General features: G+C 52.5%; 122 protein-coding genes (2 of these 122 only partly in view). 118 read left to right on the forward strand and 4 right to left on the reverse strand.

Going from position 1 to position 115,343, the window contains the following annotated elements; genetic code table 11:
• A protein-coding gene (rnc, locus tag EVJ33_RS01725; RefSeq protein ID WP_131433880.1) for a ribonuclease III crosses the window boundary here: on the forward strand, positions 1 to 463 show its 3' portion. 317 nt of this gene lie to the left of the window's left edge; the window shows 463 of its 780 coding nt (coding positions 318-780); its start codon lies beyond the left edge, outside the window; the stop codon is at positions 461 to 463.
• 46 nt (positions 464 to 509) lie between these two features.
• Here the strand turns inward: rnc and EVJ33_RS01730 are convergent, their stop codons facing one another.
• Positions 510 to 704, reverse strand: a complete 195-nt coding sequence (locus tag EVJ33_RS01730) for a DUF1128 family protein (RefSeq protein WP_021067093.1) — start codon at positions 702 to 704, stop codon at positions 510 to 512.
• A 115-nt stretch (positions 705 to 819) separates the two neighbouring features.
• On the opposite strand from EVJ33_RS01730, the gene smc reads away from it, so the two are divergent.
• The 85 genes from smc to EVJ33_RS02155 all read left to right on the forward strand — a co-directional run bounded on the left by smc (position 820) and on the right by EVJ33_RS02155 (position 85,887).
• On the forward strand, positions 820 to 4,377 hold the full coding sequence (smc, locus tag EVJ33_RS01735; RefSeq protein WP_201739651.1) for a chromosome segregation protein SMC: 3,558 nt from the start codon (positions 820 to 822) through the stop codon (positions 4,375 to 4,377).
• The gene (ftsY, locus tag EVJ33_RS01740; RefSeq protein WP_131433884.1) at positions 4,374 to 5,375 is read left to right on the forward strand and encodes a signal recognition particle-docking protein FtsY; all 1,002 of its coding nucleotides are present in this window, start codon (positions 4,374 to 4,376) and stop codon (positions 5,373 to 5,375) included. Before smc ends, ftsY begins: the two co-directional genes overlap by 4 nt.
• A gap of 96 nt (positions 5,376 to 5,471) precedes the next feature.
• Complete coding sequence (locus tag EVJ33_RS01745) at positions 5,472 to 5,795, forward strand: putative DNA-binding protein (RefSeq protein WP_131433886.1); 324 nt, start codon at positions 5,472 to 5,474, stop codon at positions 5,793 to 5,795.
• Positions 5,796 to 5,806: 11 nt separating this feature from the next.
• A complete protein-coding gene (ffh, locus tag EVJ33_RS01750) occupies positions 5,807 to 7,147 on the forward strand; it encodes a signal recognition particle protein (RefSeq protein WP_021067097.1) in 1,341 nt (446 codons plus the stop codon).
• 81 nt (positions 7,148 to 7,228) lie between these two features.
• On the forward strand, positions 7,229 to 7,504 hold the full coding sequence (gene rpsP, locus EVJ33_RS01755) for a 30S ribosomal protein S16 (RefSeq protein WP_021067098.1): 276 nt from the start codon (positions 7,229 to 7,231) through the stop codon (positions 7,502 to 7,504).
• A 53-nt stretch (positions 7,505 to 7,557) separates the two neighbouring features.
• A complete protein-coding gene (gene rimM / locus EVJ33_RS01760) occupies positions 7,558 to 8,073 on the forward strand; it encodes a ribosome maturation factor RimM (RefSeq protein WP_131433888.1) in 516 nt (171 codons plus the stop codon).
• A complete protein-coding gene (gene trmD, locus EVJ33_RS01765) occupies positions 8,063 to 8,779 on the forward strand; it encodes a tRNA (guanosine(37)-N1)-methyltransferase TrmD (RefSeq protein WP_131433890.1) in 717 nt (238 codons plus the stop codon). The genes rimM and trmD overlap by 11 nt, the downstream gene beginning before the upstream one ends.
• A gap of 113 nt (positions 8,780 to 8,892) precedes the next feature.
• Complete coding sequence (gene rplS, locus EVJ33_RS01770; protein ID WP_015881369.1) at positions 8,893 to 9,246, forward strand: 50S ribosomal protein L19; 354 nt, start codon at positions 8,893 to 8,895, stop codon at positions 9,244 to 9,246.
• 82 nt (positions 9,247 to 9,328) lie between these two features.
• A complete protein-coding gene (gene lepB, locus EVJ33_RS01775; protein ID WP_131433892.1) occupies positions 9,329 to 9,871 on the forward strand; it encodes a signal peptidase I in 543 nt (180 codons plus the stop codon).
• A gap of 12 nt (positions 9,872 to 9,883) precedes the next feature.
• Positions 9,884 to 10,744, forward strand: coding sequence for a ribosome biogenesis GTPase YlqF (gene ylqF / locus EVJ33_RS01780; protein WP_131433895.1), 861 nt, complete (start codon positions 9,884 to 9,886; stop codon positions 10,742 to 10,744).
• A 41-nt stretch (positions 10,745 to 10,785) separates the two neighbouring features.
• Positions 10,786 to 11,538 (forward strand): ribonuclease HII, encoded by a 753-nt coding sequence (locus tag EVJ33_RS01785; protein ID WP_131433897.1) that lies wholly within the window; start codon positions 10,786 to 10,788, stop codon positions 11,536 to 11,538.
• Between the two features lie 11 nt (positions 11,539 to 11,549).
• Positions 11,550 to 12,401 (forward strand): hypothetical protein, encoded by an 852-nt coding sequence (locus EVJ33_RS01790; protein WP_131433899.1) that lies wholly within the window; start codon positions 11,550 to 11,552, stop codon positions 12,399 to 12,401.
• Positions 12,398 to 12,667: an EscU/YscU/HrcU family type III secretion system export apparatus switch protein gene (locus EVJ33_RS01795; protein ID WP_131433901.1), complete on the forward strand. Its 270-nt coding sequence runs from the start codon at positions 12,398 to 12,400 to the stop codon at positions 12,665 to 12,667. The genes EVJ33_RS01790 and EVJ33_RS01795 overlap by 4 nt, the downstream gene beginning before the upstream one ends.
• Before the next feature lie 111 nt (positions 12,668 to 12,778).
• Positions 12,779 to 13,939: an ADP-forming succinate--CoA ligase subunit beta gene (gene sucC, locus EVJ33_RS01800; RefSeq protein WP_114165532.1), complete on the forward strand. Its 1,161-nt coding sequence runs from the start codon at positions 12,779 to 12,781 to the stop codon at positions 13,937 to 13,939.
• 12 nt (positions 13,940 to 13,951) lie between these two features.
• The gene (gene sucD, locus EVJ33_RS01805; RefSeq protein ID WP_131433903.1) at positions 13,952 to 14,869 is read left to right on the forward strand and encodes a succinate--CoA ligase subunit alpha; all 918 of its coding nucleotides are present in this window, start codon (positions 13,952 to 13,954) and stop codon (positions 14,867 to 14,869) included.
• Positions 14,870 to 14,923: 54 nt separating this feature from the next.
• Entirely contained in the window at positions 14,924 to 15,715 is a 792-nt protein-coding gene (gene dprA / locus EVJ33_RS01810; RefSeq protein WP_131433905.1) for a DNA-processing protein DprA, read from the forward strand.
• Positions 15,716 to 15,780: 65 nt separating this feature from the next.
• On the forward strand, positions 15,781 to 17,877 hold the full coding sequence (gene topA / locus EVJ33_RS01815; RefSeq protein ID WP_131433907.1) for a type I DNA topoisomerase: 2,097 nt from the start codon (positions 15,781 to 15,783) through the stop codon (positions 17,875 to 17,877).
• Entirely contained in the window at positions 17,829 to 19,187 is a 1,359-nt protein-coding gene (gene trmFO, locus EVJ33_RS01820; protein ID WP_131433909.1) for an FADH(2)-oxidizing methylenetetrahydrofolate--tRNA-(uracil(54)-C(5))-methyltransferase TrmFO, read from the forward strand. The genes topA and trmFO overlap by 49 nt, the downstream gene beginning before the upstream one ends.
• A gap of 187 nt (positions 19,188 to 19,374) precedes the next feature.
• Complete coding sequence (locus EVJ33_RS01825; RefSeq protein WP_131433911.1) at positions 19,375 to 20,256, forward strand: tyrosine-type recombinase/integrase; 882 nt, start codon at positions 19,375 to 19,377, stop codon at positions 20,254 to 20,256.
• 11 nt (positions 20,257 to 20,267) lie between these two features.
• Entirely contained in the window at positions 20,268 to 20,816 is a 549-nt protein-coding gene (gene hslV / locus EVJ33_RS01830; protein ID WP_131433913.1) for an ATP-dependent protease subunit HslV, read from the forward strand.
• Complete coding sequence (hslU, locus tag EVJ33_RS01835; RefSeq protein WP_131433915.1) at positions 20,813 to 22,183, forward strand: ATP-dependent protease ATPase subunit HslU; 1,371 nt, start codon at positions 20,813 to 20,815, stop codon at positions 22,181 to 22,183. Before hslV ends, hslU begins: the two co-directional genes overlap by 4 nt.
• A gap of 37 nt (positions 22,184 to 22,220) precedes the next feature.
• Positions 22,221 to 23,000, forward strand: coding sequence for a GTP-sensing pleiotropic transcriptional regulator CodY (gene codY, locus EVJ33_RS01840; RefSeq protein WP_016508279.1), 780 nt, complete (start codon positions 22,221 to 22,223; stop codon positions 22,998 to 23,000).
• Between the two features lie 274 nt (positions 23,001 to 23,274).
• The gene (gene flgB, locus EVJ33_RS01845) at positions 23,275 to 23,643 is read left to right on the forward strand and encodes a flagellar basal body rod protein FlgB (protein WP_131433917.1); all 369 of its coding nucleotides are present in this window, start codon (positions 23,275 to 23,277) and stop codon (positions 23,641 to 23,643) included.
• Between the two features lie 2 nt (positions 23,644 to 23,645).
• Positions 23,646 to 24,074: a flagellar basal body rod protein FlgC gene (gene flgC / locus EVJ33_RS01850; protein ID WP_034777187.1), complete on the forward strand. Its 429-nt coding sequence runs from the start codon at positions 23,646 to 23,648 to the stop codon at positions 24,072 to 24,074.
• A 13-nt stretch (positions 24,075 to 24,087) separates the two neighbouring features.
• Positions 24,088 to 24,372, forward strand: a complete 285-nt coding sequence (gene fliE / locus EVJ33_RS01855) for a flagellar hook-basal body complex protein FliE (RefSeq protein WP_131433919.1) — start codon at positions 24,088 to 24,090, stop codon at positions 24,370 to 24,372.
• 21 nt (positions 24,373 to 24,393) lie between these two features.
• Positions 24,394 to 25,962 (forward strand): flagellar basal-body MS-ring/collar protein FliF, encoded by a 1,569-nt coding sequence (gene fliF, locus EVJ33_RS01860; RefSeq protein ID WP_131433922.1) that lies wholly within the window; start codon positions 24,394 to 24,396, stop codon positions 25,960 to 25,962.
• Positions 25,963 to 25,967: 5 nt separating this feature from the next.
• Positions 25,968 to 26,975, forward strand: coding sequence for a flagellar motor switch protein FliG (fliG, locus tag EVJ33_RS01865; RefSeq protein WP_034777193.1), 1,008 nt, complete (start codon positions 25,968 to 25,970; stop codon positions 26,973 to 26,975).
• Positions 26,959 to 27,681: a FliH/SctL family protein gene (locus EVJ33_RS01870; RefSeq protein WP_131433924.1), complete on the forward strand. Its 723-nt coding sequence runs from the start codon at positions 26,959 to 26,961 to the stop codon at positions 27,679 to 27,681. Before fliG ends, EVJ33_RS01870 begins: the two co-directional genes overlap by 17 nt.
• The gene (gene fliI, locus EVJ33_RS01875) at positions 27,668 to 28,987 is read left to right on the forward strand and encodes a flagellar protein export ATPase FliI (protein WP_131433926.1); all 1,320 of its coding nucleotides are present in this window, start codon (positions 27,668 to 27,670) and stop codon (positions 28,985 to 28,987) included. The genes EVJ33_RS01870 and fliI overlap by 14 nt, the downstream gene beginning before the upstream one ends.
• Positions 28,984 to 29,418, forward strand: a complete 435-nt coding sequence (locus EVJ33_RS01880) for a flagellar FliJ family protein (RefSeq protein ID WP_131433928.1) — start codon at positions 28,984 to 28,986, stop codon at positions 29,416 to 29,418. The genes fliI and EVJ33_RS01880 overlap by 4 nt, the downstream gene beginning before the upstream one ends.
• Positions 29,419 to 29,422: 4 nt before the next feature.
• A complete protein-coding gene (locus EVJ33_RS01885) occupies positions 29,423 to 29,983 on the forward strand; it encodes a MotE family protein (protein ID WP_131433930.1) in 561 nt (186 codons plus the stop codon).
• Between the two features lie 20 nt (positions 29,984 to 30,003).
• Positions 30,004 to 31,056, forward strand: a complete 1,053-nt coding sequence (locus EVJ33_RS01890; protein WP_236634503.1) for a flagellar hook-length control protein FliK — start codon at positions 30,004 to 30,006, stop codon at positions 31,054 to 31,056.
• Entirely contained in the window at positions 31,028 to 31,459 is a 432-nt protein-coding gene (locus EVJ33_RS01895; RefSeq protein WP_131433934.1) for a flagellar hook capping FlgD N-terminal domain-containing protein, read from the forward strand. The genes EVJ33_RS01890 and EVJ33_RS01895 overlap by 29 nt, the downstream gene beginning before the upstream one ends.
• Positions 31,460 to 31,470: 11 nt before the next feature.
• Positions 31,471 to 32,262, forward strand: a complete 792-nt coding sequence (flgG, locus tag EVJ33_RS01900) for a flagellar basal body rod protein FlgG (protein WP_131433936.1) — start codon at positions 31,471 to 31,473, stop codon at positions 32,260 to 32,262.
• Positions 32,262 to 32,480: a flagellar FlbD family protein gene (locus tag EVJ33_RS01905; protein ID WP_131433938.1), complete on the forward strand. Its 219-nt coding sequence runs from the start codon at positions 32,262 to 32,264 to the stop codon at positions 32,478 to 32,480. The genes flgG and EVJ33_RS01905 overlap by 1 nt, the downstream gene beginning before the upstream one ends.
• A complete protein-coding gene (locus EVJ33_RS01910; RefSeq protein WP_131433940.1) occupies positions 32,473 to 32,928 on the forward strand; it encodes a flagellar basal body-associated FliL family protein in 456 nt (151 codons plus the stop codon). The genes EVJ33_RS01905 and EVJ33_RS01910 overlap by 8 nt, the downstream gene beginning before the upstream one ends.
• Positions 32,929 to 32,937: 9 nt before the next feature.
• Positions 32,938 to 33,927: a flagellar motor switch protein FliM gene (gene fliM / locus EVJ33_RS01915; RefSeq protein ID WP_131433942.1), complete on the forward strand. Its 990-nt coding sequence runs from the start codon at positions 32,938 to 32,940 to the stop codon at positions 33,925 to 33,927.
• Positions 33,924 to 35,033, forward strand: a complete 1,110-nt coding sequence (gene fliY / locus EVJ33_RS01920) for a flagellar motor switch phosphatase FliY (RefSeq protein ID WP_131433944.1) — start codon at positions 33,924 to 33,926, stop codon at positions 35,031 to 35,033. Before fliM ends, fliY begins: the two co-directional genes overlap by 4 nt.
• Before the next feature lie 13 nt (positions 35,034 to 35,046).
• Positions 35,047 to 35,412, forward strand: a complete 366-nt coding sequence (locus EVJ33_RS01925) for a response regulator (protein ID WP_021067131.1) — start codon at positions 35,047 to 35,049, stop codon at positions 35,410 to 35,412.
• On the forward strand, positions 35,409 to 35,903 hold the full coding sequence (locus EVJ33_RS01930) for a flagellar biosynthetic protein FliO (RefSeq protein ID WP_131433946.1): 495 nt from the start codon (positions 35,409 to 35,411) through the stop codon (positions 35,901 to 35,903). The genes EVJ33_RS01925 and EVJ33_RS01930 overlap by 4 nt, the downstream gene beginning before the upstream one ends.
• The gene (gene fliP, locus EVJ33_RS01935; RefSeq protein WP_114165557.1) at positions 35,900 to 36,565 is read left to right on the forward strand and encodes a flagellar type III secretion system pore protein FliP; all 666 of its coding nucleotides are present in this window, start codon (positions 35,900 to 35,902) and stop codon (positions 36,563 to 36,565) included. Before EVJ33_RS01930 ends, fliP begins: the two co-directional genes overlap by 4 nt.
• A gap of 11 nt (positions 36,566 to 36,576) precedes the next feature.
• A complete protein-coding gene (gene fliQ, locus EVJ33_RS01940; RefSeq protein ID WP_034777219.1) occupies positions 36,577 to 36,849 on the forward strand; it encodes a flagellar biosynthesis protein FliQ in 273 nt (90 codons plus the stop codon).
• On the forward strand, positions 36,846 to 37,616 hold the full coding sequence (fliR, locus tag EVJ33_RS01945) for a flagellar biosynthetic protein FliR (RefSeq protein WP_131433948.1): 771 nt from the start codon (positions 36,846 to 36,848) through the stop codon (positions 37,614 to 37,616). Before fliQ ends, fliR begins: the two co-directional genes overlap by 4 nt.
• A complete protein-coding gene (gene flhB / locus EVJ33_RS01950) occupies positions 37,613 to 38,704 on the forward strand; it encodes a flagellar biosynthesis protein FlhB (RefSeq protein ID WP_131433950.1) in 1,092 nt (363 codons plus the stop codon). Before fliR ends, flhB begins: the two co-directional genes overlap by 4 nt.
• 13 nt (positions 38,705 to 38,717) lie before the next feature.
• Positions 38,718 to 40,736 carry a flagellar biosynthesis protein FlhA gene (gene flhA, locus EVJ33_RS01955; RefSeq protein ID WP_131433952.1) on the forward strand — a complete coding sequence of 673 codons (2,019 nt, stop codon included), beginning with the start codon at positions 38,718 to 38,720 and terminating at the stop codon, positions 40,734 to 40,736.
• Complete coding sequence (locus EVJ33_RS01960; protein ID WP_131433954.1) at positions 40,737 to 41,816, forward strand: flagellar biosynthesis protein FlhF; 1,080 nt, start codon at positions 40,737 to 40,739, stop codon at positions 41,814 to 41,816.
• Complete coding sequence (locus tag EVJ33_RS01965; protein WP_131433956.1) at positions 41,795 to 42,634, forward strand: MinD/ParA family protein; 840 nt, start codon at positions 41,795 to 41,797, stop codon at positions 42,632 to 42,634. The genes EVJ33_RS01960 and EVJ33_RS01965 overlap by 22 nt, the downstream gene beginning before the upstream one ends.
• Before the next feature lie 19 nt (positions 42,635 to 42,653).
• Complete coding sequence (locus tag EVJ33_RS01970) at positions 42,654 to 44,627, forward strand: chemotaxis protein CheA (protein ID WP_131433958.1); 1,974 nt, start codon at positions 42,654 to 42,656, stop codon at positions 44,625 to 44,627.
• A gap of 12 nt (positions 44,628 to 44,639) precedes the next feature.
• Complete coding sequence (locus tag EVJ33_RS01975; RefSeq protein WP_034777232.1) at positions 44,640 to 45,071, forward strand: chemotaxis protein CheW; 432 nt, start codon at positions 44,640 to 44,642, stop codon at positions 45,069 to 45,071.
• Positions 45,061 to 45,660, forward strand: a complete 600-nt coding sequence (locus tag EVJ33_RS01980; RefSeq protein ID WP_131433960.1) for a chemotaxis protein CheC — start codon at positions 45,061 to 45,063, stop codon at positions 45,658 to 45,660. Before EVJ33_RS01975 ends, EVJ33_RS01980 begins: the two co-directional genes overlap by 11 nt.
• Positions 45,653 to 46,138, forward strand: a complete 486-nt coding sequence (locus EVJ33_RS01985) for a chemotaxis protein CheD (protein WP_131433962.1) — start codon at positions 45,653 to 45,655, stop codon at positions 46,136 to 46,138. Before EVJ33_RS01980 ends, EVJ33_RS01985 begins: the two co-directional genes overlap by 8 nt.
• Positions 46,139 to 46,149: 11 nt before the next feature.
• Complete coding sequence (locus EVJ33_RS01990) at positions 46,150 to 46,920, forward strand: FliA/WhiG family RNA polymerase sigma factor (protein WP_131433964.1); 771 nt, start codon at positions 46,150 to 46,152, stop codon at positions 46,918 to 46,920.
• A 13-nt stretch (positions 46,921 to 46,933) separates the two neighbouring features.
• Positions 46,934 to 47,302, forward strand: a complete 369-nt coding sequence (locus EVJ33_RS01995) for a hypothetical protein (RefSeq protein ID WP_131433966.1) — start codon at positions 46,934 to 46,936, stop codon at positions 47,300 to 47,302.
• Positions 47,303 to 47,454: 152 nt separating this feature from the next.
• The gene (gene rpsB / locus EVJ33_RS02000; RefSeq protein ID WP_021067146.1) at positions 47,455 to 48,195 is read left to right on the forward strand and encodes a 30S ribosomal protein S2; all 741 of its coding nucleotides are present in this window, start codon (positions 47,455 to 47,457) and stop codon (positions 48,193 to 48,195) included.
• A 119-nt stretch (positions 48,196 to 48,314) separates the two neighbouring features.
• Positions 48,315 to 49,196 (forward strand): translation elongation factor Ts, encoded by an 882-nt coding sequence (gene tsf, locus EVJ33_RS02005; RefSeq protein ID WP_131433968.1) that lies wholly within the window; start codon positions 48,315 to 48,317, stop codon positions 49,194 to 49,196.
• A 108-nt stretch (positions 49,197 to 49,304) separates the two neighbouring features.
• The gene (gene pyrH, locus EVJ33_RS02010) at positions 49,305 to 50,030 is read left to right on the forward strand and encodes a UMP kinase (RefSeq protein WP_034777246.1); all 726 of its coding nucleotides are present in this window, start codon (positions 49,305 to 49,307) and stop codon (positions 50,028 to 50,030) included.
• Entirely contained in the window at positions 50,027 to 50,587 is a 561-nt protein-coding gene (frr, locus tag EVJ33_RS02015) for a ribosome recycling factor (RefSeq protein WP_131433970.1), read from the forward strand. The genes pyrH and frr overlap by 4 nt, the downstream gene beginning before the upstream one ends.
• Before the next feature lie 83 nt (positions 50,588 to 50,670).
• A complete protein-coding gene (locus tag EVJ33_RS02020) occupies positions 50,671 to 51,408 on the forward strand; it encodes an undecaprenyl pyrophosphate synthase (RefSeq protein WP_131433972.1) in 738 nt (245 codons plus the stop codon).
• A 1-nt stretch (position 51,409) separates the two neighbouring features.
• Positions 51,410 to 52,207 (forward strand): phosphatidate cytidylyltransferase, encoded by a 798-nt coding sequence (locus tag EVJ33_RS02025; RefSeq protein WP_131433974.1) that lies wholly within the window; start codon positions 51,410 to 51,412, stop codon positions 52,205 to 52,207.
• A 12-nt stretch (positions 52,208 to 52,219) separates the two neighbouring features.
• Positions 52,220 to 53,365, forward strand: coding sequence for a 1-deoxy-D-xylulose-5-phosphate reductoisomerase (gene dxr, locus EVJ33_RS02030; RefSeq protein ID WP_131433976.1), 1,146 nt, complete (start codon positions 52,220 to 52,222; stop codon positions 53,363 to 53,365).
• 16 nt (positions 53,366 to 53,381) lie between these two features.
• Positions 53,382 to 54,632 (forward strand): RIP metalloprotease RseP, encoded by a 1,251-nt coding sequence (rseP, locus tag EVJ33_RS02035; protein ID WP_131433978.1) that lies wholly within the window; start codon positions 53,382 to 53,384, stop codon positions 54,630 to 54,632.
• A gap of 40 nt (positions 54,633 to 54,672) precedes the next feature.
• Positions 54,673 to 56,373, forward strand: a complete 1,701-nt coding sequence (locus tag EVJ33_RS02040; RefSeq protein ID WP_131433980.1) for a proline--tRNA ligase — start codon at positions 54,673 to 54,675, stop codon at positions 56,371 to 56,373.
• Between the two features lie 75 nt (positions 56,374 to 56,448).
• On the forward strand, positions 56,449 to 60,741 hold the full coding sequence (locus EVJ33_RS02045; RefSeq protein WP_131433982.1) for a PolC-type DNA polymerase III: 4,293 nt from the start codon (positions 56,449 to 56,451) through the stop codon (positions 60,739 to 60,741).
• Between the two features lie 119 nt (positions 60,742 to 60,860).
• Positions 60,861 to 61,331 carry a ribosome maturation factor RimP gene (gene rimP / locus EVJ33_RS02050; protein ID WP_034777274.1) on the forward strand — a complete coding sequence of 157 codons (471 nt, stop codon included), beginning with the start codon at positions 60,861 to 60,863 and terminating at the stop codon, positions 61,329 to 61,331.
• Between the two features lie 12 nt (positions 61,332 to 61,343).
• Positions 61,344 to 62,510, forward strand: a complete 1,167-nt coding sequence (gene nusA, locus EVJ33_RS02055) for a transcription termination factor NusA (RefSeq protein ID WP_034777276.1) — start codon at positions 61,344 to 61,346, stop codon at positions 62,508 to 62,510.
• The gene (gene rnpM / locus EVJ33_RS02060) at positions 62,507 to 62,785 is read left to right on the forward strand and encodes an RNase P modulator RnpM (protein ID WP_165569410.1); all 279 of its coding nucleotides are present in this window, start codon (positions 62,507 to 62,509) and stop codon (positions 62,783 to 62,785) included. Before nusA ends, rnpM begins: the two co-directional genes overlap by 4 nt.
• Complete coding sequence (locus tag EVJ33_RS02065) at positions 62,782 to 63,078, forward strand: YlxQ family RNA-binding protein (RefSeq protein WP_021067159.1); 297 nt, start codon at positions 62,782 to 62,784, stop codon at positions 63,076 to 63,078. Before rnpM ends, EVJ33_RS02065 begins: the two co-directional genes overlap by 4 nt.
• A 21-nt stretch (positions 63,079 to 63,099) precedes the next feature.
• Positions 63,100 to 65,319, forward strand: coding sequence for a translation initiation factor IF-2 (infB, locus tag EVJ33_RS02070; RefSeq protein ID WP_131433984.1), 2,220 nt, complete (start codon positions 63,100 to 63,102; stop codon positions 65,317 to 65,319).
• 18 nt (positions 65,320 to 65,337) lie between these two features.
• Complete coding sequence (gene rbfA, locus EVJ33_RS02075; protein WP_021067161.1) at positions 65,338 to 65,688, forward strand: 30S ribosome-binding factor RbfA; 351 nt, start codon at positions 65,338 to 65,340, stop codon at positions 65,686 to 65,688.
• Between the two features lie 48 nt (positions 65,689 to 65,736).
• Positions 65,737 to 66,645, forward strand: a complete 909-nt coding sequence (gene truB, locus EVJ33_RS02080; protein ID WP_131433986.1) for a tRNA pseudouridine(55) synthase TruB — start codon at positions 65,737 to 65,739, stop codon at positions 66,643 to 66,645.
• A 14-nt stretch (positions 66,646 to 66,659) separates the two neighbouring features.
• A complete protein-coding gene (locus EVJ33_RS02085; RefSeq protein ID WP_131433988.1) occupies positions 66,660 to 67,586 on the forward strand; it encodes a bifunctional riboflavin kinase/FAD synthetase in 927 nt (308 codons plus the stop codon).
• A gap of 124 nt (positions 67,587 to 67,710) precedes the next feature.
• Entirely contained in the window at positions 67,711 to 67,980 is a 270-nt protein-coding gene (rpsO, locus tag EVJ33_RS02090) for a 30S ribosomal protein S15 (protein ID WP_015881433.1), read from the forward strand.
• 132 nt (positions 67,981 to 68,112) lie between these two features.
• Positions 68,113 to 70,329: a polyribonucleotide nucleotidyltransferase gene (pnp, locus tag EVJ33_RS02095; protein WP_131433990.1), complete on the forward strand. Its 2,217-nt coding sequence runs from the start codon at positions 68,113 to 68,115 to the stop codon at positions 70,327 to 70,329.
• A 50-nt stretch (positions 70,330 to 70,379) separates the two neighbouring features.
• Positions 70,380 to 71,597 (forward strand): M16 family metallopeptidase, encoded by a 1,218-nt coding sequence (locus EVJ33_RS02100; protein ID WP_131433992.1) that lies wholly within the window; start codon positions 70,380 to 70,382, stop codon positions 71,595 to 71,597.
• Between the two features lie 83 nt (positions 71,598 to 71,680).
• Positions 71,681 to 73,141, forward strand: a complete 1,461-nt coding sequence (locus EVJ33_RS02105; RefSeq protein WP_236634504.1) for a UDP-N-acetylmuramoyl-L-alanyl-D-glutamate--2,6-diaminopimelate ligase — start codon at positions 71,681 to 71,683, stop codon at positions 73,139 to 73,141.
• 3 nt (positions 73,142 to 73,144) lie between these two features.
• Entirely contained in the window at positions 73,145 to 74,398 is a 1,254-nt protein-coding gene (locus EVJ33_RS02110) for a lipid II:glycine glycyltransferase FemX (protein ID WP_131433996.1), read from the forward strand.
• Entirely contained in the window at positions 74,395 to 75,048 is a 654-nt protein-coding gene (locus tag EVJ33_RS02115; RefSeq protein WP_131433998.1) for a M15 family metallopeptidase, read from the forward strand. The genes EVJ33_RS02110 and EVJ33_RS02115 overlap by 4 nt, the downstream gene beginning before the upstream one ends.
• Before the next feature lie 95 nt (positions 75,049 to 75,143).
• On the forward strand, positions 75,144 to 76,811 hold the full coding sequence (locus EVJ33_RS02120; RefSeq protein WP_131434000.1) for a ribonuclease J: 1,668 nt from the start codon (positions 75,144 to 75,146) through the stop codon (positions 76,809 to 76,811).
• A 62-nt stretch (positions 76,812 to 76,873) separates the two neighbouring features.
• Positions 76,874 to 79,057 (forward strand): DNA translocase FtsK, encoded by a 2,184-nt coding sequence (locus EVJ33_RS02125; RefSeq protein WP_131434002.1) that lies wholly within the window; start codon positions 76,874 to 76,876, stop codon positions 79,055 to 79,057.
• A gap of 402 nt (positions 79,058 to 79,459) precedes the next feature.
• Positions 79,460 to 80,179, forward strand: coding sequence for a GntR family transcriptional regulator (locus tag EVJ33_RS02130; protein WP_131434004.1), 720 nt, complete (start codon positions 79,460 to 79,462; stop codon positions 80,177 to 80,179).
• A gap of 128 nt (positions 80,180 to 80,307) precedes the next feature.
• Positions 80,308 to 81,393 carry a BMP family lipoprotein gene (locus EVJ33_RS02135; protein ID WP_131434006.1) on the forward strand — a complete coding sequence of 362 codons (1,086 nt, stop codon included), beginning with the start codon at positions 80,308 to 80,310 and terminating at the stop codon, positions 81,391 to 81,393.
• A 61-nt stretch (positions 81,394 to 81,454) separates the two neighbouring features.
• Positions 81,455 to 82,981, forward strand: coding sequence for an ABC transporter ATP-binding protein (locus tag EVJ33_RS02140; RefSeq protein WP_131434008.1), 1,527 nt, complete (start codon positions 81,455 to 81,457; stop codon positions 82,979 to 82,981).
• Entirely contained in the window at positions 82,978 to 84,042 is a 1,065-nt protein-coding gene (locus EVJ33_RS02145; RefSeq protein ID WP_131434010.1) for an ABC transporter permease, read from the forward strand. Before EVJ33_RS02140 ends, EVJ33_RS02145 begins: the two co-directional genes overlap by 4 nt.
• Complete coding sequence (locus EVJ33_RS02150) at positions 84,039 to 84,998, forward strand: ABC transporter permease (protein ID WP_131434013.1); 960 nt, start codon at positions 84,039 to 84,041, stop codon at positions 84,996 to 84,998. The genes EVJ33_RS02145 and EVJ33_RS02150 overlap by 4 nt, the downstream gene beginning before the upstream one ends.
• A gap of 82 nt (positions 84,999 to 85,080) precedes the next feature.
• Positions 85,081 to 85,887 carry a thermonuclease family protein gene (locus tag EVJ33_RS02155; RefSeq protein WP_131434015.1) on the forward strand — a complete coding sequence of 269 codons (807 nt, stop codon included), beginning with the start codon at positions 85,081 to 85,083 and terminating at the stop codon, positions 85,885 to 85,887.
• Between the two features lie 38 nt (positions 85,888 to 85,925).
• Here EVJ33_RS02155 and EVJ33_RS02160 read toward each other — a convergent pair whose 3' ends face one another.
• Positions 85,926 to 86,174: a ferredoxin gene (locus EVJ33_RS02160; protein WP_131434017.1), complete on the reverse strand. Its 249-nt coding sequence runs from the start codon at positions 86,172 to 86,174 to the stop codon at positions 85,926 to 85,928.
• Between the two features lie 143 nt (positions 86,175 to 86,317).
• Here EVJ33_RS02160 and EVJ33_RS02165 point away from each other — a divergent pair, with 143 nt between their 5' ends.
• The 7 genes from EVJ33_RS02165 (at position 86,318) to EVJ33_RS02195 (ending at position 93,092) form a co-directional block, all read left to right on the forward strand.
• On the forward strand, positions 86,318 to 87,340 hold the full coding sequence (locus tag EVJ33_RS02165) for a YpbB family protein (protein ID WP_236634505.1): 1,023 nt from the start codon (positions 86,318 to 86,320) through the stop codon (positions 87,338 to 87,340).
• Entirely contained in the window at positions 87,324 to 88,751 is a 1,428-nt protein-coding gene (locus EVJ33_RS02170) for a RecQ family ATP-dependent DNA helicase (RefSeq protein ID WP_131434019.1), read from the forward strand. The genes EVJ33_RS02165 and EVJ33_RS02170 overlap by 17 nt, the downstream gene beginning before the upstream one ends.
• A gap of 41 nt (positions 88,752 to 88,792) precedes the next feature.
• Positions 88,793 to 88,996 (forward strand): hypothetical protein, encoded by a 204-nt coding sequence (locus EVJ33_RS02175; protein ID WP_131434021.1) that lies wholly within the window; start codon positions 88,793 to 88,795, stop codon positions 88,994 to 88,996.
• Between the two features lie 163 nt (positions 88,997 to 89,159).
• Complete coding sequence (locus EVJ33_RS02180) at positions 89,160 to 90,017, forward strand: MerR family transcriptional regulator (protein WP_131434023.1); 858 nt, start codon at positions 89,160 to 89,162, stop codon at positions 90,015 to 90,017.
• 61 nt (positions 90,018 to 90,078) lie between these two features.
• Positions 90,079 to 90,660, forward strand: coding sequence for an adaptor protein MecA (locus EVJ33_RS02185; RefSeq protein WP_131434025.1), 582 nt, complete (start codon positions 90,079 to 90,081; stop codon positions 90,658 to 90,660).
• 96 nt (positions 90,661 to 90,756) lie between these two features.
• Positions 90,757 to 91,674, forward strand: coding sequence for a D-alanine--D-alanine ligase (locus EVJ33_RS02190; protein ID WP_131434027.1), 918 nt, complete (start codon positions 90,757 to 90,759; stop codon positions 91,672 to 91,674).
• A 149-nt stretch (positions 91,675 to 91,823) separates the two neighbouring features.
• Complete coding sequence (locus EVJ33_RS02195) at positions 91,824 to 93,092, forward strand: Glu/Leu/Phe/Val family dehydrogenase (protein ID WP_131434029.1); 1,269 nt, start codon at positions 91,824 to 91,826, stop codon at positions 93,090 to 93,092.
• A 55-nt stretch (positions 93,093 to 93,147) separates the two neighbouring features.
• Here EVJ33_RS02195 and EVJ33_RS02200 read toward each other — a convergent pair whose 3' ends face one another.
• Positions 93,148 to 94,155, reverse strand: coding sequence for a YpdA family putative bacillithiol disulfide reductase (locus tag EVJ33_RS02200; protein ID WP_131434306.1), 1,008 nt, complete (start codon positions 94,153 to 94,155; stop codon positions 93,148 to 93,150).
• 36 nt (positions 94,156 to 94,191) lie between these two features.
• Positions 94,192 to 95,163 carry an asparaginase gene (locus EVJ33_RS02205; protein ID WP_131434031.1) on the reverse strand — a complete coding sequence of 324 codons (972 nt, stop codon included), beginning with the start codon at positions 95,161 to 95,163 and terminating at the stop codon, positions 94,192 to 94,194.
• A gap of 107 nt (positions 95,164 to 95,270) precedes the next feature.
• On the opposite strand from EVJ33_RS02205, the gene prsW reads away from it, so the two are divergent.
• From prsW to EVJ33_RS02330, 25 genes are all read left to right on the forward strand, one after another.
• Complete coding sequence (gene prsW, locus EVJ33_RS02210) at positions 95,271 to 95,927, forward strand: glutamic-type intramembrane protease PrsW (RefSeq protein ID WP_131434033.1); 657 nt, start codon at positions 95,271 to 95,273, stop codon at positions 95,925 to 95,927.
• A 20-nt stretch (positions 95,928 to 95,947) separates the two neighbouring features.
• Positions 95,948 to 96,613, forward strand: a complete 666-nt coding sequence (locus EVJ33_RS02215) for a flagellar brake protein (protein WP_131434035.1) — start codon at positions 95,948 to 95,950, stop codon at positions 96,611 to 96,613.
• Positions 96,614 to 96,687: 74 nt separating this feature from the next.
• Positions 96,688 to 97,365, forward strand: coding sequence for a (d)CMP kinase (gene cmk / locus EVJ33_RS02220; protein ID WP_131434308.1), 678 nt, complete (start codon positions 96,688 to 96,690; stop codon positions 97,363 to 97,365).
• Complete coding sequence (locus EVJ33_RS02225; RefSeq protein ID WP_131434037.1) at positions 97,362 to 97,985, forward strand: lysophospholipid acyltransferase family protein; 624 nt, start codon at positions 97,362 to 97,364, stop codon at positions 97,983 to 97,985. The genes cmk and EVJ33_RS02225 overlap by 4 nt, the downstream gene beginning before the upstream one ends.
• Before the next feature lie 140 nt (positions 97,986 to 98,125).
• Positions 98,126 to 99,274 carry a 30S ribosomal protein S1 gene (rpsA, locus tag EVJ33_RS02230; protein WP_034777315.1) on the forward strand — a complete coding sequence of 383 codons (1,149 nt, stop codon included), beginning with the start codon at positions 98,126 to 98,128 and terminating at the stop codon, positions 99,272 to 99,274.
• Positions 99,275 to 99,403: 129 nt separating this feature from the next.
• Positions 99,404 to 100,714: a ribosome biogenesis GTPase Der gene (der, locus tag EVJ33_RS02235; protein WP_131434039.1), complete on the forward strand. Its 1,311-nt coding sequence runs from the start codon at positions 99,404 to 99,406 to the stop codon at positions 100,712 to 100,714.
• A gap of 17 nt (positions 100,715 to 100,731) precedes the next feature.
• Entirely contained in the window at positions 100,732 to 101,775 is a 1,044-nt protein-coding gene (locus tag EVJ33_RS02240; protein ID WP_131434041.1) for an NAD(P)H-dependent glycerol-3-phosphate dehydrogenase, read from the forward strand.
• A gap of 80 nt (positions 101,776 to 101,855) precedes the next feature.
• Positions 101,856 to 102,056 (forward strand): DUF2768 family protein, encoded by a 201-nt coding sequence (locus EVJ33_RS02245; protein ID WP_114165607.1) that lies wholly within the window; start codon positions 101,856 to 101,858, stop codon positions 102,054 to 102,056.
• Positions 102,057 to 102,059: 3 nt separating this feature from the next.
• A complete protein-coding gene (locus EVJ33_RS02250) occupies positions 102,060 to 102,770 on the forward strand; it encodes a hypothetical protein (RefSeq protein WP_131434043.1) in 711 nt (236 codons plus the stop codon).
• Between the two features lie 109 nt (positions 102,771 to 102,879).
• Entirely contained in the window at positions 102,880 to 103,152 is a 273-nt protein-coding gene (locus EVJ33_RS02255) for an HU family DNA-binding protein (RefSeq protein ID WP_021067196.1), read from the forward strand.
• 126 nt (positions 103,153 to 103,278) lie between these two features.
• On the forward strand, positions 103,279 to 103,851 hold the full coding sequence (locus EVJ33_RS02260; RefSeq protein ID WP_131434045.1) for a heptaprenyl diphosphate synthase component 1: 573 nt from the start codon (positions 103,279 to 103,281) through the stop codon (positions 103,849 to 103,851).
• Between the two features lie 20 nt (positions 103,852 to 103,871).
• A complete protein-coding gene (locus tag EVJ33_RS02265; protein WP_131434047.1) occupies positions 103,872 to 104,573 on the forward strand; it encodes a demethylmenaquinone methyltransferase in 702 nt (233 codons plus the stop codon).
• Positions 104,574 to 104,576: 3 nt separating this feature from the next.
• Positions 104,577 to 105,539 (forward strand): polyprenyl synthetase family protein, encoded by a 963-nt coding sequence (locus tag EVJ33_RS02270; protein WP_131434049.1) that lies wholly within the window; start codon positions 104,577 to 104,579, stop codon positions 105,537 to 105,539.
• A gap of 91 nt (positions 105,540 to 105,630) precedes the next feature.
• Positions 105,631 to 106,047, forward strand: coding sequence for a nucleoside-diphosphate kinase (gene ndk, locus EVJ33_RS02275; protein WP_114165613.1), 417 nt, complete (start codon positions 105,631 to 105,633; stop codon positions 106,045 to 106,047).
• A 117-nt stretch (positions 106,048 to 106,164) separates the two neighbouring features.
• Entirely contained in the window at positions 106,165 to 106,944 is a 780-nt protein-coding gene (locus EVJ33_RS02280) for a CheR family methyltransferase (protein ID WP_034779832.1), read from the forward strand.
• A gap of 10 nt (positions 106,945 to 106,954) precedes the next feature.
• A complete protein-coding gene (gene aroC, locus EVJ33_RS02285) occupies positions 106,955 to 108,115 on the forward strand; it encodes a chorismate synthase (protein ID WP_131434051.1) in 1,161 nt (386 codons plus the stop codon).
• Complete coding sequence (locus EVJ33_RS02290) at positions 108,109 to 109,155, forward strand: 3-dehydroquinate synthase (protein ID WP_131434053.1); 1,047 nt, start codon at positions 108,109 to 108,111, stop codon at positions 109,153 to 109,155. The genes aroC and EVJ33_RS02290 overlap by 7 nt, the downstream gene beginning before the upstream one ends.
• A 1-nt stretch (position 109,156) precedes the next feature.
• The gene (gene aroA / locus EVJ33_RS02295) at positions 109,157 to 110,407 is read left to right on the forward strand and encodes a 3-phosphoshikimate 1-carboxyvinyltransferase (RefSeq protein WP_131434055.1); all 1,251 of its coding nucleotides are present in this window, start codon (positions 109,157 to 109,159) and stop codon (positions 110,405 to 110,407) included.
• 36 nt (positions 110,408 to 110,443) lie between these two features.
• The gene (locus EVJ33_RS02300) at positions 110,444 to 111,715 is read left to right on the forward strand and encodes a tetratricopeptide repeat protein (RefSeq protein ID WP_131434057.1); all 1,272 of its coding nucleotides are present in this window, start codon (positions 110,444 to 110,446) and stop codon (positions 111,713 to 111,715) included.
• 24 nt (positions 111,716 to 111,739) lie between these two features.
• On the forward strand, positions 111,740 to 112,273 hold the full coding sequence (locus tag EVJ33_RS02305; RefSeq protein WP_034777333.1) for a ReoY family proteolytic degradation factor: 534 nt from the start codon (positions 111,740 to 111,742) through the stop codon (positions 112,271 to 112,273).
• A gap of 165 nt (positions 112,274 to 112,438) precedes the next feature.
• The gene (locus EVJ33_RS02310; RefSeq protein ID WP_201739653.1) at positions 112,439 to 112,879 is read left to right on the forward strand and encodes a DUF2487 family protein; all 441 of its coding nucleotides are present in this window, start codon (positions 112,439 to 112,441) and stop codon (positions 112,877 to 112,879) included.
• Positions 112,880 to 112,989: 110 nt separating this feature from the next.
• Positions 112,990 to 113,493 (forward strand): QcrA and Rieske domain-containing protein, encoded by a 504-nt coding sequence (locus tag EVJ33_RS02315; RefSeq protein ID WP_131434059.1) that lies wholly within the window; start codon positions 112,990 to 112,992, stop codon positions 113,491 to 113,493.
• 15 nt (positions 113,494 to 113,508) lie between these two features.
• The gene (qcrB, locus tag EVJ33_RS02320) at positions 113,509 to 114,180 is read left to right on the forward strand and encodes a menaquinol-cytochrome c reductase cytochrome b subunit (protein ID WP_021067209.1); all 672 of its coding nucleotides are present in this window, start codon (positions 113,509 to 113,511) and stop codon (positions 114,178 to 114,180) included.
• A 33-nt stretch (positions 114,181 to 114,213) separates the two neighbouring features.
• Entirely contained in the window at positions 114,214 to 115,008 is a 795-nt protein-coding gene (locus EVJ33_RS02325) for a menaquinol-cytochrome c reductase cytochrome b/c subunit (protein WP_131434061.1), read from the forward strand.
• A gap of 99 nt (positions 115,009 to 115,107) precedes the next feature.
• On the forward strand, positions 115,108 to 115,343 hold the 5' end (the start) of the coding sequence (locus EVJ33_RS02330; protein ID WP_131434063.1) for a DUF1405 domain-containing protein. Its footprint extends 379 nt past the window's final position; the window shows 236 of its 615 coding nt (coding positions 1-236); it begins with the start codon at positions 115,108 to 115,110; the stop codon falls past the right edge of the window.

Consider the following 115,343-nt stretch of genomic DNA (forward strand, 5'->3'; position numbering starts at 1 on the left):
CGTCTGTGAGCCATCACTCGTCAACTTTGCGGAAGCCTATGCTTTCTCTGATTTTATCTTGCTTGGGAAAGGTGAAGAGTTGACCGGCGGGCGGAAGCGTCCGGCGCTACTCGCGGATGTGTTCGAATCGTACATCGGCGCGCTCTATCTGGACCAAGGGATTGAACCAGTTGAACAGTTCCTCGCCGAAGCGGTTTTTCCGAAAGTCTTAGCCGGTGTGTTTGAAGAACAGACCGATTATAAGAGCCAGCTCCAGGAGAGTGTGCAACGGGAAGGACTAGGTCCTGTCTCGTACACGATCATCGAAGAGCGTGGTCCGGCGCATAGCCGGGAATTTGTCGCCCATGCCCGTCTATCAGACGATATCGTCGGCGAAGGCATCGGCCGATCGAAGAAAGAAGCCGAGCAACTCGCGGCGAAAGAAGCGTTAATCGAATTCAACCGCCAGTACGCCGGCCTATAAGAAAAGGAGTGGACCGATTGTGGTCCACTCCTTTTCTGTCATCTCGTTACGTCAATTGTCCAAGTTCTTCGACGATCCCATCCACTTCAGAGATCGACAGCGACGAGCGGTTCATCACGTAGTCGTAAATCTCTTTGACGGCCGAGGCGTCTGCACGGTTATATTCTTCCGCTTTAATGGCGCCGCGGTTGATGATATTCATTTTGTCGAGAATTTCCTCAATCATTTGTTCGTTCGTCATCGGTCGTACCCCTTTCTACAGTTCTTTTTAGAATAGCATGATTCTAGCATTTTGACGAACTGGCAACTGTGGTAAAATAAACAAATGAATGCTTACTGAGGATAGGATGGTCACGATGCACTTAAAACGAATCGAACTCGCTGGCTTTAAATCGTTTGCCAAGCGGATTGAACTGGATTTTCGTCCCGGCGTCACAGCCGTGGTTGGACCGAACGGGAGCGGAAAATCAAATATATCGGACGCTGTTCGCTGGGTACTCGGTGAGCAGTCGGCCAAATCGCTCCGCGGAGCGAAAATGGAAGACGTCATCTTTGCCGGCAGTGAAGGCGAGAACCATCGCAACGTCGCCGAAGTGACGCTCGTCCTAGACAACACGGACGCCCATTTACGATTGCCGTACGAGGAAGTGAGTGTGACGCGCCGCGTGACACGGAGTGGCGATAGCGACTACTTCATGAACAAGAAACCGTGCCGTCTCAAAGATGTGATCGATCTGTTCATGGACACGGGTCTGTCGCGTGATGCGTTCGCCATCATCGGTCAAGGCCGGGTCGAGCAGGTCATCTCGGGGAAACCTGAAGACCGTCGGGCCGTCATCGAAGAAGCGGCCGGAGTCTTGAAGTACCGGCAGCGTAAAAAACAAGCCGAACGGAAGCTCCAGGACACCGAGCTGAACTTGTCACGAGTCGACGACATCTTGTATGAACTCGCCGACCGGGTCGAGCCGCTCCGGGAACAGGCCGCGCTCGCACGCGAATATCAAGTCGCCAAAGCGCGTCACGATGAGCTCGAGACGGGTATTCTTGGCGCTGAGATTACAGAGCTTGCTACAGGCATCACTCGTACGTCTGAGCACATGCGAACGGCCGAGACCAATCTCGCCGAGCAAGACGCCACATTGACCGCGATTTCTGAAGAGCGGACGACGCTTGAGGCGACACTCGCCGCTGATCGAGAAACGCTAGACACGCTCCACCAAGAAGAACGGACCCAAGCGACTGAGCTTGAACGGTTGACAGGTGAAATCAAGCTCGCGAAAGCCCGGGAAGAGCACGGGGCGGAGACGAAGGAACGTCTCGAACGTCAACGGGTCGAATTGGCTGAAGAGACCGAGCAATTGACGCAAACATTGGACGTGGCGAAAGCGGACATGGCGTCCAAAGCCGAGGCGTTACATACCGTGGAAGCGGCACGCGCCAAGCTCGACGCGCAATTGACGGCGGCGACGCGTGATTTTAATGCGGAAATCGAACAACTTCAAAGCGAGGCGTTCGAACTGGCGACGACGCGCGCCACGCTCAGCAACCAACAAAAGCGGGAACAGCGCGATATCGAACAGGCAGAAGAAGCGAAAGCCCGCCTGCTTCGTGAGAACAAGGACCGCCTCGACGTGCGGACCGAGCAGACGGAATCACTCGAGGCTGAACAAGCTCGTCTCGATCAAGCGCGGGCGACATGGGAGACACTGCTCGCGGAAGAAGCCGACCTGACCGAACAAGAAACGACGCTTCGGGACAAGTTGTCGCGGGCTGAGCAGTCGTATCACGACCTCGACCGCCGGCGTCATAAGACCGAGGATCGGATCGAGTTGCTCGAACGGATGAAACAGTCGTATGAAGGCTATTTCCATGCGGTCAAATTCGTATTGAAAGATCGGGGGCCGGGCGTGCTCGGTGCGGTAGCGGAATTGATTCGTGTCCTCCCGACCTATGAGGCCGCCATCGAGACGGCCCTCGGTCAGACACAACAACATATCGTCGTCGAGACGGAAGTGGTCGGGCGTCGCGAGATTGAACGATTACGGAAAGCAAACGCCGGACGGGCCACGTTCGTTCCGATGACGAACGTGAAGGAACGTTACGTTCCGAGTGAAGTCGCGCATCGTCTCGAATCAGTCGACGGCTTCGTCGGCATCGCCGCCGACCTCGTCGAGACGGAGCCGGCCTATGATCGACTCAAACGGTCGCTTCTCGGCGCCGTGATCGTCGCCAGCTCACTCGAGGTCGCCAACCGGATCGCCCAAACGACCGGCTATCGCTATCGCATCGTCACGCTCGACGGGGATATCGTCAACGTTGGTGGCTCGATGACCGGGGGAAGCCGGAAGCAAGGCGTCGCCTTGTTCACCCAGTCCCGGGAGCTTGATGACTTGAAGCAAGGGTTGACACAAGGATTGGCCATGTTGCATGAGCAACAGTTGCGTGTGACGACGTACACCGATGAGATGTCCCGAGTGCGTGAGTCGCTCCAGTCGCTCAGGCTCAAGAAGCGTGAGGCGGAAGAGACGCTCCGTTCGACGGAACAAACGTTTAGAAACCTTGAGCGAATGTCGCAAGACGCCAAGGCGCAACTCGAGCTGTTCGATCACGAGATGGCGCGTTACGCCCATACGATCGCATCCGCCACGAACGAGTTGACGCGTCTCGCCGAAGAGCTCACAGCAACCGATGCGTTGCAGGCTTCGATTCGGACCGAGCTTGAGCAGTTACGTGGCGAGCAAGCGAAAGGTGCTGAGACGACAGGTCAACTGCAAGAAGCGATTCGTCAAAACGATCTCGATCGTCAACGGCATACGCTCGACCTCGACCGCGTCCGTGCGGAAGTCGAGCGACTTGAAGCCGAGGTCACCAAACAGACGGCGCGTCTCGGGCAGATCGAGCGCGAACTCGAACATGTGGTGAGCGGCCGGGTCGTCTCGTCTGCCGAACTCGAGCTCGAGCACGTCGAGGCGGTCAAACGGATGGATGGATGGAAAGAGCGGATGGCGTTGCATACGAAACAGCTGCACGCCGAAGAAGAGTCGTACCGCATTCTCAGACAGCGAGAACAACAGGCGTCGGACGTACGTCGCCGGCTCGAGGCGGATGTCCGTAAGCTCGAGACCGAAGTGAACGAGCTCGAGTTGAAACGGAAGTGGAAACTCGACGCGCTCGAGGACCGAGGACTCGTCCTCGAGCTGCTCCCGACGCTCACGATCCCGCTCGATGAGGCGAAAGAAGAGTTCAAGCTACTCGTCCGCCAAATCGAAGAGATCGGACCGGTCAACTTGAACGCGATCGAGGAGTTCGATCTCGTCAATGAGCGATTCACGTTCTTATCCGAGCAACGAGACGACCTCGTCAGCGCCAAAGAAGACTTGTATGACATTATCAACGAGATGGACCGCGAAGTGACGCGTTTGTTCAACGAGACGTATTCACTCGTCCGCGGTCATTTCAAACAGACGTTCAACGAGTTGTTCGGTGGCGGCGAAGCCGATTTGAAACTTGTCGACGAGTCCGACCTGCTCAATACGGGCATCGAAATCGTCGCCAAACCGCCTGGGAAGAAGTTACAGACGCTCAGTCTGTTATCGGGCGGAGAACGGGCGTTGACAGCAATCGCGCTCCTATTCGCCATCCTGAAAACGAGACCCGTCCCGTTCTGCGTCCTCGATGAAGTGGAGGCGGCGCTTGACGAGGCGAACGTCCATCGGTTCGGGGAATATATCCGCACGCTCTCAATCGATACACAATTCGTCATCATCACCCACCGCAAAGGGACGATGGAGGCGGCGGACACGCTCTATGGCGTGACGATGCAACAAAACGGTGTCTCCGAGGTGCTTTCGGTCGAACTATCTGAAGCGAAGCGCGTCGTCGAGACGGAAGAAGAGATGGAGGAATTAAGTTGAGTTTTTTTAAGAAGCTAAAAGAGAAATTGACGACCTCGACGCAAGAAGCGTCACAAAAGTTTACCGATGGATTGACGAAGACGCGGGACGGGTTCGCGAATGCCGTCAACGACCTCGTCTATCGGTTCCGCGAAGTCGATGAGGATTTCTTCGATGAACTCGAGGATCTGCTCATCCAGGCGGACGTCGGGGTGACGACGACGATGGACCTCGTCGAAGATTTGAAAGAAGAAGTGAAGCGCCGCAACTTGAAAGATCCGGTCGCCGTCCGCGACGCACTCGTCGAAGTCGTGGCGAAGCGACTCCAAGAGGACGAGTCGGACCGTGAGTTGAACATGCAGGACGGATTGACGGTCATCTTGTTCGTCGGCGTCAATGGCGTCGGAAAGACGACGACAATCGGCAAGCTCGCTCATCAATTGAAGTCGGAAAATCGATCGGTCATGCTCGCGGCGGGTGACACGTTCCGGGCCGGTGCCATCGACCAGCTCCAAGTATGGGGCGAACGCGTCGGCGTCCCGGTCATCCGTCAAGCTGAAGGTTCGGACCCGGCCGCGGTCGTGTTCGACGCCGTCCAGGCAGCGAAATCACGAGGTGTCGACGTCTTGATTTGTGACACGGCCGGACGTTTGCAAAACAAGGTCAACTTGATGAACGAGCTTGAAAAAGTGAAGCGGGTCATCGAGCGCGAAGTGCCGAACGGACCGCATGAAGTGTTGCTCGCCCTTGACGCGACGACAGGGCAGAATGCGATGGTCCAGGCGAAAGCGTTCAAACAAGCGACGAACGTGAGCGGCATCGTCTTGACGAAGCTCGACGGCACGGCCAAAGGCGGCATCGTGCTCGCGATTCGAAACGAGCTTGATATCCCTGTCAAATATGTCGGGCTCGGCGAGAAAATCGATGATTTACAAGCGTTTGACCCGGAACAGTTCGTATACGGATTATTCGGGGACATCTTCGAAGAAAAACAACAGACAAACGATGACCTCGCCTAAGTTTCTCTGTTAAGAAAAAAACTTGACAAGAGCTAGGGACGGCTGTACTATTGGTAGTTGTAAAGGGATTTCACTTAACATGTGGAGGTGTAGGTCATGTCGCTCGAAAAGACGAATCGAATGAACTACTTGTTCGATTTTTATCAAGCACTACTTACACCGAAACAGCGCAACTATATGTCTCTTTATTACCTAGATGACTACTCGCTCGGAGAGATTGCGGAAGAGTTTGAAGTCAGCCGTCAAGCGGTCTACGATAACATAAAGCGTACCGAAGCGATGCTTGAGCAGTATGAGGAGAAGTTGGCCTTGTTCGAGAAATTCGAACAGCGGCAACAACTGCTTCAGACGCTCAAACGTCAAGTCGAGCATTCGCCCGACGCGACGGGAACGATTTCGGCGCTTGAGAATTTAGAGTAGGGGGCTGAAGCATGGCATTTGAAGGATTATCCGAACGGTTGCAATCGACACTGGCGAAAATGCGGGGGAAAGGTAAAATTTCCGAAGCAGATGTCAAAGAGATGATGAGAGAAGTTCGTCTCGCTCTCCTTGAAGCCGATGTCAACTTCAAAGTGGTCAAACAGTTCGTCAACGACGTGAAAGAACGGGCCATTGGCCAAGACGTCATGAAATCGTTGACACCGGGCCAACAAGTTGTCAAAATCGTTCATGAAGAGCTAACGACTTTGATGGGAAGCGACGTCGTCCCAATCACATTTAACCCAAAACCACCGACAGTCGTCATGATGGTCGGGTTACAAGGTGCGGGGAAAACGACGACGACCGGGAAGCTCGCGAACTTGATTCGCAAAAAGCATAACCGGAGTCCACTTCTTGTCGCGGCGGATATTTATCGGCCCGCGGCCATCAAACAGCTCGAGACACTCGGCAAGCAACTCGATTTACCGGTGTTCTCACTTGGCGACCAAGTGAAGCCGGAAGAAATCGTTACAAAAGCGCTCGAGTACGCCAAAACCAATCATCACGATTTCGTGTTGATCGATACGGCCGGTCGACTTCACATCGACGAGACGCTCATGGGCGAACTCGAAAACGTGAAGACGATCGCCAAACCAAATGAAATCTTCCTCGTCGTCGATGCGATGACGGGTCAAGATGCGGTCAATGTGGCCGACAGCTTCAATGAGAAACTCGGAATCACTGGCGTCGTGCTCACAAAGCTCGACGGTGATACACGTGGTGGGGCAGCCCTTTCAATCAAGGCAGTCACGGGAGCGCCGATTAAGTTCGTCGGTCTCGGTGAAAAGTTGGATGCCCTCGAACCATTCCACCCGGAACGCATGGCGTCACGGATTCTTGGGATGGGGGACGTACTCACACTCATTGAAAAAGCCGAGTCACAGATGGACCAAGATGCTGCGAAGGAGCTTGAAAGCAAAATTCGCGATGCATCGTTCACGTTCGATGATTTTATCGAGCAGTTGGGTCAAGTGAAAAACATGGGCCCAATTGATGAATTGCTCTCGATGTTACCTGGTGCAGGTAAGATGAAAGGGTTGAAGAACGTCCAAATCGACGAGAAGCAACTCGATCATGTCGAGGCGATCATTCGCTCGATGACAAAGCATGAGCGCTCCAATCCTGAAGTGCTCAACGCGAGTCGTCGCAAGCGGATCGCAAAAGGGAGCGGTCGTTCCATCCAGGAAGTGAACCGTCTCATCAAACAGTTCGATGACATGAAGAAGCTCATGAAGCAGATGTCAGGACAAATGAAAGGGAAGAAAAAAGGTCTTGGCCTTCCGTTCTTCTAAGAAAACTTTTGTCAGTCGGGCAAAAAAACAGTATACTATTAAAGTTGTCAATTCTTAAACACATGATGGAGGTATATTACCATGGCAGTTAAAATTCGTCTCAAGCGCATGGGCGCAAACAAATCACCTTTCTACCGGATCGTTGTAGCTGATTCACGTTCACCACGTGATGGCCGTTTCATCGAGCAACTCGGTCACTACAACCCGGTTGCAAAACCAGAAGCAGAAGTTCGCATCAACGAAGAACTCGCTCTCAAATGGTTGGCAGACGGCGCGAAGCCATCTGACACAGTACGTAACTTGTTCTCTAAAGCAGGGATCATGGAGAAATTCCACAACGCGAAAAACGCGAAGTAAGGATGTGGCCGACCTTTTATGAGGTCGGCCCATTTTTTTGAGGAGGCATAACAATGGAATGGTTATACGTAGGTAAGATCGCCAATACCCATGGCTTGAAAGGGGAACTGAAGTTGCTCGCCGCGACCGATTTCCCGGCCGAACGCTTCAAGAAAGGCGAGACGCTCTATTTGGACGTCGATGGCAAGAAGCTCCCGTTCGAGGTGACGACGTATCGTCCGCATAAGCAGTTCCATCTCGTCACGTTCAAAGGACTTGAGCATATCAATCTCGTCGAGAAGTATAAAGGGATGAAACTATACGTTCACGTCGAGCACGTCCACGAGTTACCGGAGCATGAGTTTTACTATCATGAGATCATCGGTTGCGAGGCCGTCGTCGACGGTGAGGTCATCGGTGTCGTCGACGATATCTTCGAGACTGGTGCGAACGACGTCTGGGTCATCAAACGCCCTGGCAAGTCGGACGCCCTCATCCCGTACATCGAATCGGTCGTGAGCGACATCGATGTCGAGGCGAAACGTGTCGTCATCACCCCGATTCCGGGAATGATCGACGATGAAGATTGATGTTTTAACGTTATTCCCCGAGATGTTCGCCCCGCTCGATCATTCAATCGTCGGACGGGCCCGCACGCTCGGACAAGTCGAGATGGCGTTCACGAACTTCCGTGATTTCTCGACGAACAAACACCACAAAGTAGACGATTACCCGTATGGGGGAGGGGCGGGCATGTTGCTCACTCCGCAGCCGATCTTTGATGCGATGGCGTCACTTGATGCGATGAAACCTCGTGTCATTTTGACGACACCGACCGGAAAACCGTTTACGCAGAAAATGGCAGAGGAGTGGGCAAAGGAAGACCACCTCATCTTTTTATGCGGCCATTACGAAGGATTCGACCAACGGATCCATGACGAGCTTGCGACGGACGAAGTGTCAATCGGTGATTTCGTCATGACCGGTGGTGAGCTCGCGGCGATGGTCATGATCGATGCGACGGTGCGGCTCATCCCGGAAGTGCTCGGCGATCAGGCGAGCCATGAGGATGACTCGTTTTCGACGGGGCTCCTTGAATACCCGCACTACACGCGGCCGGCGGACTTCCGTGGCCTTAAGGTACCTGACGTCCTCTTGTCGGGCAATCACGCCAACATCGAGACGTGGCGTCGTGAACGGTCGCTCGAACGCACGTATCGCCGGCGGCCGGAACTGCTCGAGCGGATCGACCTGTCGAAGGCGGATAAAAAATTCATTGAATCATTGCGCGATTGACCAAATTATGCTATGTTTGAGCATGTGGGTTAACCCCACCGATTACCGATGTTCCGCTATTGGATGCTTGGGCAGATGAAGATATGAACATTGAAGAAAAAGGAGAACAATTCATGAACACACAAAAACTGTTCCGTGAAATCACAGAAGAACAATTCAAATCGGACGTACCTGCTTTCCGTCCTGGTGACACTGTACGTGTCCACGTTAAAGTCGTAGAGGGAACGCGCGAGCGTATCCAGATCTTCGAAGGCGTAGTCATCAAGCGTAAAGGTGGCGGCATCAGCGAAACATTCACAGTCCGTAAGATCTCTTACGGCGTAGGTGTTGAGCGTGCATTCCCGCTTCACTCACCGCGTGTCGCGCAAATCGAAGTCGTTCGTTACGGTAAAGTCCGTCGTGCGAAACTCTACTACCTCCGCAACCTTCGCGGTAAAGCAGCACGTATTAAAGAAATCCGTCGTTAAGATGGGGATTAAGCTTGTCGCTTGCGACAAGCTTCTTTTTTTCTAGTACAATAAGTTCAAACGGACAGAGGAGTGAGGCAAGTTGAAAGAAGTGTTCAGTTGGCTTAAGGCGATCGTCGTGGCGCTCGTCATCGCGTTCGTGATCCGGACGTTCATCTTTGTACCTGTCATCGTCGAGGGAGAGTCAATGATGCCGACGCTCCAAAATGCCGATCGCATGATCGTTAGCAAAATCTCGAATTACGTCGGTGAGCTCGACCGGGGCGATATCATCGTCTTCCACGCGACGGAATCGAAAGACTATATTAAACGCGTCATCGCCATTCCTGGCGACACGCTCGAATATCGGGACGATACGCTTTATTTGAATGGTGAGGCGGTCGAAGAACCGTATTTAGAAGATTTTCAGGCGCAGATGAACGGCTTTCCTCTTACCGAAAACTTTACGCTCGAACAAGTGACGGGCGAAACGGTCGTCCCTGAAGGTTCATTCTTCGTGATGGGTGACAACCGACAAAACTCGAAAGATAGCCGAGAAATCGGTTTTGTCCCGAAAGAGGACGTCGTCGGCAAAACGAACTTCGTATTCTGGCCGCTCGGCGATTTCGGGACCGTACAAGAATAAGGTGGTGTTTTTTTGGCAATTCAATGGTTCCCTGGCCACATGGCCAAGGCACGAAGACAAGTAACAGAAAAGTTAAAGCTCATCGACGTCGTCATCGAACTCGTCGACGCACGCGTCCCACAATCGAGCCGTAACCCGATGGTCGATGAGATCACGGAAGGCAAACCGCGTCTCATCGTCTTGAATAAAGCCGATATGGCCGACCCGGTCGTCACTGACGCCTGGCTACGCGCCTTGAAGCGCGATGACATCGAGGTCGTCGCCGTCGACGCAAAACATAGCAAAGGCTTGAAACAGCTCATGTCGGGCGCCGAGAAGCTCATGCAAGAGAAGCACGACCGTATGCGTGAGAAGGGCCGGAACCCCGGTCCGATCCGCGCTCTCATCATCGGCATCCCGAACGTCGGCAAGTCGACGCTGATCAACCGTCTCGCCGGACGCAATATCGCTGTCACAGGCGACCGTCCGGGTGTCACGAAGCGCCAGCAATGGATCAAGATGAAGGGCGGCGAAATGGAATTGCTCGATACGCCTGGGATTCTATGGCCGAAGTTCGAGGACCAGATGGTCGGCTATCGCTTGGCGGCGACCGGTGCCATCAAGGATGATATCTTGAACCTGGATGATATCGCGCTCTATACGGCCCGTGAGCTGTCGGCTCGCTATCCGGAACAGTTGAAAGAGCGATTCAAAATCGATCAACTGCCGGAAGATGCCGTCGAACTGCTCGAATTGATTGGAAAAAAACGTGGACTCGTCAGCGGCGGCTACGTCGATTTCGAGAAAGCGAGCGAGTTACTATTGAACGAACTGCGTCATGAGAAAATCGGACGAGTCTCCCTCGAGACGCCGGCCGACCATGACATGGCGTGAAGTCCTGTGCAAACAGGGCTTTTTTGAATAGGAGGAACGGAATGACGATTCAAGCGATTAAACAACGGCTACAGACGGTCCGATATGAAGAGTGGGAACAAGTCCGAGACGAGTTGAAAGACGACCCACGTGCGGGCGTGCGGACGCTCATCCAACAACGAGAGCGGCAGTTCGAACAAGAACGTGCCTTACGTGCCGATTATATGGCCCGTCACGCGTTTGAGAACGATTGGAAGGCCCAAGGGTTCCATCTCATCGGTGGCGCCGATGAGGTCGGCCGAGGGCCGCTCGCGGGTCCGGTCGTCGCGGCGGCCGTCATCTTGCCGGAAGGATTTTATCACCCGGGCCTGAACGATTCGAAAAAAATGTCGAAAAGGGCGCGGGAAGTCGCGTATCGCGCCCTCATGGACGAGGCAGTAGTCGGTGTCGGCATCGTCGACGCTGACGTGATCGACGAGGTCAATATTTATGAGGCGACGAAATTGGCAATGGTAGAAGCGGTCCGGCAACTCGGAGCGGTCGATGCGCTGTTGATCGACGCGATGCGGCTCGACCTCGATGTTCCGCAACAGTCGCTCATCAAAGGGGACGCGCGGAGCGTCTCGATCGCGGCGGCGAGCGTCGTCGCCAAAGTCATTCGCGACAATATGATGGAAGATTATGCCGTCCTCTATCCCGGTTACGGGTTCGAGAGGAACGCGGGATATGGTACGAAAGACCATTTGGCCGGGCTCGCGGAACACGGGATCACACCGATTCATCGGAAATCATTCGCGCCGATTAAACATATGTAGGAGGGGAAACGATGCGTATTGATCACCAAGGCGTTCTGCCGTTCAAAGTCACCGAACAGAATTCACGGCAACTGCTCGTCGGCAATACGGTCGTCGGTCGGGTGCTTCAGCTGTTACCGGGCGGGGAGGCGGTCATGCAACTGCCGCAAGGCATGTTTCGGGTTGGGGTGAACGCGGACGTCAAAGAGAACGTGACGTACAAAATGGTCGTCACCGAGCTCGAACCGAAGCTCGTCTTGAGAGTCGTGCCGCCACAAGCGGAGTCGCTCGCGCAGGCAGCACGGTCACCGCTCGTCCTTTTAGGCACAGAACTCGGGCGGCTCGCCCGTCAGCCGTTCGACACGCCCGAATCGCTGCAAGCGCAAGGCCGTCAACTGCTCGAGAGCGGAGCCGGGTCGGATGTGAAACAACTCATCGGCGAGTTGTTCAAAGCGAAAGGAGACCCGAAATTCGAGCAGTTCGTTCGGGCCCAGGAGACGTTCAACGCCCTCCAGACCTCGCCATATGTCGCTCAAGCATTTCACATACCGCATTTAGGACCGTTTGAACAAGTACGGTTCCGTCTCGAGGCACCGAAAGGCGAAATGATCGACGCCGACCACGCACGCATCGTCTTATTTCTAGAGACTCCAAAGTACGGAGAGACAGGCATCGACCTGCTCGTCCAAAAGCGGCACGTATCAATCAAAGTGTTCAACGAGCGGCATGACCTGAGCCCGTTCGTCAACGCCTACGAACCACTGCTCGGCAAGGCGCTTGCAACGAGTGGTTATGAACTGTCGCGCTTCTCGTTCGAACCAAAACAGGAAGCAGCGGTACCGGACACGTTCGCCCCGCTCGGAAAGGTGGACCAACGCGTATGACTGATCGTAAACAAGCCATCGCCTTGTCCTATGAGCAATCGATGGAGGCCCCGCGTGTCGTCGCCAAAGGAGGGGGCCTTGTCGCCGAGCGCATGCTTGCACTCGCCCAGGCGAACGGGATACCGATCCATGAGGATCCCGCACTGTTATCGCTATTGTCTGCTTTACAGATCGAAGAGCACATCCCGGACGACCTGTATCAGGTCATCGCCGAACTTTTCGTGTTTCTTTATCAGATGGAACAAGGAAAAATCGAGGATGTCTAGGGGTAGATGTGAAAAAAAGATGAAAACTTAAAGCAAGAACGATAGACAGCGCTTTCAGTTTTTCGTTACAATAGACATGCCGATATTAAAGGGGACTAAGGGGGAAACGAAATGAATATCCATGAGTATCAGGCGAAAGAATTGCTTCGGGCGTTCGGAGTGGCCGTACCTACGGGCTATCCGGCGTTCACGGTTGAAGAAGCAGTCTCAGCCGCCGCCAAGCTAGACGGTGAACTAAAAGTTGTCAAAGCCCAGATCCACGCAGGGGGCCGCGGGAAAGCCGGCGGTGTCAAACTTGCGAAGACGGATGAAGAAGTCAAACAGTACGCGTCAGAGATTCTCGGCAAGACGCTCGTCACGCATCAGACTGGACCTGAAGGGAAAGTCGTGCAACGCCTATACATCGAAGAAGGTTCTGCGATTGACCAAGAATTTTACTTAGGACTTGTGCTTGACCGTTCGATCGGCCGAATTGTCATCATGGGTTCATCAGAGGGCGGTATGGACATCGAAGAAGTCGCTGAACATACACCTGAAAAGATTCATAAAGAAGTCGTCGACCCGGTCGTCGGACTCCGTCCGTTCCAAGCACGCCGTCTTGCCTTCAAGATGGAAGTGCCGACTAAGCTCGTCAATAAATTTAGTGACATGGTCATGAAGCTATACAAAGTATACGTCGAGACGGACTGCACAATCGCGGAGATCAATCCGCTCGTCACGACGAAAGACGGAAACGTCATCGCGCTCGATGCGAAACTCAACTTCGACAGCAACGCGCTCTATCGTCATACAGACATCGTCGATCTTCGCGATACGACGGAAGAAGACCCGCGTGAAGTCGAGGCGTCGAAACACGATCTCAGCTACATCGCACTCGACGGCAATATCGGTTGCCTCGTCAACGGAGCCGGCCTTGCCATGGCGACGATGGATATCATCAAGCATTACGGCGCCGAACCCGCTAACTTCCTCGATGTAGGCGGCGGTGCGACGAAAGAAAAAGTGACGGAAGCGTTCAAATTGATTTTGTCAGATGACCAAGTCAAAGGCATCTTCGTCAACATCTTCGGTGGTATTATGAAGTGTGATATCATCGCTGAAGGAATTGTCGCGGCGACGAAAGAAATCGGTCTCGATTTACCGCTCGTCGTCCGTTTAGAAGGCACGAACGTGGATGCGGGACGACGCATTCTCGATGAATCTGGACTTGCGATCACTTCGGCGAGCTCGATGGCTGACGGTGCAGAAAAAATCGCGGCACTCGTTCGATAAGGGGGAAACGACATGAGTATTTGGGCGAATCAAGATACAAAAGTGATCATTCAAGGGATCACGGGGAAACAAGGTCTGTTCCACGGCGAACAGATGCTGGCGTATAAAACGAAGTTGGTCGGAGGCGTGACACCTGGGAAAGGTGGCACGACCGTACTTGACGGCGTACCGGTCTTCAACACGGTGTCTGAAGCCGTTGAAGTGACTGGTGCGAACGCATCGATTATTTACGTACCACCGGCCTTCGCGGCTGATTCGATCATGGAGGCGGCCGATAGCGGGATCGAACTCATCATCTGTATCACAGAAGGCATCCCGGTTATCGACATGATTCAAGTGAAACGGTACCTCGAGGACAAGCCGGCCCGTCTCATCGGACCGAACTGCCCGGGGATCATCACACCAGGGGAAGCGAAACTTGGGATCATGCCAGGCTATATCCACACGAAAGGCCACGTCGGGATCGTCTCGCGTTCAGGGACGCTCACGTATGAGGCGGTTCATCAGTTGACGACGGCCGGAATCGGTCAATCGACAGCGGTTGGAATCGGTGGCGACCCGGTCAACGGGACGAACTTCATCGATACGCTCCAAGCGTTCAACGAAGATGAGGACACGAAAGCGGTCATCATGATCGGGGAAATCGGCGGAACGGCTGAAGAGGAAGCCGCTGAATGGGTGAAAGCGAATATGACAAAACCGGTCATCGGGTTCATCGGTGGACAAACGGCTCCTGAAGGGAAACGGATGGGCCATGCCGGTGCCATCATCTCTGGCGGAAAAGGAACGGCTGCCGAGAAAATCAAGACATTGAACGCCAACGGGATTGAAGTCGCCGAGACGCCAGCCGTCATCGGGGAGACGCTCATCCGGGTGTTGAAGGAAGAAGGTTTGTATGAAGCTTGCGTGACGGGTCAACCGACCACGTAAACCATTCGGAATGAGGGATGCATGCCATCCCTCATTTTTTTAGAGGTGATTGTGATGAATCAAACAATCGCTCGATTTGCGGCTGAACGCTTGCCAGTCGAGTTCGTCCATCATTACTTGTCTCAACCTGGTTTAAGCTCTCGTCAGTTTTCTCCGTACGTCTGGAACAAGGCGAAACGGGCGCTTCGTTCAACGGTCACGTATGACCGTTTTTTGACGTGGGAAGACGAGGCGTTCCCGCGCGCATTGCTCGACATTCCGAATCCGCCATATTGTTTGTTTTACCGAGGTGATTTAGAGGTACTACAACAACAAACGACCGCTTTGGTCGGAAGCCGCGAATTGAACCGGATCAGCCATCGGCTCGTCGAGCATTTCTACCCTTTAATAGAAGAAACTGTATCGGTGTCGGGCGGGGCACTCGGCATCGATGGGCTCGTCCATGAGTTGTCACTGCGACACAACCGTCCGACGATCGCCGTCCTCGGGGCGGGTTTTTCGCACATGTATCCTCGAGCACATCATCCGTTGTTCGAACAGATTTCGAGACACGGGTTACTCCTCAGTGAATATCCGCCGGAAACACCTGTCAAAAAAATTCAATTTTTAGAACGGAATCGTCTCGTTAGCGGACTCGGCGATCAGCTCGTCGTCATCCAGGCTCGTCAGAAAAGTGGGACGATGAACACGGTCGGACATGCGCTCGAGCAAGGAAAGACGGTGTTTGCGGTGCCCGGAAGCCCGCTTGATCCACTCGCGGCAGGTCCGAATCAATTGATTGAGGACGGGGCGATTCCTTTGACGACTTCCGATCAAATTCTAATACGCTCAAGGATTGGACGTTGACAAACGAGCGACAACATGAATATTATGGTAGGGATTTAAATGACCTCTAAAAGGGGAGCAGATGTATGGCAAAATATTTGGTGATCGTCGAATCACCGGCGAAAGCAAAAACAATTAAACGTTATTTAGGATCAAATTACACGGTCAAAGCGTCAATGGGTCACGTCATCGATTTACCGAAGAGTCAACTCGGTGTCGACGTAGACCATGACTTCGAACCGAAGTACATTACGATTCGTGGAAAAGGTCCCGTTTTGAAAGAATTGAAGACGGCAGCTAAAAAAGCGACGAAAATCTTTCTCGCGGCTGACCCGGATCGCGAAGGGGAAGCGATCGCCTGGCATCTAGCACGTGCGCTCGGTGTCGACGAAACGACCGAATGTCGGGTCGTCTTTAACGAGATCACGAAAGATGCGATCAAGGAGTCATTCAAACACCCACGTAAAATCAATCACGATCTCGTCGATGCCCAACAGGCACGACGAATTTTGGACCGTCTCGTCGGATACGGGATGAGCCCATTATTATGGAAGAAAGTCAAAAAAGGATTATCGGCCGGACGCGTTCAATCCGTGGCCGTTAAAATGATTATCGACCGGGAGCGAGAAATCAACGCCTTCGACCCAGAAGAATATTGGACGATCAAACTCATGCTTAACCATGAAGGCGAATTGTTCGAGACATCGTTTTATGGGAAAGACGGGAAGAAACTGGAGCTCAAGAGCGAGGCAGACGCCGACGCGGTACTCAAAGCGATCGACGACTCGTTCAAAGTCATCGATGTCACGAAGAAAGAGCGGAAGCGGAACGCCTCGCTCCCGTTTACGACAAGTTCGCTCCAACAGGATGCGGCGCGTAAGCTCAATTTCCGTGCCAAGAAGACGATGATGCTCGCGCAACAACTTTATGAAGGGATCGACCTCGGGAAGAAAGAAGGTACCGTCGGTTTGATCACGTATATGCGTACTGACTCGACGCGGATCTCAGATTTGGCGAAAGAAGAAGCGAAATCATACATCGAGTCCACGTTCGGAGAAGAGTATGTCGCCTTGCAGAAACAAAAAGAGAAGAAGGCGGCGAACGCACAGGACGCCCACGAAGCGATTCGTCCGACGTCGGCGTTACGTGACCCGGCCTCGGTCAAAGCGTACTTGTCACGCGACCAACTTCGACTGTACAAGTTGATTTGGGAGCGTCTTGTTGCGAGCCAAATGGCGCCGGCCATTCTCGATACGGTAAAAATCGACGTCGAGTCGAACGGCATGATTTTCCGTGCCAACGGATCGACCGTCAAATTCCCAGGTTTCATGAAAGTGTATATCGAATCGAAAGATGAAGATATCGAAGATACGAATCCAGAGAAAGAAGGATTACTGCCACCACTTGAAGTCGACGACCTCGTCAAGTTCGACACGATCGAGCCGAAACAGCATTTCACCCAACCGCCGCCGCGTTACAGCGAGGCACGGCTCGTTCGGGCGATGGAAGAACTCGGAATCGGTCGTCCGTCGACATATGCGCCGACACTCGATACGATTCAAAAGCGTGGATACGTCGTCCTCGAAGAGAAGAAGTTTGTACCGACGGAGCTCGGTGAACTCGTCATCGAGATGATCGATGAGTACTTCAACGATTTCATCACTGTGCAATTCACGGCCGACATGGAGACGCTCCTCGACTCGATTGAGAATGAGGAAGTCGCTTGGACCGATGTCGTTGCCCCGATTTATCGCAGTTTCGAGAAACGATTGAAACGGGCCGAGTCCGAAATCGAGAAAATCGAAGTGAAAGACGAACCGGCCGGCATCGATTGTGAAGTATGCGGCGCACCGATGGTCATCAAGATGGGCCGCTACGGGAAATTCATGGCGTGTTCGAACTTCCCGAACTGTACGAACACGAAACCGGTTCAAGTCGAGATTGGCGTCCCATGTCCGAACTGTAAAGACGGACAAGTTGTCGAGCGACGCAGTAAAAAAGGTCGTCTGTTCTATGGTTGCTCGAACTATCCAGATTGTGAGTTCGTCTCTTGGGACAAGCCGGTCGCGAAACCATGTCCGGAATGTGATAAGATGATGGTCGAGAAAAAAATCAAAGACGGCGTGAAATATCAATGTACGAACTGTACCCATGCCGAGGTACATCAGTTAGAGGAGGATTAACTTTGCAGCAACGTGTAACTGTGATCGGAGCGGGCCTCGCCGGCTCCGAGGCGGCTTGGCAACTCGCAAAACGCGGGATTCAAGTCGATTTGTATGAAATGAGACCGGTTCGAAAAACACCAGCACACCATACGGACCAATTTGCGGAATTGGTCTGCTCGAACTCGCTCCGGGCGAACGGGCTTCAAAACGCGGTCGGTGTCTTGAAAGAAGAAATGCGCACGCTCGACTCGCTCATCTTGAAAGCGGCGGATACGGCAAGTGTACCGGCTGGCGGCGCTCTCGCCGTCGACCGTCACGATTTTGCTGGATTCGTAACAGACACGTTGAAGAACCATCCGAACGTGACTGTGCACAACGAAGAGATTACGGCGATTCCGGACGGGATTGTCATCATGGCGACCGGGCCGCTCACATCACCGGACCTCTCGGCTTCGCTCAAAGCGTTCACAGGTGAAGATTACCTGTACTTCTACGACGCGGCCGCTCCAATTTTGGACGGCGAGACGATCGACCGGGACAAGGTGTACTTGAAATCACGTTACGACAAAGGTGAGGCGGCGTACCTCAACTGTCCGATGACAGAAGAAGAGTTCGACGTGTTCTACGACGAACTCGTCAAAGCCGAAGTCGTTCCGCTCAAAGAGTTCGAAAAAGAGATTTACTTCGAAGGCTGCATGCCGTTTGAAGTCCTCGCCCAACGCGGGAAGAAGACACTCTTGTTCGGACCGATGAAGCCGGTCGGCCTCGAAGATCCGAAGACGGGCAAACGTCCGCATGCGGTCGTACAGTTGCGGCAAGATAATTCGGCCGGGACGCTCTTCAACTTAGTCGGTTTCCAGACGCACCTCAAATGGGGCGAACAGAAACGAATCATTCAGTTGATTCCAGGTCTTGAGAACGCCGAGATCGTGCGTTACGGTGTCATGCACCGGAACACGTTCATCAACTCACCGAGTTTGTTGAAACCAACTTACCAGGCCCGTACACGCGACACGTTGTTCTTCGCCGGTCAGATGACCGGAGTCGAGGGCTACGTCGAGTCGGCGGCGTCAGGACTTCTCGCCGGGATTAATGCAGCGAAGCTGATTGCAGGTGAAGAGCTCGTCGTTCTTCCCCGAGAGACGATGCTCGGTTCAATGGCACACTACATCACGACGACGGACGGCAAGCACTTCCAGCCGATGAATGCGAACTTCGGTCTCGTGCCGTCGCTTGAAGATGCCCCGAAGAAGATGAAGAAACAAGAACGGTACGAGCGCTATGCGAACCGTGCCCTCGAAACGATTCAACAGTATAAAGAGATTTAAAGGGAAAAGAGCCATTTTTTGGCTCTTTTTTTATGAATCTAAATTTCAATTGTGTGATTTGTACAACACTTTGAAAATTTTCAGATTATTGAAGAGGTATCTATTGTCACCTCTGACTGTGTATGCTATGCTAATTTCGATTTGACGGGAACATGCGTTTTTAAGCTGAAAACGGGGAGGCGAGAGGATGGGATTCGTTGTCGATCAACAATCATTTTTACGCTATTGCCAAGTCGAACGCCGACTGTCTCCTCATACGAAACGCTCTTACGAGCAGACGCTCGACCAGTACGCCGCTTATTGCCAGACGACACATCAAGATCCATATGATGTGCAGTCGGCGCGGCGTTATTTATATGCCCTTTATGAGGCAGACACCGCCACGACGACGGTCGCCCAAAAAGTATCATGCCTCAAACAATTCGGGAAATTTGTGGCACGTGAAACGGGCGGTGAACCGTTGTTTCATGGGCTGACGTCACCGAAACGGCGCAAGACGCTACCAACGTTCGCCGTGCCGAGCGAGGTCGAACAGCTCCTAAAGGCAGCAGAGGGACAAGACGACCCATTCTTGCGGGCCCGCGATGTCGCCATCGTCGAGATGTTATACGGGACAGGCATGCGTGTCGCCGAGTTGTGCGGCATGGACGTGTCGTCTTATGATGCGGGTCTTGCGTTCGTCCATGTCGTCGGGAAAGGGAAGAAAGAACGTTACATCCCAATCGGACAGTTCGCCATCGAAGCGCTCGACCGTTACTTCAACGTGCGGCAAACGTGCGCAACGCCTCAGGAAACGGCATTATTTCTCAGTCAAAAAGGGAATCGGGTGACAACGGACCAAATTCGCTACGTCATGAAGCGTCTCCGGAAGCTCGGGGGCCTTCACAAGCCGTTGACGCCTCACTCGCTGCGTCACAGCTTCGCGACCGACATGCTCGAACGCGGGGCGGACCTGCGCGCCGTGCAGGAACTGCTCGGGCACGAGTCGCTCTCGACGACGGGGCGTTATACCCACGTCTCGACCGAGCGTCTGCGAGCGGTCTATCGAGCTACACATCCGAGAAAGTAGGAGGTCATCAGATGTTTCATGCAACCACGATTTTCGCGGTCCGTCATAACGGACACGGCGCGATGAGCGGAGATGGACAAGTCACGTTCGGGAACGCCGTCATCATGAAAAATAAGGCCAAAAAAGTAAGGCGTCTTTATGGTGGTAAAGTCGTCGCCGGATTCGCCGGCAGTGTCGCCGACGCATTCACGTTATTCGAAAAGTTTGAATCGAAACTTGAGATGTACAACGGTAACTTGCCACGTGCGGCCGTCGAACTGGCCAAGGAATGGCGCGGAGATAAGATGCTCCGCCAACTCGAGGCGTTGTTGATTGTCATGGACAGTGACCACTTATTGCTCGTCTCTGGGAACGGAGAAGTGATTGAACCGGACGACGGCATCTTGGCCATCGGTTCGGGCGGGAATTACGCGCTCGCCGCCGGCCGTGCGCTCGTGCGCCATTCACCTGAGAAATCAGCTGAGGACATAGCCCGTGCCGCACTCGAGATTGCCGGGGAGTTATGCGTCTATACGAACGACCAAGTTATCGTAGAAACGATCGGAGGCGATTCTGAATGAAACGTGAACTGACACCACGCCAAATCGTAGCAGAGTTAGACCGCTTCGTCATCGGACAAAAAGATGCGAAGCGCGCGGTCGCGATCGCACTCCGCAATCGTTATCGTCGGCAAAAACTGAGCGCCGATTTACGCGATGAAGTGACACCGAAGAATATCTTGATGATCGGACCGACCGGTGTCGGGAAGACGGAAATCGCACGACGGTTGGCCAAACTTGTCGGCGCGCCGTTCGTCAAAGTCGAAGCGACGAAGTTCACGGAAGTCGGTTATGTCGGCCGTGACGTGGAGTCGATGGTCCGAGACCTTGTCGAAGACTCGGTCCGTCTCGTGAAGGAAGAGAAGAAAGAAGGCGTGAAAGAACAAGCCGAGGTCGCAGCGACCGAACGCATTCTAGACGCGCTTCAAGGGAAAGCCAAAGTCGAGCCGACTGCATCGAACCCGTTCGAGGCGCTGTTCGGGGGACAAGGTCAAAAGACGGAGGAACCAACGAATACGCAAACTTCTGATCGCGCGCAACTGCGGCGCTTACTTGATCTCGGTGAACTCGAGGAGCGGTTGATCGAGGTCAACCTCGAAGAAAAACAGACCGTCGACTTGTTCCAAGGGCAAGGTATGGAAGGGTTATCGAATCTTCAAGACATGCTCGGGCAAATCGTTCCGAAGAAGCGGAAAAAGCGGAAGCTCCCAGTTCGAGAAGCTCGACCGCTTATCGTAGCGGAAGAAGCGGAAAGTTTGCTCGACATGAATGAAGTGCATGATGAGGCGGTACGACGTAGCGAACAGATGGGTATCATCTTCGTCGATGAAATCGACAAGATTGCGACGAAATCGCAAGACCATGCCGGCGTCTCGCGGGAAGGGGTGCAACGTGACATCCTCCCAATCGTCGAAGGGTCGACCGTCGTCACGAAGTATGGACCAGTCAAGACGGACCACGTACTCTTTATCGCCGCCGGTGCGTTCCACATGGCGAAACCGTCCGATTTGATTCCTGAACTGCAAGGTCGTTTCCCGATTCGCGTCGAATTGAGCAGCTTGACCGAAGAGGACTTCGTCAAGATTTTGACCGAGCCGTCACAGGCGCTCATCAAGCAGTACACGGCTCTTCTCGAGTCTGAAGAGATCAGTGTCGAGTTCACGCACCCAGCCATCGAAGAGATCGCGCGTATCGCCACGCACGTCAACCGAGAGACGGACGACATAGGGGCCCGCCGCCTGTATACGATTATGGAACGCGTGCTCGAGGACTTGTCGTTCGAGGCGGCCGATATGCCGCAGACACACGTGCAAATCACACCGGCTTACGTCAAAGAAAAAGTCGGATCGATCGCGGAAGATCGAGATTTGAGCCAATTTATACTATAAGATTCTGTATGCACATACAGGGAGGAAAATAAGAATTATGAACTTACTAGACAAAACACGCCAATTGAACACGATGCTTCAACAAGAGGCAAGCGCACACGTTGATTTTAAAGAAATGGCGGACAAAATGCGCGAAGTACTCGAAGCGAATACGTTCATCGTGAGCCGTCGCGGCCGCTTGCTCGGTTTCGCGATCAAACAACAGATCGAGAACGAACGGATGAAGGCGTTTTTAGTTGATCGCCAATTTCCAGAGCCGTATGCCTCAAACTTGTTCAACGTGAAGGAGACGACAGAAAATATCGGGATTGACAGTGAATATACAGCTTTCCCGGTCGAAAACCGTGAATTGTTCCTCGACTCGATGACGACGATCGTTCCAATCATCGGGGGCGGTGAACGCCTCGGCACACTTGTCCTCGGCCGTCTCAACAACGAGTTCACAGAAGATGACCTCGTCTTGGCAGAATATAGTGCGACGGTCGTAGGGATGGAGATCCTTCGTGAGAAAGCGGCGGAAGCCGAAGCGTCAGCGCGGAAGAAAGCGGTCGTCCAAATGGCAATCAATTCGCTCTCTTATTCGGAACTCGAAGCGATTGAACACATCTTCGAAGAGCTCGGTGGAAATGAAGGGTTGTTAGTGGCTTCCAAAATTGCCGATAGAGTGGGAATCACTCGTTCGGTCATCGTCAATGCTCTCCGCAAGCTCGAGAGTGCAGGCGTCATCGAATCACGGTCGCTTGGTATGAAAGGAACATATATTAAGATACTGAATGATAACTTCTTGTTTGAACTTCAAAAGTTGAAATCGAATTGAAATATAGACAATTCAGTATATGAATCATAAGAAAGTCTATTAAGTTAGGACTTTCGACTTACAAAGTCGCTTCCGTTATGTCGGAGGCGACTTTTTTTAGTACAAAAGTAATTATTTTCAGAATTCGCCGTAAATTCGACAAAAAGAGAAGATAGCATTTACCTGTTTTAACAAAAATATCTTTCAACACTGTTACAGATTTGTTTCAATGTAATAGTAGATTTTCCAAATAAGGTATATACATGCATTCTTTTGGTGAAAGTGAGTGAAACGCATGAATTGGATTGGCAGCGACTATCAATTAATGAAACAAGCGATCAATCATTCGGTCGTAAATCAAAAAGTCATCAGTCATAACTTGTCAAATATCGATACCCCGAACTTTCGAGCGAAACAGGCGGTGTTCGAGCAGACGTTGAACAACGAGATGCGTCTGAAGCTGGCGGGTGGCCGTCCGAGTGAGCGCGCGGCGACGACGATCACGGACCGGGCCGGGGGGGCGATGCGAAGTGACGGGAACAACGTCGACCTCGACTATGAAATGAGCGAGTTGGCCCGGAACCAACTTCAATACGAAGCGATGATGGAACAATTGAACCGCCGGCTCGGCGGACTCAAGACCGTCATTAGAGGAGGACGTTAACGATGGGGATGTTTGATAGTTTTCATATCTCGGCGACGGCATTGACGTCACAGCGGCTTCGGATGGACACGGTATCCGCAAACATCGCGAACGCCCAGACGACACGAGGCAAACTCGTCGACGGAGAGTGGCAACCGTATACGCGGAAAATGACCGTCTTGCAGGAAGCACCGTTTCGACAACAGTTGTCCGCCGTCAGCGGCGGCGTCGAAGTATCACAAATCGTGGAAGACGAGAGCCCGTATAAGCTCGTCTATGACCCGAGCCATCCAGATTCGGATGACCGCGGCTACGTTCAAATGCCGAACGTCGACTTGTTGAAAGAAATGGTCGACTTGATGGGGGCGACTCGGTCGTACGAGGCCAACATCGCAGCAATGAACGCCACGAAGGCGATGCTCGTCAAAGCGATGGAAATCGGTAAAGGATAAGGAGTGACACACGATGCAGATTAACCCGATACAGTTGATGGGTACACAACCGACGGTCACGCCGACGGTGAAAGAGACACCGTCCCAGTTCGGCACGTATTTGAACGAGGCGATGCGATCGTTGAACGATGTCCAACAAGCGACGAGCACAGCACGCGCTGACCTTGCTGTCGGTAAAGCGGATTTACATCAAGTCATGATTCAAAGCGAAGAGTCGTCGATTGCGATGCAACTCGCCATTGAGGTGAGGAACAAAGCGGTCGAGGCCTATCAAGAAATGATGCGAATGCAAGTTTAAAGTAGAGGATGACGAGTTGCGATGAATGAAAAGTTAAAAGAACGATTCGGTTCACTGACCGGTTCCCTTCAGACGATGAAGACAAACCGTAAAATCTTTTGGGGCCTCATCATCGCCGGCGTACTTCTCGTCGCGGTGGTCTTGACCGTCTGGCTGTCGCGCCCGAACATGGCTCCGCTTTATACGAACCTGTCCGCCCAAGAAGCGGGCGAGGTGACGGAAAAGCTGACAGCTGACGGTGTGAAAGCTGAAATTAAAGCGACATCGAACGGCGTGAGTGTATACGTACCGAGCGAACAAGTCGATCAATTGAAAGTCAGCCTCGCAGCAGCGGGCATCCCGAAATCAGGAGCGATCGATTATAGCTTCTTCAGTGAGAACGCCGGCTTCGGGACGACCGATCGCGAGATGGCCGTCATCGAACGGAGTGCGATGCAGACCGAGCTCGAGCGGTTGATCACACAAATCGAAGGAATCAATCAGGCGAAAGTCATCATCTCGATTCCTGAGAAATCGGTCTTCTTGGCAGAAGACCAAGGGGAGCCGACGGCTTCGATTGTCTTAAATTTAGGAGCAGGTACGAATCTAGAACCGGCGACGGTAAAAGGGCTCTACCATTTGATTAGTAAGAGTGTACCGAACTTGAAACCAGAAAACATCTCGGTCATGGACCAATATTTCACATATTACGATTTAGACCAAACGACGACGGCAGGAGGATCATCCACCGACCCACTCGTCTTGAAGCGCCAAGTCGAAAAAGATGTCCGTCAACAAATTCAACAGATGCTTTCAGTCCTCTTAGGTGAACGGAGCGTCCTCGTCTCGGTCACGGCCGACATCGACACGACGCAATCGGCGGAAGAGCAAAACCTAGTGACACCCGTCAACGAGGAGAGCATGGAAGGGATCGTCACATCGGCAGAACGAATCGCTGAAGCGTACACCGGTGGTACCGGCGCGGCGACCGCGGCGGGCACGGCCGAGAACGACACGGTCAATTTCCCGGCCGCCACTGGCACCGGGGAAGAAGAGAGCGAAAAGAATCATGAAATCATCAATTATGAAGTCAACCGAATCACGAAACAAATTCAAAACGCACCGTACTCGATTCGCGACCTCGGTGTTCAATTGATCGTCGAACCACCGAACGGGGCAACGACAATCGACCCGCAACTCGAGGGTGACCTTGAGACGATGATGTATTCGATCATCCGGACGTCGCTCGCCAAAACCGGTGAGGCGCTCACCGAGGCGGAACTTGAACAGAAAGTGGTCGTCGTATCGCGTCCGTTCGCGGAGACGGAAGAAGCGGCTGCGGTTGAACAACCGACCCAGTGGTGGATGTATGCGGCAGCAGCAGGTGCCGTCGTCTTGCTCGCGCTATTGTTCTTCGCCATGCGTAAACGCAAACGGGAACCAATCGCCGAGTCGAATGAATGGGAAGTCCCATATGAGGACGAAGTACCCGACCTCGACCTTGAAGAACGAGGCGAAGGGGCCGTCAAGAAGAAACAGTTGGAGAAATTGGCAGAGAGCAACCCTGAAGAGTTCGCCAAACTTCTCCGTACATGGATGTCTGAGGAGTGAGTACTGTGAATTACGCAAAACAAGCGAACCGGGAAAAAGCGGCCATGCTCATGATCTCGCTTGGACCTGAGGTGGCTGCGAACGTCTACAAACATCTGTCGGAAGAAGAGATGGAACAGTTGACGTTACAAATCTCGGCCTTGAAGAAAGTATCATCCGAACAAAAAGAAGCAATCATGGGCGAGTTCCACGAACTCGCCATGGCACAGAGCTATATCACGCAAGGCGGAATTGGGTTTGCAAAAACGGTGCTCGAGAAAGCGGTCGGGGAAGAGAAGGCGATGGCCCTCATTCACCGGCTCACATCGACGCTCCAAGTCCGACCGTTCGAGTTTGCCCGCAAGGCCGATCCAAAACAGTTGCTCAACTTCATCCAGAACGAGCATCCTCAGACGATTGCCTTGATTTTGGCGCATCTTGAACCAGTCAAATCAGGACAAATTTTATCGGAATTACCGCCGGAGATTCAATCGGAAGTCGCCAAGCGGATCGCGACGATGGACCGGCTCAACCCTGACGTCATTCATGAAATCGAACAGATCCTTGAGAAAAACTTGTCCCAGACCGATATGCAAGACTACGCCCAGTCCGGCGGGATCGAAGCGGTCGTCGAAGTGCTCAACGGCGTTGACCGTACGACTGAACGCACAATCCTTGATGCTCTTGAAATCGAAGATCCGGAACTGGCCGAGGAAATCAAAAAGCGGATGTTCGTCTTCGAAGATATCGTTACACTCGACTCGCGGGCCATTCAACGCATCATCCGCGAAGTGGCAAACGACGACCTACTGCTTGCCCTCAAAGTATCGTCCGAAGAAGTCAAACAGATCATCTTCAAAAACATGTCACAGCGAATGGTCGAAACGTTCAAAGAAGACATGGAATTCATGGGGCCTGTCCGGTTGCGTGATGTCGAAGAAGCGCAAAGCCGTATCGTCGGCATCATCCGTCGCCTAGAAGACGTCGGAGAGATCGTGATCAGCCGCGGCGGAGGAGATGACATCGTTGTCTAACGTAATCAAACGCCACTATGCGACACCGCTCGAGCCGCAACGGATCGACTCGAAACCGTTCCTTGAGCCAGTATCGTTGGAACACTACGACCAAGAAAGTGACCAGTTGGAACAAAAGCGTGAACAACTCCGTTTAGACGAAGAAGCGCTTCGTGACCGCCGTGCCGCGATGGAACAACAACTCGCGGTGCTGCGGGAGGAAGTGCTGACGTCAGCCAAGCAAGAAGGGTTCGACGCTGGATTTGACCACGGTAGACGGGAAGGCAAGGCAGAGTATGACGAGTTAACGACGCGGCTGAACACCGTCGCAGTTGAACTTGAACAGTTGTTCGATGCGAAGTGGCGGGACGCGGAGCGGCAACTCGTCGCCCTCGCCCTCGAGGTCAGCGCCCATGTCACGACCGAGCTTGTCCGAAAAGATGAGGCGCTATTCGCCGATCGGATTCGAGAACAGTTGCTCCGTCAGCTCGATGCCGAATCATTGACGGTGTATGTCCATCCGACCCGCCTCGCTTCGATTCAACGTTTCGAAGCGGAGTGGGTGACACCGGACGGCCCACCGTTGAAGTACCGGGCAGATGCCGGTTTAAGCGAGACGAGCGTACGCATCGAGACGCCGTACCACGGTGATGAACTTGATTTGAATTACAGCTTTGAACGCATCCAGTCCAAAATCGAGGAGGTTTTGGCCGATGGCGCTTATTGACCACGTCCTTGAGACGATCACAGCGTCCGCCGAGGACGAATATGTTCGGAAAGTCGGACGGGTGTGTCGTGTCGTCGGGCTGATGATTGAATCGACGGGACCGAGTGCCTTCATCGGAGAGAGGTGTTTAATCGCACTTCCCTCGGGCCAACACGTCGAGGCGGAAGTCGTCGGATTCAACGAGGCGCGTGTACTCCTCATGCCCTACGGGGAGACGACGCAAATCGCGCCGGGATGTATGGTCAAAGGCACGGGACGGATGCTCCAAGTACCGGTCGGTGACGAGCTGATCGGACAAGTACTCGACGGTCTCGGCCGTCCTTTGTCCGGCGAAACAGCCTCTCCGGGAAAACGTTACGATGTTCTTCGGAAGCCACCCAATCCGCTCGAGCGACCGCGGATTTTAGATGTCTTGTCGACGGGTGTCCGCGTGATTGACGGCCTGTTGACGGTCGGTAAAGGACAGCGGGTCGGATTGTTCGCCGGTTCCGGTGTCGGAAAATCGACACTGCTCGGGATGATCGCCAAACGCTCGTCGGCCGATATTAACGTCATCGCCTTGATTGGCGAGCGTGGTCGCGAAGTGAAAGAGTTTATTGAGAAAGAACTCGGACCGGAAGGAATGGCCCGCTCGGTCGTCATCGTGGCGACGAGCGACCAACCACCGCTCGTCCGATTGAAAGGAGCCTATACGGCAACCGCCATCGCCGAGTACTTCCGGGACCAAGGCAAGGAAGTCGTTCTCATGATGGACTCGGTGACCCGCTTTGCTATGGCGCAACGGGAAATCGGACTCGCCACCGGTGAACCTCCGACATCAAAGGGTTATACCCCATCCGTGTTCGCGATGTTGCCACAACTGCTAGAACGAAGCGGAACAGCCGTGACAGGCTCGATTACTGCTTTTTATACCGTCCTCGTCGACGGTGACGATATGAATGAACCGATTGCGGACGCGGTGCGAGGTATATTGGATGGTCACTTCGTCATGGACCGTTCGCTCGCGAACCGAGGTCAATTTCCAGCCATCCACGTCTTAAAGTCGATCAGCCGCGTCATGAACCAAATTGCTGCGCCGATGCACCGTGAGGCCGCTCAAACGTTCCGCGGCTGGTTGGCGACGTATTTGGACGCCGAGGACTTGATTAATATCGGGGCCTATAAAAAAGGGACGAACCCGGCAATCGATACCGCCATCGAACAGTATCCGGACTTATTAACATTTTTAAAGCAATCCATCGAAGAAGAGGCCCCGCTTGAGCAATCGCTTGAACGCTTGGCCAAGATCGTGCGAGGTGAACCATGAACAGACTATTGTTAGAACGCATCATGCCAATCGCGGAACATGAGAAAGAAGAGTCCGCGACGGAGATGAGACAACAGAAAGCAAGGTTCGAGACGGAGATGGAGGCGCTCTACCGGCTCGTGCTGACGTACGAGTCGCTTATGAAGAGTCAAGATGAACAAGACGGTGTCATCGACCTGCTCATGTCGCAATATCGTGAGCAGACGCGCGAACGGTTGAAACGTCAAATCGAGACGCAACAGCTCGTCGTCCAGCAGGCACGAAATCGATATCATTTGTCGCAGGAGCGCCTGCTTGGAAAAGTCGTCGAGGAAAAGAAATATGTAACGTTGCATGAAAAAGTAAGTCAACATGAAGTGGCTGCGACAAAGCTCAGCGAGCAACATTTCATCGATGAGCTAGCAGTGATTCATCACGGGAAAGGGAAGTAAACCGATGGAAAAAGACAACTCGAAGCGGGGAAGACAGCTACTGGTCGCGCTCGTTCTCGTCCCGGCCATCTTTCTGCTTGTTGGAGGGATTGTCGTCATGAACTACGCGATGGACCGTCCGTTGTTATCGGTCCCGTTTCTAGAGATCGGTGCGAAACAAGAACCGGAAGAAAAAGTGAAAACGAATGTGAACGTGACCGGAATCGATACCGATGCTGCGAATCGTTTGAAAGTGGCGAACGCCGAGATTGAGAAGCTTCGGGCGGACAACGTCGAGTTGACGAATGAAGTGAAGGCGCGCCAAGAAGAAGTATCAAAGTTGATCAAAGAGCGAGACCGGCTCGTTGCGGAATTGTCGTCGGCAAGTGCGGTGGAAGAAGAAACATCGGACGTCTCTCGCGTCTACGAAGAGATGTCGGCCAAACAAGCCGCTGCAATTATGAACGAGCTCGAAAGCCCACAAGTGGCCAACTTGTTGAAAGAATTGTCGCCGAAGCAACAAGCTGACATTTTAGGACGGATGGATGCCCAACAGGCCGCTGTCGTGACCCAGTTGCTCCAGTGACAAGAAAGGAGGACATGATGATGAATATCGCCTTACTCGCCCAATCGGTACAAGGGACGACTCAGAAAAGCGGGGAAGCGAGTGCGACCCCGACTGGACAGTTTTTGGAGTTACTCTCGACGATGCTCGGGACATCGACGCCATCCCCTGAGATGACAGTCGCTGCGGAAAATGAGGAAGCCCTCCCGCTCGAGAATGTATCGAACCGATTGGAACAATGGCTCCAACAGCCCGACAGCCTGCAGTGGTTGAAGTCGTTGCCTGCAGATGCGTATCGGAAGTTTATGGATGCATATATCGCCATCTTGAATCAAGTCGCCCCAGAACAGTCGGCAGGAACAACCGATGCCGCATCGGCCGTGACGCCTGCGCTCCTTAACGGTCAAGTGGCAGCGCCGTCGATTTCGTTCACGCTGACGAAGAAGGAGACGGAAGCACTCATTAAACCAGTGCCGACCGACCAAGTTGAAGAGAACGTGCGCATCATCCAGCAAGTCGTTGCGCAGTTTAAAGGAACGCTCGGACAGACCCCAAAATCTATACCCGGTCTTACTCAAACCGAAACAACGGTTGCACAATTGCAACCGACGGTGAAAGAGAGCGACTGGATGCCAAAAGGAATGACCTGGTCGAAACCGCAAATCGATTCGGAAATGGTGATGTATGCTTCGAAAGGTTCATTACCGGAAAATTTGCAAGCCCGAATCGAAGCCGCTTTGCAACGTGCGCCGTTCAAGAGCGGGGCCGATGGGTCGAAAGTGTTCACGGTCCGGCTCTATCCTGAACAGTTAGGCGAACTCGTCGTTAAACTCGAACGTCAAAATGGGGAACTCGTCGTCAAACTGTTCGCGAGCAACCAAGAAGCGAAGCAGTTGCTTCAGTCACAAGTCCAACAGTTGCAACAGACGTTACAACCGCTCACACAAAACGTCCGTGTCGAGATCAACTTGACACAACAGGCGCTCGAGGCGAAAGGATCTGGCTTCAACGAGTTTGACCAACCGGAACCAGAGCAACAGGAACAACCGAAAGGAGAACAAGAAGATGACGACCATCCAGCCGAAGACGAGTGACTATACGTTGCCGGATCAATCGATGCCGAAAGCCACGAACCAATATGATCAAAGCATGTTCTTGAAACTGTTGCTCGCGCAACTCGCCAACCAAGACCCGATGTCACCGATGGAAGATCGTGAGTTCATCTCTCAGATGGCCCAGTTCTCTTCTCTCGAACAGATGCAGACGATCTCGAAACAACTTGATTCCGCGCTCGTCGATCGGCAAATGGCTTCGATTTCGGAATTCAGCAATATGATTGGTCAAACGGTCGATTATACGACGGAGACGGAAACCGAGACAATCAAAGGCTCGGGTCGTGTCCTCTCGATCTCGAAGACCGAAGCCGGCTATGTTGCCGATCTTGAAGACGGGACGTCCGTCAACGTGTATAACATCACTTCCATCAAACAAGCATAGGAGGATTCATCATGTTAAGAGCAATGTACTCAGGAATCAGTGGTTTAAAGAACTTCCAATCCAAGCTTGACGTCGTCGGGAACAACATCGCCAACGTTAACACGTTCGGCTATAAAAAAGGGCGCGTCACGTTCAAAGACCTCGTCAGTCAGCAAGTCGGTAGTGCGACAGCGGCCAACGGAGTCAGCGGCGGGGTCAACCCGAAAGAAGTCGGTCTCGGGGGCACGATGGCGACCGTCGACAACGTATATAACCAAGGAGCCATGCAAAACTCAGGGCGAGCCCTTGACGTCGGGATCTCAGGAGAAGGGTTCTTCGCGTTAGACGTGAACGGTCAGACACAATACACACGGGCCGGTAACTTCTATACGGATAACACGGGCGATCTCGTCAACGGAGACGGTGCCTACGTCCTTAGTACGACGGGTGCACGGATCAACATCCCGGCCGGTGCGAAGTCACTCTCAATCGGGAAAGACGGACAAGTCAGCTATGTCGATAATGCCGGAGCCTCGACGGTCGTCGGTCAAATCCAAGTCGTGACGTTCGCCAACAACGCCGGTTTATCGAAAGTCGGCGCGAACAACTTCATTCAATCGCAAAACTCAGGTGCGCCGAACGTTGGTATTCCTGGACAAGATGGACGCGGAGAACTCGTCTCGGGCGCACTCGAGATGTCAAACGTCGACTTGTCGGAAGAGTTCACAGAAATGATTGTCGCCCAGCGTGGGTTCCAAGCGAACACCCGCATCATCACAACATCGGACGAGATTCTCCAAGAACTCGTTAACTTGAAACGCTGATGATTCGCGTCACGACACTCCGGGGTGAAGAACTCGTGCTGAACGCCTTATTCATCGAGACGATCAAGGCCGAGCCTGATACAATCATTCACTTGTATAACGGAAAAACGTATATCGTCAGTGAGACGAAACAACAAATCATCGATCGCACGACGGCATTTTATGCCTCGATCGGTCTGATTGGAACGACAGGCATACGAGGTGAAGAAGATGAGTGAAGAAAAACAAAAACAAAAAGGCGGCGCCATGAAGATGGTGCTCATCTTGCTAGTCGTCCTGCTCGTCATGGGCGGGGCCGGGTTCATGACTTATAAATATTTATTCGGTGACAACGTGACGGCGAAGACAAAGCCGGTCACCGCCGAAGAATTGGCTGAACGAAGCTTCACGACGGACGACATGACGACGAACATTCAAGATGAACGTTTCATCAACGTCCAGTTCACGATCGTGACCGATGCCGCCGAAACGAAAGAAGACCTCGAACTTCGGAAGTTCCAAGTGCATAACGTCATCCTCGGTGATTTGGCCGGTATGACGAAAGCCCAGCTCACGACAAAAGAGGACATGCAGAAGTTTGAGCAGTCGCTCCGAAAACAACTAAACGGACTGTTGGAGTCAGGTGAGGTCCAACGAGTCTATATGACGAAGAAAATCATACAGTGAGGTGGCATCATGGGAGAAGTCTTATCTCAACAAGAAATTGATGCCTTGCTATCAGCGTTAAGCAGCGGCGATGTCGAAGCCGACTCGTTTTTAAATCAAGAAGAAGAGCGCAAGGTTCGGCAATATGACTTTAAACGGGCGGTCCGCTTCTCGAAAGACCAAATCCGCAGTCTGACCCGAATCCATGAACACTTCACACGCATGTTGACGACGTTCTTTTCGGCCCAGCTCCGGACGTACGTGCAATTCACAGTCAATTCCGTCGAACAGCTTCCGTACGATGAATTCATTCATTCCATCCCGAGTATGACGATGATCAACTTGATCGAGGCTCCGCCACTCAACGGCCGTTTCATCATCGAGGTCAATCCGAACATCTCATACGCGATGCTCGATCGCCTGCTCGGTGGTCCCGGGGTCGAAATTGAAAAAGTCGAGAGTTTCACAGAAATCGAGATGCGTATCTTGACCCAGTTGTATAAACGAGCGTTTGCCGGATACGGGGAGGCATGGGAATCGATTGCCGAGATTAAGTCAGAGATGACCGCGGTCGAAGTCAATCCACAGTTTCTTCAACTCGTCTCGCCAAACGAGACGGTCGTCCTCATCTCAATCGGGGTCACCATCGGCGAAGTGAGCGGTACCATCAACGTCTGCTTGCCGTTCGTGACGATTGAGCCGGTTTTATCCAAACTGTCAAGTCATTACTGGATGCAAGAGGCCAACCGCCGCAATGCGAGCGGCAACAGTAAGGAACCGCTCAAAGCCCAATTGATGAACTCGACGGTTGAAGTCGTGTCCCTGCTCGGAGAGACGACGATCACGTTCGGTGACTTGTTGCATTTAGAGGTCGGCGATTGTTTGACGCTCGATCAATTAGTGAAAGACCCGTTATCCGTCATGGTAGGGGAAAATAAAGTGTTCAAAGGGCAAGTCGGTGTGAGCGGGAAACGAATGGCGGTTCAAGTGCTCCACCGGCTGAAGGAGGAAGAGCAATGAGTGAGATGTTGTCACAAGATGAGATAGACGCGTTATTGCGAGGGACGAGCGAGTCGTCGAAACCAGAGGCGAAGCCCGAAGAGCATCTTGACTCGATGGAGAGCGACGCTTTAGGAGAGATCGGGAATATCTCGTTCGGAAACTCGGCGACGGCGTTATCGACGTTACTGCAACAAAAAGTTGAAATCACGACCCCGATCGTCAGCGAAGTCACGATCGATGCGCTCCGTGAGCGTTATCCGACACCGCACGTGGCGCTTCGCGTCGGTTACACCGAAGGCTTGAAAGGCGAAAACGTCCTCGTGTTGACACGTGAGGATGCCGCCATCATCTCGGACTTGATGCTCGGCGGAAACGGGATCGATGTCGATCCAGAAGGGTTGGATGAAATTCGACTCTCGGCCGTACAAGAAGCGATGAACCAAATGATGGGGGCAGCAGCGACGTCATTGTCGACTGTGTTCTCAAAAAAAATCGATATCTCACCGCCGCTCGTCGAAGTGTTCGATGCGACGAAGACCCAGACGATTATCGATCGTCTTGAACTTTGGGAAACGATGGTGTTGATTGAGTTCAACTTGAAGGTCGGCACGTTAATCGACTCGAAAATTGTTCAAATTGCACCGATTCAATTTGGCAAGCAGCTCGTCAATGAATTGATGACGGCCACCTCCCCTCAACCGGTCGCACCGGCTGCGGCCGCACCGAAGCCAGAGGCACCAAAAACACCGGCCGCTGCGGCTCCACAGCAACAACCTGTACGTCAGGAAGTGAAGTCGGCTCCTGAAGTCGCTGTCAGTCAAGCCGAATTTATGCCTCTGCACGCACCGTCGACGAACGACTCGATTCCGGCGAACCTCGGTCTGTTATACGACGTTCCGCTGAGCGTGACGGTCGAACTCGGACGGACAAAACGTTCGGTCCGTGAAGTGCTTGAATTGTCGCAAGGCTCGATTATCGAACTCGACAAGCTGGCCGGTGAGCCGGTCGATATTTATGTGAACCAACAGCGGATCGCCCGCGGCGAAGTCGTCGTCATCGAAGAGAACTTCGGGGTCCGTGTAACAGAAATTATCCAACCGCACGAGCGGATTGGCATCGTTTAAGGAGGAAGAACAAATGAGTGCAAAAATTTTAGTGGTAGATGATGCGGCGTTCATGCGCATGATGATTAAGGATATCTTGACAAAGAATGGATTTGAGGTTGTCGGCGAAGCAGAGAACGGCGTCGATGCGGTCGCAAAATATCGCGAACTTATGCCAGACCTCGTCACGCTCGACATCACGATGCCGGAGATGGACGGGTTGGCCGCGTTGAAAGAAATTCGTGGCTTCGATTCGAACGCGAAAGTGATCATGTGTTCTGCGATGGGACAACAAGCGATGGTCATCGATGCGATTCAAGCAGGCGCAAAAGACTTTATCGTCAAGCCGTTCAATGCGGAACGGGTCGTCGAAGCAGTTTCGAAAACGGTCGCACAATGAACAAGTGGTGGTTGATTATCCTTCTCGTGGTCGGGCTAAGCGTCCCGACCACGGTCGAGGCCGCCACCGTCGATCAACAGTTCGAGCAACAACAGCCAGACACGAAAGAGGAACCCGTCAAATCGGCCGTCTCAACGGTCGGGACAGCGATCAAGCTCATCTTGAGTCTGGTCGTTGTCATCGGCGGTTTTCTCGTTCTCGTTCGTTGGTTGAACGCACGCACGCAAGGCGTCAAAACAGCTCAGCATTTGACACATCTTGGCGGGGTCCCGCTCGGCAAAGACCGATCGGTTCAACTCGTCAAACTCGGTGAACAAGTTTACGTGCTCGGTGTTGGCGACTCGATTCAACTGCTAGACCGGCTCGATGCCGAAGCGATGGATGAGGCGACACACGATGCGCCTGCCTTAAACAACTCGAACACGTCGGCTTTTCTCGACACGTTCAAACAGCAATTGGCCCAGATTGAAGAAGTGAGGAAGAAACGATGACGACGATTGAACAACTGATCAACCTAGAGACGCCAGACAGTACATCGACCTCGATTAAACTATTGGTCGTGTTGACACTGCTTACGCTCGCGCCATCTTTCCTTATCTTGATGACTTGTTTTACACGCGTCGTCGTCGTACTTTCCTTTATCCGTCCGGCGCTCGGTACGCAGCAAACGCCACCGAACCAACTGATTATCGGTCTTGCCCTGTTTATCACGTTGTTCGTCATGTCGCCGGTGCTAACGGAGTTAAACGATAAGGCACTCTCGCCATACATGGACGATCGAATCAGTCAAGACGAGGCGTTCGAAGAGGCGGGGAATACGATGAAACGGTTCATGGCCCAATATACACGCCAAGAGGATTTGCAATTATTCATTAAATATGGGAACTATGAGCAACCAGAGTCGGTCGAAGACGTCCCGCTCCTCGCGATGGTCCCGGCCTATGCGATCAGTGAGCTGAAGACGGCGTTTCAAATCGGATTCATGATCTTCTTGCCGTTTTTGATCATTGATATGGTCGTGGCGAGTGTCCTCATGTCGATGGGGATGATGATGCTTCCTCCGGTCATGATCGCTTTGCCGTTCAAACTGTTATTGTTTGTGTTGGTGGATGGATGGCACTTGATTGTGGAGTCCTTGCTTAGAAGTATGTAGGAGGAACGAATATGACGCAGGAAATGGTCATCTATTTGGCGACGGAGAGTGTGTGGACGTTATTGAAAATCTCGATGCCGCTCTTATTGATTTCACTCGTCGTCGGTCTCGTCATTTCGATTTTACAGGCGACGACACAAATTCAAGAGCAGACGCTATCGTTCGTCCCGAAGATCGTCTCGGTCTTTATCGGGCTTGTCATCTTTGGGCCTTGGATGTTGCAACAGATCGAAGGGTTCACCCGGTTGATTTTTGAACTGATGGTCGAGGTCGCCTCGAAATGAATGCGGTCGATTTTATTAGTCTATACGGTTTGACGTTCGCACGTCTGTCCGGTTTCTTCGTGAGCGTCCCGTTGTTTTCATCTAGACAGCTGCCGGTCATGCATCGCGTCGCCTTCAGCGCCTTTTTAGCGTATTACGCGATGTTCACGGTGACGGAACCGCTCGAACTCGGTCAAGCGTACATCTTGCAAGTATTGTACGAAGTCTTGATCGGCTTGGTACTCGGTATTTTAATCAATATCTTATTCTTTGCTCCCCAAATCGCGGGAGGGGTCATCGATTTGCAGCTTGGACTCGCGATGGCATCGGCTTACGACCCGATGTTCGGAGGACAGTCGCCCTTGATCGGACGATTTTATTACATCTTTACATTGTTTATCATGTTGTCGAGCAACTTGCATTTATTGCTGATCGATGGCATCTATTACAGCTTTCAAATTTATCCGCCAGGCCAGCCGATCATCGACTTCAGTGAAGCATCGCTCATGATGGCCGTGAAAGTCGTCACGATGACGATGATGGTCGCCTTGCAGCTCGCCTTTCCGCTCATGGCGTCGCTCTTACTCGTCGACATGGCGCTTGGGTTCTTGGCAAAATCGGCCCCGCAGTTCAATATTTTTGCAATCGGGTTCTCTTTCAAGCTGATTGCGGGATTCTCGGTCATGGTCGTCATGATGGGGCTGACATTGAACGGAATCAGCCAGTTCATCCCGGTGTTACAAGAAGTGTTACGTGATTTTATGACTTTGCTAGGAGACGCCTCATGAAGCCTCTATACACCTTATCGGTCGATCTTCAATTTTTTGCAGGAGAAAAAACCGAAAAAGCGACCCCGCGTAAGCGGGAGGACTCGCGCAAGAAAGGACAAGTCGCCAAGTCAGCCGATTTGACCGGCGCCTTCGCCTTGTTCGCGATGTTTCTCATGTTATCGTTTTTGGGACCATATCTTGGCAAGCAACTATTCGGCTTGACGAAAGATTTGCTCGGTACGAGTTACTTGTTATTCGATCTATCAAACGGATTGTCTGGAATGCTTACCGACTTGTTGCTTCGAGTCGGCCTGATTGTAGGTCCATTCTTCGTCGTCGCGGTCGTGTTCGGGGTTTTGATCAACTATCTTCAAATCGGGACGTTGTTCTCGGCAGAGGCGATTCAACCGAAACTCGAACGCATCGATCCCATCAAAGGGGTCAAACGGATTATCAGTATGAAAGCGGTCGTCGAATTTTTAAAGTCCTTATTCAAATTATTGATTATCCTGACGACTGCTGTTGCCGTGCTCTGGCAAAACCAAAAAGAGCTGTCCCGGATGGCGGTCGAACATGTTCGTGAATCGGTCATCGCGCTCGCGAGCATCACGATTGAACTCGGACTATGGGTGAGCGTCGCCTTGCTCGCACTCGCTCTGCTCGATTTCTTCTATCAACGATTCGATTTTGAAAAATCGATTCGCATGTCGAAACAAGACGTAAAAGACGAGTATAAAAATAGTGAAGGTGACCCGCTCATCAAGTCGAAAATCAAACAACAACAACGGGAGATGGCGATGCGCCGCATGATGCAAGAGATTCCAAACGCGGACGTCGTCATCACAAACCCGACCCATTATGCCGTCGTCATTCGCTATGACGATACGAAAGACTTTGCGCCGCTCGTCGTCGCGAAAGGTGTCGACCAAGTCGCCTTCAACATCCGCGATGTGGCCAAAGAACATGACATCCCGATTGTGGAAAATAAACCGTTGGCCCGTGCGTTGTACGCCCAAATGGAAATCGGAGAAGTCGTTGACGAGTCGTTTTATCAGGCGATCGCCGAAGTGCTCGCGTTCGTCTATCAATTGAAACAACCGTCTTGAGGAGGAGTATGTGTTGGCTGTAAAAGCGAAAGATTTCGCGGTATTGATCGGCGTTCTCATGATCGTCGTCATGCTCGTCATCCCGTTACCGGGGTTCATATTAGATTTTTTAATCATTGTTAATATACTGATCGCCTTGATGATTCTACTCGTCGCGATGAACGCCCGCGAGGCGCTCGACTTCTCGGTCTTTCCTTCTCTTTTACTGATTGTGACGCTGTTCCGGCTCGGATTGAACGTGTCGACGACACGTTCGATTTTATCGACCGGATACGGCGGGGAAGTCATCGAGACGTTCGGGAACTTCGTCGTTGGCGGGAACGTGCTCGTCGGGTTCGTCGTCTTCCTCATCCTCGTCATCATCCAATTCGTCGTCATCACGAAAGGGGCGGAACGTGTATCGGAAGTCTCGGCCCGCTTCACGCTTGACGCGATGCCTGGTAAACAGATGGCGATCGATGCCGACTTGAACTCAGGATTGATTGACGACAAGGATGCTCAAATCCGCCGAAAAAAAATTCAAAGTGAAGCGGATTTCTACGGATCGATGGACGGGGCCTCGAAGTTCGTCAAAGGGGACGCCATCGCCGGAATCATTATTGTCGTCATCAACTTGATTTTCGGAATCATCATCGGAACCGTCCAAATGGGCCTTCCGGTCGGACAGGCGTTCCAGACGTTCTCGCTCATGACGATCGGGGACGGACTCGTCGGTCAAATCCCGGCGCTCCTCATCTCGACAGCAACCGGGATTATCGTCACGCGTGCCGTGTCAGATGGAAACTTAGGGGAAGACGTCGTCGACCAACTCGGTCAAAATCCAACGCTTCTCTACATCGCTGGCTCGATTGTCATCATGCTCGGGTTTATCTCACCGAGCCTGCTCCCGGTGACGCTCATCATCGCCGGTGTCGCTTTCTACGGGGCGTACACGATGCGTCGCAACATGAAACGGGTAATCGATACACCGTTGCCGGAAGAAGAACCATCGGCACCGACAGAGACCGTCGTGTCGCTCTTACAAATCGATGCCATCGAGTTCGAATTCGGTTACGGGCTCATCCCGCTCGCCGATGAATCGCAAGGCGGTGATTTGCTTGACCGGGTCGTCATGATTCGTCGTCAACTCGCACTTGAACTTGGCTTCATCTTGCCAACGGTTCGAATTCGAGATCATTTACAGCTGTCGCCGAACGCATACCGGATCAAAGTGAAAGGGAACGTCGTCGCCGATGGGGAGCTCTTGCTCGATCATTACTTGGCGATGAGCCCTGGCATCGAGGATCCGGAAGTATACGGGATCGAAACGACGGAACCCGCGTTCGGTCTCCCGGCCCTTTGGATTGATGAAGAGACGCGGACGCGTGCTGAGATGAGCGGATACACCGTTGTCGATCCGCCTTCGGTCGTTGCGACGCATTTGACCGAGACGCTCAAAAAGCACGCGGCCGATCTTCTCGGCCGCGAAGAGACGAAGCAGCTGGTCGAACACTTGAAAGAGACGCATCCGGTGCTCGTCGAAGACGTGACGCCGTCGGTCCTCTCGATCGGGGACATTCAAAAAGTACTTCGTCATTTATTGAAAGAGCACGTCTCGATTCGCAATTTGCCGCTCTTGTTCGAGACGATGGCCGACTATGGCAAAGTGACAAAAGATGCCGACATCCTCGGCGAGTATTGCCGCCAAGGCTTGTCTCGTCAATTGACAGACCAAGTCAGCCCGCCGGACGGACCGCTCTACGTCGTGACGCTCGGTGGCCAGACCGAACAGCTCATTCAAGACGCCGTTCAAAAAACCGAGTTCGGCAACTATTTGGCGCTCGACCCGGAACAGGCACGTGAAATCATCGAACGCTCCGGTGAGCAGCTGTCGATGTTCGAACGCTACGGGGCCTCGGCCGTCATTCTCTGCTCGCCGACGATTCGCCTGTTCGTGAGACAACTGCTCGAACGGTATTATCCGGACGTACCGGTTCTCGCCTACAACGAACTGCTCAGCTCGATTGAAGTGAAAAGTATTGGGGTGATTTAAATGCAAATCAAAAAATATACCGGCAAGACGATGACGGAAGCGATGGCGAAAGTCAAACAAGAATTTGGCGATGAAGCGGTCATTTTGAACTCCCGTCAAGTGAAAAAAGGATGGTTCGGTCTGTTCGCCTCACAACACGTCGAAGTCATCGCCGCGCTTGAAAAAGCACCGCTCGCCGTCAAACCGCGGGCCGCGACGAAGCCCGTCGAACCATCGAAGCCGGTGAAGGCTCCAACGCGTCCACCGCAGCAAACGAACGAGTCTAGTCAAGCGGCGGGCGTGTCGACGTCGAGACGGTTACCAGCTCCACTAGCGCATGTCGAATCACTGCTCGCCTCCGAATCATTCCTCGGTGAGACGTGGGACGAAGCGATTAACGAGCTGTATTACACGACAAAATCGGTCGAAGTCGTCGAACGCTTCGTGCGTGACCAAATCCGGACTTCCTTCTTGCCTGTACCTCAACCGAAACGGTATATGATGCTCGTTGGTCCGACCGGGGTCGGTAAGACGACGACGCTCGCGAAACTTGCCGCTCATTACAAGCTCGAGCATGGGCTCTCGGTCGGTCTCATCACGACGGACACGTACCGGATCGCGGCAATCGAACAATTGAAAACGTACGCCGAGATTTTAGACATCCCGGTCGAGGTCGCCTACGACTTCAATGACTTCAAACGAGCGAAACAACTGTTCGCACGGAAAGACATCATCTTGATTGATACGGCCGGTCGCAACTTCCGCGACGAGGCGTACGTCGAGCAGTTCGAGCGGCATCACGATTTCTCCGAGACGAGCCTCTCGCTCGTCCTCAGCTTGACGTCGAAGATGCGAGATATGGAGATGATTTATCGTCAATTCGAGCCGTTACCGCTCGGGTCGCTCATTTTCACGAAAGCCGATGAGACGAGTGACATTCACGCGATGTATCGGATGGTCCGCGCGAGTGGGCTGCCCGTCGCTTGGCTGACGGACGGACAAGAAGTACCGGATGATCTCGTCGTCGGCGAGCCAGACCGGTTGACGGATCGTTTGCTTGAGAAAGAAGGGTGGACCCAATGGACCAAGCAAGACGTCTAAGGGCGAAAACGGAGACCGCACCGACGACGATCGCTTTTGCGAGCGGAAAAGGTGGGGTCGGCAAAACGAACGTCTGCGTCAATACGGCCATCGGTCTCGTCGAGCTCGGGAAACGCGTCTTGATCGTCGACCTCGACATCGGGATGGCGAATGTGCACATCTTGTTGAACGCGTCGCGGTCACGGACGATGATGGATTCAGTGAAAGCGCGAATTCCGCTCGCTGCCTCTGTTCAGAAAGACGTGTTTGGTGTCGATATATTACATGGGGGAAGTGGGCTCGACGAACTAGTCCAATTCTCACATGCAGATATGCAATTTTTTATGCGTGAACTCGAAGTGCTAACCGAATACGATTATGTCTTATTCGACATGGGTGCCGGGGCGACAGACACATCGCTCCAGTTCATCGAGGGCTGCGATGAGATGTTTCTCATCTTGACGCCCGAACCGACCTCGCTCATGGACGGATACGCCTATACGAAGCTCGTCCATCGTCAAAGTCCGGACTTGCCGCTCGGTGTCATCGTCAATCGGGCCCAATCGGGTGAAGAAGCGCTGCAATGTTTTGAACGAATGGAAGTTGCATGTGAGCAGTTTTTAAAGAAATCGATTCGATTCCTCGGGTATTTACCAGATGACGCCACGGTCAGACGAGCGGTCATCGCCCAAGTCCCGTTTTACCATTTGGACCGGAAGAGTGACATCAGTTGGCGGCTTGAACGGATTTTAACGACATTGACCGGGACGCCACCGAAACCACGTCATTTCATGGACCGTTTGATGGGGAACTTGAAACGTCAGTGGAACCGAGTTTAACGACAGGGAGGCATTATAGATGGACGTGAACGAATACTTAGGGTTGTTTTTAGACGAATCTCAAGAGCATATTCAATCGGTTAACACCCAGCTGTTGAAACTAGAACAGACGGGCAGTCAGGAAGCGATTCAAGAGATTTTCCGCTCGGCACACACGCTCAAAGGGATGTCGGCGACGATGGGATACGAGAGTGTTGCCAACTTGACGCATGAGATGGAGAGCGCGCTCGATTTGGTGCGGGCTGGAAAGAAAGAGAGCAACCAATTGTTGCTCGACACGATGTTCTCGGCGATGGAGCAAATCGAAGAGATGATCGCGGATATCGAGACGGGGGGGAGAGGTGCAAACGTTGATGTAGCGGCGACGGTGTCCGCGTTCCAGTCGTTCATCGGTAGCACGCCGAAAGCCGTCGAGACGGTCGAAGAAACGGTCTTCACAGCCGACCTTTATACCGATTCGGTCATCACGCAAGCAAAAGAGACAGGCTTCGAAGCATTTCAACTTCATGTGAAGCTATCGGATGCCGTCGTCTTGAAAGCGGCTCGCGCCTATATGGTGTTCGATCGTCTCCAAGAACTCGGAGAAGTCGTCCGAACCGTTCCGGAGACCGAGGCAATCGAGCAAGAACAGTTCGATCTCTCGTTTGACGTCTTATTCGTGACTCAAGAGTCGGCAGACGTGATCGAGCATGCCGTGTCCCAAGTGTCTGAAGTCGAGCACGTCCACGTGACGCCTTACACGAGTGCGGAAGCCGGTGCGCCGGAAGTCGCTGTCAGTGCCGAGAGCGTCGCCGTGGCCGAAGTGAAACCGAAAGCGGCAGAGACGGACGAACCGAAAGAGCAGGCCGTCGCGCAAGCGAAGACGATTCGCGTCAACTTAGAACGGATCGATCGTCTGATGAACTTGTTCGAAGAATTTATTATCGATCGTGGTCGTCTCGAGCGGCTCGCTGATGAAGTCGGCCAGCCTGAACTGAATGAGACGGTCGAGAAAATCAAACGCGGCACGAACGAACTCCAATCGCTCGTCCTGACACTTCGGATGATGCCGATCGAGCAAGTGTTCAACCGCTTCCCGCGCATGGTGCGTTCGGTCGCGAAAGATATCCATAAAAAAGTCCAACTCGATATCACCGGTGCTGAGACCGAACTCGATCGTACGGTCATCGATGAAATTGGGGATCCACTCGTCCATTTGATTCGTAACGCCATTGATCACGGGATCGAATTGCCGGAAGTCCGCCTCCAAGCTGGAAAACCGGAACAAGGACGACTCGCGCTTCGCGCTTACCATGGCGGAAACCGTGTCTTCATCGAAATCGAGGATGACGGGGCAGGGATCAACGTCGATAAAGTCCGCTCGAAAGCACTTGAGCGTGGCGTCATCACGACTGAAGAAGCGACGACGATGACGGACAACGAAGTGGCCATGCTCATCTTCGCACCTGGATTCTCGACAGCAGACGTCGTCACCGACCTTTCGGGTCGCGGCGTCGGACTAGACGTCGTCAAAAACAAGATTGAATCGCTCGGTGGGGTCGTCACGCTCGAGACGGTCGTTGGACAAGGGACGAAATTCCAAGTCAGCTTACCGCTCACACTCTCGATTATCTCAGCGATGCTCGTTCAAGTCGGCGATGAGACGTACGCCGTCCCGTTGTCATCGATTCTCGAAACGACGCTCCTTGACGAGGCCGACATTTTAACGGCTCATCGTGAACGCGTCTTCGACTTCCGAGGTCAGCTTGTCCCGCTCGTTTACTTGAAAGAAATGTTCGCGATTGAAACGGAAACGAAGACGCAATTCCCGGTCGTCGTCGTCCGCAAAGGAAACAAACTCGTCGGTGTGGTCGTCAATGACTTGATTGGCCAACAAGAGATCGTCATGAAGCCGCTCGGAACATACCTCGAGGGCATCCCGGCTATCTCTGGCGCGACGATACTCGGAGACGGGCGTGTCGCCTTGATTGTCGACAGCAACGATCTGTTCTAAGGAGGAAGAAGGATGGAACAAAAATGGGTAGTCTTTTCATTGGGATCGAACACATACGGGATCGACGTCCAATCGGTCCGCTCGATTGAGCGGGTACAACCGGTGACACGCGTACCGAACGCACCTGCTCACGTCAAGGGTGTCATCAATCTCCGTGGCGTCGTCACGCCGGTCATCGACCTTCGACTCCGTCTCGGTTATGAAGCGGTCGAACCGACCGAAGAAACACGGATTTTGATTGCTTCGCTCAATCAAGGCGATGCCGGCTTTATTGTCGACCGGGCCAACGAGGTCGTAGAAAGTGAAGACGTTCGCATCGAGCCGATTCCGGAGTCGAGTCGGGACATGTTATCGGCTCACTTGACGGCGATCGCAAAAGGTGAGGACAAACTGTTCTCGCTGCTCGATGCTAACGCATTGTTCGAGGAACAGCATGCTGAGTGAGTTCGAGCAAGATTTATTGAAAGAACTCGGGAATATCGGTTCTGGCCACGCGGCGACGGCGTTGTCCACGCTTTTGGCCAAACCGGTCACGATCACTGTCTCCTCGGCCGAGATGGAACCAATCACGTACTTGCCGGAACGTGTCGGCGGGCCGGAGCGTCATGTGGCGTCCGTCTTGTTAGAACTCGGCGGCGACATTAGCGGCATGATCCTCATCTTGTTTCCGGTCGATGATGCCGAACGGATGGTGGCATCACTCATCGGAAGTACGTTCTCGTTCCGAACAGCGGATGAGCTCGGCCAGTCGGCATGGGAAGAGGTCGGAAATATCATGAGTGGCGCCTATGCCCGTGCGCTCGGAGATTGGCTCGATACACCGATTTCGATTCAAGTCCCGGCGACAGCGGTCGATATGGCCGGTTCGATCGTCGAGTTCGTCGTCACATCGGTCCAACCCGAAGAAGACGCAGCGCTCTATATCGATACGACGTTCCGCATCGATGAGAAAGTAAGTGCCGGACATGTGTTGTTCCTACCGACGCATGGTTCGCTCGAACGGATTAAACAGCGGTTGATCGGCCATGGCTGAAGTCATTAAGATCGGCATCGCGGAATGGAAGCAGACGACCGCGCCGAATAAGTTGCGAACGGCAGGACTCGGTTCGTGTGTCGGTGTCATTTTATATGACGTTCGGCTCCAAGTCGCGGCAATGGCCCATGTCATGTTGCCAGATTCGGCAATTGCCCGGAAACACCAAACGATCGAAGTAGGAAAATATGCGGATACGGCCATCGATGCGCTCGTCGCTTCGTTGAAACGGGCCGGAGCCGGTCGACTTCAAGCGAAGATGGCCGGTGGCGCTCAAATGTTTCAATTCAAATATGAGAACGAGGCGATGCGGATCGGTGAACGGAACGCCGAAGCCGTACGCAACGCTTTAAAAGCGCACCGAATTCCGCTCATCGCAGAAGATTGCGGCGGGCATAACGGACGGACGATTGAATTTGATGTGGCGACTTGCGCCCTGTCGATTCGAACGGTCAGCGTAGGAACTAAGGAAATCTAGGGGGGATCGACATGACGACTCAGCTTACCGAGTTGTGGGATCGTTGGAACACTGACCGCGATATGGATACAGCGAATGAATTATTGGCGCACTATGAGTTCCTCATCCATTATCACGTGCAACGAATGATCGTGACGCTCCCAAAGAGCGTCGAACGCGACGAATTGAAAAGTTTGGGTTACATGGGATTGTATGATGCCCTCATGAAATATGATCCAGAACATAACAACAAGTTCGACACGTACGCTGCGTTTCGCATCCGCGGCGCCATCATCGATGGGTTGCGGAAAATCGATTGGTTACCACGGTCGGTGCGCGAACGCGTGAAAAAAATCGATCACATCGCCGAACAGCTCGAGCAGAAGCTGCACCGGGCCCCGACGAAAGAAGAACTCGCGAGCGCCTGCGAACTACCGGTGTCTGAAATCGAGAAGGCGATGGCGGAAGGATATTTCGCAAACATGTTGTCAATCGACGAGGCGGTGACGCTTCAAGAAGAAGGCAAGGTCATGTCTGTCACGTATTTCGATCCTGACTCTGAGAAACCGGAAGACACACTGTTGCAGCGCGAGCTGCTCGATGTGCTGACGAATGAAATCGAACACTTGTCCGAGAAAGAACGTCTCGTCGTTTCGTTGTTTTACTTCGACGAGTTGACATTGACGGAGATCGGCGAGGTGTTGGAGCTGTCGACGTCCCGCATCTCCCAAATCCATTCCAAAGCGTTGAAGACGTTAAAGCTCGCACTCGGACGTTCATATTTAGAAGAGAAGACATCGTGAAGGAGGGATGGAGATGACCGTCGCATACGTGGCCATCGCATGTATCGTCGCATACGGACTGCTGATTTTATTTCGACAAGTCCAGGCGTTGACCGCTCGTGTCACGCAACTCGAGCACGAGAAACGTGAGACCGAGGCCCTCCTGTTGTCGTTCATGGAATCGATGAATGATGTCGTAAAACAACCGTCGTCTTTAATTGAAGAGATTGACAAGGCGCAGGCGGTCCATGTCGAGCCGGATCAAGAGGACTTGGCCGATGAAACACAATCAGCCCCGCACGTGGAGGATGTGTTATTGCACCATTCGGTCCGGGAGACGGCCCGACTCCTTGGGAAAGGCGAAGGAGAAGTCGCCTTATATGCCAAACTTCGTAAAAAGTGAGAGTTGCCGGATTGGCGGACATATGCTATAGTATTTTTTGGTGTTAAACACATCACACACGTCTCGGGATGGTATTCCTCGGTGCCGAAAGGTCGGAATACAACGATGAACGAGGCGGAGGACTTTTTTAAACCACAAGGAGGAAATTTATCATGGCAGTAATTTCAATGAAACAATTGCTCGAAGCTGGTGTACACTTCGGTCACCAGACACGCCGTTGGAACCCAAAAATGGCGAAATACATCTTCACGGAGCGTAACGGAATCTACATCATCGACCTTCAAAAGACGGTCAAAAAAGTAGACGAAGCGTACAACTTCGTTCGTGAACTCGCGGCAGAAGGCGGAAACGTCCTCTTCGTAGGTACGAAAAAACAAGCTCAAGACACAATCAAAGAAGAAGCACTCCGTTCAGGTATGTACTTCATCAATGAGCGTTGGTTGGGTGGAACACTCACAAACTTCTCAACAATCAAAAAGCGTATCAACCGCTTGAAGCAGCTTGAGAAAATGGAAGCTGACGGTACGTTCGAAGTACTTCCTAAGAAAGAAGTCATCATCTTGAAAAAAGAAATGACACGTCTTGAGAAGTTCCTCGGCGGAATCAAGGACATGCCAGGTGTTCCTGATGCCCTCTTCATCGTTGACCCACGTAAAGAGCGTATTGCGATTGCAGAAGCTCACAAATTGAACATCCCAATCGTTGCGATTGTCGACACAAACTGTGACCCAGACGAAATCGACTACGTCATCCCAGCGAACGACGATGCGATTCGTGCGGTTAAATTGCTCACTTCTAAGATGGCTGATGCGATCATCGAAGCGAAGCAAGGCGAAGAAGAAGTAGCTGAAGAAGCGGTAGCTCCAGAAGCTGAAGCGACAGAAGCTGAGTAATCGGTCAGACAACAGGTGATAAAGGGAAAGCCTTTTATCACCTTTTTTTAGGACATAGTATATCGAAGCCTAGCGCTTTTATCTTAAAAATTTGTAAGTTTTACAAGGAGGAATTTCCGATGGCAGTTACAGCAGCAATGGTAAAAGAACTTCGTGAAAAAACAGGAGCAGGTATGCTCGATTGCAAAAAAGCACTCGTTGAAACAGATGGTGACATGCAAGCAGCAATCGACTTCCTTCGTGAAAAAGGGATTGCTAAAGCAGCAGCTAAAGGCGATCGCATCGCAGCTGAAGGCTTGACAGCGGTAGCCGTTGAAGGCAACAAAGCTGCGCTTGTCGAAGTCAACTCAGAAACAGACTTCGTCTCGAAAAACGAGAAGTTCCAAACGCTCGTAAGCGACGTGGCAAAAGCAGTTCTCGCTTCAGGCGCGACTACAGTCGAAGCGGCACACGCTTCTGAATTCGTCGCTGGCAAGACGCTTGAGACACACATTCAAGAAGAAGCATCGACAATCGGAGAGAAAATCTCACTCCGCCGCATCGCTATCCTTGAAAAAGCAGACGACGCTGTCTTCGGCACATACCTTCACATGGGTGGCCGCATCGGTTCGGTCGTCGTTATCGATGGCACAACGGATGAGTCAGTAGCGAAAGACGTAGCGATGCACGTAGCGGCAGCAAACCCGCTTTACGCGACACGCGACGAAGTTTCGGCTGAAGAAGCAGAGCGCGAGAAGAAAGTCTTGACTGAGCAAGCCCTCAACGAAGGCAAGCCTGCCAACATCGTCGAGAAGATGATCGCGGGACGTATGAACAAGTACTTCGAGGAAATCTGCCTCGTTGACCAAACATTCGTTAAAGACGCTGACTTCAAAGTTGGGAAATACGTAGAGTCTAAAGGCGGCCGTATCAACTCATTCGTACGTTTCGAAGTTGGAGATGGTATGGAAAAACGCGAAGAAAACTTTGCTGAAGAAGTAATGAACCAACTTAAAAAATAATCTGCATCATTCACATGGTGCAATCAAAATTGGGAACACGTCTGTATAACCTTGAGTTAGTTCGTTAAGGGAGCGTGTTCCCTTTTTTCAAGCAAGAGGAGGCAAAGTATGGAACCGAAATATAAGCGAATTGTGTTAAAATTGAGTGGGGAAGCGCTCGCAGGAGATCAAGGGTACGGGATTGATCCGGCCATCGTCAATTCGATCTCTGGGCAGATTAAAGAATTGGTCGCCATGGGCGTCGAAGTCGCCGTCGTCGTGGGCGCTGGAAACATCTGGCGCGGCAAGACCGGAAGCGAGCTCGGCATGGACCGGGCGAATGCGGATTACATGGGCATGCTTGCCACGGTATTGAACTCGCTCGCGCTACAAGATAGCCTTGAAACGAACGGTGTCCAAACACGCGTCCAAACCTCAATCGAAATGCGCCAAGTGGCTGAACCGTACATCCGCCGTCGGGCGATGCGTCACCTTGAAAAAGGTCGTGTCGTGATTTTCGCGGCAGGGACGGGGAACCCGTACTTCTCGACAGACACGACAGCGGCACTCCGCGCAGCGGAGATTGAAGCTGATGTGATCTTGATGGGAAAAAACAACGTCGACGGCGTCTATTCGGCCGATCCGAAACTCGTTCCGGATGCAGTCAAATACGATACGCTTACGTACTTGGACGTCTTAAAGGACGGTCTCCAAGTCATGGATTCGACAGCCACGTCACTATGTATGGACAACCATATCCCACTGATTGTATTCTCATTGCTTGAAGAAGGAAACATCAAACGTGTCGTACTCGGGGAACATATCGGTACGGTAGTAGGAGGAATCAATTCATGAGTGTAAATGACGTATTGAAAACTGCTGAAGAGAAAATGGAGAAAGCCGTTACTGCGTTGAAGCGTGACTTCGGGACACTTCGGACGGGACGCGCGAGCGCATCGATTTTGGACCCGGTTCAAGTCGATTACTACGGCGTACCGACACCGCTCAATCAAGTAGCGAACATCAATACACCGGAAGCACGCCTTCTCTTGATTCAACCATGGGACAAGTCGATGGTGTCTGATGTTGAAAAAGCGATTCAAAAAGCTGACCTCGGCCTCTCGCCGTCTTCTGACGGGACCGTCATTCGTCTCGCCATTCCTGCTTTGACAGAAGAGCGTCGGAAAGAGCTCGTGAAAGTGACGAAGAAATATGCGGAAGAAGCGAAAGTCGCGGTCCGTAACGTTCGTCGTGACGCAAACGAAAACTTGAAGAAGCTTGAAAAAGATGGGGACTTGACTGAGGACGACCTTCGCGGTTACGCGGATGACGTTCAATCGTTAACGGATTCGTATATCAAAAAGATTGATGAATCTGCAGCGACGAAAGAAAAAGAAATCATGGAAGTGTAATCACGGAAGTGGTATACCAAAAAGCTGTGTGGGGACCCTTTTACTGAGAGGGTCCCTCTTTCATACAATCAGGAGGATAGAGTATGTTTAAATGGGTGAATCCTAAAACGAAGACCGAGGCGGAACTGAGCATTCCCGAACACGTCGCCATCATCATGGACGGTAACGGCCGTTGGGCGAAGAAACGTGGGCTCCCTCGCATCATGGGTCACCGGGAAGGGATGAAATCGGTCCGGGAAGCGGTGCGCACCGCCCAAGAACTTGGTATTCGTTCATTGACGCTGTATGCATTTTCGACGGAGAATTGGACACGTCCAGAAGAAGAAGTCAACTTCTTGATGAAATTGCCAAAACAATTTCTAGAGACCGATTTAAAAGAGCTGGACGAACAGAACGTTCGTGTCCTCGTCGCAGGCGATGTGTCAAAACTGCCACGCGGCACACGGGAAGCGGTCGATGAAGCCCGGACACGTACAGCGACGAATACGGGGTTAGATCTCGTTTTCGCCTTGAACTATGGCGGGCGCGACGAGCTCGTACGAGCGATGCGACTCATCGCCACCGACGTAGCTGCAGGGGAAATTCGTCCGGACGAGATTGATGACGACTTGATTGGACAGCGTCTGATGACAAACATGCAAGATGTTGATTTGATTATCCGGACGAGCGGTGAACAGCGCCTCTCGAATTTCTTGCTTTGGCAAGGGGCATACGCCGAACTTCATTTTACGGACGTGCTATGGCCTGAGTTCAAACGGGACCACTTCGTCGAGGCGATTGAAGCGTATAACGCGCGGACGCGCCGGTTTGGTGGGGTGTGACATGAAAACTCGAATTATTACCGGCCTTTGGGCCGGAGCCATTTTTGTCAGTTTGATCGCCCTTGGCGGCAGTCCGTTCGTCATCTTGATGGGTGTGCTCGCCTTGATCGGACTGAGCGAGTTCACGATGATGCGGAACCACAAGTTGATGGCGTTCCCGTTCCTCGTGACGTCGCTCCTTGTGGCATTCCCGTTCGTATTGATGTTGCTCGAGCGGCAGCTTGTCATGGGCGATTTACCGATGTCGACGAATCAATGGATGGTTCTCGGATTGATGCTCCTCCTGTTTTGGACGGTCGTCACGAAAAATCGATTTACGTATGAAGATGCGAGCTTTTATTTCGTATCTGCCGTCTATCTCGTCATCGGTTTTTCCAGTTTTGCCCTTGTCCGCCTCTCGGAAGATGGGCTCGTCAAAGTGCTACTCGTCCTCTTCATGATTTGGGCGACCGATTCGGGTGCTTACTTTACGGGGAAAGCGATCGGCAAAACAAAGCTGTGGCCGTCCATCAGCCCGAACAAGACGATCGAAGGGGCGGTCGGCGGAATCATGTCCGCCATTGTCGTCGGTCTCGTCTATGTGCTCGTCGAACCAGTGCTGCCGATTCTCGAAGTACTCGTGCTCGCGGTCGTCGTATCAGTCGTCGGCCAACTCGGAGACTTGGTGCAGTCGGCGTATAAACGTCAATTCAACGTGAAAGATTCGGGTCATCTGTTGCCGGGACACGGTGGCATTTTGGACCGGTTTGATAGTATGATCGCGGTATTCACGGTCATCTGGGTATTTAATTTGTTATAAAGGAGTGTCAAGATGAAGCGAATCAGCTTAATCGGGGCGACTGGATCGATTGGCGTACAGACATGTGACGTCATCGAACAGCACCCCGACTTGTTTGAACTTGAGGCCTATGCCTTCGGAACAAATGTAGACGTAGCCGAGGAATGGATCAACCGCCTGCGGCCGAAATACGTGTCCGCTAAAGATATCGAAGTACTCGAACAGCTCAAGCCACGACTTACATACGAACCACTCTTTTTTATCGGACTTGAAGGGTTGATCGAATGTGCGACCGCAGAGCGGGCCGATGTCGTCGTCACAGCTGTCGTCGGTGCAGTCGGTCTTGAACCGACACTCGCTGCAATCGAGGCAGGGAAAGATATCGCCTTGGCAAACAAAGAGACACTCGTCACGGCGGGTCATCTCGTCACAGCGGCCGTCAAGAAGCATGGTGTCAGTCTGCTTCCGGTCGACAGTGAACATTCGGCCATTTATCAATGCTTGAACGGTGAACGCCGAGAGGACGTCTCAAAAATCATTTTGACGGCGTCAGGAGGAAGTTTCCGAGACAAGTCGCGTGATGAATTAGAAGGCGTCACCGTCGCAGAGGCACTTGCGCATCCGAACTGGTCGATGGGCGCGAAAATCACGATCGATTCGGCGACGATGTTCAATAAAGGACTTGAAGTCATCGAAGCGCACTGGTTGTTCGATATCGATTATAATGATATTGAAGTGGTGCTTCATCGCGAGTCGATTATCCATTCGATGGTCGAATTTAAAGATGCCGCCGTTATGGCGCAACTTGGGAATCCAGATATGCGAGGACCGATCCTCTATGCGCTTTCTGGTCCGAAACGTCTTGAAATCGACGGGAACAAGCGGTTAAACTTGAGAGAAATCGGAACGCTTCACTTCGCAGAAGCGGACTTGACGCGTTATCCGGCCTTACGCCTCGCGTATGAGGCCGGTCGCGCGGGTGGTTCGATGCCGACCGTGCTCAATGCGGCCAACGAGGCGGCAGTCGCACTGTTCTTGAACGGGGAAATCGCATTCCTCGATATCGAACGAATCGTCGAACAGGCGATGGAGACACATACGGTAATTGCAGAACCGACGCTCGAGGAGATCCTTCAAGTCGACCGAGCGGTTCGAGAACAAATTCAGCAAGGAAAGTGAAGGTGGGGAATAGACAATGACGACTTTTATCGCCATCGTTTTGATGTTTGGGGTACTCATTTCGGTTCATGAATGGGGACACCTCGTCATGGCGAAACGGGCAGGGATTCTCTGTCATGAATTTGCAATCGGATTTGGACCGAAAATCCTTTCGTTCCGAAAGAATGAGACGCTATATACGATCCGCTTATTGCCAATCGGTGGATATGTCAAGATGGCCGGAGAAGATTTTGAGCCGATTGAAGTGAAAGCCGGTCAACACGTAGGCTTGCGCCTGACAAATGCCGGTACGGTCGATCGTGTCTACTTCCAGCCGGATCAGGCAAAAGATGTGCACGTCGTCGGCACGGTCGATAAGTTCGATTCGATTCGTGAATTGAAAATCCAATTGCTCGTCGATGATGAGGTCCGTGTCTATTCACTTGAACGGGACACGCTCCTCGTCGACCAAGGTATGGAAATTCAAATTGCCCCGTACGATCGCACGTTTGGAGCGCAATCGGTATGGAAACGCGTGCTCGCGATTGCAGCCGGCCCGGCGATGAACTTCGTCCTTGCCTTCATCTTGCTCGTCATCGTCGGTCTCGTCCAAGGGACACCGACGGACGATGGACAAATCGGGACCGTGCAGCCGGATTCGGCTGCCGATCAAGCGGGACTCATGACGGGTGACGAAATTGTCTCCATCGAAGGACAACCGATCGATAATTGGCTCGACCTCCGGACGGTGCTCGCTGACCGGGCTGATACGCCAACGGAAGTAACCTATATTCGGGATGATGCAGAACAAACCGTGACGCTCACTCCTCAAGCAATCGAACAAAACGGTGAGACCGTCGGGATTTTAGGCGTGACGAACGCGCTCGAGCGTTCACCGACGAAAGCTTTCACGACCGGGGCCGAGACGACGTGGACGATGTCGACGCTCATCTTCTCAGCGGTCGGTGATTTGGTGACGGGACAAGTCGGCGTCGATCAATTGGCCGGACCGGTCGGAATCGTCCGCATGACCGACGAAGTGGCGGCGAGCGGGCTGATCATGCTCCTCAACTGGACGGCACTTCTATCCGTCAACTTGGCCATCTTCAACTTGTTGCCGCTCCCGGCGCTCGATGGAGGACGACTCCTCTTCCTCTTGTTCGAAGCGGTACGCGGACGGCCGATGGACCCGAAAAAGGAGGGCTTCGTCCACTTTATCGGGTTCGCCTTGCTCATGCTGCTCATGTTGATTGTCACCTGGAATGATATCCAATCATTCTTTAAATAATTAGATCCAATCGAGTTACAGAAGGGAAACGTTGATACCTATGAAACAATCGAGACTGTTCATGCCTACATTAAGAGAAGTGCCGGCCGATGCGGAAGCCATTAGCCATCAGCTTCTCGTCCGTGGGGGCTTCATGCGCCAAAACGCCGCCGGGATTTATTCATATCTCCCACTCGGCCATCGCGTATTACACAATATCCAAACGATTATCCGCGAAGAGATGAACCGGGCCGGAGCGCAAGAGTTGCTCATGCCTGCGATTCAACCGGCTGAACTATGGGAAGAAACGGGACGCTGGGGCATTTATGGTCCAGAATTGATGCGATTGACGGACCGTCATGACCGTCGTTTCGCACTCGGTGCGACCCATGAGGAACTCATCACGTCAATCGTGCGTGATGAACTCAATTCTTACAAAAAGTTGCCGGTCAACTTGTATCAGATTCAAACGAAGTATCGCGACGAACGTCGTCCGCGTTTCGGATTGCTCCGGGGCCGTGAGTTCTTGATGAAAGACTCGTATTCGTTCCACGCGACACAGGATGATTTGGACGAAGAGTACAAAAATATGTATAACGCCTACTCCAACATCTTTGACCGCGTCGGCTTGAAATATCGTCCAGTCGTGGCCGATTCGGGTGCCATCGGCGGGAAAGACACGCACGAGTTTCAAGCGCTCGCCGAAATCGGTGAAGACACAATCGTCTACACGGACACGTCGAACTATGCGGCCAATATTGAGATGGCGGAAACGCTCGACCGCTATGAGATGCAGGCGGGCGAAGTACAGGCGCTCGATCAAGTCGATACGAAAGATAACAAGACGATTGAAGACGTGGCCCGCTTCTTAAACATCGATCCGAAGACGACCATCAAATCTGTCCTCTTCAACGTCGATGGGGAAACGGTCATGGCGATCGTTCGCGGCGATCACGAAGCGAACGACGTCAAAGTGAAGAACGCCCTCGGCGGTCTCGATATCCAAATGGAAGAAGAAGCGACGATTATCGACTTGTTCGGCTGTGATCCGGGCACGCTCGGACCGATCCAAGCACCAGTCAAAGTCGTCGCCGACTATGCCGTCAAATATTTGGTCGACGCGGTATGTGGTGCCAACAAGGCGAACACCCACTATACCCACGTCAACGCCGAGCGCGACTTGTCGCACTTGACGTATCATGACTTGCGTTTCGTCGTCGAAGGCGACATGGCACCTGACGAGTCGGGTCCGGTCCGTTTCGCACGCGGGATCGAAGTCGGACAAGTGTTCAAGCTCGGCACGCGCTATTCAGAAGCGATGGGCGCGACGTTCTTGAATGAAGAAGGTCGGGCCGAACCGCTCATCATGGGTTGTTACGGCATCGGCGTCTCGCGGACGCTATCGGCTGTCATCGAGCAACATCATGACGATCGCGGTATCGTCTGGCCGAAGAGCATCGCTCCGTTCGACGTACATTTGATTGCGATCAACACGAAAGACGAGGCGCAACTTGAACTGGCGAACCGCTTGTACGATGAACTGTCGTCGACGTACGATGTGTTGTATGATGACCGTAAAGAACGGGCCGGCGTCAAGTTTGCCGATGCTGACTTGATTGGTCTCCCGATCCGCATCAACGTTGGGAAAAAAGCGAACGAAGGCATCGTCGAAGTGAAACTACGTGCCACTGGCGAAGTTCTTGAGACAACGGTAGATGAGTTGCCACATGTGATTACGGCGCAACTGAACGAGGCAAAATGATCGATGAAGGTGACGGTTTCTTGCCGTCACCTTCATTTTTCGACATCGAATGATAAAAGGGGGGACTTCTTACCCGTGGAAGCTAATCAAAAAATGCAATTGCTCTTGACCGATCTCGGCATCACGACCGAAACGGATCAGTTCGACGGCGCGGAGTTGACGCGACTCGTCGTCAACAAGCAACGCCGGACGTGGACGTTTTATTTTCAACTTGAGCGTGTGTTGCCGTATGAAGTGTATCAACTGTTCATGAGCCGCATCGAGAGCCGTTATGCGACGTTCGCGGACGAGGTATACGCACGTTTCACGACGACGTCAGGCGGCGGCGAACAGGACTATATCGACTATTGGCCGCGCATCGTCAGTGAACTCAGTCAAGTGTCGGGTGCGATGCGTAGTTATTTCGCATCGGTCGCACCGCGCTTCGAGCAGAACAAATTGCTCATCCCGGTGCGCTCGGCCCCTGAGGCGAACTATGTCGATAAAGAGTTATGCCAAGAAGTCCAGGCGCTCTATAGCGCTTATGGGTTCATGAAGAAACCTTGTCAAGCGCTATTCTCGGAGAATGAAGAAGCGAACCAAGTGCTCCGTGAACAAGTCGTCCAAGAAGATTTGGAACAGGCGAAACTCGCACTCGCGGCGCAATTTGCCAAGGCGACCGAGACGAACGACGAACCGGTCACCGAGGTCCGGATGGGCGCGTTGATTAAAGACGAGATCGTCCCAATCAAGACGATTATCGAAGAAGAACGACGCGTCGCCATCCGTGGTCTCGTCTTCTCGGCCGAACGGAAAGAACTGAAGAGCGGGAAAAAACTATTCACATTCAAGATGACCGACTATACCGATTCACTCATCGTCAAAGTGTTCGCACGTGATGACGACGATGACCGAATGCTGAGCGCCGTCAAAAAAGGGATGTGGATTCAAGCGGCCGGCCGGGTCGAGGATGATAGCTTCATGCGCGAACTGTGCATGATGGCATCGCAACTGCAAGAAGTGAAAGTCGAACCGGTCCGGGACGAGTGGGCCGGTGAGAAACGCGTCGAACTGCACGCCCATACGCAGATGAGTCAGATGGACGCGGTCACGAACGTATCAGCGCTCGTCGCCCGGGCGGCGAAATGGGGCCATCGCGCCATCGCCATCACCGATCACGCGGGTGTCCAGTCTTTCCCAGAGGCATACTATGCCGGGAAGAAAAATGACATCAAAGTGCTTTTTGGCGTCGAAGCGAACGTCGTCAATGACGGGGTTCCGGTCGCGTATCATCCGACCGATGTCCCGCTCGACGATGCGACATATGTCGTCTTTGACGTCGAGACGACGGGGCTTTCGGCCGTCTACAACAAAATCATCGAACTTGCCGGCGTCAAAATCAAAGGTAGTGAAATCATCGACCGGTTCGAGGCGTTCGCCGATCCAAAGCATCCACTCTCGGCCACGACGATCGAATTGACGGGCATCACGGACGATATGGTCCATGGTCAGCCCGATCCTGAAGTCATCGCCAAACAGTTCGTTGACTGGTGCGAGGACGGCATTCTTGTCGCCCACAACGCATCGTTCGATATGGGCTTCCTTGAAGCGACGCTGCGGAGCGGTGGTCACGAGCCGGATGACTATCCGGTCATCGATACGCTCGAGCTCGCCCGGACGATTTTGCCGACGCTCAAGAATCACCGTCTCAACACGCTCGCGAAGCGATTTGATATCGAGTTGACGCAACATCACCGGGCCATCTATGATGCCGAGGCGACAGCGTACCTGCTCATGAAACTGCTCGAACTTGCCAAACAGATGTTTGAGATGCAGACGCATCGCTCGTTGAATGCGAAAGTCGGGAGCGACGTCTCGAAGATCCGTCCGTTCCATGCGACAATTTATGCGAAGACGAAAAAACCGGGGCTGCGTCATTTGTACGAGTTGATCTCGTTGTCCCACATCGATTACTTGTTCCGGATGGCCAGGATGCCACGTTCGGAGATTATTAAACGTCGTGAGGGTCTCTTGATCGGTTCGGCGTGTGACAACGGTGAGATTTTTGATGCCGCCCTGAACAAGTCAGACGAAGAGCTTGAGAAGATGATGGCGTTCTACGACTTCATCGAGATTCATCCCCCGGCGCTCTATATGCATTTGATCGATAAAGAGATTGTCGCCAACGAACTCGAATTGCGAGAAATCATCAAGCGAATCATTCGCGTCGCCGGTCAAGCCGGCCTTCCGGTCTGTGCGACCGGAAACGTCCACTATCTCGACCGGACGGATCGCTCGTATCGCGAGATTTTGATTCGGACGCAAGGCGGCGCCAACTTCATCAATACGCGGAAAGAATTGCCGCACGCTCATTTCCGCACGACGAAAGAGATGATGGAAGAGTTCAAGTTTCTCGGTGACGACCTCGCCCTCGAAATCGTCATCACAAACCCGAATGCAATCGCCGATCAAATCGAGTCGATTCAAATCATTCCTGACGATTTGTACACACCGAAGATTGAAGGGGCGGACGATGAGGTCCGGAACATGAGTTACGACATGGCGCGTTCGATTTACGGCGAAGAACTGCCTGAGATCGTCGAGGCCCGGCTCGAGAAAGAATTGAAATCGATTATCGGACACGGCTTTGCGGTCATCTATTTGATTTCGCATAAGCTCGTCAAGAAATCGCTCGACGACGGTTATCTCGTCGGTTCACGCGGTTCGGTCGGTTCAAGTTTCGTCGCAACGATGACCGAGATCACCGAGGTCAATCCGCTCCCGCCGCATTACGTCTGTCCGAAGTGCCAACATTCGCATTTCTTCAATGACGGTTCGGTCGGGTCCGGGTATGACCTTCCGGACAAACAATGTCCGGAGTGTGGGACGTGGTATACGAAAGACGGACATGATATCCCGTTCGAGACGTTCCTTGGCTTCAAAGGGGACAAGGTCCCGGATATCGACTTGAACTTCTCGGGTGAATATCAACCGCATGCCCACGCTTATACGAAAGTATTGTTCGGGGAAGATTACGTGTACCGTGCCGGGACAATTGGAACGATCGCGGACAAGACGGCGTACGGTTACGTGAAAGGGTATGCGACCGAGAACGATAAGATTTACCGGAACGCCGAGGTTGATCGGCTCGTCTCGGGCGTCACCGGCGTCAAACGGACGTCCGGGCAACACCCGGGGGGCATCATCGTCGTCCCGGATTATATGGACATCGCCGAAATCTCACCGATTCAATATCCGGCCGACGATAAATCGTCCGAATGGAAGACGACCCACTTCGACTTCCACTCGATTCACGACAACTTGCTCAAACTTGATATTCTCGGGCACGATGACCCGACCGCCATCCGGATGTTGCAAGATTTGTCGGGGATCGATCCGAAGACGATCCCGACGGACGATCCGACCGTGATGAAAATCTTTTCGTCGCCGGAAGTACTCGGCGTCACCCCTGAACAAATCGAATCGAAGACGGGAACACTCGGTATTCCGGAGTTTGGGACGAAGTTCGTCCGCCAAATGCTAGAAGAGACGAAACCGTCGACGTTCTCTGAACTCGTTCAAATCTCGGGACTGTCCCACGGGACCGATGTTTGGATCGGCAACGCCAACGAGCTCATCTACAACGGGACGTGTGAACTGAAAGACGTGATCGGTTGTCGTGACGACATCATGGTCTACTTGATTTATGCCGGTCTTGAACCGTCGTTCGCCTTCAAAATCATGGAGTCGGTGCGAAAAGGGAAAGGCTTATCGGAAGATATGGAGACGGAGATGCGGGCCAACGATGTTCCGGAATGGTATATCTCGTCTTGTAAGAAAATTAAGTACATGTTCCCGAAAGCGCATGCCACGGCGTATGTGCTCATGGCCGTCCGCATCGCCTATTTCAAAGTCCATCACCCGATTTTGTATTATGCGACATACTTCACGGTCCGGGCCGGCGACTTCGATTTGTCGGCAATGATCAAAGGATCACAGGCCGTACGCAAGGCGATGTCGGATATTCGTGAAAAAGGTTTCGAGGCAACGGCGAAAGACAAAGGGCTTCATACCGTGCTCGAACTCGCGCTTGAGATGTTAGAGCGCGGCATGAAGTTCCAAAACATCGATTTGTATCGCTCGAGTGCGACGGAATTCTTGATTGAAGGGAACACGCTCATCCCGCCGTTCAATGCGGTCGATGGTCTCGGGACGAACGCGGCGAAAGCCATCGTCGAAGCGAGGGCGGAAGGGCAGTTTTTGTCGAAAGAAGACTTGCGCAAGCGGGCCAAATTGTCGAAGACGATCGTCGAGACGCTCGATACGATGAAATGTCTCGAAGGCTTGCCGGATGAGAACCAACTCTCGTTCTTTGATTTTGGGGTGTAAGTTGCGAAAAACCGGGAAAATATGATATATTGGTATCGAACAATGTTGGATACTACGACGGAAAGGAGTAGGGAACCCTACTCCTTTCTTGTATGTAAAAGCCAGAAGGAGGGATGAGAGTGTCCAAAATAACAGAAGTCGTCGAAGCGATCGCGTTGCCGATCGTGGAACGTGAGAACATGGAATTGGTCGATGTCGAATTCGTGAAAGAAGGACCAGATTGGTTCTTGCGCGTCTATATCGACAAGCCGGGGGGCGTCGATTTAGATGATTGCGTCAACATCAACGAACAACTCTCGGAAAAACTAAACGATAGCGATCCGATCGAACAAGCCTATTATCTTGACGTCTCGAGTCCCGGTGCCGAGCGACCACTGAAAAAGCCGACCGACTTTGAACGTGCGATTGGAAAGAACGTCTATATCAAGACGTTTGCCCCAATCGAAGGTGCCAAAGAGTTCGAAGGCATTTTAACGGAATATGACGGCGAGACGGCCGTCGTCGAGACGCGCATCAAGACAAGAAAAAAAGCGATATCGCTACCGGTAGACAAAATTGCACAAGCCCGCCTAGCGGTCACGTTTAGTTAAGGAGAGGTAAAGATGGGGCCACAATTACTCACAACAATCGAACAGATTGCTAACGAAAAAGGAATCGAGAAGGAGATTATCATCGATGCGCTTGAGCAGGCGCTCATTTCAGCATATCGCCGAAACGTCGCCAACCCGAATGAAAACGTAAAAGTTGAATTCGACCAAGTGACAGGTGATATTCGTGTCTTCGCACTTCTCGAAGTCGTTGAACGTCTCTCGCATCCCGAGCAACAGTTGTCGCTCGAAGAAGCGCATGAGATTGACCCGAACTACGAGCTAGGAGACTTCCATAAAGAAGAAGTCACACCGAGCGACTTCGGTCGTGTCGCGGCGATGACAGCGAAGCAAGTCGTCACGCAAAAGATGCGTGAAGCCGAGCGCGAGCGGATCTATAATCACTTCGTCGATAAAGAAGACGAGATCATGACGGGGATTGTGGAACGGTTCGACCCACGCAACTTGTATATCGGTCTTGAAAACAATATCGAAGCGGTACTTACTCCGAACGAGCAGATGCCAAATGAATCGTACCAGATTCATGACCGTATCAAGGTTTACGTGACGAAAGTCGATTCGACGACGAAAGGGTCTGGCGCAGCCATTCAAGTCTCGCGGACGCATCCAGGTCTGTTGCGTCGTTTGTTCGAGCTTGAAGTACCAGAAATCGCGAGTGGTACGGTCGATGTCATGTCGGTCTCACGTGAAGCGGGCGATCGCTCGAAGATTGCTGTTCATTCAGACATTGTCGATCCGGTCGGCGCATGTGTCGGTCCGAAAGGGCAACGTGTCCAAACAATCGTCGATGAACTCAACGGCGAGAAAATCGATATCGTTCGTTGGTCGAACGATCCGAAAGAGTTCGTGAAAAACGCACTCAGCCCGGCTCAAGTCGTTGACGTGTACGTCAATGAACCAAATAAATCGACGACTGTCGTCGTACCTGACTATCAGTTGTCACTCGCCATCGGGAAGCGCGGTCAAAACGCGCGTCTTGCTGCGAAATTGACAGGGTGGAAAATCGATATCAAGAGCGAGACGGATGCAGAAGGCATGGATTTGTATGATACGTACGCCGAAAAAGTTGAACCGGAGCCAGAAATTGTTCACAATGAAATGGAACAGACTGACTCGGTTGACGTCGCCCTTGAGCCGACAACGGTGAAAGAAGAGGAATGACCATGAAGCAAAAGAAACTTCCTTTGCGCAAGTGTGTGGTCACGCAAGAAATGTTACCGAAACAAGCGTTGATTCGTGTCGTTCGGACGCCGGAAGGCGATGTCGTCATCGATACGTCCGGTAAATTGAACGGACGAGGGGCGTATTTGTCGAAAGATGCGGATGTGATTCGTTTAGCAGAGAAAAAACGGACACTCGATCATCATTTAAAAGTCAAGACGAGTGACGCGCTTTATGAGCAGCTGCTTCAAGCTGTTACAGGTGCCGAATCATGAGTCAGTGGGAATCATTGTTAGGCCTCGCCGCACGGGCGAGGAAAGTAACGATGGGAGAAGAGTTTGTGTTGAAGGATGTGCGAGCTGGCCGAGCCAAGCTTGTCATCCTTGCCGGAGATGCGGGAGCGTCTACGAGAAAACGGGTTACCGACAAGTGTACATCGTATGGTGTTCCATTGATTGAAGTAAGCGACCGATATACGATCGGGGCTGCTTTAGGTAAAGACATGCGAGTCGTCGTGTCTGTGACAGAATCCGGATTTGCGAACAAGCTTAAGCAACTTCTCTCTTAACTATTAACGGAGGTGGATGCTTTGGGAAAACGCGTCTATGAATTTGCAAAAGAACAGAATGTAACAAGTAAACAAGTCATTACTCAACTCGAGAAAATGAACAAGCCAGTGAAAAACCACATGGCTGTCTTAGATGAGGAATCGGTCAAGCAACTCGACCGTGTCTTCAATCCTGAGAAATACCGTTCGGCTGACAAACAAGAAAAACCAGCTGCCACGAAACCAGCTGAAACGAAGGCTGCCGAGTCGAAACCTGCTGCCAAGCAAGAAGCACCGAAAGCTCGCCCACAAGCGTCTAGCGGTCAAAGCAACCAAGCGGGCAACCGTGGTGGCAACCGCTTCGGTAACAACCGCAACGACAACCGCAACAAAAAGCGCGGTGGTAAATTCAAAGGCAAGCCTGCGAAAGCAGCCGTGCCATTAGAAGCGGATCCAAATTCGAAAACGAGTCAGCGTAAAGCAGCTCGTTTAGCGCAAGAGTCTGAAATGGGCAACGTCATCAAGTACGATGATGTCCTCAGCGTATCGGACCTCGCTGCGAAGATGGATAAAAAGCCAAACGAGATCATCATGAAGTTGATGGGTCTTGGTGTCATGGCGACAATCAACCAAACACTTGACGACGAGACGATTGAGTTGCTTGCAACTGAATTTGGCTACGAAGTCGAGAAAGAAGTCCTCATCGACGAGACGGACTTCGAAGAAGTAGAAATCGACTTCTCTCCGTATGAGCTTGTCGAGCGTCCAGCTGTCGTCACAATCATGGGTCACGTCGACCACGGTAAGACAACCCTTCTTGACTCGATCCGCAACACGAAAGTCGTTGCTGGTGAAGCCGGCGGGATCACGCAGCACATCGGTGCTTATCAAGTTGAAGTCAACGATAAAAAGATCACGTTCCTCGACACACCAGGTCACGCCGCCTTTACGACGATGCGTGCACGTGGAGCCGAAGTGACGGATATCGCGATTATCGTTGTCGCAGCGGATGACGGCGTCATGCCACAGACAGAAGAAGCCATCTCACACGCGAAAGCGGCAAACGTGCCGATTATCGTCGCTGTGAACAAAATGGATAAAGAGGGCGCAAACCCTGACCGCGTCAAACAAGAATTGACAGAGTTCGGTCTTGTACCGGAAGAGTGGGGCGGCGAGACAATCTTCGTGCCAATCTCAGCTTTGAAAGACGAGGGGATCGATGAATTGCTCGAGATGATCTTACTCGTTTCGGAAGTCGAAGAGTACAAGTCGACGCCTGAAATGCCAGCTCGCGGTTCGGTTATCGAAGCGAAGCTCGACAAAGGTCGCGGTCCTGTCGCTACGCTTCTCGTTCAACACGGGACACTCCGGATTGGTGACTCGATCGTCGTCGGTAGCACGTTCGGACGCGTCCGGGCCATGGTCAACGATATCGGTCGTCGTGTGAAAGAAGTTGGTCCATCGACGCCAATCGAGATTACAGGACTGAACGATGTCCCACAAGCCGGTGACCAGTTCATCGTGTTTGAAGATGAGAAGAAAGCACGTGCGATCGGAGAAAAACGTTACCAACGTTACCTCGAATCACAGCGTCGCGAATCGGCGAAAGTTAGTCTCGACGACTTGTTCAGCCGCATTCAAGAAGGTGAAGTCAAAGATTTGAACGTCATCATCAAAGCGGACGTTCAAGGTTCGGCTGAAGCACTCGCTGGTTCACTCCGTAAAATCGACGTCGCAGGCGTCAAAATCAACATCGTCCACCAAGGTGTCGGTGCGATCACAGAAGGTGACGTCATTCTCGCTTCGGCGGCCAATGCGATCATCATCGGATTCAACGTCCGCCCAGACGGTAACGCCCGATCGATGGCCGAGCAAGAGCATGTTGAGATGCGTCTCCACCGCATCATCTATAACGCAATCGATGAAATCGAGAGCGCGATGAAAGGGATGCTCGACCCTGAGTTCGTTGAAGAGATTACAGGACAAGTTGAAGTCCGTGACGTCTTCAAAGTCTCGAAAGTCGGTACAATCGCAGGTTGTTACGTCACAGAAGGTAAAATCTCACGCGATGCCGGCGTCCGCATCATCCGTAACGGGATTGTTGTGTACGAAGGAAAACTCGATACGCTTCGCCGCTTCAAAGACGACGTCAAAGAAGTCGCGACAGGTTACGAGTGTGGGATTAAAGTAGAGAAGTTCGACGACATTAAAGTGGAGGACGTTATTGAAGCGTTCATCATGAAAGAAGTCGAACGTAAATAAAGCGAGGAGGGAACACGTATGAACATTCGTGCCCAACGCGTCGCAGAGCAGATGCGTAAAGAGATCACAGATATCTTGCTCCGTGAAGTCAACGACCCACGTACGAAGAACGCTACAATCACGAGCGTTGATGTGACGGGAGACTTGCAGCAAGCGACGGCCTACTACACGGTGCTCGGAGACGACGCCACGGTGAAGGCTGAAACGCAAGCTGGTCTTGATAAGGCGAGCGCATTTATTCGCCGTGAGATCGGGAGCCGCATCCGTCTTCGGAAAACGCCAGAATTGTCGTTCGAATACGATTCATCGGTCGCATATGGTAGCCATATCGATTCATTGATTCGTGACTTAAATCGGAACGACCAATAAATTGAAGGGGGGACTCGCGTCTCCCCTTTTTTGATGGGAGGAATTCAGATGGAACCAACAGGTGTATTGATTCTAGATAAAGACAGCGGCATGACGAGCCACGACTGTGTGTTCAAGCTCCGCAAACTGTTCCAAACGAAAAAAGTCGGACATACCGGCACGCTCGACCCGGAAGTGACCGGTGTGTTGCCAATCTGCCTCGGACGGGCGACGAAGCTGTCACGTTTTCTGACCGATGAAGGCAAACGTTACGCTGCCGAGATTACAATCGGGACGGCGACGATGACCGAGGACGCCTATGGCGAGGTCGTTGAGACGCGCGAAGTCGGTCCGGAAGCGTTCACTGCTGCGGACATCGATCGTGTCCTCGAGACGTTGACGGGAAAAATCGAGCAAATCCCGCCTTACTTCTCTGCTGTCAAAGTGAAAGGGAAAAAATTGTATGAGTATGCCCGCAAAGGTCAAACAGTCGAGCGGCCGCGCCGCATCGTCGAGATTCATCGCCTCGTCCGCACGACCGAACCCATCATCGAAGACGGGGTCTGCCGCTTCCGAATCGATGTCGAATGCGGGAAAGGGACATTTATCCGCACGCTCGCCGTTCAAATCGGGGAGCGACTGGGTTACCCGGCCCACATGAGCGACCTTCGTCGGACCCGTTCCGGTTCGTTCGAGGAGACGGATGCTGTCACGTTGCGCCAACTTGGCGAGATGGAGACGGTCGAGGAGCGCATGAGCCATCTCATCCCGCTCGAAGACGTGATCAAACGCTGGCCAGCGATGACGATTCCAGCCAATCGGGAACGGTATATTCGAAACGGAGGTCGTTTGAACGACGTCTCGCTCGAATTTGAACTGTTTACTGTCTATAATGAAGAAGGAATTCCACTTGCCCTCTATCGACGGCTTGACGGAACAACTGATGCAACTGTCGAGGTCATGTTGACCATCGACTAAGGGGGAAATGAAGTATGGAAACGATACATCTGACTTATCCTGAGACACCGGACCTCGTCCCTTCGGTCATGGTCCTCGGATTTTTCGACGGCGTCCACTCCGGCCATCAAGCGGTCATTCGGCATGCGCAGGCGCAAGCGAAACAGCTAGACGTCCCCGTGACCGTCATCACGTTCGACCCGCACCCGAAACAAGTGTTGTCGAACAAACCTGATGCGGTCCGCTATATCACACCGCTCCAGCGGAAATTGAACCGGATTGCGGCGCTCGGTGTCGAACGCTGCATCGTCATCACGTTCACAAAAGAGTTGGCGAGCCTCTCACCGCAACAGTTCGTGGATGACTATTTAATCGGCGCGGGCGCGGTCCACGTGACGGCAGGATTCGACTATTCGTACGGCAAGTTCGGCGAAGGGACGATGGAGACGCTACCGTATCATGCGCGCGGTCGCTTCACGACCTCGGTCGTCGCCGAACAGACGAGCGGCGGCGAAAAAGTATCGTCGACGCGGATTCGTCAATTGCTCGGTGCCGGAGACGTCAATGTGGCGAGCGAACTGCTCGGTACGCCGTACGTCATCTGTGGGGAAGTCATCCACGGTGACGCCCGTGGTCGAACAATTGGTTACCCGACGGCGAACGTTGTCATGGACGCGTCTTACGTCATGCCGCGTCTAGGCGTCTACGCGACGCGTGTACGGCTTCAAGATGGCCGGACGTTCGACGCGATGACGAACGTCGGACGACGCCCGACGTTTTATGCGACTGGTGACGTCTCGATCGAGAGCCATTTGTTCGATTTCTCAGAAGACTTGTACGGGCAACTGATTGAGATTGAATGGATGAATTATTTGCGTGACGAGCGAGCGTTCGACGGACTCGACGCGCTCATCGCCCAACTCAAACAAGATGAGACGGCCGCTCGGGCAATCCTGTCTTGACTTTGGATGGGTGGTACGGTATCCTATTTTGGTACGCAAAGTACACCGTTTCGCTTGGCTGATCGATTCACCAACGTCGGCTCGGCAACGCGGCAATTTTCTATTAAATGGAGGTGGAGAGGCAATGGCACTCTCAAAAGAACGTAAGAACGAAATCATCGCGGAATACGCGACAAAACAAGGTGACACTGGTTCACCGGAAGTTCAAGTTGCAGTATTGACTGAACAAATCAACACTTTAAACGATCATCTTCGTACACACAAGAAAGACCACCACTCACGTCGCGGTCTTTTGAAAATGGTTGGACGTCGCCGTAACTTGCTTACGTACCTTCGTAACAAGGACGTTACACGTTACCGTGAATTGATTCAACGCCTTGGTCTCCGTCGTTAATCCGAACGGACCATGTGACGGGCTGGGACACTTGTTCCTAGTCCGTTTCTTCTTTTTTGGGAGGAAAATCATTAGACATTCATATGAATGAGTTACATAATAAACTAGATAAGGTTTGAGAGGAGAATGTTCATGTTAGGTACGAAACAAGTATTTTCTACGGAATGGGGCGGGCGTCCGCTCTCTGTAGAAGTCGGCCAACTTGCGAAGCAAGCAAATGGTTCGGCACTCGTCCGTTATGGGGACACGGTCGTGCTCGCCACGGTCACAGCATCGAAAGCGCCGAAGGATTTAGATTTCTTCCCGCTCACGGTCAACTATGAAGAAAAATTATACTCGGTCGGTAAAATCCCAGGAGGTTTCCTCCGTCGAGAAGGACGTCCTGGGGAGAACGCGATTTTGACATCACGTCTCATCGACCGTCCGATTCGTCCGCTCTTCCCAGACGGATTCCGTCACGATATTCAAGTCATGATTTACGTCATGTCGAACGACCCGGACTGCTCGGCTGAGATGGCCGGTATGCTCGGAACGTCGATTGCACTTTCGATTTCGGACATCCCGTTTGATGGCCCGATCGCCGGAGCGACAGTCGGACGCGTCAACGGTGAGTTCGTCGTCAACCCGACGACGGCTCAGCTCGAACAGACAGACCTCGAACTCCAAGTCGCCGGAACGGCAACTGCAATCAACATGGTTGAAGCAGGTGCAAATGAAGTACCGGAAGACGTCATGCTCGAGTCGATCTTGTTCGGTCATGAAGAGATCAAGAAATTGGTCGCTTTCCAAACGGAGATCGTGGAAGCTGTCGGGAAACCGAAGTTCGAATACACGGTATCGAAGTTTGATGACGCTTTGACGGCTGAGCTCGAAGCAGCTCGTCCAGAAATCAACGCCGCAGTTCAAGTCGAAGAGAAGCATGCACGCGACGAAGCCATCAACGAAGTGATTGCGAAATACGTAGCTGCATATGAAGAAACACTCGCTGACGAACCAGCCAAGTTGAAAGAAGTGTCTGGCATCTTGAACAAGTTCGTCAAAGACGAAGTCCGCCGCTTGATCACGGTCGACAAAGTTCGTCCTGACGGTCGTCGTCCGGAAGTCATCCGTCCACTCGCGTCGGAAACGGGCTTATTGCCACGCGCCCACGGCGTTGGCTTGTTCACACGTGGACAAACACAAGTCATGTCGGTCGCGACACTCGGCGTCATCGGCGATGCGCAAATCATCGACGGCATCGGTCTCGAAGAGAACAAGCGCTTCATGCACCATTACAACTTCCCGCCGTTCTCGGTCGGGGAAGCTCGTCCGGTGCGTGCGCCAGGACGTCGTGAAATCGGTCATGGTGCCCTAGGAGAACGTGCACTTTTGCCAATCATCCCGAAAGAAGCGGACTTCCCGTACACGATCCGTCTCGTCTCGGAAGTACTCGAGTCGAACGGTTCAAGTTCGCAGGCGTCAATCTGTGGATCGACACTCGCTCTCATGGACGCAGGTGTGCCGATCAAGGCACCGGTTGCCGGGATTGCGATGGGTCTCATCATGGAAGGCGAACATTACACGGTCCTCACGGACATCCAAGGTCTCGAAGATCATCTCGGCGACATGGACTTCAAAGTAGCAGGAACGAAAGACGGGATCACGGCGCTCCAAATGGATATCAAAATCGCCGGAATCACGCGTGAGATTTTGGAAGAGGCACTCGAACAAGCTCGTTCAGGCCGTCTCCACATCTTGAACCATATGCTTGAGACGCTCGACGCACCACGTCCACAGTTGTCGCAGTATGCACCGAAAATCGTGACGATGACGATCAATCCGGATAAGATCCGCGATGTGATCGGACCGGGCGGGAAGATGATCAACAGCATCATCGACCAAACGGGCGTCAAAATCGATATCGAGCAAGACGGGACGGTCTTCATCGCGTCGACCGATCAAGACGGTATCGACATGGCGATGGCCCTCATCGGCGACATCGTTCGTGAAGTCGTCGTCGGCGAAGAGTTCGATGCAACGGTCCGCCGCATCGAGAAGTTCGGCGCGTTCGTCGAATTGTTCAAAGGGAAAGACGCGCTCGTCCACGTCTCTGAGTTCAGCTTAGAGCGTGTCGCGAACGTGGAAGACGTCGTCAAACTCGGCGATACAATCAAAGTCCGTGTGACGGAGATTGACGACAAAGGCCGAGTCAATGCCTCGCACAAAGTGCTCATCCTTGAAGGATTGTCACCGGAAGAACGCGAAGCATACGAAGCGAAACGTAAAGCGCAGCGCGAAAGCCGTCCACCACGTGACAGCCGTCCGCCGCGTCGTGACGGAGATCGCCGTCCGCCACGCTCGACAAACTAATCATGATGGCCATCGTCTGGTGCGATGGCCTTTTTCATAGGAGTGATAACATGGAATGGATCACATTAGATAACGGCGTCCGCATCGTGATCGAACCGATGGCGGATGTACGTAGCACATCGACCGGTGTCTTCATCAAAGCTGGGACGCGAACGGAAGACGTGACCGAGATTGGGATCAGTCACTTGATTGAACATATGTTGTTCAAAGGAACGAAAACGAGAACGGCAAAAGAAATCGCTTCGTTCTTCGATGAACTTGGCGGTAGCGTCAACGCGTTCACGTCGAAAGACCACACGTGCTATTACGTGAAGACGCTTGACGAGCATGCGGTCATCGCATTCGATGCGCTCGCCGACATGCTATTCGATTCGTTATTTGACGAGGCGGAACTCGAGAAAGAGAAACGGGTCGTCTTAGAAGAGATTAAAATGTATGAGGACACGCCGGAAGACCTCGTCCACGAACTGCTCGCGAAAGCCGTCTATAAAGACGATATCCTCGCCGAACCGATTCTCGGGACGGAAGCGAGCGTCCTCGGGTTATCCCGGGACCAATTGCTCCGGTACGTCGCCTCGACGTATACGGGCAACCGCGTCGTCGTTTCGATTGCCGGTCACGTGACCGATGAATTGATTGAGGTGGTCACGAGAAGGTTTGCCGACCTCCCATCAGGGGAATCACCGAAAGAATCGACGACGCCGATCTTGTATAGCGACGTGGTGAAAAAACAGAAAGAGACGGAGCAAGCACATCTGTGCTGGAACTTCGAGGCGATTGCCGCCAAAGACGACCGACTGCCGCATTTAGCTTTGTTGAACAATGCCATCGGGGCGACGATGTCGTCACGACTGTTCCAGTCGATTCGAGAAGAGGAAGGCCTCGCCTACTCGATTTACTCGTACTATACGACGTTCGACGACCACGGGACGTTCACGATCTATATCGGGACATCGCCTGAAACACTCGCTCAAGTAGAGACAATCATGACGCGTGAGCTCGAGACGTTGATGGCGGACGGATTGTCTGACGAAGAGGTCGAGAAAGGTAAACGGCAATTGAAAGGGTCGATCGTCCTCGGAAACGAGAGCACGAGTGCACGGATGAACCGTAACGGACGAAATCTCGTTCTGCTCGATGAAGTCGAGGACTTGAACGAAGTGCTCGACAAAGTCGATCGCATTGAAACGCGTGACGTCAACGCCCTCATCAATGAGGTACTCGGCCACGTCCCTGCCAAATCATATGTCCTTCCGTCCGAAGACTGACTTGAAACCGAATTGTAAGTTCTCTACACTGATTAAGAGGTATTCTTTACTTTGGACAGGAACAGGTGAAAGAAGGGAAAGACTTGAACTTAACGGATTTAGCTAACCACATACAATTGATTAATCAACCAAACTTACAAGGCATCACAGTGACCCATGTGACGACCGACTCGCGTGAAGTCGTCCCTGGGACGCTCTTCGTCGCCATCAAGGGCTATACGGTCGACGGTCATGACTACGCCGATCTAGCGGTCAGCAAAGGCGCTGTCGCCGTCGTCAGTGAACGGCCGCTCTCTTTGAGTGTGCCGAACTTGATCGTGCGCGACAGCACGCGTACGGTCGGTTTATTGGCGTCTGCGTTCTATCAATATCCGTCTGAGCAGATGCGTCTGTTCGGGATCACGGGAACGAACGGCAAGACGACGACGACAACCATTTTACGTGACGTACTTACAGAACTCGGACATAGTACCGGCTTGATTGGCACGGTCGAGGTTCGCATTAACGATACGGTCGTCCCAAGTAAAAACACGACGCCGCAAAGTTCAGAGCTCCAACAGTTGCTCGCCCGGATGCACGCAGAAGGGGTGACCGATGTGATGATGGAAGTCTCATCGCACGGACTCGAACTCGGCCGCGTCATCGGAACGGACTTTGATATCGTCGGATTCACGAACTTGACGCACGATCACCTTGATTTTCACGGTACGTTCGAGAACTATGCACGTGCGAAAGGCTTGTTGTTCGCACAGCTCGGACAGATGGCGTCACGTCATAAAGTCGCCGTGTTGAACGCGGACGACCCATACAGCAAGCTGTATGAGACGATGACGGGGGCGCGAGTGATCACATATGCGATTGACGCGATGGCAGACGTGACGGCATCAGATATCGTTCAGACGCTGTCAGAGACGAGCTTTTGCCTCAACTATCAAGGTGAGCGCCATCCGTTGACGGTCCAATTCATCGGCCGCTTCAACGTATATAACATCTTGCTCGCGACCGGTTGCCTGCTCGCGGCAGGCTATCGCTTGCCCGAAATCGTCCAGGCACTCGAAGCGATCCATCCGGCCAAAGGGCGGATGCAACGCCTCGATGTACCGGGCTATAACGTCTATGCGGATTATGCCCACACGCCCGACGGCATCGAGCAATGCTTGAAGTCGCTCGTCGGCGTGCCGAAAGAGAAGATTGTGTTCTTGATCGGGACAGGCGGAAATCGTGACATCACGAAGCGACCGACGATGGGGGCGATGGCCTCGAAATATGCGGGAACGGTCGTCATCACGACGGATGACCCGCGATTCGAAGCATACGACTCCATCACGAGCGGCATCGCTGCCGGGATGACCCACGACAATTTTGTTGAAATTGGGGACCGGGAAGAAGCAGTCCGCTATGCAGCCAAATTGGCCGAGTCCGATAATATCGTCGTCTTGGCTGGCAAAGGACATGAAAAATATCAAATCATTGGCAATGAGAAAATTCCGCTAGATGAAGAAGCGATCGTCCGAGCGACAATTTTGAAGACGGAGGAATCTTGATTTATGGCAGTACAACCGATCACCTTGACAGAGAAAGAGCATGACGAATTCGTCAAAGCACATGACCGTGGGGATTTGCTCCAACTTTCGAGTTGGGCCAATGTGAAACGACAAAACGGTTGGTTCGCCGAGCGAATCGCCGTCGCCACAGCCGGTGTGACGAGCGGAGTCGCATTACTGTTGTTTAAACGGGTACCGAAGCTCCCGTTCACGCTTTGCTACGCGCCTCGCGGTTTCGTCGTCGACTATGACGATGTGGCGTCGTTGACCGCGTTGACCGAAGAGGCGAAACGGGTCGCCAAAGCGAATAAAGCGATCACTGTAAAAATTGATCCGAATATCGACCGAGACGAAGTGCCCGGCCTCTTGACCGAAATGGCGAGCCTCGGCTTTACCCATAAAGGATATGGTGGGGGGTTCGATTACGCCCAGCCTCGGTTCACAATGGAGACGGACTTACGTCCGAGCGAGAAAGAGATTTTTGGCAAGTTCCATCACAAGTTCCGCTATAACGTGCGTTTGGCAGAACGAAAAGGAATCGTCTGCACCGAAGTCGGACGTGACGGCCTCAAGACGTTCGCCGACTTGATGAAAGTAACGGGCGAACGTGACGGCTTTGCCATCCGTGGCCTCGATTACTTCGAGAACTTGTACGATTGCCTACAACCCGATGACGCACGCTTGTTCTTGACGAAACTTGAACCGAAGCTCGCGCTCGACCAACAGATGGCTACGCTTGAAAAAGCGGAGCGTGACCTCGGAAAAATCGAACGATCACTCGAGACGGAAACAATCGAGAAGAAACGGACGAGCTTGTTGAACCGCCAAAAACAGACGCGTGAACAAATCGAGAAGATTCAAGCCGCATTGCCTGAACTAACGGAGTTACACGAGAAATACCCGAACGGACTCGTCTTGTCGGGTGGTCTGTTGACGCTCGCCGGACGACGCTCCTATTATTTGTACGGAGCGTCCTCGAATGAGTTTCGTGAATTCATGCCGAACCACCTTATGCAATGGACGATGATGCAAGCGGCCAAGGCGAGCGGTGCCGAACGCTATGATTTTGGTGGCGTATCGGGCAGCACAGAGCCTGATGACGAATACGCCGGACTCTATGCGTTCAAATCAGGTTGGGGCAGCGATATGATCGAGAAGGTCGGCGAGTTCGATCTCGTCTTGAATCGTCCGCTCTATTTCGCCCTTGAAACAGGATTACCGCTCGTCAAAGGACTCCGTAAACGGTTGCGCCGATGAAATGGACCGGCGTTTTGACGTTCGCGATGACGGCATTTTTAGTCGGAATCTTTTTAGCGTACACGTTGTCACGTCCGGGGCCGATGCCGTGGGTCGATGAACCGACGTTTGAGGCGGGAATGTGTGAGCGCAACACCCGCTCGGAAGATGTCATCGTCGAGCGGAGCGAGAAGGCGTTCGCCAAACTGCATCCGCATGTGCGGGAGCGAAGCGAATCATTCGTGCGTTTGGCCTATTCGTGCCTCGGTCTCGAGGTTCGCCTGACGTCCGGATATCGTTCAGCTGATGAGCAGAACGCCCTCTACGCCCAAGGCCGCTCGAAACCAGGTCAAGTCGTGACAAACGCCAAAGCAGGAGAGAGCTATCATAACTATGGACTTGCCGTCGATTTCGTCATCATTCACAACAACCGCGCCGACTATGATTTGGAGTCAGACCATAACCGGTCGGATGAACCGGATTGGCAAGAACTAGGGGAGCTTGGCAAGGCGCTCGGCTTCGAATGGGGCGGGGATTGGAGAAGTTTTCCGGATTACCCACACTTACAAATGGACTTCGGTTTGTCGATTCGTCAGCTCGCTTCCGGGAAACGTCCGGATGAGAAAGCGACGATGCCGCTTGCCGATGTGATGAAGCCTCTCGTCGATTGAACGGAAATGTTGGCATATCACCAGTTTTCCGATACAATATTCAGTAGCGATAAGTGGACGAAACAGAATATGCAACATCTAGGAGGTTTTTGTTAGTGTCAAAGAAGAAGACAGAGAACGTTAGCGTCTTTGCGCTTGGAGGCGTAGGCGAAATCGGGAAGAACATGTACGTCGTGGAACTAGACGACGACATCTTCGTCATCGATGCCGGCCTTATGTTTCCAGGCGATGAGATGCTCGGGATTGATATCGTCATCCCGGACATTACGTATTTGAAAGAAAATAAAGATCGGGTACGCGCGATTTTCATCACCCATGGTCACGAAGACCATATCGGTGGACTCAGCTATGTACTCCGTGATTTGAAACACGTTCCCGTATATGGGACGAAATTGACGCTCGGTTTGATCGAGCTCAAATTGAAAGAGGCTGGCTTATTGAAAGAAGTCGACCTCCGTTTGATTGACGCCAAAACGAAATTGACTATCGCTGATCATTTCATCACTTTCTTCCGCGTCAACCACTCGATTCCGGACTGTGTCGGGGTCTGTATCCAAACGTCACAAGGCGCCATCGTACATACGGGCGACTTTAAGTTTGACTACACACCGGTCGATGGGAAACAGTCAGACTTTAACAAGTTGGCAGCCATCGGTCAACGCGGCGTTCTATGCCTCTTGTCGGATTCGACGAACGCGGAACGTCCAGGTCAAACTGGTTCGGAGTCGCTCGTCGGTGCCGAGTTGAATGATGTCATCTATCAAGCCGAAGGTCGCGTCATCGTCGCGTCATTCGCTTCGAACGTGCATCGTCTGCAACAAGTGTTCGCGGCAGCCGAAGCTAACGACCGCAAAGTCGCCGTCGTCGGACGCAGCATGGTCAACATCGTCGAAGTGGCCCAAAAGCTGAACTACTTACGCTTTAAGCCGAAGACACTCGTCGAGCTCTCGCAAGTGAATCGTTTGCCGGACAACAAAGTCGTCATCTTGACGACCGGTTCACAAGGTGAGCCGATGGCGGCCTTGACGCGCATGGCGCGCAACGCCCATAAACAAGTGAACATCCGCTTGAACGATACGGTCGTCATCGCGGCGACACCGATTCCAGGGAACGAGAAGTCGGTCTCGAAGACGATTGACCTGCTCTTCCGTTCAGGTGCGAACGTCATCTATAACCAACGGAAAGTACACGTTTCGGGACACGGTTCGGCCGAAGAGCTCAAGCTCATGTTGAACCTCGTCAAACCGAAATACTTCCTCCCGATTCACGGAGAGTATCGGATGCAGATGGCCCACTCGAAGCTCGCCGAACAAGTCGGTGTGAAATCGAACAACATCTTTATCGTCGAAAAAGGGGATGTCGTGGAGTTCACGGGACGTAAAGCCCGGATGACTCGAAAAGTACCAGCCGGCAATGTTTTGATTGACGGAATTGGTGTCGGGGACGTCGGCAATATCGTTCTCCGTGACCGTCGTCTTTTGTCACAAGATGGTGTCGTCCTCTGCGTCGTCACGTTGAACCGGAAACAGAAGAAATTGATTTCAGGACCTGAACTCATCTCGCGCGGATTCGTCTATATGCGTGAATCAGAAGAGATGATCTCAGAAGCGAACCGCATCGTCACGAAACAGATCGAGAAGAGTCTCCAAGCTGGAAGTGATTGGACCGAATTGAAATCAAATATCCGCGAGCGGCTCAGCGTCTACTTGTTCGAGCAGACGAAACGTCGTCCGATGATCTTGCCGATCATCATGGAGATTTAAGGAATTGAGATTGAGGCAAAAGTCATCAGACTTTTGCCTTGTTTTTTTAGGAGGAATCTAAGGTGGCACAAAAAACGAGAAAAACTCCGGTGAAGCGGAAGCGACCGACGACGAGACGTACGAAAAAACAGCCCATCCCACTACATACATATGGCTGGATCGCATTCGTCTTATCAATCACGGCGTTCATCTTCTCCCTGTTCGATTTCGGATGGGTCGGCAATCAGACGTCGCTCCTTGCGACGAAGTTGTTCGGGGGCTGGGGGGCTGTTACGTATTTGGCAATTGCATTCACGTTGCTAGTCTTTTTAAACAAGTTTCGGCCGATGCAACGGACTGGCATGTTGTTATTGTTCGTCTCGTTTCTCATGTTCGGTGATCTCGTATGGGGGGCCGAACGGGGCGCGGTCAACGGGGCGCTCTATCGACTCAATCAATATTTACTCTCCGATTTCGGCATTATTTTTTTAGGTGCCCTCAGTATGATTGTCGGTATCTCGCTGTTATCCCCGACGATTTGGCGAACGCTCGGGGCTAGATTGCTTGAGACGGGTACGGCCATCAAACAAGAGTGGAACGACCGGGAACGGGTCAAACCGGCCCAAGTGTCAAATCGGAAGAAAACGGTTCCGGGACCAGCGAAAGTCGACCCGACATCGTCCGCGGTTGAAGCCGAGCCTGAAGCGGATGCGGTGACGATGCACGATATTCCAATCGTCGGGTTCAGTGAGAAAGTCGTCGCCGAGAAACGTCCGAAAACAGAGGAGGCGGCGCCGTCGGAAGAAGTGGTCGACCTACCGACCGAGGACATGATGATGACGGCGTCACAAGACGTATCGGACACGTATGAGTTGCCGACGTTCACGATTCTCAGTGAGCCGGTCGTGACCGATCTGTCCGGGGAAAACGCCCGCCTGAAAGCGAACGCGACGAAACTTGTCCAAACGCTGAAATCGTTCGGCGTCGGGGTGAAAGTATTGAAAATCCACCTCGGTCCGACCGTGACAAAGTATGAACTGCAACCAGACATCGGTGTCAAAGTGAGCCGCATCACCTCGCTCAGTGATGACCTTGCCCTCGCGCTCGCCGCGAAAGATATCCGCATCGAGGCGCCAATCCCCGGAAAGGCCGCCATCGGGATTGAAGTCCCGAACCAAGAAGTGGCACCGGTCTGTCTCCGAGAAGTGCTCGAAGCTGATCCGGTCAAGCGGGAGCAGTCGCCACTCCTTGTCGCTCTCGGGCGTAGCATCAGTGGGGAAACGGTGACAATCGCTTTGAATAAAATGCCGCACTTGCTCGTCGCAGGGTCGACCGGGTCCGGGAAATCGGTCTGCATTAACGGCATGATTGTGTCGCTCTTGATGCGCACACGACCCGATGAGGTCCGGCTCATGATGATTGACCCGAAAATGGTCGAGTTGAATGTTTATAACGGCGTTCCGCATTTGTTGACACCGGTCGTGACGGATCCGAAGAAAGCGGCCCAAGCGCTCAAGCAAGTCGTTGCCGAGATGGAACGGCGCTATGAGTTGTTCAGCCGTTACGGCGTTCGAAATATCGAAGGATACAACGAACTCGTCGACAAGTCGGACGATGAGGATGCGAAACGTCTGCCGTTCATCGTCGTCATCGTCGATGAACTCGCGGACTTGATGATGGTCGCCTCGAACGATGTCGAGGACGCCATCATGCGTCTTGCCCAGATGGCTCGGGCGGCGGGGATCCATATGGTGCTCGCCACGCAACGTCCATCGGTCGATGTCATCACGGGCGTCATCAAAGCGAATATCCCGTCACGTATCGCGTTCGCTGTCTCGTCACAGACAGATTCACGGACCATCCTCGACGGAGGAGGGGCCGAGAAGCTACTCGGACGAGGTGACATGCTCATGCTCGCCAACGGAATGAACAAACCGATTCGTGTGCAAGGTGCGTTCGTATCGGACCAAGAAGTCGAAACGGTCGTCAATCATGTCATCGCCCAGCAACGGGCCCAGTACGTCGAGGCGATGATGCCGAAAGAAGAAGAGGTCACGACAATCGACTCGGACGATACATTGTTCGATGAAGTCGTACAGTTTATCTTGACGCAAGAGACGGCGTCCACTTCGATGATTCAACGAAGATTCCGAATCGGTTATAACCGGGCCGCCCGTTTGATCGATTCGCTTGAACAGGCCGGCTATGTCGGACCTTCAGAGGGCTCCAAACCGCGGAAAGTACTCATTAACCAACCGGAAGCATAAAACAAAAAACGAATGATAATTGACCGCATGTCATTATCGTTCGTTTTTTGTTTTATTTTAACGAATCTGATGTGAATGGGGGATGCCGAGGGAAAGTCATGTTAAGTTGAACTAATATAGCACATCTGACCTATTCGAGGCATTAAGACATACTACTAAAACTGTTGAACCGCTTTCATTTTTTAATACCGTTTTCATTTTACGATTTCTTTTCAAAGCAGGTCAGAACAGGTAATATAGACTATGAAGCGTTTGGAATCCCTTCACTTTAAAATATTTCCCTGATTCCGAACAAAAAGTATTGCGTTCTATTTCTCGAATCCCTATACTTAATATTGGCAAGGACATTCATACGTCAGATGTCTGAGCACTGGTAAGAAATAGGTAAAGGTGGTGAGGCCCATGTCGATCAAGCTCGATCATCGCTTACTCTATCTTCGCGTGATTGAGAAAATCAAGCAAGATATCGACGATGGTGTCTATCGTGAAGGAGAGAAACTTCCTTCAGAATTCGAGTTGTCGAAGCAACTAGGAGTCAGTCGAGCGACGCTCCGAGAAGCGCTTCGTATCCTCGAGGACGAGAAATTTGTCGTGCGGAAACATGGCGTCGGGACTTTTATCAGTTCAAAACCCCCGTTTACTTCTGGGATCGAAGAGCTGTTCAGTGTCACGGACATGATCATGCGCGCCAAAATGACACCAGGAACGAAAGTGTTGGTGGCCGAAAAGGTTCTAGCAACCGAGAGAGAAGCCGAGCGTTTAAAAATCGAACCGAACTCACCGATTTATCGGATCGTCCGGATTCGATATGCGGATGAGACACCAGTTGTCTACTGTGTCGATAAAATTCCAGCCCATCTCGTCTCGAATCCGAAGGCGTTGACGGAAGGGAAGTCGTTGTTCGACGCGCTCGAAACAGAGGTAGGACGTCGGGTCGCATATGCGATCACGCACATCGAACCGAGTGTGAACGCTGAAATTTCGACGCAACTTCAAACGGACCAACCGTTACTGGCATTGAAACAATTGCATTACGATGAGAGCGATTTACCGCTGCTCGATTCGGCGAACTTTTTCCGAGCGGACCGCTTCGACTTCCACGTCGTTCGAAAACGCGTCTAAGCACGTTCGTTTTATCCGGAAACAGTTATTTTTGGGGAATAGCGTGAAAGCGCTTTCTTATACCGGTGTAAAGACTACTGATGACATGACAACCTTAATTGTTATGATCCGAAAGGGGAAACACGACGATGAACAAGAAAAAAACAATTCTCTCAGCTTTAGCAGCAGGTCTCACACTCTCGACAGTACTCGCAGCATGTGGCGGGGATGACAATGAAGGTGCTTCAAACGGAGAAGGCGGCGGTGAAGGTAGCGACTTCAAAGTGGCGATGGTAACTGATACAGGCGGTGTCGATGATAAATCGTTCAACCAATCAGCTTGGGAAGGTCTCACAAAGTTCGGGGAAGACAACAACTTGACAGAGAACGAAGGTTTCAAATATCTTCAATCATCAAAACAAGCAGATTATCAGCCAAACTTGCAACAATTGGCGCGCGATAATTTCAACTTGATTTACGGAATCGGCTTCTTGATGGGCGAAGACATCCAAAAAGTTGCTGAGCAGTTCCCAGACAACAACTTCGCCATCGTTGACATGGTCGTGGATGCACCGAACGTCGCATCAATCACGTTCAAAGAGCAAGAAGGTTCATTCCTTGTCGGTGTCGTCGCGGGTCTTACAACGACGACTGACAAAGTCGGTTTCATCGGCGGAGTTGAGTCAGACTTGATCAAGAAATTCGAGAACGGATACAAAGCCGGTGTCATGGCCGTTAACCCGGACGCGACAATCGACGTGAAATATGCTGAAGACTTCAACTCAGCTGAAAAAGGAACAGCCATCGCTTCAGGTATGTACGGCGCAGGCTCAGACATCATCTATCACGCAGCAGGCGGTACAGGTGTAGGGGTATTCACAGAAGCGAAAAACCGTAAGAAAAACGGTGAAGATGTATGGGTAATCGGGGTTGACCGTGACCAGTATGAAGAAGGTCTCCCAGAGAACGTAACGCTTACTTCAATGGTAAAACGTGTTGACACGGCAACTTACGAAGTTTCAAAACTTGCGATGGAAGATAAGTTCCCAGCAGGCGAAATCGTTGAGTTCTCATTGAAAGACGAAGGTGTAGGAATCGCTGAAACATCAAGCGAAAACGTCTCAGCTGACGTCCTCTCAAAAGTTGAAGAGTACCGTACACAGTTGATCGACGGAGACATCACGGCTCCAGCAACTGACGCTGAGTTCGAAGAGTTCATGAAAACAGTAAAATAATTCATTGAGTTAGGGGGGACCCATGCGGTCTCCCTTTACTTAAAGTTAGGGGTGGACTTTCTTGGAATATGTAATTGAAATGCTCAATATTCGCAAAGAGTTCGGAACGTTCGTGGCCAACGACAATATCACCCTCCAATTGCGCAAAGGAGAGATTCATGCGTTGCTCGGCGAGAACGGTGCCGGGAAATCGACGCTCATGAACGTCCTGTTCGGTCTTTATCAGCCAGAAGGCGGGGAGATTCGTGTACGCGGGGAGAAAGTGAACATTGAGAATCCGAACATCGCCAACGAACTCGGGATCGGCATGGTACACCAACACTTCATGCTCGTCGAGAAGTTCACGGTGACCGAGAACATCATCCTCGGATTAGAGCCGAAGAGTGGTTTGACGGTCGATCGGGCGACGGCGCGTAAAAAAGTCATGGAAATCTCGGAACAGTATGGTCTTCGGATTGATCCGGATGCGAAAATCGAGGACATCTCGGTCGGCATGCAACAACGGGTCGAAATTTTGAAGACGCTCTATCGCGGAGCTGAGATTTTGATTTTTGATGAGCCGACCGCTGTACTGACGCCGCAAGAGATTCAAGAACTCATTCAAATCATGAAGCGTCTGATTGAAGAAGGTAAATCGATCGTCTTGATCACGCATAAACTGAAAGAGATCATGCAAGTCGCCGACCGCTGTACGGTCATCCGCCGCGGACGTTATATCGGTACGATTGATATCGATGAGACGGTCAATGAAGATCGTTTGGCAGAAATGATGGTCGGGCGTGAAGTCAACTTTGATGCGGAATATTCCAAGGCAGATCCACAGCAAGTCGTCCTCGACGTCCAAAAGCTTGTCGTCAAAGACAGTCGTGGGCTCGCAGCCGTCGACGGCTTGGATTTACAGATTCGTTCAGGAGAAATCCTCGGGATTGCCGGGATTGACGGGAACGGACAGACTGAGTTGATTGAAGCCATCTCAGGCTTGAAAAAACCGGAGTCTGGAAAAGTATTGCTAAATGGGAAAGACGTGACCGGGTTCACACCGCGTAAAGTAACAGAGTCTGGTGTCGGCCACATCCCGCAAGACCGTCATAAGCACGGACTCGTCCTCGATTATTCAATCCGAGACAACATGGTCCTCCAAACGTATTATAAAGAGCCGTTCTCGAAGCGCGGTTTGATGAACTATAAAGCGGTGGCAGAGAAAGCGAAAGCGTTGATTGAGAAGTTTGACGTCCGAACTCCATCGGTCGATGTGCCGGCCCGCGCCTTGTCGGGTGGAAACCAGCAGAAAGCCATCATCGCTCGCGAAGTCGACCGGTCGCCTGACTTGTTGATTGCGGCACAACCGACACGAGGTCTTGACGTCGGGGCAATCGAGTTCATTCATGAACAGCTCATCAAAGAACGTGAAAAAGGACGCGCCGTCTTGTTGATCTCGTTCGAGCTCGAAGAGATTTTACATGTGGCGGACAGAGTCGCGGTCTTATATGAAGGCAAAATCGTCGGGATCCGTGATCCGAAAGAGACGACGGAGCAAGAACTCGGCTTCTTGATGGCCGGCGGTAAGAGAGGAGAAGAAACAGTATGAATAAGCTAGGATTCAATCGACTGCTCATCCCGCTCTTGTCAATCTTGATGGGACTACTCGTCGGAGCGATCGTCATGCTCATCGGCGGTTATGACCCGATCAGAGGGTTCTCTTCGCTGTTCGAAGGCATGGTCGGCAGTCCGTATGCGATCGGCGAGACACTTCGCGCCGCAGCGCCGCTCATCTTCTCAGGTTTAGCCGTCGCGTTCGCGTTCCGGACCGGCCTGTTCAACATCGGTGTCGAAGGCCAAGTATTGATTGGTTGGGTGGCAGCTGTTTATGTCGGAATTAACTTTGATTTGCCGATGTTCATTCACTTGCCGCTCGCGCTTCTCGCGGCCATGTTCGCGGCAGCGCTCTGGGCGTTCGTGCCTGGTTTCTTAAAAGCCAAGTTCCACGTCCATGAAGTAATCACATCCATCATGATGAACTATATCGCGCTCTATACGACGAACGCGATTTTACGCAGTGTCATCGGGGTGACGAACGAACGGACCGAGTCAATCAACGAGTCGGCATCGCTCGCGTCGCCATGGCTCCAAGAAATGACGCAGTTCTCACGCTTGCACTGGGGTGTCCTCATCGCTGTGCTCGCGGCCATCGTCTACTACTACATCTTGCAACGGACGACGCTCGGTTATGAGCTTCGGGCCGTCGGTTTCAACAAACATGCGTCGCAATACGCAGGAATGAGCGTCAACCGGAACATCATTCTCTCATTCGTCATCTCGGGTATGTTCGCAGGACTCGCCGGGGCGATGGAAGGTCTTGGTACGTTCAACGGCATGACACTCAGCGCCTCGTTCACCGGAGTCGGTTTCGACGGGATCGCCGTCGCGCTTCTCGGTGCGAACACGGCCGTCGGTGTCGTCTTGGCAGCCATCTTGTTCGCCGGACTCAATATCGGCGGACTCGCGATGCAGCTCGGGGCGAACATTCCGTCTGAACTCGTCAAAGTCATTATCGCGGCCATCGTCATCTTCGTGGCATCGGGTTATGCGTTCAACTATGTGATCGACAAATTCAAAGGAAATCGTAAGAAAGGGGTGGAGAAAAAATGAGCTTCTTAGAAGTCCTCTATATCGTCGTTCCGGTCGCGTTGGCCTATGCGACTCCACTCATCATTGCAGCGCTCGGCGGCATTTTCAGTGAACGTTCGGGCGTCGTCAACATCGCCTTAGAAGGTATCATGGTCATCGGTGCCGCGACTGGAATCATCACGACGCTTACGTTGACGAACATGGGGCTTGGCGGTCTCAGTCCATGGATCTCGCTCTTGGTCGCCATGGTCGTCGGTGCGCTCTTCTCGCTCTTCTTGGCTGTTCCGGCCATCCTGTGGCGAGCTGACCAAACGGTACTCGGTGTCGCCATCAACATGCTCGCGATCGGACTTGCGATCTTTGTCGTCCGCGTCCTCTATAACAAAGGGCAGACCGATTTCATCGAATTTCGGATCGCGAAAGAGAACGTGCCGATTCTCTCGGACATTCCTGTACTCCGTATGTTCTTCATTAACGTCCAGTACACGTCGTTCATCGCCATCGCGCTCGCGTTCGTCGTCTGGTTCGTCATCTTCAAGACGCCGTTCGGTCTACGTCTCCGCTCGGTCGGGGAACACCCGATGGCGGCTGACACGATGGGGATCAACGTCACGAAAATGCGCTTCATGGGAGTCATGCTCTCGGGTGCGTTCGGCGGACTCGCCGGTGCGGTCTACGCCGTCACCGTCACGACGAACTTCAGTGGGACGACGATCGTCGGTCAAGGATTCTTGGCCATCGCCGCGATGATCTTCGGGAAATGGAATCCGCTCGGCGCGCTCGGAGCCGGCCTGTTCTTCGGTTTCGCCCAAGCGTTGTCAATCATCGGAAGTAACTTGCCGGTCATCAGCAACGTACCACAAGTGTTGCTCTTGATTGCGCCGTACGCGCTCACGATCCTTGCCCTCGCAGGTGTCGTCGGACGTGCCGATGCACCAAAATCGGTCGGTATCCCATATATTAAAGGGAAACGCTAATCATCAAAAGGACAAATGTCCATTTCATCAAGGTTGTTTGACGCTTAAGTCAAACAACCTTTTTTGTTATACTGGTGTAGAGGTGAGACAATTGAAAAAATGGTGGCAACTGCTGATGGCTGTCGCGTTGAGCGTTTCGCTCGCGGGCTGCTCCGTTGATGACTGGTTCGCCGAACAGATCGACCCGCCGGAATCGCTCGTTGAACTAGAGTCCGAATTCCCCTCGGCGTCGGTCTCACAACTTGTCGAACGGCCGCTCGGTAAGACCGAGACGGTCACGCTCGACCGCGTCATCGATGGCGATACGCTCAAAGTCGAATTCGAGAACGGGGCGACCGAGTCGATTCGTCTCTTGCTTGTCGATACGCCGGAAACGAGCCATCCGACGCTACCAGTCCAACCGTTCGGGGAGGATGCGAAATCGTTCGTCGAACGTTGGTTACCGGAAGGGGATACGATCACGCTCGAATATGACGTCGGGCGCTATGATCGTTATCAACGGACGCTCGCTTACGTTTGGTATGACGATGCGATGCTAAACGAGGAATTGTTGCGCCGAGGTCTGGCGCGTGTTGCCTATGTGTATGCGCCGAACACGCAACACATCGATGCGTTCCGGGAGGTCGAACGGGCCGCGCGTCAAGCGTTGCTTGGGATTTGGAGTCTTGAGGATTATGTGACAGGCAATGGCTTTGACCATGAGGCGACCGAGCCGGCCAAACCGGCACGGGACACGGACGATTGCGACATCAAAGGGAATATCAATCGGGACGGAGAGAAGATTTATCACGTTCCGGGCGGGGCGAGCTATGAGCGAACCATCCCCGAGGCGATGTTCTGTACGGAAGAAGAAGCGCGTGAGGCCGGTTTCCGGTCAGCGGCTCGATAAAAAAAGACATGTGCGCCTATGAGGCACACATGTCTCGCTTATTCGTACTTGAGCGCGTCGCCGTCGAACGATTCGTCCGCGACTTTGATCGAGTCGGTCGGACATCCTTCGAAAGCGTCCATCAAGTCCTCACTCAATTCGTCCGGGACTTCAATCGTACCCGTGTTGTCGTCCATCAAGTTGAACGCGAGGCCTTCGTCATCATAGTCGAAGATGTCCGGGGCGGCTGCTCCGCAGGCCCCACATGCGATACATGTATCTTTATCAACAATCGTAAATTTTGCCATTTGTAACCCTCCATACGTTTCGTCTCTCTGCATAGAAATGATTTTCTACTGACTATGAGTAATTGTAGTCTACATACCCAAATATTTCAATGAGGAAACGAATAACGTTTTGGAAGCATAATTTTGACCGAGGAGGTGGAACGATGGTTCATTTAGCGGACGGGGTGTTATTGCTCTCGATCGAGCGTTTGAAAGGGGAGCGCAGTGAGCGTAGTTTGTTTCATGTATTGAACGGAAAACGTTCGGCGACGACACTGCAAGACGCCTTTTTTTATGACTTGGAACCGATTTTTGGATTGTTCCCCTATACGAAGTACGACTATGAAAAGTTGCTCGCTTTGTTCGAAAAACGAGGCTGGCTCAACCGTTCGAGTTTCACGTTGACCGATGCCGGCAAGATGCTAGCGTCTCCCGAGGCCGTCAGTGACCTGTTCGACCGTCTCGGCGGTGAATACCGGGATTATACGGCAATGACGTGGAAACGGCTCAGCTTGTTCGTCCAGACGTTCATGTCGCTTGAGCACGAGCGGACGTTCTACCCGGTCCAGGCCGACCGGTTAGCTGAACGTTGGGTCAAACAGATCGTCCGGACCGAGCGGGAGTGGCAACCGCTGATTCACAGCTTTCATCAGGAACTTGAGACAGCGCTTGAAGAAGTCGGAGACCCATATGCGACCGCCGTCGTCTATCGATTCACGGGCGCGTTCGAGACGGGATACACGTATGAACAAATCGCGGCGCTCTTGGACGTCGATGCGCGGACGGCCCGACTCTACTTTTTGGCCGGCTGGAACGCGCTCTTGTGGAAGTTGCCGCGGGACGCAAAGCTGCTCGGCTTCGCTCACGGTTTATCGAGCGAACGGATGACGTTATCGGCGCGGGAATCGTATGAACAGTTTTTGGCCGGCCGATCGTTCCAACAAGTCCAATCACAGCGGCGGTTGCGTACGAGCACAATTGAGGACCACGTCGTCGAGATGGCGATGTATTTAGACGAGTTCCCGCTCGATCAATTCGTTCCACTCGAACAAATCAAGCAAGTCGAGCAGCTGCGTGACGAGTCGAGCTGGGCGCTCAAGCCGATTTTTGAACAAGTCGACGGAATCAGTTATTATCAAATCCGATTGGTGTTCGCACGATTGAAACGAGGTGAGACATTTGTTTGAAAAGACGTTGAAGCGGGTGTTCGGCTATGACACTTTTCGTACGGGACAGCGTGAGGTAATCGATGCGGTCGCCGACGGGCAAGACGTGCTCGCCATCATGCCGACCGGGGCTGGCAAGTCGTTGACGTTCCAACTCCCGTCTTATATTAAAAATGACGGGCTGACGATCATCGTGTCGCCGCTCTTGTCGCTCATCGAGGACCAGATGCTCCATATCCGCGAACGAGGCGAGCGTGGGGTGGCGCGATTGACGTCGATGGAGACACTCGAAGAGAAGCAAGACATCTTGAACCATTTGAAACGTTACCGCTTCTTATATTTATCGCCCGAGCAACTCGCCGTGCCGCACGTGACGCGGGCGCTCGCACGAACGAAAATTCAAATGCTCGTCGTCGACGAGGCGCACTGTATCTCGCAGTGGGGTCACGAGTTCCGGCCTGAGTATGCCCGCTTAGGCGAATTGCGGAAACAGCTCGGCAGTCCGCAATGCATGGCCGTCACCGCGACAGCGCCGGAGGCGGTAAAACGTGACATTATCGAGAAGTTGGCGCTGTTCTCGCCGTCACAGTTTGTCCATTCGGCCAACCGTCCCGAGATTCGTCTGATTGTCGAACGCCTCGAATCGGAGGATAAGATGCGACGGTTGAGCGAACTCGTCCACGATGTTCCGAAACCGGCCGTCATTTATACGGCGACTCGGCGTGAGGCAGAAGCGCTCGCCCTCCACCTCGATGACGCCTTGTTTTATCATGGTGGCATGTCGACTGAGGACCGCCGGCTCGTGCAGTCGCAATTCTTACGAGATGAAGTCGCCATCATGGTATGTACGAGTGCGTTCGGGATGGGTGTGAATAAAGATAACGTCCGGTCGGTCATCCATTATCAGGTCCCGGCCACGCTCGAGGCGTATATGCAAGAGATTGGACGTGCCGGACGTGACGGAAACCCTGCTTTTGCCGTCTTACTTTATGCTGAGGGTGACGAACGCATCCAACAGTTTTTGATTGACCAACAATATCCAAAAGACAAAGATATCCGTCTCGCTTATTTGGAACGTGACAACGGCACGAGCCTTGCCCAGTTGCCGCGCCTGTTGCGATTGAACGAGGAAGACCCGGTCTGGGGCTTGTTGAGTCAAATGCTCGCCGAGCGGACGCTTGCCGAGGCGATTGATTGGGTAAAAGATAGAAAGCGGGCTCGGTATCGTCAACTCGGGCAGATGATGGACTATGCCCTCATCAAAACGTGTCGGCGTGACTACTTGTTGAACTACTTCTCGGAACAACCGGTCAAACAAGCCGATTGTTGTGACGTCTGTGGGGAAATCGTGTTCCCGCCGTCGGTTCAACCTGTGTCTAAAAATGTGACAGATTGGAAACATCGGTTGGCTCGCATCTTCTCCTTTGAATGATATCATAGTAAAATGATAAAAAAGGTAAAGGAGGGCACACGTTGCGACATCGGAACCAAGCGGACTCACTGCGTGAACAAGTGGTGGACACGTTGCCGTCTCGCGCTGAACGGCAAGAGCATGAGCGCAAAGAAAAGTTGAACGATAATTGGCTAAAGCGGCCGCTCGCTATGATGCTGACATTGACGATGTTTGCCATTATTCTTGTATTTTTATATATAGGTCGTCACACCTTATTTTTCTGACAATACGACGGGGACGTCGTATTTTTTATTACGTACTTCGTTCGGTCAGACGGATCTGCTCAATCTCGCCAATTTCTCACAAGAATTGCACAATAAAACAGGTAAAGCGCTTCGGATGGGTCTATACTAAAAAAGAAGAACCTGTAGGAAAGGAGGGGCTGCTGTGCCGAAGTACTCCATTAAGACGGTCGCGTCTCTCACCGGGGTCAACCCGACGACGATTCGGGCGTGGGAACGCCGCTATCAATTTATTGTGCCGAGCCGGACCGAATCCGGCCACCGACTGTATTCCGACCAAGACGTCGAAAAGATTAAATGGGTCGTTGAGAAACAACGGGAAGGCTTGACCGTATCCCAAGCGATTCAACAACTACATGTTGCCCCGAAGCCGAAGCCTGCCCGCCTCTATGACGAGGAATTAATGGATGGGTTGCTCGAGGCGTTACTTTCGTTTGACGAACGCAAGGCGCACGATTTGATCAATCGTGCTTTTAATACGTTCAGCTTTGAAAAGGTCACGAAAGACATCATCGGTCCGTTGTTGATGGAAATCGGGACGCGTTGGGAGAATGGGGACATCACGATTGCGCATGAGCACTTTGCGACCGCTTTTTTGCGGGCTCGTTTGTCGACGCTCTCCTTACAGATGCCGATGAATCCATTTCTACCGCGGATCATTTGTGTGTGTTCCCCAGGCGAGATGCACGAGATCGGCCTGTTGTTCGTGACGCTTTATTTGCGCCAATACGGGTACGATGTGATCTTCCTTGGTGCAGGCTTCCCGAAAGAAGATTTAAACGAGGCGTTGCACGATATCGACGCGAAGTGCTTGATTTTCTCCTGCACATTGACGGAACATCTTGAAGGTCTAAAAGAAGCGATGCGCTTTATCCAAGCCGACCATCCCGATCTCGTCATCGGAGCCGGGGGATATGCGGTCAGCCTTCACGCCTCCGAGTTTGGATCGGCCTTCCTCGGTGATACGCCTGAAGCATGGACTGAGTGGTTGTCAACTATTTGACAGGTTGAACAAACGAGAGTAGCTTATAAAGTAGGATTGATTAATCTTTGGAGGTTTTCGTTTGAGATTTGAAAAGCAAACTAAAGAACATTTAAGGGTATATTTGACCGCGAGCGACCTTTCTGTTCGAGGGATTGCCATCGATACGATCGTCGGAGAGAGCGGCCAAGACCTATGGCGGGAATTGCTCGAGACAGCGGAGGCGGAATTCGGCTTCATGCCCCAAGGCACTGTCGATTTGAACGTGACGATGTTTCCCCGCGACGGACTCGTCATTGACGTTCAAAAAGTCGAAGCGGCCGCCCCGGAATCGGATCAAGAACAAGTCGAGATTCGGCTCACGATTGATGTGATTCATCATCTGATTTATCAGTTTGACGATATTGAGGACGTCATCAACGCCTCGGTCCGTCTATTCCCACATATGCAACAGACGGAGCAGGGTGGGGCGCTTTACCATTATGATGGACGCTATTATTTACATTTTGTCGAAGTGCTCAAACCGGACGTCGAGGAGCGCTTGGCCGCCATCTTGTCGGAGTACGGGCGCACGACGACTGTCAGTCCGTACGTCATGATGGAATACGGCAAGACGATTCAAACTGAACAAGCCGTGAAACAGCTGTACGATACGTTCGCGTAAGTACGGCTTTTTAACTGTTCTGTTTCTATTGTTTTCACCCGACACATGGTATGATAAAACTTGAATTTTTGAGATGTTAGCCGAAGGAGAGATTTGATGAAAGTCGCGGTATTATATGGTGGTGTATCAGGTGAGCGGGAAGTGTCGCTCACGAGTGGTAAAGGAATGATCGAGGCGCTCGAAGAACGCGGGCACGAGGTCGTGGCGATTGATTTTCACCCGGACCGGGCTGATGAGCTATTGACGCTTCAAGCCGATGTCGTCGTGAGCGCCCTGCATGGGAAATATGGAGAAGACGGACGCGTCCAGTCACTGTTAGAGATGGCCGGATTGCCGTACACGGGATCAGGTGTCTTGGCGTCAGCGCTGGCGATGGACAAAGCCCGTGCGAAAATCATATTCGCCGCTGCCGGCATCCGCATCGCCCGTGACGTCCTTATCGAGACGGGTGACGATATCGACGCGAAAATCGCTGAGTGGGGCGCTGAGTTCCCGTGCGTCGTCAAGCCGGCTCAAGAAGGGTCATCGAACGGATTGACGATCGCGATGGACGAAGCGATGCTTCGTCAAGGGATCGACAAAGCGTTCGCGTGTGATACGGCCGTGTTGGTCGAACAATATATTAAAGGCCGTGAGTTGACGGTACCTGTTCTTGGGAATCACGGGGCCGAGACCGCACTGCCGGTCATCGAAATCATCCCGAAAAATGAGTTTTATGACTATGAGTCGAAGTATTCAGAAGGCGGGTCGATTCACGTCTGTCCGGCTGAGTTGCCGGATGCGTTGACCGAGGAAGTTCAAACGGCTGCCATCAAAGCACACCGTGCCCTCGGATGTAGCGGTTATTCTCGTTCGGACTTCCTCGTTTCTGAAACGGGACTCGCTTATATTTTAGAGACGAACACGCTCCCGGGTATGACACCGCTCAGCTTGTTCCCAGACAGCGCCCGTGCTGTCGGAATTTCGTACGGTGAGCTGTTAGAGCGATTCATTGAACTGGCACTGGACAAGTAAGAAGGGACCCACCCTTCTTTTTTGTTTTAGAAAACGCTTTCATTATTTTTGTAAAAGCCTTTCAAATTGGGCGCGTATCAGCTATACTTTTAAACGAATACGAGGTTGATTCTTGGGGGAGAATTGACAATTTAGGGGAGGAAACCTTCATGATTACGGATCAAGAAAAAGGTCATCAAAAACGAAAAAACATCCTTGAATCGACACAAGAAGTGATACACGAGGCGCTTGATAAACTTGGGTATCCAGAAGAGATGTACGAGCTCTTGAAAGAGCCGCTTCGGATGTTGACCGTCCGCATCCCGGTACGTATGGATGACGGATCGACAAAGATTTTCACAGGATACCGGGCGCAACATAACGACGCGGTCGGGCCGACGAAAGGTGGCATTCGCTTCCACCCGAGCGTGACGGAAGTCGAAGTGAAGGCGTTGTCGGTCTGGATGAGCTTGAAGGCCGGAATTGTCGACCTTCCATACGGTGGCGGTAAAGGCGGGATTGTCTGTGATCCGCGTGAGATGAGTTTCCGTGAAATCGAACGATTGAGCCGAGGTTATGTCCGAGCCATCAGTCAAATCGTCGGACCGACGAAAGATATCCCAGCTCCGGACGTGTTCACGAACTCGCAAATTATGGCGTGGATGATGGATGAGTATAGCCGCATCGATGAATTCAACTCACCTGGTTTCATCACGGGTAAACCACTCGTCCTCGGTGGCTCGCATGGACGTGAGACGGCCACGGCAAAAGGTGTCGCCATCATGATCCGGGAAGCAGCGCTGCGCCGAGGGATCGAGTTGAAAGGGGCGCGTGTCGTCGTCCAAGGATTCGGGAACGCCGGGAGCTTCTTGTCGAAGTTCATGCATGACGCCGGTGCGAAAGTGATCGCCGTCAGCGATGCATATGGTGCGATTCACGATGAGAACGGCCTCGATATCCCGTATCTTCTGGATCGTCGAGATTCGTTCGGGACGATTTCGACGCTCTTCAAGAACACGATTTCGAATAAAGAAATGCTCGAACTCGACTGCGACATCTTGGTTCCGGCCGCGATCGAGAATCAAATCACTGAAGACAACGCTGATCACATCAAGGCATCGATCGTCGTCGAGGCCGCCAACGGACCGACGACGAACGAAGCGACCCGTATCTTGACAGAACGCGGCATCCTGCTCGTTCCAGACGTGCTCGCGTCGAGCGGCGGGGTGACCGTCTCGTACTTCGAATGGGTTCAAAACAACCAAGGTTACTATTGGACGGAAGAGGAAGTGGAAGAGAAGCTTGAGAAAGTGCTCGTCCACTCGTTCAATACGGTATATAACACGTCGTCGGCCCGTAAGGTCGATATGCGTCTCGCCGCCTATATGGTCGGTGTACGTAAGATGGCCGAAGCGTCGCGTTTCCGCGGTTGGGTATAATCAGACAGCAAAAAAGAGGGAGAGCCTGGCATCAGGTTCTCCCTCTTTTTGTCGATTACGTTGTCACACCGTTACGCTCCCGAAGCGTCTCGGCAATGGCTTGGCCGTGGAACCGGCCGTTCTCGATAAAAATCTTATTGGCATCATTTCCGGCGGCGACGACACCGGCGATGAACAAGCCGTCAACGTTCGTTTCGAACGTCATGTCGTCAAATGCGGGCACGCCTGTCTCCTCGTCGACTTGAACCCCGGCATCGGCGAACAGCCCGTGGTCGGGCAAGTAGCCCGTCATGGCGAGCACGTGGTCGGTCTCGAGTCGGAATTCTTCGCCGTGTTGACGATAGACGACGTGATGCGGCTCAATCCGTACAATCTCCGCCTCGAGCTCGAGGCGGACCTTGTCGTGGCGGACGAGCGAGTCGAACGTTGGCAGCACCCACGGTTTGACAGACGGGCTATAGCCGTCCCCGCGATAGAGTACCGTGACGTGGGCTCCGGCTTTCTCGAGCTCGATGGCCGCATCGACCGCGGAGTTTTTTCCGCCGATGACGGTCACGCGTTGACGGTAGAACGGATGCGCCTCTTTGAAGTAATGCGTGACGTGCGGCAATTCTTCACCCGGGACGTCGAGCGTACGAGGGCGTCCGTAATAGCCCGTGGCCAGGATGACATAGTCGGCCTTACGCTCTTTGGCGCCATCGCGATCATGATGTGACCGGACGAGGAAGCCGTCCTCAGTACGCACCACTGCTTCGACCGTCTCAAAGGGTTGGACGTCGAGCCCGGTCCGGCTGACGACTTCCCGGTAATAGACGAGTGCATCTTGACGACGCGGTTTCAAATCTTTACAGATGAACGGGATATCCCCGATTTCAAGCAAATTGGCAGACGAGAAGAACGTCTGATGGGTTGGATACCGATAGATGGCGTCGACGATATTGCCGCGCTCGATGACCGTGCACGAGATGCCGATACGCTCTAACTCAATCGCAGCCGACAGCCCACACGGTCCGGCGCCGACGACGATAGCATGTTTATTCAATGAAATCACCTCATCCCTCATTGTATGGAAGGACGAATCGGTTGGCAAGTCGACAACTCAATGTTGGAAGCTAAAGCTGTGCTCCATGACCGCCTGGGACGATCCTGCTTCAAGCTCGACGAGGAGGCGGAGTCTCGCTTTTTGTGAGTTCAATCCGTTCGAGAAGATGATGCCCATCTCTTTGAGTTGTTGGCCTCCGCCGACGTAACCGTACACGTCTTGGACGATTCCATTAAAACAGCGGCTGACGATGACGACCGGCATCCGTTCGACGAGCATTTCGAGCGCCGGGACGATCGACGGCGGGACGTTTCCTTGCCCGAGCACTTCAAGCACGAGTCCGTCATAGCCGAGCGCGTGCACGGCCTCGATCAAATCCGGCTCCATCCCGGCGACGACTTTCAATACCGCGACCCGCTTTGTGATCGAGGGTATCATCTTTGGTTGTTTCGTCGTCGGCTGACTGTAGATGAGGACGTGATCTTTCGTCACCATGCCGACGTTCCCGAAGTGGACCGATTTGAACGTGTCGACCGAGGACGTGTGCGTTTTTGTCACGTTGAACGCGGAGTGGATCTCTCCGTTGAAGACGACGAGCACCCCTTTACCGCGTGCGACATCACTTTGGGCGACCCGAAGCGCCGTGATTAGATTGAATTCGCCGTCCGAACCGACTTCGTTCGACGAGCGCATCGCTCCGGTCAAGACGATCGGTACCGGCGCACCGAGTGTGATTTGTAAGAAGTAGGCTGTCTCTTCGAGTGTGTCGGTCCCGTGCGTGATGACGACCCCGTCGTACGTGTCTTGCGTCAGTTGTTGATTGATGAACTGGGCGAGCTCGAGCATTTTTTCCGGTGTCATGTGCGGTGACGGGATGTTCGAAAAATGTTTCGTCGTGATGTTCGCGATGTCCGTCGCTTTCGGTAATGTCGCGTCAATCGGATTGACCTCGCTCGGCATGACGTGTCCCGACCCCGATTGAGACATGGCGATCGTACCGCCGGTGTGGATGAGTAACAAATGATTCATAACAGACCTCCAACTTTTTTGTTCGTTTCTTCCATTTTCTAGGTGCGACCTACTTTTTCTTTCCTCTATTTCAGTGTATGCTTAACGTGAGAGAGGAGAGATGCATCATGATTGCAATCGCCTTGTCTGCGGTTGCGCCAGGGTTCGCCCTTCTTTCCTACTTCTATCTCCGCCATGAGTTGGAAGCGGAACCGCTCGGCTATGTGATCCGTTCGTTCGTCGCCGGGGCCATTCTCGTCTTTCCGATCATGTTCGTGCAGTATGCGTTCGTGGAAGAAGGGGTGCTCGTGGGCCCGTTTTGGAAGGCGTTCGTGGCCACCGCGCTATTGGAAGAGTTTTTTAAGTGGTTCATGATTTATTATACAATATACATACATAAAGTCTTCGATGATTACTACGACGGGATTCTCTATGCGGTCGCCTGTTCACTCGGCTTTGCCACATTAGAGAATTTTCTATATTTATGGGTATACGACTCGATCGAAATCGCGATTTGGCGTGCCGTGTTGCCGGTGAGCGGTCATGCGCTCTTCGCTGTCGTCATGGGGTTTTGTCTCGGTCGGGCTAAACATTCCACCCATGAACGGTTTTGGCTATTCACGGCGGTCATGGCAGCTACGCTATTGCACGGCATGTTCGACTATATCCTGCTCGTCGAACCGATGAACAAAGTGCCGGCCGTCGTCTATATCGTCGTGCTTTGGATGGTCGCGCTCTTACTCGTGCGGACCGCCAATCGCTCCAATCATCGCCAATACAAATAGAATAAAAGGGGAATCGTTTCATGTTAAAAGTAGGTCAAGAGTTACGGATAGAAGTTGAAGGGAGAAAAGAAGGGAAGACGAAAATTGCGGCCATTAATGACCAAATCGTCTGGATCGAGTCCCCGAGTGAGACAGATACGTTGAAGACATTTTTCTTGCACGAAGACGAATCGATGCGCGTCTATTTCTTCGTAGGCGAAGAACAGCTCTATGCGTTCGACACGGTCGTGACGAGACGGGTGAGCGATGCGCAGTTGACGCTTCGCTACGCGTTCAACGTGCCGGATGAAAAGAAAATCAGACGCGTGCAGCGTCGCGAGTATTTGCGGGTCCCGGAAATGATCAACGTGACCGTATCCGCAGAAGATGGCCAAGCGTTCCCGTCGTTTGAGACGACGTCGCTCGACGTGTCGGCCGGAGGTATGCGAATCGTGGCGAACCGAGCCCCGGTCGCGGTCGACGAGTCAATCATCGTCTCGTTTCATATCGCTGACGACCGTGGCGTACCGCAGACGTTCCGTGTCAAGAGTCGCCTCGTTCGCATTCATGAACAGGCAGTCAAACAAGAATTATCCCTTTGCTTTGAAGAATTATCATCTCGGGACCAAGAGACGATTTTGCGTTATTGCTTCCGAGCCCAGCTCGAAGCGAGAAAACGGACAGGCTCCGTATTTTCTTCACGATAAAAAACTGGTATGATGTTCTCGGAACAAATGACCGAGAGGAGGCGGGTATCGGGATGAGCCGATACCCAATTTTTATGAATAAACCGTTACAGATTGCATTAGATGGACCGGCTGGGGCTGGGAAAAGCACGATTGCGAAAACACTCGCCAAAAAATTAGGATACGTCTATATCGATACGGGCGCGATTTATCGCGCCGTCACGTATCGCGCGCTTCAAGACGGCGTCGGTCTCGAAGACGGCCCGATGCTTGCCGAGATGATTGACAACATGGATTTACGGCTCGTCCCATCTGAGGACGGTCAACGCGTGTTCGATGGTACCGAAGAAGTGACCGAGGTCATCCGGACGAGTGAAGTGACGAACAACGTCAGTTTCGTCGCGCGCCAACCGGAAGTGCGGGCCGCCCTTATGGACTTGCAACGAGACCTCGCCAGCAAAGGCGGAATCGTCATGGATGGTCGTGATATCGGCACGCACGTCTTACCTGGGGCGGACTTGAAAGTATTTATGACGGCTACGGTCGAAGAACGGGCCCGTCGTCGGCATGAAGAGAACGTGGCGAAGGGATTGCCGAGCGACCTCGGACAGTTACAGCTCGAGATCGCCCTCCGCGATAAGCGTGACTCAGAACGCGATGTCGCCCCGCTTCGCCAAGCGGATGATGCACATTTCCTTGACACGACTGAATTGTCGATTGATGGGGTCGTCGAAGCGATCGAACAATTGATGAAGCAGGTGATTGGACGATGAAACCGTTAAACAACGGACCGTTCGGCATGTATCGTCTTGCAGTTGCGGTCGTCAATATCATTCGCAGATTAAGTTTTCGCGTCGAATATATCGGACGTGAAAACGTTCCGCTCGACGGATCCATGATCGTCTGCTCAAATCACCAATCGAACTGGGACCCGGTGTTACTCGCCGGGGCGATGCCGAAACAACGTCAGCTCCGATTTTTTGCTAAAAAAGAACTGTTTGAAGTGCCGGTATTGAAACATATCTTAAATCGCGCCGGCCAAATTCCGGTTTCACGCGGGGAAGGCGATCGCCAGGCGCTCCGGGTCGTTTTGCAAAAATTAAAGGAAGATGAGGTCATCTCGATCTTTCCTGAGGGCACACGCTCGAAAGACGGGACGCTCGGCAAAGCCCAGGCCGGGGTCGGGTTCTTCGCGCTCCGTTCGGAGACATCGGTGCTCCCGGTGGCCATTATTGGGACGTACAAGTTCCGTTCGAAGCTTAAGGTCGTGATCGGCAAGCCGGTCGACTTGAGCGCGTTGAAAGCGGAGAAGGCGAGTGCGCAAACGGCGGCAGATTTGATTATGGCCACAATCGGTGATTTGTACATGCAGCATTCACGGAACGTTCGCTAATTTCAGGTTTAATCTATTGCTAGGAGAGGAACTAACCTGATAACACCTTGACAAATCTTTCGAATTATAAGAAGTTTATACTAGGTGTAAGCGCCTTTGGGCGCTCCTTTTTGTACTCATCGTGAGGGGGTAGTGTTGGAATGGTCGAAGAAATGAAAGATATGCCTGATTTTGAGATTAATCGGGGTCAAATTGTGACCGGTACTGTCGTCAAAATCGAGGACAAGCAAGCGTTAATCGATATCGGTTATAAAACCGAGGCAATTTTACCAATCAGTGAAGTATCAAGCATGCATTTAGACGATTTAAACGAATCACTCCATGTTAACGACGAAATCCGTGTCAAAGTGAAAAAGGTCACGGACGAAGAAGTGGTCGTTTCGAAGAAAGACGTCGATGCCGAGGCAGCTTGGGATCAAATCGTCGAGAAATTCGAATCTGGTGAAGTATTCGAAGTCATGGTGAAAGACAAGGTCAAAGGTGGACTTGTCGTTGACATCGGTATCCGTGGATTTATCCCGGCTTCGCTCGTAGAGAACCACTTTGTCGAAGACTTCTCATCCTATTTGAATAAACCGATTACGGTTAAAGTCGTCGAGATCGACCGCGAGAAAAATCGTGTCATCTTGTCGCATAAAGCAGTTGCCGAAGCGGAAATGAGCGCGAAGAAAGCGGAGACGCTCGAGTCGCTTGAAGTCGGTCAAATCATTGAAGGGACGGTTCAACGTCTCACTGATTTCGGAGCGTTTGTCGATATCGGCGGCGTTGACGGCCTCGTTCATATTTCGGAGATGGCCCATAGCCGGGTTGAGAAACCGAGCGATGTTGTAACTGAAGGGGACAAGGTCAAAGTGAAAGTCCTAGGACTTGACCTCGACAACGAGAAAGTGAAGTTGTCGATTAAAGAGACGCAGCCAGGACCTTGGGAATCGGTAGAAGGCAAAATTCAACCGGGCGACGTGATCGATGGGAAAGTCAAACGTCTCGTCACGTTCGGCGCATTCGTTGAAGTCGCGCCGCAAGTCGAAGGGTTGCTACACATCTCGCAAATTGCGAATCGACACATCGCGACACCGTCTGAAGTGTTATCAGAAGGTCAAGACGTGAAAGTAAAAGTGCTCGACGTCCATCTTGACGAGAAAAAGATTTCGCTTTCGATGCGTGCTCTTGAATCGAGCGATTCAACGCGTGAAGACGCGGACCAATCGTTGCTTGACGAGTATAGTGACCAAGGAGGTTTCTCTGTCTCTGAGTTGACAGGAGAAGAGACCTCGGACGATTCTAAATAAGACGATCGTTCAAGCGGGAGCCAGACTCCCGCTTCTTTTTGTATGGTCACAGAAATATGGCTGTGATATGATAGTACAGTTGCAATTAGAAACGATAAGTTATTGAATGAAAGTTAGAGAGGTGTTTATATGGGAATTCCAGCAGTGGCCATCGTAGGCCGCCCGAATATTGGGAAATCCACGATTTTCAACCGGATTATCGGAGATCGCGTGTCGATCGTCGATGACAAGCCGGGGGTAACACGCGACCGCATTTACGGGACGGGTGAGTGGTTGAACCGTAAGTTTCATTTAATCGATACAGGTGGAATCGAGGTCGGTGACGAGCCGCTTCTCGTTCAAATGCGCCATCAGGCCGAGCTTGCAATCGATGAAGCGGACGTCATCATCTTCATGGTGAACGGACGCGAAGGCATTACAGCAGCAGACGAAGAAGTAGCGAACTTGTTATTCCGTTCGAACAAACCGATCGTCCTCGCTGTCAACAAAGTCGACAACTTCGAGATGCGCGAGCTCATGTATGAGTTCTATTCGCTCGGATTCGGCGACCCGTTCCCGATTTCAGGGACGCACGGCCTCGGTCTCGGGGATTTGCTCGATAAAGTGCTCGATTTGGCACCAGATAAAGATGACTACGAGTATAACGAAGAAGTGATTCAATTCTCACTCATCGGACGTCCGAACGTTGGGAAATCGAGCTTGACGAATGCGATTCTCGGTGAAGAACGCGTCATCGTCTCGGATATCGCGGGGACGACTCGTGATGCCATCGATACACCGTTCACACGGGACGGTCAAGAGTACGTCATCATCGACACAGCCGGGATGCGTAAACGCGGAAAAGTATATGAGTCAACCGAGCGTTACAGCGTCATGCGTGCCCAGAAGGCAATCGAACGCTCGAACGTTGTCCTCGTCGTCATCGACGGCGAAGAAGGCATCATCGAGCAAGACAAACGCGTCGCTGGACTCGCCCACGAAGCGGGGAAAGCCATCGTGCTCGTCGTCAACAAGTGGGATGCCGTCGACAAAGACGATAAGACGATGAAAAAGATGGAAGAGAAAATCCGCAAGGAGTTCTTGTTCCTCGACTATGCTCCAATCGTATTCTTGTCGGCGCTTACGTCGAAACGTCTTCAGACGCTTCTGCCGGTCGTCAAAGAAGTGGCTGATTCACACCGCCGTCGGATTTCGACGAGCGTGTTGAACGACGTCATCGTTGACGCTGTCGCGATGAACCCGACACCGACGGACAAAGGACAACGACTCAAGATTAACTACGCGACGCAAGTGGCCATCGAGCCGCCGACGTTCGTGTTGTTCGTCAACGATCCAGAGTTGCTTCACTTCTCGTACAAACGTTATCTAGACAACCAGATTCGCCGCGCATTTGACTTCACTGGTACACCAATTCATATCGTGGCGCGTCAGAAAAACTAGTAATGGGGGTGCCTTCTATGGCAAAAGTTGCTGTCATCGGTGCAGGGAGTTGGGGAACGGCGTTATCACTCGTCCTCGCTGACAACGGACATGACGTCCTGCTTTATGGACGTGAAGAAGAGCATGTGCATGAAATCAATACCGACCATACGAACTCGACGTATTTAAAAGATGCACCGTTACCGACCTCGATTCGAGCGACGACGGACTTGGCAGAAGCGGTCGCTGGCCGCTCGATCGTGTTCCTCGTCGTCCCGAGCTCGGCGATTCGTCCAGTGTCTCGTGAGTTGAACGCACTTCTCACGGAGCCGGTTGTCCTCGTGCATGCCGCCAAAGGAATCGAGCCGAAGACGCACAAACGTCTATCGGAGATTATCGCCGAAGAAATCGATCCGTCGAAACGTCGGGCCATCGGTGTGTTGACAGGTCCGACGCATGCAGAGGAAGTGGCCGTCCGTAAATTGACGACGATCACAATTGCCTGCGAGGACTTGGACGTGGCCGATGAGATTCAAGAGTTACTCACGAACGATCAGTTCCGGGTGTATTTGAACTCGGACGTGATCGGGGCGGAGTATGGGGGTGCCCTTAAAAACATCATCGCGCTCGCAGCAGGGATGACCGATGGCCTAGGGTATGGCGATAACGCCAAAGCGGCCCTGATGACGCGCGGAATCGTTGAAATCGCGCGGCTCGGAGTCAAACTTGGCGCCAACCCGGCTTCGTTTTCGGGCTTGACCGGGATCGGTGATTTGATTGTCACGGCCACGTCCCAGCATAGCCGTAACTGGCGTGCCGGGAACGCGATTGGTCGCGGTGAGAAACTCGAGGACGTGCTCGGTCACATGGGCATGGTCGTCGAAGGGGTTCGTGCCTGTGAGGCGGCGCATACGCTCGCTTGGGAAGCCGGTATCGAGATGCCAATCACGGAAGCCCTTTACAACGTGTTGTTCGAAGGCAAGAGCCCGCATGATGAGGTACAAAAGTTAATGAGACGCCCGCAGAAGCATGAGATGGAAGAAGTCTTCCACTTTGAAGGCGGCGAAGAGCAAAGGGACTGACGTTTTCGTTCAGTTCCTTTGTTTTTTTTGCTACACTTATGTACGGAGAAAGAATTAAAGAGAAAGTCGAGGGGATAGACGTGACACCGTCACTCATCAAGATGTGGATTTCATTTGCGGGGATTGGAGCGTTTGCCATCGCCGCGCTCATGGTTGCAGTCAGCCATACGAAGCTTTCAGGATGGTTTGCGGCGCTCGTCCGCGTCATCGCATTCGTCATATTTTTATTCGGAACGATCATTATGATTTATGTGGTCGCTTCGGGACCGACAGGAGGGTAACACGTGAAACGGATTTTGTTGGTCGCTAGTCTTTTGGCGGCGACCGTGCTCAGTGGATGTATGTTCCCGGACTCGAACCGGGTCGATAACGTCCCGTATGAAGATCAATTGAAATCGGTCCAGACGGCTGTCGACTCGTTCAAAGAGACGACCGGTGTTTTACCAATCAAAACGAAACCGGCTGAAACGCCTCTGATGGAGCGCTATCCAATCGAGTTCGCCCGTCTCGTGCCTGGTTATTTGGCCGATCCTCCGGCGAACAGTTTCGAAGGGGGCGGACTGTTTTTATACGTCCTTGTGGATGCTGAGACCGAACCGACTGTCAAGCTCATTGATTTGCGCGTGACCGAACGGTTGCAAACGTTACAGACGAACATCAACGCTTTCCGGGCCAAAGAAGGGAAATTCCCGTTTGACGGCTCGGTCGGCAAAAATCAGTTCACAATCGACTATGACCTCATCTTCGTCTCAGAAGAGCCGACGGTCCCGAGTCCATACACCGAAACCGAGTTGCCGATCTATGTCGATGGGAGCGGACAATTATTTGTCGATTACCGGACCGACCTTGAAGCCGCCCTTGAGAACACGGATGTAGAGCCAAAAGTCGGGGAAGACATTCGGTATTTGCTTTATAATGACTCCCCGTTCGCCCCTGCTTATTCGCAAGGGTACACGATTAATGAACAAGGTGAGGTCGAGTTTTTAAACAACTGATTGTCAGAACCGGTCGAATATAGGCTTTTCACTTAAAAAATGTTGTCATATCAACGTTTGTACGATATGATTAATCCCGTAAACTCCCTGTGAGAGGAGGTGAATCGTGATGAACAAAACTGAATTGATCCAAGCAGTTGCGGAGAAAGCAAACGTTTCGAAAAAAGAAGCTACACAAGTTGTAGAAGCTACATTCGAATCTATCACTGAAGCACTCCAAAACGGTGATAAAATTCAATTGATCGGTTTTGGTACTTTTGAAGTTCGTGAACGTGCTGCCCGTAAAGGCCGTAACCCACGTACAAAAGAAGATATCGAAATCCCGGCGAGCAAAGTTCCTGCCTTCAAAGCAGGTAAAGCGCTCAAAGATGCGGTCAAATAATGTGCAATACATAAGTCGCCGAAAGGCGGCTTTTTTGTGCCTCAAAGCGAGTTCACATGGCGTGAATGTGACAAAAATGTGCTATACTATGTCAGAATGACAACGAAGAGGACGAGGGGGGATAGCATGGAACAGATGACATACGAAACCGTTGTCACCGACCTTGCTCGTCAAATCGAAGAACGCATGACCCATCCGTATTTGACGAGACACGAGATTGTACCCGCAGTCGACATGCCTTTACTTCGTTGGATGGTCGAGATGATTGAAATCGAATCGAATCAACAACGTCAGCTCGTGCTTGCGACGTATTTTGCGCACCAAGCGCTCGAACTGCACGATCAAGTAAAGGATAGCCCGAACGGATCGCTCGAACGGCAACTGAAAGTGCTCGCCGGCGATTATGCCTCGGCTCAATTTTATAAAATTCTGGCCCTATTTCCTGCAGACTATAGCAGTCGCTTCGGCCGGACGGTCCAGCTCGTCAACGGGGCGAAGTGTACGCTCGCGTTAGATACGGACGTGCCTGTCACGACGTGGATGGAAGCGAACTTCGGATTGATCAAAACGTTTTCTGAAGTGATCGGTCAGGCTTACTTGACCGCTTACGGAAAAACGATCATCGAACGAAAGGCGGCGGAACTTCGCCAAGAACAACGAGAACAGCTATCGACGCTCCTGGCGCACGCTGTCGCTTAGAACGGAAAGGATGTTACGTATTGCAACCGAAAGAAAAAGAGCAAAAAGTATATGACGTGTTTCAATCAATCTCACCGAGCTACGATACGATGAACTCGATCATCAGCTTCCGTTTGCATAAATGGTGGCGCAAAGCGACGATGCGTCGCATGCAAGTGTTCCCGGGGGCTAAATGTCTCGACGTCTGTTGTGGGACGGCTGACTGGACAATCCAACTCGCCGAGGCGGCCGGGAACACCGGCGTCGTCAAAGGTCTCGATTTTTCCGAGAACATGCTCGCGGTCGGACAAGAAAAAGTGGAGGCACATCCAACAATTGAACTCATCCATGGGAATGCGATGGCATTGCCGTTCGGCGACCACTCGTTCGATTATGTGACAATTGGTTTTGGTCTCCGCAACGTGCCCGATTACATGACGGTGCTCCGTGAGATGCATCGTGTGTTGAAACCGGGTGGTACGGTCGTCTGTCTCGAGACGAGCCAACCGACGGCACCGCTCTTCAGCGAGCTATATCGGTTTTATTTCGGGTCGGTCATGCCGTTGTTCGGCAAAGTGTTTGCCGGCTCGTATGATCAATATAAGTGGCTTCAAGAATCGACTGATCAATTCCCGGACCGGTTGACGCTAAAACGGATGTTTGAGACGGCAGGGTTCGAACAAGTCGAAGTGAAGACGTTCTCCGGCGGTGCGTGTGCCATGCACTTAGGAAAGAAGTGGTGACCGATGTCTTTGAAGCGACTTTATCGCCACATGAACCGAGAGATTGAACACATCGACCGGTTCTTGTCGACGCGAGTCCAAACCGATCATCCGGTCATCGAGGCGGCTTCGAAACAACTTTTAGACGCAGGCGGGAAACGGATTCGTCCGGCGTTCGTCCTGCTCAGCGCCGGATTCGGACAAACGAAAGATATTCGATTGACGAAAGTGGCGGCGAGTCTAGAACTGATTCACATGGCCTCGCTTGTCCATGACGACGTCATCGATGACGCCAAACTACGACGCGGCAAACCGACCGTCATGGAACGTTACGATGAGCGGGTCGCGATGTATACGGGCAATACGTTGTTCGGTGAAGCGATTCGGCTCGTCTCTGAGATTGACTCTCCAGACGTGATGCAAATCATGGCTGACACAATGGAACTCATCTGTGTCGGGGAAATCAATCAAATCCAAGACCAATACGATTGGGGTCAATCCCCGAAACGATACCTCGACCGAATCGCCCGCAAGACGGCACTGTTGATTGAGACGAGTTGTGCGGCTGGTGCTGTCGTCTCGGGAGCATCACCTGACGTCGTCAAACAGTTGCGATTGTTCGGCTATGATATCGGGATGGCGTTTCAAATGACGGACGACTTGCTCGATTTCACAGCGAAGAGTTTTCAACTGGGGAAACCGGTAGGAGAAGATCTGAAACATGGTCATAAGACGTTACCGCTCTTCTATTCCGCGGAAAATCCGGACTTCTTTGACCGGTTGCAACAAGTCAGTCACTCGTCTGACTCTTCCTTGACGCACACGCTCGTTCGTGAAGTGCAGCGTAACGGGACGCTCGAGCGAAGTCAACGGACGATTGACCGTTATGTGAACCGAGCGATCCGACGTCTCGACGGGTTACCGGACGTGCCAGACAAACGTTCGCTGATCGAGATTGCGGAATATATCGGGAAACGAAAATGGTAATTAGGACCTTGTAAACCCTTTCAATAATGACGGTGACCGTGTAAACTAATAACGTACATGGTACACATATTGATTTAGGGGGATTAGGGGAATGGAAAAAACATTTTTAATGGTGAAACCGGATGGTGTGAAACGTGGATTGATTGGGGAAATCATTTCGCGCTTCGAACATAAAGGCTATACGTTGAATCGTCTCGAATTATTGACACCGTCAGTAGAAGTCGCACAATCGCATTACGCGGAACATAAAGAAAAGCCGTTCTTTGGAGAGCTGGTCGACTTTTTAACGTCTGGTCCTGTTGTGGCGATGGAGTGGGAAGGCGAGAACATCGTCGCCGTCTCTCGATTGATGATCGGGAAGACGAATCCGCTCGATGCGCAACCTGGAACGATTCGTGGCGACTTGGCCTCGACGATGTCACAAAACGTCATCCATGGTTCAGACAGCGTGGAGAGCGCAGAGCGTGAATTGTCACTTTGGTTCGCCACTGAAGCATCACACGTTTGATGACGATAAAAGGGACGGGGGCCTCCTGTCCCTTTTTGTATTGGGATTTAAGCGCTTTCGCACGTTTTGGCACGACATGATCTAGGAGAAGAGAAAGAATTGAGGTTGAAACTGGTGATAAATGATTATGCCATCTTCGTAAAAAAGTTTTATTTGAAGTCGGGAATCGACTTGAATTTATATAAAGAGGCTCAAATGAAGCGTCGCATGATCGCGCTTCGTGAGAAGAAAGGGTATGCCACTTTTATCGAGTATTTTAAAGCGATGGAAGCGGATCGTGGGTTATACGATGAATTTTTAGATCGCATGACGATCAACGTAAGCGAATTTTATCGAAACCCGGTCCGATGGCAACAGTTGGAGACAGACATCTTACCTGAACTCATCCGAAAGAGCCAAGGCAAATTGCGTGTGTGGAGCGCGGCCTGTTCAACTGGAGAAGAGCCGTATTCATTGGCGATGCTGTTATCGAAACATTTGTCACCTGCCCAGTTCACAATCACGGCGACGGACCTAGATGACGTGGTGATCGAAAAAGCGAAGCAAGGCAAGTACCATGAGCGGGCGCTCGTTGACTTGCCCCCTGATTTTCGGCAGCGTTATTTCACCCGCCGCGGTGACGACTATTACATCACGGAAGACATCAAAAAATTGGTGACGTTTAAAAAACATAACTTGTTGGCAGATGTGTACGAGCGGAATTTTGATTTGATTGTCTGCCGTAACGTCTTGATTTATTTCACCGAGGAAGCGAAAGAGAAGGTATATAAATCGTTCCATCGCTCACTTCGGCCAGGCGGGATTCTCTTCGTTGGGGGGACGGAGCAAATCTTTCAACCGAAACGGTACGGTTACAAGATGAAACAAAGTTTCTTTTACGAAAAATTTGAAGAGTGAGGTGGCGTAGATGCGTTATTTGACGGCAGGAGAATCGCACGGCCCTGGGCTTTCAATCATCATCGAAGGTGTGCCGGCGGGACTTGAAGTCGACGTCCAAGCAATCAATGAAGAGCTTGCCAAACGGCAATCCGGTTACGGACGAGGACGTCGTATGCAAATCGAATCAGACCGAATCGAGGTAAGAGCCGGCATTCGTCATGGGGTGACGACAGGGGCCCCTGTGTCGTTTTGGATCGAGAACAAGGACCATACCCATTGGCGGAACGTGATGCAGGCCGAACCGATCGATGCGGACGTGGAAATCAAACGCCGTGTCGTCCGACCACGACCGGGACATGCGGACCTCGTTGGCGGCTTGAAGTACGACCATCGTGACCTTCGTGACGTGCTCGAGCGCTCGAGCGCTCGGGAGACGGCCGCCAGGGTCGCCGTCGGCGCACTTAGCAAACAACTGCTCGCTTCGGTCGGCATTTCGCTCGTCAGCTATGTGAAAGTCATCGGTGGTGTCACAGCCGAGGTGTCATACGAGTCGCTCGACACGATGCGCGCCACGATCGAGGCGTCGCCGGTCCGGACGCTCGACGAGGCGGCCGGTCAGGCGATGATGGGTCGAATCGACGAGGCGAAAGCCGCCGGTGATTCGCTCGGAGGTGTCGTCTGTACCGAAGTGCATGGCGTCATCCCAGGCCTCGGGTCGTACGTCCAATACGACCGGAAACTTGATGCGGCCATCGCCCGCGCCGTCATGAGTGTCAACGCCATTAAAGGCGTCGCGTTTGGCGACGGGTTTGACATGGCGTATCGGCCAGGTTCTGAAGTGATGGACCCGATCGCTTATGGTCCGGACGGCTATACACGACTGAGCAACCATCTCGGCGGTTTCGAAGGCGGGATGACGACAGGCATGCCAATCGTCTGTACGGCTGTGATGAAACCGATTCCGACGCTCTACAAACCGCTCCAATCGGTCGATATCGATACGAAAGAATCATTTCTCGCGCAAATCGAGCGCAGCGACGCTTGTGCCGTGCCGGCCGCCTCGCTCGTTGTCGAAGCGGTCATCGCCTTCGAGCTCGCCCGTGAGCTGTGCGAAACGTTCGGGCATGATACGGTCACCCGCATCCAGTCTCGTGTCGCTTCGTACCGGGAAGAGATTCGCACGTGGTGACGCTCCAGGTGAACGCCTCGACTCCCTATGAGGTCACGATCGAGCGGGATGATACCTGGCTCGATCGTGTCCCGTACTTCACCTGTTCAACCGTTTGGGTCATCACGGATGAGACGGTCGACCGGCTACACGGAAATACGTTCCGGGACCGGCTCGCGTGCAAACATGACGCAATCGTCTGGTCGGTCGTTCGCCCCGGGGATGGCTCGAAGTCGCTCGAGACAATCGAACGACTCGTGACAGACGGGTTGACGGCCAGTTGTGACCGGGATACGCTCGTCGTGGCGTTCGGTGGCGGCATGGTCGGAGATTTGGCTGGCTTTTTAGCGAGTGTCTATATGCGCGGTGTGCGTTACATACAAGTACCGACGACGGTCCTTGCCCATGACTCGGCCGTCGGTGGGAAAGTCGCGGTCAACCATCCGCTCGCGAAAAACGCGATTGGTGCGTTCTATCAACCGGCCGGCGTCCATTACAATGTCGACCGTCTCGAAACATTGTCCACGCGAGACGTCTTGAGCGGGCTCGGCGAATTGATTAAACATGCCTATCTGTCACGTTACGTCCTCGGTCACTCGTTCGAGGTGGAGTTGTTCAATGCTTTGGCCGAAGGACCACTCGATTGGGAAGAATGGCTCGCGCGTGGAATCGAAGTGAAGCGATTGGTCGTCGAGGCCGATGAACGCGAGCAAGGCGTGCGGGCGTGGCTGAATTTCGGCCATACGTTCGGCCATGCATTGGAATCGACCGAAGCGTACCGATTGTCGCACGGGGAAGCGATTCTCTACGGCATGGTGTACGCTTTCCTCGTTTCCGGCGACGAAGTGCGGGCCAGAGCCCTCGCTTCGTTCATGAAGCAGAACAGGATCACAGCGGTCAAATGGCAATCGTTTGACACGTACCTCGCAAGCATGGGACGTGATAAAAAGAATCGGGATGGTCACATCCGTTTCGTCCTGCTTGGCGATGAAGTGACCGTAGAAAGCGTCACGGCAGAACGGCTCAAGGAAGCGTTCCATCAGATGAAAGGGTGGTTTTAATATGGGATTGAATGGATTCATACGCGTGCCGAGTGATAAGTCAATCACGCATCGGGCTCTCTTGTTCGGGGCTGTAGCGACCGGGGAGACCACGATTTACAATCCGCTCCTCGGTGAGGATTGTCGTTCGACGCTCGAGGCGATTCGACGGTTAGGTGCCGTCGTCGTTGAAGCGCCTGACCATCTTCTCATCACGGGAGCAAAGACGCTCACGTCGGCCGAACTCGATTGCGGGAACTCGGGCACGACGATGCGTCTCATGACCGGGCTTCTCGCTGGATATGATGGGGAGTTCACGCTTACCGGGGACGCCTCGCTCTCAAAACGTCCGATGCGTCGGGTGACGGACCCGCTCCGGCAAATGGGTGCCGCTCTCGACGGAGATTTCGCCCCGCTCCATATCTACGGACGGTCACTTTCAGGCATCGATTACACGTTGCCCGTTGCGAGTGCACAAGTGAAATCAGCCGTCTTGCTCGCCGGACTGCGCGCGGACAGCCCGACGATTGTCCGCGAACCGGTCTTGTCAAGGGACCATACCGAACGTATGCTACCGCTCTTTAAAGGACAGATTGAAATCACTTCTGACGAAGGGATCAGGACAATCCGGTTGTCGCCGTCAGTTCTTGAAGCTGCGAACGTGGCCGTTCCGGCCGATCCTTCTTCGGCCGCCTTTTGGTGGGCCGGTGCGGCGCTCGTACCGAACAGTTGCCTCACGACGACCGATGTCTGTTTGAACGAGACACGAATCGGTTTCTTGCGCACGCTCGAACGGATGGGGGCGAAGATTGAAGTGACGAACGTCCATACGCTCGGGGAAGAATCGGTCGGTGACGTGACCGTGTCGACGAGTACGCTCCAAGGCATTCGGTTGGATGGGGACGCAATCCCGCACCAAATCGATGAGTTGCCGTTGTTTGCGCTCGTCGCCTCACAAGCGACGAGTCCGTCATCTGTCCGGGACGCGAGCGAACTCCGTGTCAAAGAGACGGATCGGATTCAGACTGTCGTGCAAGAACTTTCCGCGCTCGGTGTCGATATACGCGAAACCGAGGACGGGTTCGACGTCTTTCCGAGCCGTCTTCACGGGGGACATGTGTCTTCGCACGGGGATCATCGACTCGCGATGATGCTTCAAATCGCGGACTTATTGACGACCGAACGTGTGACGATTGAACATGTCGAGGCGGCGGATGTGAGTTACCCACGATTCCGTGACGATTTACAACGCCTCGGACGTGAGATAGAATAACGTCAATACGAGTAGTCGGTAGGAGGAACTATAACCATGTTAGACGAAATAGAATTGAACCATATCATCGAAATGCTCGAGAAGGGCGAGACCGAGCATGCGCTCATGCATCTTGAGTCGCTCGAGAAGGACGGGTCGGACGAGGACCGTTTGGCGATCGCCGACATCTACCTCGAACTCGGGCTTGCCGATCGTGCCGTGAACGTGCTCGCGGCGCTGTATGTCGATTACGCGGGCAATCCGCATGTCGCCTTGTCGCTCGCCGAGGCATACTTGGATAGTGACCGTGAAGAAGAAGCGATTGCCGTCCTTGAAAAGATTGACACGACGGATAAAGAAGCGCATATGCGCAGTCTCGTCTTGCTCGCAGATTTGTATCAATCGCAAGGCTTGGACGAGGTCGCCGTCAAGAAACTGATGGAGGCGCTTGAAACGAATCCTGACGAACCGCTTCTCATCTATGGTCTAGCCGAACTGTATGCGTCAATCGGTTCGTTCGAACAGGCCGTCCCACTCTATGCTCGTCTGCCACACTTGCGTTTGCCGGAAGAACTCGACTATCAAGCGGACTACGCCGAGGCGCTCACGATGATCGGCTCGTTCGAAGAAGCGCTCGACGAGTATGAGAAGGCGGACGACCGCAACTTGAATACCGTGTTCGGTCACGCGATGACCGCTCACCGCATCGGCCGCGACGAAATCGCTGTGAAACAGTTCGAGTCGCTCCAGGCGATGGACCCTGACTTCACGTCGCTCTATCTTCCTTATACGGAGGCGCTCGATGCGCTTGGCCGTCTCGATGAGGCACTCGTCGTCATCGATCAGGGAATCGACCGTGACGACTACAACGACGAGTTGCGGACGGTGAAGGCGAAGCTGTTCTTGAAGCAGGGCCGAACGGACGAGGCGGTCGCGGAACTCCGGGAGGCGCTCGCGCTGAACCCGGAATCGCTCCAGGCGACCGAACTCCTCTTGTCCGTCTTATTCGAGTCCGGCGATATGGAGGCCGTCCTTGAGACGATCGACACGCTCGAAGAGCATTCGACGTCCCCGCTTATGACCTGGTATAAAGCGAAAGCGGCCTATGAACTCGAAGCGTACGATCAAGCCGTCACGTTATATCGGTCGATTGAGCAAGTTTATAAAGAGGACGTGTCATTTGCCATCGAATGGGCTACACTATTGATAGAAGAAGGACAGCGTGCCGAAGCGCAACGAGTGCTCGAGCAAACGCTTGCGCTCACCGTCGACGTCGACGATCGCCAAGCTCTTGAGGAGCGGCTCGAACGGTTGACGGACCACGATTAATCGATACAAAGGAGATGGGGTCATATGGTCGAGCGGAAAAAGATGTTCTTAAAGCGATTCCTCGCTCATCATACGCTTCGTAAACGAGAGGCCAAATGGATTATCGACTACTGGCTCAGACATCCAGAAAAACTCGGGAACGTTCATTTCGTCACGAACGCCTCGGTCTCACCGCGTAGCCTGATCATGACGGCGTACGGCTTTGACGGGGAACCGTTCCGCTATCGCCGGGGTGACCTCATCACGGTCAATCCTGAGAAGGCGTATCACGACATCCGGCTCCACGATGGAGCAATCTACGTGGAGCTCAACTTCCAAGGAATGATGATCGACGAGATGTGGATCGATATCGTTGAATTGAATCCGTTCGAGCCCGTCGCTGAACTGAAGGATGAAGTGACGACGTCCGCTCAAACGGTCATCCGTGCCTCGGTCGCCCAGTTCGAGGAAGAACGTCTGCTCGTCGAAATCGACAAGGCGCTCGACCGGCGCGACGAGAAATTGTTCCGGAATTTGACGAGCCAACTGCATCAAGTGCGGGCCTCAAAATTATTTTAATAAAAACAAGCGCTTCCGTTATGGTCAGCGCTTGTTTTTTGGTATATTAATGACGTAGGAATACACAATAATTTCACATTTCGTTCATAAGTTTCGCATAGGGAACGTTTGTAGGTGCGCTACAATGGACATGATGATGTATGTCTAGAGGAGAGGAGGAGGAAGATGAGGTTCGATGGCATAGACGCGATGAAGTCGCTGACAGAACGCCAATACGTCGATACGCTCGTCGTCCCACTCGTCGAACTGGCGTTTGATGAGGACATCGTACGTAAAGCCGAAGGCAACGAAGTCATTCAGGCGGTCGCACTCGAGACCGAACGGCAGCTGTCGGGACGGACGATGCTCAGTCCGACGCTCAGTTACGTCGATGTGGATGCTGGCCGTGCGACGGCAGAAGCGGTACACATGAAAGCAATGGCCTCTGGGTTTTCCCACGTGTTGTTCATCTCCTCGGATTTGCGTTTTAAAGGGTCTGAACTGCCGATTATTTTTGTTCCGCCGCTTGCGTTAAAAGGCATGTCCGGCGAGCAGTCGCACACGATGGTTCAAAATTTTGCGACGCAAGTCATTACTGAGCTTTCGAGCCGTTGGATGGCGACATGAAGCGGTTGACGTAGAGGTTTTATTGATATACTATTTTGTTGAGTGAGAAATTTTTGTGAAGAATGCATAAAGAATTATGGGGTTATGCACACGAATGAGGGGGGAACGAAATGGCTCAAAATGGGTCAAAAGTCACACGCCGTCAGTTCTTAACGTATACGTTGACTGGTGTAGGTGGCTTTATGGCGGCAACATTGATCAGTCCGATGGTCAACTTTGCGATCGATCCGGTCTTGAAAAAATCGGATGCGGGCGATAAAGTAAAAGTCATCAGTCTCGACGACATCACGACTGAGCCGCAACGTGTCGACTTTAAGAAACAAACGCAAGATGCTTGGTATGAATTTGAAGAAACGCTTTCGGCGTGGGTATTTAAAGATGAGAGCGGCGAAGTCATCGCCTTGTCTCCAATTTGTACACACCTCGGTTGCCAAGTAGGATATGGTGGAGACCCGACTCGACCGACAGAGTTCTTCTGTCCGTGTCACTTCGGTCGCTATGAGAAAGATGGAACGAACATTCCGGGTACGCCTCCGACATCACCACTTGCACGCTACGAAAAAGAAGAAAAAGACGGCTTCCTATACTTGGGCAGTCCAGTCGCACAGTTGTGAGAGGGGGAATAGTCGATGTTACAAAAAATTTATGATTGGGTCGATGAACGCGTCGACATCACGCCGTTATGGCGCGACATCGCTGACCATGAAGTTCCAGAACACGTCAACCCTGCCCATCACTTTTCAGCATTTGTCTATTGTTTTGGCGGTCTGACGTTCTTCACGATCGTGATTCAAATCCTGTCAGGGATGTTCTTGACGATGTATTATGTACCAGACATCATCAACGCGCACGCGTCGGTGTACTATTTACAAAACGAGATCGCACACGGACAAATCGTTCGTGGGATGCACCACTGGGGCGCATCGGTCGCAATCGTCATGTTGTTCTTACATACGCTCCGCGTATTCTTTACCGGATCGTATAAGAAACCGCGCGAGCTCAACTGGGTCGTCGGTGTTCTCTTGTTCTTCGTCGTCTTGGCGCTCGGTCTTACAGGGTACTTGTTGCCGTGGGATATGAAAGCGTTGTTCGCGACGAAAGTTACGCTTCAAATTGCCGAGAGTGTCCCGGTCATCGGTGGCATCGCCAAGACGCTTCTCGCCGGTGGTGAGATCGTCGGCGCACGGACGCTCACGAACTTCTTCGCCATTCACGTCTTCTTCTTACCGGCGGCCTTGTTCGGACTCCTCGGAGCCCACTTCTTGATGATTCGTAAACAAGGGATTTCAGGACCGCTATAAGCCGATTCGAAGATATAAAGGGGGAGAAACGATATGCATCGCGGTAAAGGGATGAAATTTGTAACCGACTCTCGAGTAGGAATCTCGAATCGGAAACAAAATATTGCAAAAGACTATTCTGAATACCCAGGACGCACTGAAGCGTTCTGGCCGAACTTCTTGTTGAAAGAGTGGATGGTCGGTTCGGTCTTCTTGATCGGGTTCATCGCCTTGACAATCGTCGAGGCACCACCGCTTCAAAACATCGCCGATCCAACGAACACGTCTTACATTCCGTTACCGGACTGGTATTTCTTGTTCTTGTATCAATTGCTCAAGTACCAATTCGCAGCAGGGGATTGGATTTTGCTTGGAACGGTCATCTTGCCAGGGGTCGCCTTTACGGCACTCTTGATCGCACCATGGCTTGACCAAGGGCTCGAACGTCGTCCGGCGAAGCGTCCGGTCGCCATTAGCTTCATGCTTCTCGGTATTTTATCGGTCTTCTACTTGACGTGGGAGTCGGTTCAAACGACGCACTGGGATCAAGTCCACGAGCAAGGGATTCTTCAAGTACCAGGTGAGGGTCCGGAAATTGATACGGCTGCGCCAGGTTATGAGATTTACGCGGCCCAGTCTTGTGTGAACTGTCACGGTCAGAACCTTGAAGGCGGCGCTGCCGCTCCAGGTCTCGTCGGCACAGCATACACGGCTGAAGAAATCGCGGAAATCGCGGTCAACGGTGTCGGAACGATGCCGGCCGGCCAATGGGAAGGTTCGGATGAGGACCTCCAAGCCATGTCTGAATTCATCGCTTCGTACGGTGAAGGCGGCGAGAATAACCAATAAGCCATTGGTTCAAGAAGCGTGGCCCGTTAAACGGGTCATGCTTCTTTTTACTTTGGGTCTCTTACGTTACAATTAGGATAAAAAAGGATGAATACTCGAATGATACATATGTTACGCCCAATCCTCACGCATCGGATCGTCTTAGTGCTCTTGTTTATCATCAACTTGCTCGGCACGATTTACGGGTACGTCTGGTATGAGCCGCAGCTTCGCGATACGCCGCTCCTCTACTGGCCGTTCGTGCCTGACAGTCCGACCGCTTCGCTTTTCTTCACGATCGTGCTCGGCCTTTGGCTCGCTGGAAAAAAATCACCGCTCATGGAGACGCTTGCCTT

Origin of the sequence: Exiguobacterium sp. SL-10 (genome assembly GCF_004337025.1) — a bacterium.
Taxonomy (GTDB): Bacteria; Bacillota; Bacilli; order Exiguobacteriales; family Exiguobacteriaceae; genus Exiguobacterium.

Bases quoted from the DNA above. Each gene is read 5' to 3' on its own strand.
- EVJ33_RS01730 (WP_021067093.1), bottom strand. From the start codon at position 704: ATGACGAACGAACAAATGATTGAGGAAATTCTCGACAAAATGAATATC.
- smc (WP_201739651.1), top strand. From the start codon at position 820: ATGCACTTAAAACGAATCGAACTCGCTGGCTTTAAATCGTTTGCCAAG.
- EVJ33_RS01745 (WP_131433886.1), top strand. From the start codon at position 5,472: ATGTCGCTCGAAAAGACGAATCGAATGAACTACTTGTTCGATTTTTAT.
- ffh (WP_021067097.1), top strand. From the start codon at position 5,807: ATGGCATTTGAAGGATTATCCGAACGGTTGCAATCGACACTGGCGAAA.
- rpsP (WP_021067098.1), top strand. From the start codon at position 7,229: ATGGCAGTTAAAATTCGTCTCAAGCGCATGGGCGCAAACAAATCACCT.
- rimM (WP_131433888.1), top strand. From the start codon at position 7,558: ATGGAATGGTTATACGTAGGTAAGATCGCCAATACCCATGGCTTGAAA.
- trmD (WP_131433890.1), top strand. From the start codon at position 8,063: ATGAAGATTGATGTTTTAACGTTATTCCCCGAGATGTTCGCCCCGCTC.
- rplS (WP_015881369.1), top strand. From the start codon at position 8,893: ATGAACACACAAAAACTGTTCCGTGAAATCACAGAAGAACAATTCAAA.
- EVJ33_RS01785 (WP_131433897.1), top strand. From the start codon at position 10,786: ATGACGATTCAAGCGATTAAACAACGGCTACAGACGGTCCGATATGAA.
- EVJ33_RS01790 (WP_131433899.1), top strand. From the start codon at position 11,550: ATGCGTATTGATCACCAAGGCGTTCTGCCGTTCAAAGTCACCGAACAG.
- EVJ33_RS01795 (WP_131433901.1), top strand. From the start codon at position 12,398: ATGACTGATCGTAAACAAGCCATCGCCTTGTCCTATGAGCAATCGATG.
- sucC (WP_114165532.1), top strand. From the start codon at position 12,779: ATGAATATCCATGAGTATCAGGCGAAAGAATTGCTTCGGGCGTTCGGA.
- sucD (WP_131433903.1), top strand. From the start codon at position 13,952: ATGAGTATTTGGGCGAATCAAGATACAAAAGTGATCATTCAAGGGATC.
- dprA (WP_131433905.1), top strand. From the start codon at position 14,924: ATGAATCAAACAATCGCTCGATTTGCGGCTGAACGCTTGCCAGTCGAG.
- topA (WP_131433907.1), top strand. From the start codon at position 15,781: ATGGCAAAATATTTGGTGATCGTCGAATCACCGGCGAAAGCAAAAACA.
- trmFO (WP_131433909.1), top strand. From the start codon at position 17,829: ATGTACGAACTGTACCCATGCCGAGGTACATCAGTTAGAGGAGGATTA.
- EVJ33_RS01825 (WP_131433911.1), top strand. From the start codon at position 19,375: ATGGGATTCGTTGTCGATCAACAATCATTTTTACGCTATTGCCAAGTC.
- hslV (WP_131433913.1), top strand. From the start codon at position 20,268: ATGTTTCATGCAACCACGATTTTCGCGGTCCGTCATAACGGACACGGC.
- hslU (WP_131433915.1), top strand. From the start codon at position 20,813: ATGAAACGTGAACTGACACCACGCCAAATCGTAGCAGAGTTAGACCGC.
- codY (WP_016508279.1), top strand. From the start codon at position 22,221: ATGAACTTACTAGACAAAACACGCCAATTGAACACGATGCTTCAACAA.
- flgB (WP_131433917.1), top strand. From the start codon at position 23,275: ATGAATTGGATTGGCAGCGACTATCAATTAATGAAACAAGCGATCAAT.
- flgC (WP_034777187.1), top strand. From the start codon at position 23,646: ATGGGGATGTTTGATAGTTTTCATATCTCGGCGACGGCATTGACGTCA.
- fliE (WP_131433919.1), top strand. From the start codon at position 24,088: ATGCAGATTAACCCGATACAGTTGATGGGTACACAACCGACGGTCACG.
- fliF (WP_131433922.1), top strand. From the start codon at position 24,394: ATGAATGAAAAGTTAAAAGAACGATTCGGTTCACTGACCGGTTCCCTT.
- EVJ33_RS01870 (WP_131433924.1), top strand. From the start codon at position 26,959: ATGACATCGTTGTCTAACGTAATCAAACGCCACTATGCGACACCGCTC.
- fliI (WP_131433926.1), top strand. From the start codon at position 27,668: ATGGCGCTTATTGACCACGTCCTTGAGACGATCACAGCGTCCGCCGAG.
- EVJ33_RS01880 (WP_131433928.1), top strand. From the start codon at position 28,984: ATGAACAGACTATTGTTAGAACGCATCATGCCAATCGCGGAACATGAG.
- EVJ33_RS01885 (WP_131433930.1), top strand. From the start codon at position 29,423: ATGGAAAAAGACAACTCGAAGCGGGGAAGACAGCTACTGGTCGCGCTC.
- EVJ33_RS01890 (WP_236634503.1), top strand. From the start codon at position 30,004: ATGAATATCGCCTTACTCGCCCAATCGGTACAAGGGACGACTCAGAAA.
- EVJ33_RS01895 (WP_131433934.1), top strand. From the start codon at position 31,028: ATGACGACCATCCAGCCGAAGACGAGTGACTATACGTTGCCGGATCAA.
- flgG (WP_131433936.1), top strand. From the start codon at position 31,471: ATGTTAAGAGCAATGTACTCAGGAATCAGTGGTTTAAAGAACTTCCAA.
- EVJ33_RS01905 (WP_131433938.1), top strand. From the start codon at position 32,262: ATGATTCGCGTCACGACACTCCGGGGTGAAGAACTCGTGCTGAACGCC.
- EVJ33_RS01910 (WP_131433940.1), top strand. From the start codon at position 32,473: ATGAGTGAAGAAAAACAAAAACAAAAAGGCGGCGCCATGAAGATGGTG.
- fliM (WP_131433942.1), top strand. From the start codon at position 32,938: ATGGGAGAAGTCTTATCTCAACAAGAAATTGATGCCTTGCTATCAGCG.
- fliY (WP_131433944.1), top strand. From the start codon at position 33,924: ATGAGTGAGATGTTGTCACAAGATGAGATAGACGCGTTATTGCGAGGG.
- EVJ33_RS01925 (WP_021067131.1), top strand. From the start codon at position 35,047: ATGAGTGCAAAAATTTTAGTGGTAGATGATGCGGCGTTCATGCGCATG.
- EVJ33_RS01930 (WP_131433946.1), top strand. From the start codon at position 35,409: ATGAACAAGTGGTGGTTGATTATCCTTCTCGTGGTCGGGCTAAGCGTC.
- fliP (WP_114165557.1), top strand. From the start codon at position 35,900: ATGACGACGATTGAACAACTGATCAACCTAGAGACGCCAGACAGTACA.
- fliQ (WP_034777219.1), top strand. From the start codon at position 36,577: ATGACGCAGGAAATGGTCATCTATTTGGCGACGGAGAGTGTGTGGACG.
- fliR (WP_131433948.1), top strand. From the start codon at position 36,846: ATGAATGCGGTCGATTTTATTAGTCTATACGGTTTGACGTTCGCACGT.
- flhB (WP_131433950.1), top strand. From the start codon at position 37,613: ATGAAGCCTCTATACACCTTATCGGTCGATCTTCAATTTTTTGCAGGA.
- EVJ33_RS01960 (WP_131433954.1), top strand. From the start codon at position 40,737: ATGCAAATCAAAAAATATACCGGCAAGACGATGACGGAAGCGATGGCG.
- EVJ33_RS01965 (WP_131433956.1), top strand. From the start codon at position 41,795: ATGGACCAAGCAAGACGTCTAAGGGCGAAAACGGAGACCGCACCGACG.
- EVJ33_RS01970 (WP_131433958.1), top strand. From the start codon at position 42,654: ATGGACGTGAACGAATACTTAGGGTTGTTTTTAGACGAATCTCAAGAG.
- EVJ33_RS01975 (WP_034777232.1), top strand. From the start codon at position 44,640: ATGGAACAAAAATGGGTAGTCTTTTCATTGGGATCGAACACATACGGG.
- EVJ33_RS01980 (WP_131433960.1), top strand. From the start codon at position 45,061: ATGCTGAGTGAGTTCGAGCAAGATTTATTGAAAGAACTCGGGAATATC.
- EVJ33_RS01985 (WP_131433962.1), top strand. From the start codon at position 45,653: ATGGCTGAAGTCATTAAGATCGGCATCGCGGAATGGAAGCAGACGACC.
- EVJ33_RS01990 (WP_131433964.1), top strand. From the start codon at position 46,150: ATGACGACTCAGCTTACCGAGTTGTGGGATCGTTGGAACACTGACCGC.
- EVJ33_RS01995 (WP_131433966.1), top strand. From the start codon at position 46,934: ATGACCGTCGCATACGTGGCCATCGCATGTATCGTCGCATACGGACTG.
- rpsB (WP_021067146.1), top strand. From the start codon at position 47,455: ATGGCAGTAATTTCAATGAAACAATTGCTCGAAGCTGGTGTACACTTC.
- tsf (WP_131433968.1), top strand. From the start codon at position 48,315: ATGGCAGTTACAGCAGCAATGGTAAAAGAACTTCGTGAAAAAACAGGA.
- pyrH (WP_034777246.1), top strand. From the start codon at position 49,305: ATGGAACCGAAATATAAGCGAATTGTGTTAAAATTGAGTGGGGAAGCG.
- frr (WP_131433970.1), top strand. From the start codon at position 50,027: ATGAGTGTAAATGACGTATTGAAAACTGCTGAAGAGAAAATGGAGAAA.
- EVJ33_RS02020 (WP_131433972.1), top strand. From the start codon at position 50,671: ATGTTTAAATGGGTGAATCCTAAAACGAAGACCGAGGCGGAACTGAGC.
- EVJ33_RS02025 (WP_131433974.1), top strand. From the start codon at position 51,410: ATGAAAACTCGAATTATTACCGGCCTTTGGGCCGGAGCCATTTTTGTC.
- dxr (WP_131433976.1), top strand. From the start codon at position 52,220: ATGAAGCGAATCAGCTTAATCGGGGCGACTGGATCGATTGGCGTACAG.
- rseP (WP_131433978.1), top strand. From the start codon at position 53,382: ATGACGACTTTTATCGCCATCGTTTTGATGTTTGGGGTACTCATTTCG.
- EVJ33_RS02040 (WP_131433980.1), top strand. From the start codon at position 54,673: ATGAAACAATCGAGACTGTTCATGCCTACATTAAGAGAAGTGCCGGCC.
- nusA (WP_034777276.1), top strand. From the start codon at position 61,344: ATGGGGCCACAATTACTCACAACAATCGAACAGATTGCTAACGAAAAA.
- rnpM (WP_165569410.1), top strand. From the start codon at position 62,507: ATGACCATGAAGCAAAAGAAACTTCCTTTGCGCAAGTGTGTGGTCACG.
- EVJ33_RS02065 (WP_021067159.1), top strand. From the start codon at position 62,782: ATGAGTCAGTGGGAATCATTGTTAGGCCTCGCCGCACGGGCGAGGAAA.
- rbfA (WP_021067161.1), top strand. From the start codon at position 65,338: ATGAACATTCGTGCCCAACGCGTCGCAGAGCAGATGCGTAAAGAGATC.
- truB (WP_131433986.1), top strand. From the start codon at position 65,737: ATGGAACCAACAGGTGTATTGATTCTAGATAAAGACAGCGGCATGACG.
- EVJ33_RS02085 (WP_131433988.1), top strand. From the start codon at position 66,660: ATGGAAACGATACATCTGACTTATCCTGAGACACCGGACCTCGTCCCT.
- rpsO (WP_015881433.1), top strand. From the start codon at position 67,711: ATGGCACTCTCAAAAGAACGTAAGAACGAAATCATCGCGGAATACGCG.
- pnp (WP_131433990.1), top strand. From the start codon at position 68,113: ATGTTAGGTACGAAACAAGTATTTTCTACGGAATGGGGCGGGCGTCCG.
- EVJ33_RS02100 (WP_131433992.1), top strand. From the start codon at position 70,380: ATGGAATGGATCACATTAGATAACGGCGTCCGCATCGTGATCGAACCG.
- EVJ33_RS02110 (WP_131433996.1), top strand. From the start codon at position 73,145: ATGGCAGTACAACCGATCACCTTGACAGAGAAAGAGCATGACGAATTC.
- EVJ33_RS02115 (WP_131433998.1), top strand. From the start codon at position 74,395: ATGAAATGGACCGGCGTTTTGACGTTCGCGATGACGGCATTTTTAGTC.
- EVJ33_RS02130 (WP_131434004.1), top strand. From the start codon at position 79,460: ATGTCGATCAAGCTCGATCATCGCTTACTCTATCTTCGCGTGATTGAG.
- EVJ33_RS02135 (WP_131434006.1), top strand. From the start codon at position 80,308: ATGAACAAGAAAAAAACAATTCTCTCAGCTTTAGCAGCAGGTCTCACA.
- EVJ33_RS02145 (WP_131434010.1), top strand. From the start codon at position 82,978: ATGAATAAGCTAGGATTCAATCGACTGCTCATCCCGCTCTTGTCAATC.
- EVJ33_RS02150 (WP_131434013.1), top strand. From the start codon at position 84,039: ATGAGCTTCTTAGAAGTCCTCTATATCGTCGTTCCGGTCGCGTTGGCC.
- EVJ33_RS02160 (WP_131434017.1), bottom strand. From the start codon at position 86,174: ATGGCAAAATTTACGATTGTTGATAAAGATACATGTATCGCATGTGGG.
- EVJ33_RS02165 (WP_236634505.1), top strand. From the start codon at position 86,318: ATGGTTCATTTAGCGGACGGGGTGTTATTGCTCTCGATCGAGCGTTTG.
- EVJ33_RS02190 (WP_131434027.1), top strand. From the start codon at position 90,757: ATGAAAGTCGCGGTATTATATGGTGGTGTATCAGGTGAGCGGGAAGTG.
- EVJ33_RS02195 (WP_131434029.1), top strand. From the start codon at position 91,824: ATGATTACGGATCAAGAAAAAGGTCATCAAAAACGAAAAAACATCCTT.
- EVJ33_RS02200 (WP_131434306.1), bottom strand. From the start codon at position 94,155: ATGAGGGATGAGGTGATTTCATTGAATAAACATGCTATCGTCGTCGGC.
- EVJ33_RS02205 (WP_131434031.1), bottom strand. From the start codon at position 95,163: ATGAATCATTTGTTACTCATCCACACCGGCGGTACGATCGCCATGTCT.
- prsW (WP_131434033.1), top strand. From the start codon at position 95,271: ATGATTGCAATCGCCTTGTCTGCGGTTGCGCCAGGGTTCGCCCTTCTT.
- EVJ33_RS02215 (WP_131434035.1), top strand. From the start codon at position 95,948: ATGTTAAAAGTAGGTCAAGAGTTACGGATAGAAGTTGAAGGGAGAAAA.
- cmk (WP_131434308.1), top strand. From the start codon at position 96,688: ATGAATAAACCGTTACAGATTGCATTAGATGGACCGGCTGGGGCTGGG.
- EVJ33_RS02225 (WP_131434037.1), top strand. From the start codon at position 97,362: ATGAAACCGTTAAACAACGGACCGTTCGGCATGTATCGTCTTGCAGTT.
- rpsA (WP_034777315.1), top strand. From the start codon at position 98,126: ATGGTCGAAGAAATGAAAGATATGCCTGATTTTGAGATTAATCGGGGT.
- der (WP_131434039.1), top strand. From the start codon at position 99,404: ATGGGAATTCCAGCAGTGGCCATCGTAGGCCGCCCGAATATTGGGAAA.
- EVJ33_RS02240 (WP_131434041.1), top strand. From the start codon at position 100,732: ATGGCAAAAGTTGCTGTCATCGGTGCAGGGAGTTGGGGAACGGCGTTA.
- EVJ33_RS02255 (WP_021067196.1), top strand. From the start codon at position 102,880: ATGAACAAAACTGAATTGATCCAAGCAGTTGCGGAGAAAGCAAACGTT.
- EVJ33_RS02260 (WP_131434045.1), top strand. From the start codon at position 103,279: ATGGAACAGATGACATACGAAACCGTTGTCACCGACCTTGCTCGTCAA.
- EVJ33_RS02270 (WP_131434049.1), top strand. From the start codon at position 104,577: ATGTCTTTGAAGCGACTTTATCGCCACATGAACCGAGAGATTGAACAC.
- ndk (WP_114165613.1), top strand. From the start codon at position 105,631: ATGGAAAAAACATTTTTAATGGTGAAACCGGATGGTGTGAAACGTGGA.
- aroC (WP_131434051.1), top strand. From the start codon at position 106,955: ATGCGTTATTTGACGGCAGGAGAATCGCACGGCCCTGGGCTTTCAATC.
- aroA (WP_131434055.1), top strand. From the start codon at position 109,157: ATGGGATTGAATGGATTCATACGCGTGCCGAGTGATAAGTCAATCACG.
- EVJ33_RS02300 (WP_131434057.1), top strand. From the start codon at position 110,444: ATGTTAGACGAAATAGAATTGAACCATATCATCGAAATGCTCGAGAAG.
- EVJ33_RS02305 (WP_034777333.1), top strand. From the start codon at position 111,740: ATGGTCGAGCGGAAAAAGATGTTCTTAAAGCGATTCCTCGCTCATCAT.
- EVJ33_RS02310 (WP_201739653.1), top strand. From the start codon at position 112,439: ATGAGGTTCGATGGCATAGACGCGATGAAGTCGCTGACAGAACGCCAA.
- EVJ33_RS02315 (WP_131434059.1), top strand. From the start codon at position 112,990: ATGGCTCAAAATGGGTCAAAAGTCACACGCCGTCAGTTCTTAACGTAT.
- qcrB (WP_021067209.1), top strand. From the start codon at position 113,509: ATGTTACAAAAAATTTATGATTGGGTCGATGAACGCGTCGACATCACG.
- EVJ33_RS02325 (WP_131434061.1), top strand. From the start codon at position 114,214: ATGCATCGCGGTAAAGGGATGAAATTTGTAACCGACTCTCGAGTAGGA.